Origin of the sequence: Streptomyces sp. NPDC008137, assembly GCF_042957035.1 — a bacterium.
Classification (GTDB): Bacteria; Actinomycetota; Actinomycetes; order Streptomycetales; family Streptomycetaceae; genus Streptomyces.
In genome coordinates, this window is the sequence record NZ_JBIBHN010000001.1 from 630,902 (window position 1) to 744,001 (window position 113,100).

Genomic DNA, 113,100 nt, shown 5'->3' on the forward strand with positions numbered 1-113,100 from the left:
GACCACCGCCGTAGCCGCCCCGTTCCGTTTCTTTTCCCTCCAGGTCGTGCGGACGAGGCGGCTCGGTCCGTCTCTGGTCCGGGTCACCTTCGGCGGGCCCGATCTGCACGCCTTCCACTCCGACGGGCGTGACCAGTCGCTGTCGCTGTTCCTGCCCCACCCCGGGCAGCCCGAGCCGGTCGTCCCGCTGGAGCTGGGCGACGGCTGGTGGCAGGGATGGCGCGAACTCCCGGACGACGTGCGGGCCGTGATGCGCTCGTACACCCTGCGCGCACTGCGCCGCGACCCGGACGAGATCGACATCGACTTCGCCCTGCACGGCATCGAGCCGGGCGCCACCGTCCAGGCCGGTCCGGCCTCCCGCTGGGCCGACCGGGCCGCCGCCGGGGACCGGGTCCTGCTGCTCGGCCCGGCCGTCGCCGACAACCGGGCGATCCGCTTCCGGCCCCCCGAGGACACCGACCTCGTGGTCGTCTGGGGCGACGAGACCGCCGTACCGGCCGCCTCGGCCATCGTCGAGGCGCTGCCGGCCGGCACCCGCGCCCGGGTCTGGCTGGAGGTCCCGCACGCCGGCGACATCCAGGACCTGGTGACCGAGGCCGACGTCGAGATCACCTGGCTGGTCCGGGAGGAGAAGCGGAGCGCCGAGGGCTCCCCCATGGCCCTCGACGCCATCCACGAGGCCCAACTCCCGCCAGCCGAGCGGCCGTACGTCTGGATCGCCGGCGAGTCCGGCTGTGTGAAGCGGCTGCGCCGGCACTTCGTGCGGGAGCGCGGGGTCGACCGCCGCCGGGTGACGTTCGTCGGCTACTGGCGTCGCGGCGTGAGTGAGGAGCAACTCCGCGCGGAAAGCTGACCGACCGCCGCCCATGACCCACGCGTGACCACAGTCACGGCAGAGCCAGCCCGCCCCCCATGTAACTTAGGTTAGGCTTACCTAAGTTCAATCCGCGGCTCAGCCCACCTGTCCCGACCGGACTGTCCCCACCGGAGGACCCCCACATGCGCTCGCACCTGCTCAACGACACCACCGCGGAGCAGTACCGCCGCTCCGTGACCGACGGAGTCGAGCGGGTGGCCGCCAAACTCGCCGCCACCGACCGGCCCTTCACCGGCGTCAGCGTCGACGCCCTCTCCCCCCGCATCGACGAGATCGACCTCGACCAGCCGCTGCACGACACGACCGCGGTGCTCGACGAACTGGAGGACGTCTACCTCCGGGACGCGATCTACTTCCACCACCCCCGCTACCTCGCCCACCTCAACTGCCCGGTCGTCATCCCGGCCGTGCTCGGCGAGGCGGTCCTCTCCGCCGTCAACTCCTCCCTCGACACCTGGGACCAGTCGGCCGGCGGCACGCTCATCGAGCGGAAACTGATCGACTGGACGAACGAGCGCATCGGCCTCGGCCCCGCCGCCGACGGCGTGTTCACCTCCGGCGGCTCCCAGTCCAACCTCCAGGCGCTGCTGCTCGCCCGCGAGGAGTCCAAGACCGACTCCCTCGCCAAACTGCGCGTCTTCGCCTCCGAGGTCAGCCACTTCAGCGTGAAGAAGTCCGCGAAGCTGCTCGGCCTCGGCCAGGACGCCGTGGTCTCCATACCCGTCGACCACGACAAGCGCATGCAGACCGTCGCCCTCGCCCGCGAGCTGGAGCGCTGCAAGGAGGCCGGCCTCGTCCCCATGGCCGTCGTCGCCACCGCCGGCACCACCGACTTCGGCTCCATCGACCCGCTGCCCGAGATCGCCGAACTGTGCGAGCAGTTCGGCACCTGGATGCACGTCGACGCCGCCTACGGCTGCGGTCTGCTCGCCTCGGTGAAGCACCGGGACCGCATCGACGGCATCGAGCGCGCCGACTCGGTCACCGTCGACTACCACAAGTCCTTCTTCCAGCCGGTGAGTTCCTCCGCCGTGCTCGTCCGGGACGCGGCCACCCTCCGGCACGCCACCTACCACGCGGAGTACCTCAACCCGCGCCGCATGGTGCAGGAACGTATCCCCAACCAGGTGGACAAGTCCCTGCAGACCACCCGCCGCTTCGACGCCCTCAAGCTGTGGATGACCCTGCGGACCATGGGCGCCGACGGCATCGGGCAGCTCTTCGACGAGGTGTGCGAGCTGGCCCGGGAGGGCTGGCAGCTGCTCGCCGCCGACCCGCGCTTCGACGTGGTCGTGGAGCCGAGCCTGTCCACCCTGGTCTTCCGCTACATCCCGGCGGCCGTGACCGACCCCGCCGAGATCGACCGCGCCAACCTCTACGCCCGCAAGGCCCTGTTCGCCTCCGGTGACGCCATCGTCGCGGGCACCAAGGTCGGCGGCCGCCACTACCTGAAGTTCACCCTGCTCAACCCCGAGACGCAGGCGTCCGACATCGCCGCCGTCCTCGACCTGATCGCCGGCCATGCCGAGCAGTACCTGGGAGAGTCCCTTGACCGCGCGTCCTGAAAACCCGACCAGAACCCATGACTTCGTGGGCATCGGGCTCGGCCCGTTCAACCTCGGCCTGGCCTGCCTGACCGAACCCATCGACGCACTCGACGGCGTCTTCCTGGAATCGAAGCCCGACTTCGAGTGGCACGCGGGGATGTTCCTCGACGGCGCCCACCTCCAGACCCCGTTCATGTCGGACCTGGTCACCCTCGCCGACCCGACGTCCCCGTACTCCTTCCTGAACTACCTGAAGGAGAAGGGCCGGCTGTACTCGTTCTACATCCGGGAGAACTTCTACCCGCTGCGCGTCGAGTACGACGACTACTGCCGCTGGGCCGCGAACAAGCTGAGCAGCATCCGCTTCGGCACGACGGTGACGGAGGTCCGCTACGAGGACGACCTCTACGTCGTGCACACCGAGGCCGGAGACGTCTACCGCGCCCGCCGGCTCGTCCTCGGCACGGGCACCCCGCCCTACATCCCCGAGGCCTGCCGGGACCTGGGCGGCGACTTCCTGCACAACTCCCGCTACCTGAGCCACAAGGCGGAGCTGCAGCAGAAGGACTCGATCACGCTGGTCGGCTCGGGCCAGTCGGCCGCCGAGATCTACTACGACCTGCTCAGCGAGATCGACGTCCACGGCTACCGCCTGAACTGGGTCACCCGCTCCCCGCGCTTCTTCCCGCTGGAGTACACCAAGCTCACGCTGGAGATGACGTCCCCGGAGTACGTCGACTACTTCCGCGAGCTGCCCGAGGCCACCCGCTACCGCCTCACGGCCGAGCAGAAGGGCCTGTTCAAGGGCATCGACGGCGACCTGATCAACGAGATCTTCGACCTGCTCTACCAGAAGAACCTCGGCGGTCCGGTGCCCACCCGGCTGATCACCAACGCCTCGCTGAACAGCGCGACGTACGAGAACGGCACATACACCCTCGGCTTCCGCCAGGAGGAGCAGGGCAAGGACTTCGAGCTGGACTCGCAGGGCCTGGTCCTGGCGACCGGTTACAAGTACGCCGAGCCGGAGTTCCTGGCCCCTGTCAAGGACCGCCTGGTCTACGACTCCCAGGGCAACTTCGACGTCGCCCGCAACTACGCGATCGACGTCACAGGCCGGGGCGTCTTCCTGCAGAACGCCGGCGTCCACACCCACAGCATCACCAGCCCCGACCTGGGCATGGGCCCGTACCGGAACGCGTACATCATCCGGGAGCTGCTGGGCAGCGAGTACTACCCGGTCGAGAAGACCATCGCCTTCCAGGAGTTCGCCGTATGAGCGCCACCACCGGCATCGGCACTCTGACCATCCGCCCGCTCGACCCCCTGAAGGACGCCGAGCTGCTGCACTCCTGGGTCACGCACCCCAAGGCGTCCTACTGGATGATGCAGGACGCGAGACTGCAGGACGTCGAGCGCGAGTACATGCGCATCGCGGCGCACGAGTACCACCACGCGTACCTCGGCCTGCACGAGGGCCGCCCGGCGTTCCTGATGGAGTCGTACGACCCCCGGTACGTGGAGCTGGAAGGCCTCTACGACCCCGAGCCCGGCGACGTCGGCATGCACTTCCTGGTCGCGCCGACCGACCGGCCGATCCACGGCTTCACCAAGGCCGTCATCACCGCCGTGATGGACGAGCTGTTCGCCGACCCGCGCACCCGCCGGGTCGTGGTGGAGCCCGACGTCAGCAACAAGGCAGTACACACGCTCAACGAGGCCGTCGGCTTCGTGCCCGAGCGCGAGATCGACAAGCCGGAGAAGCGCGCGCTGCTGAGCTTCTGCACGCGTGAGCAGTACCTGGCGGCCCGAGGAGTAGCGATATGACCCTGTCCGACGCCGTGGCGCACCTGTCCCCCGAGCGCTGGGACCAGGCAGGCCGCCTGCTGATCCGCAAGGCCCTCGCCGAGTTCGCGCACGAGCGGCTGATCACCCCCGAGGAGGACGGGGAGGAGTACGTCGTCCGCAGCGACGACGGCCTGACCAGCTACCGCTTCTCGGCCGCCCGCCGGGCCCTGGACCACTGGCAGGTCGACGCCGACTCGATCACCCGTCACCGGGACGGCGCGGAACTCCCGCTCGCCCCCCTGGACTTCTTCATCGAGCTGCAGAAGTCCCTGGGCCTGAGCGACGACATCCTGCCGGTCTACCTGGAGGAGATCTCCTCCACCCTCTCCGGCACCTGCTACAAGCTCACCAAGCCGAAAATCACGGCGGCCGAGCTGGCGCGCGGCGACTTCCAGGCCATCGAGACCGGCATGACCGAGGGCCACCCCTGCTTCGTCGCCAACAACGGGCGGCTCGGCTTCGGCATCCACGAGTACCTCTCGTACGCCCCGGAGACGGCGAGCCCGGTCCGGCTCGTCTGGCTCGCGGCCCACCGCTCACGGGCGGCGTTCACGGCCGGCGTCGGCATCGAGTACGAGTCGTTCCTGCGCGAGGAACTGGGCGCCGAGACCGTCGAGCGCTTCCAGACCACCCTGCACGACCAGGGCAAGGACCCCGAGGACTACCTGTTCATCCCGGTCCACCCCTGGCAGTGGTGGAACAAGCTGGCCATCACCTTCGCCGCCGAGGTCGCCCGCGGGCACCTGGTGTGCCTGGGCGAGGGCGGCGACGAGTACCTGGCCCAGCAGTCCATCCGGACCTTCTTCAACAAGACCAGCCCCGAGAAGCACTACGTCAAAACCGCCCTCTCGGTCATCAACATGGGCTTCATGCGCGGACTGTCGGCCGCCTACATGGAGGCCACGCCCGCGATCAACGACTGGCTGGCCCAGCTCATCGAGGGCGACCCGGTGCTGAGGTCCACGGGCCTGTCGATCATCAAGGAGCGCGCGGCGGTCGGCTACCGGCACCTGGAGTACGAGCAGGCGACCGACCGCTACTCGCCGTACCGCAAGATGCTCGCCGCGCTGTGGCGGGAGAGCCCGGTGCCGTCCCTCCAGGAGGGCGAGTCCCTGGCCACGATGGCGTCCCTGGTGCACGTCGACCACGAGGGGGCCTCGATCGCGGGCGCCCTGATCGAACAGTCGGGCCTCGCCCCCACGGAGTGGCTGCGCCACTACCTCAAGGCTTACTTCACGCCGCTCCTCCACAGCTTCTACGCCTACGACCTGGTCTTCATGCCGCACGGCGAGAACGTCATCCTGGTGCTGGAGGACGGGGTCGTGCAGCGCGCGATCTACAAGGACATCGCCGAGGAGATCGCCGTCATGGACCCGGACGCGGTCCTGCCGCCGACGGTGGAGCGACTGCGCGTCGAGGTCCCCGAGGACAAGAAGCTCCTCTCCATCTTCACGGACGTCTTCGACTGCTTCTTCCGCTTCCTCGCGGCGAACCTCGCCACCGAGGGAATCCTGGCGGAGGACGACTTCTGGCGCACGGTCGCCGAGGTCACCCGCGCCTACCAGGAGTCGATGCCCGAACTCGCCGACAAGTTCAAGCAGTACGACATGTTCGCCCCCGAGTTCTCCCTCTCCTGCCTCAACCGCCTCCAACTCCGCAACAACGAACAGATGGTGGACCTCTCGGACCCGTCCGGCGCCCTCCAGCTGATCGGCACCCTGAAGAACCCGATCACCGAGTTCTGACCCCAAGCAGACGGGCACCCCGGAGTACGGTCCTCCGGGGTGCCCGTCATGCCCTTCTTTCGTCTTTAGGGGCGCGGGGAACTGCGCGACCAGCCCCCACGCACCCGCAGACGAATCACCTCCTCCTGCGGCTTCACCTGCAACGCGGACACCAACGCCCAGCATCAACGTCGCGGCAGGACAGGGCGGGATCCCCCGCCCCCGGCGCTCAGCCGGTGCCGGAGGGGTGACAACAGCTACCAGCCGTTCGAGCGCCCGTGAACCTCAACCAATAGGTTGGAATCTCGCTCTTTCAGAGGGGGAGGATGTCAACTCATGGCGGAAATCATCCAGAAGGACGGCACATGGGCTTTCGACGGCGACGCCCTGCGACTGACCCCCGGGCGGGACAAGAACGTCAGCCTGCTGCGCAGGGAGCTGGGTGAACTATCCGTCCCGCTGGGGGCGTTGGCGGGGATCTCGTTCGAGCAGGGAAAGAAGGTCGGGCGGCTGCGGCTGCGCCTGCGCGACGGCGCCGATCCCCTGCTGCACGCGACCGGCGGGCGGCTCACCGAGCCCCATGACCCGTACCAGCTGCTCGTCGAGTCCGACCGCTACGGGGTCGCCGAGTACTTCACGGACGAGGTGCGGAACGCACTGCTCCTGGACCAGGTACCGGCCGACCCGGTGACCGCGTACCTGCTGCCCGGGCCCGCCGTACCGCTCTCGGTCTCCGCCGGGGACGGCACCGCGAGTTTCGACGGCGAGCGCATACGCCTGGAATGGAACTGGAAGACGGAGGACGCGAAGGCCGCCGCCGGCGCCCGCACCCTCGCGCTCGGTGACATCACGGGCGTGGAGTGGCAGCCGGCGGCCGGCCTGGAGAACGGCTACGTCCGCTTCACCGTGCGCAACGCGCCCACGAAGGCCCCGCCCAAGTACGACCCCAACTCCGTGGAGCTGTGGGGCTTCAAGAAGGACCCGCTGATGGCACTGGTCGCGGCGGCGGTCCAGGCCAGGCTTCCGCACCCGGCCGGAGCCACCGCCGACGTACCGGCCGCGCGACCGGAAACGCCTTCCCTCCCGGTCGCGCCCGCGGAGGACGACCACGACGCCCTCCTGCGCCGCCTGCGCGAACTCGGCGAACTGCACCGCACGGGCGTCCTGACGGACGACGAGTTCGCGCTCGCCAAGCAGGCGGTCCTCAAGCGGATGTAACACCCCGGAACACACCGGTACACACCGGCGCGCTACTTCGCCCGGCGGGCCACCGTGAAGTGGTCCACCTGCTCACCGCTCTCGGCGATCCCGCGCACCTTCAGCGTGGCCGTCCGCCCCTTCGGCGCGGGGGCGACGTCCACGCGCAGGAAGGAGTAGTCGAGGTAGCGCACCCGGGACCAGGCGACGGTCTCGTTCTGCTTGCCGCCCTTGACGTTGACGAACGAGGCCACGGAGTCCACGTCCCGCTCATTGCCCTCGTAGGACAGGGGGGCGCTGAAGGCGTAGAGGCTGCGGCCCGCCGCACCGGCCGTGACATACACGACGCCGTCGGTCTCGGGGTAGGCCGTGCCGCCGATCGGCAGCTTCTTGGCGACCTTGTTCCCCTTGATGACGTCCGTGCGCTCGTACTGGTGGTTGTGGCCGTTGATCACCAGGTCCACCGTGTACTTCTCGAACAGCGGCACCCACTCCTGGCGCACGCCCCCCTCCGAGGCGTGCGAGGTGGAGGTGCAGTAGGCGCAGTGGTGGAAGAAGACCACGATGAAGTCGACGTCCTTCGACGCCCGGTACTTCTTCAGCTGGGCTTCCAGCCACTTGGTCTGGGTGCCGCCGGAGATGCCGAGGTTGGCCGGGATCTCGAAGGAGATGTCGTTGGCGTCGAGCGAGATCACCGCCGTGTTGCCGTAGACGAAGGAGTACACGCCCGGCAGGTTCTTCTTGTCGGGGCCGTTGCCCGGGAGGTTCCAGCGGGCCTCCTCGCCGCCGTAGCCGCCCGGCGAGTACCAGGCCTCCATGTCGTGGTTGCCGTAGGCGGGCATCCACGGGACGGACTTGGCGACGGACTCGGTCTGCGCGAGGAACTGGTCCCACACGCGCGAGTCGAAGCCGGTGTCGTCGGTCCTGCCCTGGCCGGCCGGGTCGCCGTACGCGATGTCGCCCGCGTGCAGGTGGAACGCCGGGTTCTGGCCGAGCAGCAGGCTGTTGTTGGCGAGCGCGTGATAGCTGACACCCTCGTCGCCGAAGGCCGTGAAGGTGAACGGCGTCTTGTGCGCGGGGGCGGTGGTGAAGGTGCCGAGGGTGCCCAGCAGGTGCGGTGCGGCGGGGTCGAAGCCCTGGTGGCCGACGCCGTAGTAGTAGGTGCGCCCCGGGCGCAGGTGCGTCAGCTCGGCGTGCACGTAGTACTGGGTGTGGTTGCCGCTGGCGCCGACCCCGGCGGGCGTGAAGAGGGTGCGGACCTCGGCGTCGATCTTCCGGGAGAGGTCCGTGGGGTGGGCGCCGATCCGGATGAACGGCTTCTTGACGGCGACCGGGACCTGCCAGGAGACGGTCATCTCCGTGCGCGGGTCGGCGCCGTAGGCGAGGTGGCGGCCGAAGGGGGCGACGAAGGCGCCGTCGACGGTCTCGGTCGCGGGAGCGGTGCGGGCGGTCGGTACGGCCGCCTGGGCGGTGGCACCGGGAACGAAGGTGCCACCCGCGACGGCGCCGAGTGTGACTGCGCCGCCTCTGATCATCGTGCGCCGGGAGAATCTGGCGCGCAGGTACTCGTGCTGCTCGGCCATGCTCATGCGCTCGGCGAGCCGCTCGGGTACGCCCATACGAGGAATGTCCATGGCGCCACAAATTGCTCCCCTGACACATCCGTCCGGGGAACAATCACCCATCAGACTCCCATGGGCGTCCCATAAGTGTTCCAACACTCATCTGCCCGAAACCGGGCAGATTTCTTGCGAAAGCATCGCCGGTGCCTCAGGATCTAGCGAGTGCACGACGAACTCGTTGATCATCTGACGCGGTCCAGCCCCCTCAGCCGGGGCGAGGCGCTGCGCGTGATCCAGGACGTGCTCGCGTACTTCGACGAGACGACCGAGGAGTACGTCCGTCGCCGCCACCGTGAGCTCCAGGCCCAGGGCCTGGTGAACACGGCGATCTTCGAACGGATCGAGGCGGACCTGAAATATCGCGCGGTGGCACCGCCGGAACTCTCGCTCCGGCAGCTTCGGCGCATCGTCTACGGCTAGGAATACGTATACATGTGCGGAATCGTCGGTTACATCGGAAAGCGTGACGTCGCTCCCCTCCTCCTGGAGGGTCTGCAGCGCCTGGAGTACCGCGGCTACGACTCCGCGGGCATCGTCGTCACGTCCCCGAAGACCTCCGGCCTGAAGATGGTCAAGGCCAAGGGCCGCGTGCGCGACCTGGAGGCCAAGGTCCCGGCCCGCTTCAAGGGCACGACCGGCATCGCCCACACCCGCTGGGCCACTCACGGCGCCCCCTCGGACGTCAACGCCCACCCGCACATGTCGGCCGACAACAAGGTCGCCGTCGTGCACAACGGCATCATCGACAACGCCTCCGACCTGCGCCGCAAGCTGGAGGCGGACGGCGTCGAGTTCCTCTCCGAGACCGACACCGAGGTCCTCACCCACCTCATCGCCCGCGCGCAGGCCCCCAAGCTGGAGGACAAGGTCCGCGAGACCCTCCGGGTCATCGAGGGCACGTACGGCATCGCCGTCATGCACGCCGACTTCCCCGACCGGATCGTCGTCGCCCGCAACGGCTCCCCGGTCGTCCTCGGCATCGGCGAGAAGGAGATGTTCGTCGCCTCGGACATCGCCGCGCTGGTCGCCCACACCCGCCAGATCGTCACCCTGGACGACGGCGAGATGGCCACCCTCAAGGCCGACGACTTCCGCACCTACACCACGGAGGGCACCCGCACCACGGCCGAGCCCACCACCGTCGAGTGGGAGGCCGCCTCCTACGACATGGGCGGCCACGACACCTACATGCACAAGGAGATCCACGAGCAGGCGGACGCCGTGGACCGCGTGCTGCGCGGCCGCATCGACGACCGCTTCTCCACCGTGCACCTGGGCGGCCTCAACCTGGACGCCCGCGAGGCCCGCCGGATCCGCCGCGTGAAGATCCTCGGCTGCGGCACCTCGTACCACGCGGGCCAGATCGGCGCCCAGATGATCGAGGAACTGGCCCGCATCCCCGCCGACGCCGAGCCCGCCTCCGAATTCCGCTACCGCAACGCGGTCGTCGACCCCGACACCCTCTACGTCGCGGTCTCCCAGTCCGGCGAGACCTACGACGTCCTCGCCGCCGTGCAGGAGCTCAAGCGCAAGGGCGCCCGCGTCCTGGGCGTGGTGAACGTGGTCGGCTCGGCGATCGCCCGCGAGGCCGACGGCGGCATCTACGTGCACGCCGGGCCGGAGGTCTGCGTGGTCTCCACCAAGTGCTTCACCAACACCACGGTCGCCTTCGCCCTGCTCGCCCTCCACCTGGGCCGCACCCGCGACCTCTCGGTCCGCGACGGCAAGCGGATCATCGCGGGCCTGCGCAAGCTCCCGGCCCAGATCGCCGAGATCATGGAGCACGAGGAGGACGTCAGGAAGCTGGCCCTGCAGTTCGCCGAGGCCCGCTCGATGCTCTTCATCGGCCGCGTCCGGGGCTACCCCGTGGCCCGCGAGGCCTCCCTGAAGCTCAAGGAGGTCTCCTACATCCACGCCGAGGCCTACCCCGCCTCCGAGCTCAAGCACGGCCCGCTCGCCCTCATCGAGCCCGCCCTCCCCACGGTCGCGATCGTCCCCGACGACGACCTCCTGGAGAAGAACCGCGCGGCCCTGGAGGAGATCAAGGCCCGCAGCGGCAGGATCCTCGCGGTCGCCCACCAGCACCAGGAGAAGGCCGACGAGACGATCGTCGTCCCGAAGAACGAGGACGAACTCGACCCGATCCTGATGGGCATCCCCCTCCAACTCCTCGCCTACCACACGGCCTTGGCCCTCGGCCGGGACATCGACAAGCCCCGCAACCTGGCCAAGTCGGTGACGGTTGAGTAGTCGCCCTTAGGGGCGCGGGGAACTGCGCGATCAACCCCCACGCACCCGCACAGGCCAAACAAGAGGACGGACCCCCACGTGCTGCCACCAGCGCACAGGGGGTCCGTTTTCACACGCCGGGGCCGCCCAATACCCCGGCGTCGGCTGCCGAATTCAGCCGGTGGCCGTCACGCCCCGACCGGCAGCACGCCGCGGAAGTACCGTCGGCCAGTGCGCGAGCACCGCCGTCGCCGCGTACCAGGCCACCGCGCCCGAGGCCACGGCGAACCACCCACCCACCTTGGCGAGCCCCTCGTTACCGGCGAACTCGGCGATCGCCATGAGCAACAGGGCGACGAAGAACAGCCCGTACACCCCCTGCCCCAGCTGATCCCCACCCGCGAGCGTCAGAGACAGCGCCACGAGCGCGAACAACAGCAGGAACAGCCCTGCCTCGTTGCCGGCGGCGCCGTCCGCCACGGCCCATGTGAACCACAGCGCCCCGAGCACCGAGAAGGCCGTACCACCGCCGGAGTCCCCCTCCCGCAGGGCCACCAGCCCGGCGACGAAGAGGGCGACACCGCCCACGTACTGGGCGATTGACGCGGCGTCAGCGGCTGACACGCCGTCGATCACGGCGGTATGCCCCAGCCCGAAGGCCAACAGGGTGATTCCGAGGGCGAGTCGACCGGCCACGGTCGTGATTCCGCTTCCCGCGGAGACGTCTTTGTCCACGGCGGGCTCCCTTCGTGCATGTGCAGTTGTGCGGTGCACCGTATATGCCCTTCACAAAGGCACAAACACCTCTACGCGCAAGTAGTTTTACGCGCCGCACAGGGGAAGCCCGCACTTGGGGAACACTCAGGGAGCTGAAGATCAGGGAATGACGACGACCGGCCGCTGCGCCCGCTTGGCGAGCCGCCCCGCGACCGAGCCGAAGATGCGCCCCACGATGCCGTGACTCGACCCGACGACGATCGCGTCGGCCTCGTACTCCCGGCCGACCTCTTCGAGTTCGTGGCAGATGTCCCCGCCCCGCTCGACGAGGATCCAGGGCACCTCGGAGAGATACTCCGCGCACGCCAGCTCCAGCCCGAGCACCTCGGTCCGGTGGTCCGGCACGTCCACGAAGACGGGCGGCTCGCAGCCGGCCCACACCGTGGTCGGCAGCCGGTTGGCGACGTGGACGATGATCAGGCCCGACCCGGAGCGATGGGCCATCCCGATCGCGTAGGCCAGGGCGCGCTCACTGGACATGGAGCCGTCGAATCCGACGACGACGCCGTGCTTGAAGGCGGGATCGCAGGAATGGCGTGGCTCTTCCGCCGCCAGGGGCTCGGCCGCCGTGTGATCGGCGACGGGCCGCTTGCGGTCCGCTGGTTCGAAGAATTCGTGACCGGCCATGGCTGTCTCGGCGTTGTGATCCTTATATGGGGGACGACAGTGTGCGGCGGAGCTGTGTCCGGGAATGGTCTTCCCAACCCCATACCCCCAAGGGTACGGCGGCACGCCTCCTTCGCCCAGATCCCGCACACGGTGCGTGCGGGTTCCAGGGAGCATGCACGAGGCGACGCCCGTAACGCAATGGTTGCTGCGCTGTACAGGCGGTTTGCACAGGATTCACTTACCCGTGGGGCGATCGGCCCACGCAGTGACCGACGCCCCGGCCGCGCGTTGAACCCCGTGAGTCACGCCACAGGGAGCATCCATGTCCGGACCCAGCATCGCCGCCGAGGCGGACCGCGCGGCCCCGCCGTCGCGGGACAGCGCGACGGATGTGATTCGCTGGGCGGCCTTCAGCTGCCTGCTCGTCCCGGTCGTGCTCCTGGGCTACGGCAGCTCCCTGGCCGGTGCCGCCGGCACGGCCCTCGGGCTCGCCGCCGTCACGGGCGCCTGCCGGGTGCTGCTGCGCCAGTCGGAGCGCGGCGCGGCCCGGCTGGCGGCCGAGGACCGGGCACCCCACCGGGGCCGCCACCACCGGACCGGAACGGGGTCGCACCGGGGCGGACGGCACACTGGAGGGGATACACCGGTCGGCTGACCGGTTTCAGTGCACGTGCACGGTGGTTTTCAGCCAACTTCCCGCACCTGTGCATCACCCTGCCGAGGCACCCCCCAACCCCCGTTCGACCTGCACGGAAAGGGTCTCGGGGGACCTTCGCACCCTACGCGGATTGGCCACTGCGACAAGGCGCACTTCCCTGCACGCCCCACGAGTGCAACGCTTCGTGATCGAATGCTTCACGCCAAGTTGCCAAGTCGACAATGCGCCGAGTGCCGAACCGGCCACCTCGGCGCGACGGCACACAGTAGATTCGATCTTGACTGTCTACGGCGGGGGACTCGTGCAGGACCGAGGGGAAACGTGCAGGAGCGACACAACCGAGGAGCCGCGACCACCGAGGGGGGCTTAGCAGTATGAGCCACGACTCCACTGCCGCGCCGGAAGCCGGCGTCCGGAAGCTTTCCGGGCGACGCCGCAAGGAGATCGTCGCGGTGCTGCTGTTCAGCGGCGGCCCCATCTTCGAGAGTTCCATACCACTGTCGGTGTTCGGGATCGACCGCCAGGACGCCGGCGTGCCGCGCTACCGACTGCTGGTGTGCGGGGGTGAGGACGGCCCGCTGCGGACCACAGGGGGCCTCGAACTCAGCGCACCGCATGGCCTGGAAGCGATCTCACGGGCGGGCACGGTCGTCGTACCGGCCTGGCGTTCGATCACTTCTCCGCCACCGGACGAGGCGCTCGACGCGCTGCGCCGCGCCCACGAGGAGGGCGCCCGCATCGTCGGACTGTGCACCGGCGCCTTCGTCCTCGCGGCGGCGGGCCTGCTGGACGGCCGGCCCGCGACGACACACTGGATGTACGCGCCGACGCTGGCGAAGCGCTATCCGTCGGTGCACGTCGATCCACGCGAGCTGTTCGTGGACGACGGGGACGTGCTGACGTCGGCGGGCACCGCGGCCGGAATCGATCTCTGTCTCCACATCGTGCGGACGGACCACGGCAACGAGGCGGCCGGCGCGCTGGCCCGCCGCCTGGTGGTCCCGCCGCGCCGGTCGGGCGGCCAGGAGCGCTACCTCGACAGGTCTTTACCAGAGGAGATCGGCGCCGACCCGCTCGCGGAGGTCGTCGCCTGGGCGCTGGAGCACCTCCACGAACAGTTCGACGTGGAGACGCTGGCGGCACGCGCGTACATGAGCCGGCGCACGTTCGACCGCCGCTTCCGCTCGCTGACCGGGAGTGCCCCGCTGCAGTGGCTGATCACGCAGCGGGTGCTCCAGGCGCAGCGTCTGCTGGAGACGTCGGACTACTCGGTGGACGAGGTGGCGGGACGCTGCGGCTTCCGGTCGCCGGTCGCCCTGCGCGGGCACTTCCGCCGCCAGCTGGGCTCGTCCCCGGCCGCGTACCGGGCGGCGTACCGCGCCCGCCGTCCGCAGGCCGAACGGCCCCAGCAGGACATCGACGGCGGACCGGGCGGCCCCGGGAGCGGCATGCCGGGCCACCCAGGGCATCCCGGCCAGGCGCCAGCCCCGCTCCACCCGGAGCATCCGGTCCCGCTGCAGTCCCGCCGTACGGCGGCGGCGAGCGCGGTCGGGTCGTCCCCGGCCCTGTCGGCGTCGGCCGCGTCCGACAACGGCCGGGAGGCCTACATATCGGCCCGGGCGAGTCTGCCGGGGCAGCGCAGCGCGACGTGAGCCGGTGACCGGGCCCGCGGGGAGGAAGCCCTCCCCGCGGGCCCGGCGCCGTTTCCGGAGCCGTTCTCAGAGCGGGCGGACCTTCGACGACAAGGTCACTGCACGGCCGGGCCGAGCCCGGGGCAGTGGGCCGTAAGGTTAGACACATGAACGATCGCATGGTGTGGATCGACTGCGAGATGACCGGCCTCTCGCTGTCGGACGACGCGCTCATCGAGGTGGCCGCCCTCGTGACCGACTCCGAGCTGAACGTGCTCGGCGAAGGCGTGGACATCGTCATCCGGCCGCCGGACCGGGCGCTGGAGACGATGCCGGATGTGGTGCGCCAGATGCACACCGCGTCCGGGCTGCTCGCCGAGCTGGCGGACGGCACGACGCTGAAGGACGCCGAGGAGCAGGTCCTGGCGTATGTGAGGGAGTTCGTCAAGGAGCCGGGCAAGGCCCCGCTGTGCGGCAACTCCGTGGGCACGGACCGCGGCTTCCTGCTGCGCGACATGCCGACACTGGAGGACTACCTCCACTACCGGATCGTCGATGTCTCGTCGGTCAAGGAGCTGGCCCGCCGCTGGTACCCGCGGGCGTACTTCAACAGCCCGCAGAAGAACGGCAACCACCGCGCCCTCGCCGACATCCGCGAGTCCATCGCGGAGCTGCGCTACTACCGCGAGGCCGTCTTCGTCCCGCAGCCCGGGCCCGACTCGGACACCGCGAAGACGATCGCCGCGAAGCACGTCCTGCCTGCTCAGTAGTCGTGCCAGGGGCCCGTCGGGGAGCGCCGGGAAAGGTGGGCGCGAGCACCCCTTCGGACCCTGTACACTTTTTCTCGGCCGGTCAGGAAGTCACAGACCTCCAAGCCGGTCATGGTGGGTGTAGCTCAGCTGGTAGAGCACCTGGTTGTGGTCCAGGAAGTCGCGGGTTCAAGTCCCGTCACTCACCCTGAGTATTCAGCCGGTGGCTTCGTAGAAGAAGCCACCGGCTGAAGCTTTTTGCGCGTCTGCCGCGCCTCTCCGGGGCGACGCGGCAGGCTGGCTACCGTCGGCGCATGGACGGTGGACACCGAGGGTGGCGCGCGTGTGTGCTCAGCGGGGCGGTGTTCGCCGTGTGCATGGCCGGCACCACGCTGCCGACTCCCCTCTATCCCCTTTACCAGGACAAGTTCGGGTTCTCCGAGCTGACCGTGACCGTGGTGTACGCCCTGTACGCCTTCGCGGTCATCGCTGTGCTGCTGCTGGTCGGCAATGCCTCGGACGCCGTGGGCAGACGCCCGGTGCTGCTGTGCGGACTGGGCCTCGCCGCGGCGAGCGCCGTGTGTTTCCTGTGCGCCACCGGGCTCGGCTGGCTGTACGCGGGACGGCTGCTGTCGGGACTGTCCGCCGGGCTGTTCACCGGCGCGGCCACCGCGTACGTGATGGAGCTGGCGCCCGAGGGCGGTGCCGCCCGGGCCACGTTCGTGGCGACCGCCGCCAACATGGGCGGACTGGGCTGCGGTCCGCTGCTGTCCGGGGTGCTCGCACAGTACGCCCCCTGGCCGCTGTATCTGCCGTTCGTGACGCACCTCGCCCTGGTGGCCGCCTGTGCCGCCGTGCTGCCGCGACTCACGGAGACCGTGCGGGAGCGGCGGCCGCTGCGCACCGTACGGCCGCGGCGGCCCGCTCTGCCGCCGCGGGTGCGGGCGGTGTTCGGACCGGCGGCGACCGCCTCGTTCGTGGGGTTCGCGCTGTTCGGGGTGTTCACGTCGGTCAGCCCGGAGTTCCTCGCCGAGTCCCTGGGGGTGACCGACCACGCCGTGAGCGGGCTGATCGTCGCGCTGGCCTTCTTCGCCTCGACCGCCGGCCAACTCGCGGTCGGCCGGGTCGGGGTACGGCGTTCCCTGCCCCTGGGCTGCGCCGGGCTCCTCGTCGGCCTCGCCCTGCTCGCGGGCGCGCTGCGGTGGGACCTGTTGGCGCTGGTGGTGCTGAGCGCGCTCATCGGCGGGACCGGGCAGGGGCTGGCGTTCCGCGGGGCGCTGTCCGAGGTGGCCGCGGCCTCGCCCGAGCACCAGCGCGCCGCGGTGATCTCGGCCCTGTTCGTGGTGGCCTACGCGGGCATCTCGGTCCCGGTGATCGGCGTCGGCCTGCTGACGGGCCCCATCGGCCTGGAGGGCGCGGGCCTGGTGTTCATCGTGTGCATGGCGGTCCTGGTCTCGACGGCGGCCGCCTATCTGCTGCTGCGGCCGGCACCGGCCAGGACGTGACTCGCACGGCTGTCACGACGACGACCGGGACACCAGCTCCGTGGCCAGGACCATCTGGCGCCGTTCCAGGCCCCGGGAGGCCGAGGGGCGGCGGTCGGCGATCTCCGTGAGGAGGAGGTCGATCATGCGGTGGCCCATCTCCTCGATGGGCTGGCGGACGCTGGTGAGGGGCGGGTCCATGTGGCGGGCGATGGCGGAGTCGTCGTAGCCGACGAGCGCCACGTCGTCGGGGATGCGGCGGCCCGCCTCGCGCAGGGCCTGGCGGGCACCGGCCGCGGTGACGTCGGAGGCGGCGAAGACCGCGTCCAGGGTGGGGCGGCGCTCCAGCAGGGCCGCCATGGCGCGGTGGCCGCCCTCCTCCGTGAAGTCGCCCGCCTCGATCAGGCCCTCGTCCGCCTCGTGGCCGGCGTCGCTCAGGGCGTCGCGGTAGCCGTCGATACGGCGCTGGGCACCGTAGACGTCGAGCCGGCCGGTGATGTGGGCTATCCGGCGGCGGCCGCCCGACAGCAGGTGCTCGACGGCCTGGCGGCCGCCGCCGTAGTTGTCGGAGTCGACCGAGGGGAGGCTCTCCGCAGATGAGCGGGGGCCGCTGATCACGGCCGGTATCTCCAGCTGGGACAGCAGGTCGGGCAGCGGGTCGTCGGCGTGCACGGAGACCAGCAGGACGCCGTCCACCCGGTGGGCCGCCAAGTACTGTGCGAGGCGGGCGCGTTCGCGGTCGCTGCCCGCGAAGATCAGCAGCAGTTGCATCTCCGTGTCGGAGAGCGCCGCCCCGACGCCCTTCAGCATGTCCGAGAAGTACGGTTCCGCGAAGAACCGGGTCTCCGGCTCGGGGACGACCAGCGCGATCGCGTCGGTGCGGTTCGCCGCCAGGGCGCGCGCGGCGGTGTTCGGGACGTATCCGAGCTCCGCGACCGCCGCCTCGACGGCCGCGCGGGTCGCGTCGCTGACCCGGGGCGAGCCGTTGATCACCCGGGAGACGGTGCCGCGGCCGACACCGGCGCGCGCCGCCACCTCTTCGAGGGTGGGCCGGCCACCGCTTCGGCCCCGCGCTCCGTGGCTTGCCATGGGCTCCGCCTTCCCGTCCACACCCGCACTCTGCGGCTGGCCTGGAATTTAACAGGCTCGTCGGCTGTAGTGACCGCCGCCGAGGGCCTCCCGCCCCCGGCCTCCGCTTGAGCCGGACGAGCCGCCCGGACCGGCTCGACACCGCCGGCCCGGGCCGCAACCGGCCCCTGCCCGGGTCCAGTTAACGGCCCGATAACTGAACGCATCTCTCCCTGTCCGGTCCCTTGACACCCCCGCCCCGACCCGCGAACCTTCAACACATCACTGGTGGGAGCGCTCCCACACTACCTGACACATACACAACCCGCACGTTCCCCGCCCGAGCCGAAGCGAGCAAGAACGGGTCCAACACTGCAGTTGGCCGGGGGGTCGGCACGTCAGGGCAACAGGAGGACGCAATGCGAGCACGTACCCGATCCGCCCGCAACCGGGCGGTTGTCCTCGCGGCAGTGGCGTCGCTGGGCGCCGGGCTGCTGGCCGGCTGTGCCGACGACGGCGGCGGCGACGACACGTCCGGCTCCTCGTCCGGCGACAGCAACGGCAAGACCACGATCTCGGTGGGGCTCTTCGGCACCATGGGCTTCAAGGAGGCCGGTCTCTACGACGAGTACGAGAAGCTCAACCCGAAGATCAAGATCGAGCAGAACGTCGTCGAGCGCAACGAGAACTACTACCCGGCGCTGCTGAACCACCTCACCACCAACAGTGGTCTGCTGGACGTCCAGGCCGTCGAAGTCGCCAACATCGCCGAGGTCACGGCCACCCAGGCCGACAAGCTCGAGGACATGTCCAAGGTCTCGGGCGTGAGCGAGAGCAACTGGCTGGACTGGAAGTGGCAGCAGGCCACTACCAAGGACGGCAAGACGATCGGCCTCGGCACCGACGTCGGCCCGATGGCGATCTGCTACCGCACGGACCTCTTCAAGCAGGCCGGTCTGCCCACCGACCCGGCCGAGGTCGGCAAGCTGTGGGCCGGTGACTGGGCCAAGCTCGTCGACGTCGGCGAGCGCTACAAGTCGAAGGCGCCCAAGGGCACCTTCTTCATGGACTCCCCCGGCGGTCTGATCAACGCGATCCTGGGCAGCGAGAAGGAGAAGTTCTACGACTCCTCCGGCGAGGTCATCTACAAGACCAACCCCGCCGTGAAGGCCGCCTTCGACCTGACCTCCGAGGCCGCCGAGAAGGGCCTGGTGCAGTCGCAGACGCAGTTCCAGCCGTCCTGGAACTCCACGATCGCCAACAACAAGTTCGCCGCGATCGCCTGCCCGCCGTGGATGCTGGGCACGATCAAGGGCAACGCGAAGCCGGACGCGGCCGGCAAGTGGGCCGTGGCCGAGGCGCCCAAGGGCGGCAACTGGGGCGGCACCTTCCTCACGGTGCCGAAGAGCGGCAAGAACGTGAAGGAGGCCCAGAAGTTCGTGGCCTGGCTGACCGCGCCGGAGCAGCAGGCGAAGCTGTTCAAGGTGCAGGCCAGCTTCCCGAGCGCCCCGTCCAGCTACACGATGCCCGAAGTGACGGGCGCCACGAACGAGATGACGGGTAAGCAGGAGATCGGCCCGATCTTCGCCGAGGCCGCGAAGGCCGCTCCGGTCCAGGTGATCGGCCCGAAGGACCAGATCATCATGCAGGGCCTGTCGGACAACGGCGTGATCCTGGTGACGAAGGGCAAGTCGGCCAAGGAAGCCTGGGAGTCCGCGGTCAAGACCATCGACAACAAGCTGGACCAGTGACCCGGATGACCACCCGTCACGACACCGCCGCGCCCCCTGTCAAGGGGGGCGCGGCCCCGGGCCGCCCGCCCGGGGACGCAGCGGGGGCGGAGAAGGAGCGGCGGCGCCGGGACCGGCTGTCCCGTCGCTGGCAGCGGGACATCCGCTGGAGCCCGTACGCCTTCGTGTCCCCGTTCTTCCTGCTGTTCATCGCGTTCGGTCTGTTCCCGCTGATCTACACCGGCTGGGCCTCGCTGCACCAGGTGGAGCTGACCGCGCCGACCGACATGAACTGGGTCGGGCTGCGCAACTACACCAGGATCTTCGACGACGACTTCTTCTGGAACGCGGCGAAGAACACCCTGACCATCGGCATCATCTCCACCGTTCCGCAGCTGCTGATGGCGATGGGCATCGCCCACATCCTCAACTACAAGCTGCGGGCCTCGACCTTCTTCCGGGTCGCGATGCTCGCGCCGTACGCGACGTCGATCGCCGCCGCCTCGCTGGTGTTCGTGCTGCTCTTCGGCCGTGACTACGGCATGATCAACTGGGCGCTGGACTTCGCCGGCATCGACCCGCTCGACTGGCAGAACGACAAGTGGCCCTCGCAGATCGCCGTCTCGACGATCATCATCTGGCGCTGGACCGGCTACAACGCGCTGATCTACCTGGCCGCGATGCAGGCGATCCCGCACGACTTGTACGAGTCGGCGGCGCTGGACGGGGCCAACCGCTGGCAGCAGTTCATCCATGTGACGCTGCCGGCGCTGCGCCCGACGATCCTGTTCACCTGTGTCGTGTCGACGATCGGGGCGAGCCAGGTGTTCGGCGAGCCGCTGCTGTTCGACGCCAACAAGGGCACGTCCGGCGGTGCGGAGCACCAGTTCCAGACGCTCGGCCTGTATCTGTACGAGCAGGGCTGGGTCGCCCAGCACCTGGGCCGTGCCTCGGCGATCGCCTGGACGATGTTCCTGATCCTGATCGTCATCGGCATCGTCAACTACGTCATCTCGCGCCGGCTGCGCGCCAGTAGTTAAGGAGTGGTGGCCGTGACGACTACTGTGACGCCCCCGGACACCGAATCCGTCGAGACGTCCAAGCGCCCGCGCCTGCCGAAGTCGGCACGGGCCGGCGGGCAGCTGCACGGCGGTCCGATCGCCTACGCGATCCTCATCGTGTTCACGATCGTCTCGCTGTTCCCGCTGGTGTGGACGGCGATCGCCGCCTCGCGTGACAACCAGCGGCTGGCCGAGACGCCGCCGCCGTTCTGGTTCGGCTCGGGTCTGTTCGACAAGCTGGAGATCGCCTGGAAGGACGCCAACCTCGGCGAGGCGTTCCTCAACACCACGATCGTGGCGGGGGTTTCGGCGGCCACCATCGTCTTCCTGTCGACGATCGCCGGTTTCGCCTTCGCCAAGCTGCGGTTCCGGGGCCGTGGCGCGCTGATGCTGATCGTGATCGGCACGATGATGGTGCCGCCGCAGCTGAGCGTGATCCCGCTGTACATGATGGTCGCCAAGCTCGACTGGACGGACCAGTTGCAGGCGGTGATCTTCCCGTCGCTGGTGAGCGCGTTCGGTGTGTTCTTCATGCGGCAGTACCTGATCCAGGCGCTGCCGGACGAGATCATAGAGGCCGCCCGGGTCGACGGGGCGAGCAGCTGGCGCGTGGTGTGGCACGTGGTGTTTCCGGCGGCGCGGCCGGCGATGGCCGTGCTCGGCATGCTGACGTTCGTGCAGACCTGGAACGACTTCATGTGGCCGTTCCTGGTGCTGACCCAGATGGGCAATCCGACCGTGCAGGTCGCGGTCGCGGGACTGGGCCGCGGGTACACCCCCGACCAGTCCCTGATCATGGCGGGCGCGCTGCTGGGCACGCTGCCGCTGCTGCTGGTCTTCGCGATCTTCGGCAAGCAGATCGTGGGCGGCATCATGCAGGGCGCCGTGAAGGGCTGACGCCCGCCCGTTCTCCAGGGGCCGGGTCATCGCCGCCTCGGCCCCTCGCTTCTCTTCCCTCCACCGTCGCCTCTCCACGACCCCCAATGGGAGCGCTTCCATGCCTGACTCCGAGAACCCGGCCACCGCGGTGACCTTCCCTCCCGCCTTCGTCTGGGGCGCGGCGACGTCCGCGTACCAGATCGAGGGTGCGGTGCGGGAGGACGGCCGTACGCCGTCGATCTGGGACACCTTCAGCCATACGCCGGGCAAGACCGCCGGCGGCGACCACGGTGACATCGCTGTCGACCACTACCACCGCTACCGCGAGGACGTGGCGATGATGGCGGACCTGGGCCTGGGCGCCTACCGCTTCTCCGTCTCGTGGTCGCGGGTGCAGCCGACCGGCCGGGGCCCGGCCGTCCAGAAGGGCCTGGACTTCTACCGCCGGCTGGTCGACGAGCTGCTGTCCAAGGGCATCAAGCCGGCCGTCACGCTCTACCACTGGGATCTGCCGCAGGAGCTGGAGGACGCGGGCGGCTGGCCGGAGCGGGACACGGCGTACCGCTTCGCGGAGTACGCGCAGATCGTCGGTGAGGCGCTGGGCGACCGCGTCGAGCAGTGGATGACGCTCAACGAGCCGTGGTGCAGCGCGTTCCTGGGCTACGCGTCCGGGGTGCACGCGCCGGGCCGTACGGATCCGGCCGCGTCGCTGCGGGCGGCGCACCATCTGAACCTGGCGCACGGTCTTGGCGCGTCGGCGCTGCGGTCGGTGATGCCGGCCCGCAACCAGGTCGCGATCGCGCTCAACTCCGCGACCGTGCGGCCGCTTTCGCAGCGCGCGGAGGACCTGGCGGCGGCCAAGAAGATCGACGACCTGGCCAACGGGGTCTTCCACGGCCCGATCCTGCACGGCGCCTACCCCGAGTCGCTGTACGCGGCGACGGCGGAACTCACCGACTGGGACTATGTCCTGGACGGCGATCTGACGCTGATCAACCAGCCGCTGGACGCGCTGGGCCTCAACTACTACACGCCCGCGCTGGTCTCGGCGGCGGACGCGGCGGCGCGGACGCCGCGTGCCGACGGCCACGGGGCGAGCGACCACTCGCCCTGGCCGGCCGCGGGCGACGTCGCCTTCCACCAGACGCCCGGTGACCGCACGGAGATGGGCTGGACGATCGACCCGACCGGCCTGCACGAGCTGATCATGCGCTACTCCCGGGAGGCGCCGGGCCTGCCGCTGTACATCACCGAGAACGGCGCGGCCTACGACGACAAGATCGACTCGGACGGCCGGGTGCACGACCCGGAGCGGGTCTCCTACCTCCACGGTCATCTGTCCGCGGTCCGCCGCGCGATCACCGACGGCGCCGACGTCCGCGGCTACTTCCTGTGGTCCCTGCTGGACAACTTCGAGTGGGCATACGGCTACGGCAAGCGTTTCGGCGCGGTGTACGTGGACTACGCCACGCTCCAGCGGACGCCGAAGTCCAGCGCCCTGTGGTACGGGAAGGCGGCGCGCACCGGGGCGCTGCCGCCACTGGAGCCGGCCGCGTAGGCCACCCCTGGGGGAGCGGGGAAAGGGGCGCGGCACCCGACGGGGGGTGCCGCGCCCCGCTGTCCGGTCAGCCCTTGTTGGCCCCCAGGGTCAGGCCGCTGACGAACTGGCGCTGGAGCACGAAGTACACGATCAGGGTCGGGATCGCGGTGAGCAGGGCGCCGGCGGCGACCAGGTTGGGGTCGGTGAAGTACTGGCCGGAGAGGTTGTTCAGCGCCGAGGTGATCGGCATGTTCTCGCCGGTGGAGATGAGCACGATGGCCCAGAAGAAGTCGTTGTAGATCCAGATGGAGAGCAGGGTCGCGAGGGCGGCCATCGCGGGCTTGCACAGGGGCAGCACGATCTGCCAGTACAGCCGCCAGACGGAGGCGCCGTCCACCAGGGCGGCCTCGGTCAGCTCGTGCGGCAGCGAGCGCATGTAGTTGCTGAGCACGAACGCGCAGAAGCCGGACTGGAACGCCACGTGGATGAGGACCAGGCCGAGCGCGGAGTCGTAGAGCTTGCCGCTCATCGTGATGCCGGGCAGGTCGATCAGCAGGTACAGGCGGTACAGCGGGGTGATGATGACCTGCTGGGGCAGCAGATTGCCCGCCGTGAAGAGCAGCAGCAGCGACAGATTGACCCGGAAGTCGAAGCGGCTGACGTAGAAGGCGACCATCGACGACAGCAGCAGCGTCAGCAGCACCGCCGGGACGGCGATGATCAGGGTGTTCACGAGGTAGTGCGTCATGTCGGACTGCGTGAACGCGTTCGTGAAGTTGTCGAAGGTCAGCTTGTCTGGCCAGGAGACATAGCCCTTCTCGCTGGTCTCCGCGTACGGGCGCAGGGCCGCGAGGACCGCCCACAGCAGCGGTGCGAGCCAGGCGAGCGCCGTGACGACGAGGAAGGTGTGCAGCAGCATCCGGGCAGGGCGGATCGGGGTGCGCTGCTTCGGAGCGCCTGCGACGGTGCTCATGCGCGCCGCTCCTTCCGGAAGGTGGCGATCAGATACGGGATGATCACCGCGAGCGAGATCACCAGCAGGACGACGGCGATGGCGGAGCCGTATCCGACGCGGCTGGACTCGCCGATGATGTTGTTGGTGACCAGGATCGACAGCAGTTCGGTGCCCTGGGCGCCCTTGTTGAAGACGAAGACCAGGTCGAAGGCGCGCAGCGCCTCGATGATGGTGACGACCAGGACCACGGTGTTGGTGGGCCGGAGGGTGGGGAAGACGACGTTCTTGAACGTCTGCCACTCGTTGGCGCCGTCCAGGGCGGAGGCCTCGCGCAGGGCGGGGTCGACGCCCTTCAGGCCGGCCAGGTACAGGATCATCATGTAGCCGGCGTGCCGCCAGGACGCGGCGATCAGTACGGCCCACAGGTTGAGGTCGGGGTCGCCGATCCAGTCGATGTAGTGGCCGGGCTTGTTGGCGCCGATGACGCTGTTGATCAGGCCGGTGTCGGGGTTGTAGACCAGCTGCCAGACGAACCCGATGACCGCCAGCGACATCACGACCGGCAGGAAGAACGCGGTCTGGTACACGCGGCTGAAGCGGATCCTCTTGTCCAGCTGCACGGCGAGGAACAGCCCGAAGGGCGTGGGCAGCAGGATGAGCACCACGAACCAGACGACGTTGTGCTCCACGGCGGGCCAGAACTGCGGGTTGTTGGTGAACAGTTCCCTGAAGTTCTGCAGGCCGACCCACTGGATGGAGTCGAAGCCGATGCCGTTCCAGCTGGTGAAGGCCAGCGCGATGGAGGCGAGGGCGGTGAGCCACACGAGGAGGACGTGCAGGATCGTGGGGAGGCCCGCCATCAGACCGAGCGTGATCCGGTCGCGGCGGGTGAGGAGGCGACGGTGGCCCGTCGGACTCGTGCGGAGAGCGGCCCCCGGAGACGGCTCTGCGGCCGCCTCCGGGTTCTCGGTGGTGGTGTCGGTGCTCATGCGGAGGCGAAGATCGTCTTCTTCTGACGCTCGATCGACGAGAGGATGCTGTCGACGTTCTTGGGGTTGCGGACGAAGTTCTGCAGCGCCGGCTGCATCACCGTGGAGGTGAAGTCCGGGCGGGAGTCGCGGTCCATGAACTGCGTCAGACTCTTCGCGCCGGAGATCATCTCGAAGGACTTCTTCTGCAGCGCGGTGTAGGAGGAGGTGTCGGCCTTCGTCGAGGCGGCCACCACGCTGGAGTCGGCCTTGAGGTAGATCTGCTCGGCCTCGGGGGTGCCGAGGTACTCCAGCAGCTTGACCGCGCCCGCCCTGTTCTTCGGCGCCTTGGAGAGCATGAAGCCGTCGGTGGGCGCCTCGACCGTGTCCTGCCCGAAGGCCGGGTCGATCTCCGGGAAGGCGAAGAAGTCCAGGTCGTCCAGGTCGGCCTTGTTCGTGAACTGCTGGCCCACGAAGGTGCCCAGCAGATACATGCCCGCCTTCTTCGCCACCAGCGTCTGCGCCGCGTCCTGCCAGGTGCGGCCGACCGCGCCCTCCTGGTGGAAGGGCAGGATCTCCGTCCAGTGGTCGAAGACCTTGCGCACCTTGGCGTCGGTCCAGGAGGCCTTGCCCGCCATCAGTTCGACATGGAAGTCGTAGCCGTTGGTGCGGAAGTTGATCTGGTCGAAGGTGCCCATCGCGGGCCAGGCGTCCTTGTCGCCGAAGGCGATCGGGACCAGCCCGTCCTTCTTCATCCGCTTGCACAGGGCGACGAAGTCGTCCCAGGTGGTGGGGACCTCGTAGCCGTGCTGGGCGAAGACGCTCTTGCGGTAGAAGACCGCCCAGGGGTAGGTGTACAGCGGCACGAAGTAGTACTTGCCGTCCTCACCCTTGCTGAGCTTCTTCATCGCCTCGGGAAAGTCCCCGCCGATCTTCTGCCACACGTCGTCGATCGGGCTGGCGAGCTTCTTCGACGCGAAGAACTGCATCCGGTAGCCCGCGAACCAGGTGAACACGTCGTCCGGCGCGCCCTGCAGATAGGAGTTGATCTGCTCCTGGAACGTGTTGTGGTCCTTGGTGTTCACGTCGACCTTGATGCCGGACTTCTTCGTGAAGGCGGCGTAGATCTCCGCGAACGCCTTCTTCGGCACCGCGTCCGAGGAGTTCGACCCGAGACTGACCGTCTTCGGATCGGCGGCCGTGCCGCTGCCGCCGCAGGCGCTCAGCAGGGGTATTCCGGCGCCGAGCAGGGCGGCGCCGCCTATGCCGCGCAGCAGGGTCCGGCGGCCGGGAGCGGGAAGAGCGAGTCCGGAGGGAGAGAGGTCGTGCATGAACGGCTCCTGAGTGCAGGGTTCGGCCACGAGGGTGTGGCGTGAAACCCGGTCGTAATCGACCAGAAATCAACTTGACCGAACACGGTGGCGCAATAACAGCCGTATGTCCGGTCATGCGTCAAGAGCCGTTGACGTCGTTTGTCGAAACGTGACCGACCCGTGAGAGCCGCTCGGTCAGGCGGAGCGGGAGCGGTGGTACGCGGCGGCCAGCCTGCCGGGCCGCCGGCGTCGCACCACCCCGCGCGGTCCCCTGCCCACCGGTGCCCTCCCGGCCGGCTGGATCCAGATCCGCACCTCGGTCCCGCCGAGCACGGAGGAGCCGATCCGTACGTCCCCGCCGGTCGACTCGGCGAGCCGGCGCACGATGTCCAGGCCGAGCCCGGTCGAGCCGTCGCTCCCGGAGCCGCGACCCCGCGCCATGGCGGCGTCCGGATCGGGTATGCCGGGGCCGGCGTCGGACACGAGGACGATCACCGCGTCCTCGCCGTTGTGCAGGTCGACCGCGAAGGCGGTGCCCTCCGGCGTGTGCCGGAAGACGTTGCCGAGCAGCGCGTCGAGCGCGGCGGCCAGGTCGGCGCGGGCCACGGGTATGCGCACCGGCCGCTCGGCCCCGGCCACCCGCCACTTGCGGCCCTCGTCCTCGGCCAGCGCCGACCAGAACGCCATCCGCTCCCGGACCACCTCGGCCGCGTCGCACCCGGCGCCCGGGCCGGCCGCCGCCGTCTGCGGCTTGGCCTCCCGGGCCGTGCGGATGATGGTGTCGACCTCACGCTCCAGCTGCTCGACCGCGGTCCGGGTCTGGTCGGCGGCCGGTCCCTCACCGAGCGAGGCGGTGTTCAGCCGCAGCACGGTCAGGGGCGTACGCAGCCGGTGGGACAGGTCGGCCGCCAGCTCCCGCTCGTTCGCCAGCAGTTGGACGACCTGGTCGGCCATGGAGTTGAACGCGACCGCCGCGAGCCGCAGTTCGGTCGGGCCCTCCTCGGGCACCCGGGCGCCCAGCTTGCCCTCCCCCAGTTCATGCGCCCCCGCGACCAGGCGCTTCGCGGGCCGGACCATCCGCACGCCCAGCCGGTCGGCGACCGCGACCGAGCCGAGGATCAGCGCGACACCGACCCCGGCCAGCACCGCCCAGGCCGTGCCCAGGCCGTTGGTGACCTCGGACTCCGGCACGAACACCTCGACCACCGCGATCTCGCCGGTACTCAGCGCGACCGGCTGGAGCAGCGTCGAGCCGCCGGTGACACCGGTGGTGGAGGCGCGGCCCAGCTTCCGCACGGCCGCGATGTCCTGCCCGGCGGCGCGCTGCCGGCCGAGCTCGATGGCGTCCTGCCCGTCGCCCGCCGGTATGTGCACGGCCATCCCGGCATCCGAGCCGGCGGAGGCGACGACCCGTTCGAGCTGGTCCCGGTCGGTGGTGATGGACAGGGCGGGGGCGATCGCCGCGGCCTCCCGCTCGGCGTTGGAGAAGGCGCGGTCCCGGGCCATCTCGCGGATGACGAGTCCGAGCGGCACGGCGAAGGCGAGCACCACCATGGTGGTCACCGCCAGCGACACCTTGACCAGGGCCCACCTCATCGCGGCACCTCCGCACCCGGTGGTTCGAGCTTCACGCCGACGCCCCTCAGGGTGTGCAGATAGCGCGGGTTCGCGGCCGTCTCGCCCAGCTTCCTGCGCAGCCAGGACAGATGGACGTCGATGGTCTGGTCGTCGCCGTACGACTGCTGCCACACCTCGGCGAGCAGCTCTTTGCGGGCGACGACGACACCGGGCCTGCGGGCCAGGAAGGCGAGCAGGTCGAACTCGCGGCGGGTGAGGTCGAGCCGCACGCCGTCCAGCTCGGCCTGGCGCCGCAGCGGGTCGACGGTCAGGCCGCCGACCCGGATCACCGGGGACGGCTCTTCCTCGCCCGCTCCGGAGCGTGTCCGGCGCAGCACGGCCGCCATCCGGGCCGACAGGTGCTCGACCGAGAAGGGCTTGGTCAGGTAGTCGTCCGCTCCCGCGTTCAGCAGCCGGACGACCTCCGTCTCGTCGTCCCGGGCCGTGGCGACGATCACCGGCACGTCCGTGATGCCGCGCAGCATCTTCAGGGCCTCGGACCCGTCGAGGTCGGGCAGCCCGAGGTCCAGGATCACCACGTCGAAGCGGACATGGGCGACCTCGCGCAGCGCTTCCAGGGCCGTCCCCACGCTGCGCACGGTGTGCGAGGCGTCGGTCAGGTGCCGGATGAGCGCCGAGCGTACGAACTGGTCGTCCTCGACCACGAGTACACGTGCCATGCGCCGCACCGTACGCCATCTCGAACAGCCGGGTGCGGGCCTGTGGACAACTCTCGGTTGTGGACAACTCATGGGACGGGTGGGGCAGTATGGCCCGCGATGCGCAGAGGACTCATACACGTACTGGCCTGGCTGCTCGCCACGGGCGCGGCGGTCACGCTGTCGTGGTGGGGTGTCCACACGGTGATGACGGGCACGGCCTACGACCCGCCGCGCGCCCTGCCCATCAAGGCCGCCGACGCGACCAGGCAGAGGCCGGAGCCGTCGGCGAAGCCGACGGGGCGGCCGAGTCCGCCGCGGCGCACCCCGAGCGCACCACCCGCCTCCAGGAAGCCGAGCCCGACCCCCGCCAAGCCGACCAGCCCCTCCCCCACGGCCCCCGCCTCCGCCTCTGTTCCCGGAGAGGTCAAGAGCTACGACACCGATGGCGGGCGGGTCGTCTTCGACCTCGGGCGGACCTCCGCCTCGCTGGTCTCGGCGACCCCCGGGGCGGGCTGGTCGATGCAGGTGTGGAAGACGGAGTCGTGGATCCGCGTGGAGTTCGCCTCGGGCGCGGACCGGGTGTCGGTGTTCTGCACCTGGCACGACGGACCGCCGCGCGTGGAGATCGGGAACTACTGAGAGAAGACCTGACAGAAGAACGGAGCGCCGTGCGGGGTCATCTGAACACCGACGCGGGCGGCGCCGGGGACGCCACCGCCGCGCGGTCCGTCACGGGCACGGCGCCACCGGTGAAGTCGGTGAGCGTCCTGCCGTGCTCGACCCGGCCCGGATGCGGGTCGGAGGCGGCCCGGCGGGTCAGTTCGGCGACGGGCAGCGGATGGCCGGAGGCGACCAGGACGGCGTTCCCGAAGCGCTTGCCGCGCAGCACCGCGGGGTCGGCGACCAGCGCCAGTTCCTCGAAACGGGCGGCGGCGGTGGCGATCTGGCCGCGCAGGTGGGCCAGCGGCGGCCCGTCGGCGAGGTTGGCGGCGTAGACACCGCCGGGCCTGAGGGCCCTGCGGACATCGTCGAGGAACTCGGTCGAGGTCAGATGAGCCGGTGTCCGGGCCCCGCTGAACACATCGGTGACGACGAGATCGGCCCAGCCGTCCGGCACCTTGGCGAGGCCCTCGCGGGCATCGACGGACCGCACCCGGATCCGCGCGTTCGGATCCAACGGCAGCTCTCGGCGGACCAGTCGCACGAGGGCGGCGTCCCGTTCGACGACCTGCTGGGTGGAGCGCGGCCGGGTGGCGGCCACGTAGCGGGCGAGGGTGAAGGCTCCGCCGCCGAGGTGCACGGCGTGCACGGGCCGGCCCGGCGGGGCGGCGAGGTCGACGACGTGCCCGAGCCGGCGCTGGTACTCGAAGGACAGGTACGCGGGATCGTCCAGGTCGACGTGCGACTGCGGGGCTCCGTCGATCATCAGGGTCCAGGCACGGGCCCGGTCGCGGTCGGGGATCAGTTCGGCGCGCCCGCCGTCGACGCTCTCGACGACGGCGTCCGCGTCGGCCTGTCTGCGCCGGCCGCTCCTCGACTTGCCCATGGGGTCATTATCGGGGTCGGGCCGGCAGGCAAGGGCACCCGCCCGGGGCGGCCGCCCCGGCGCCTCAGCGGCAGCTGTCCGCCGCCTTGATCATCCGGGCGGCCTCCCCCAGGGCCTCGCGCAGTACCGCGGGGTCCGTCGCGAGCTCCGCCTCGCCGGGCGGCAGCAGCCAGTCCGAGCCCTCCACCGGCGGCTCGGGGGCCAGGGTCGTGCCGCGCCCGTCGGTCCCGGTGCAGGTACTCCCCGGCACGTCCCACGCCGCGGCCGTCCCCGGCGGCACCAGGAAGCCCAGCGTGCCGCCCCCGTCGTCGTGCAGGACGGGTCCGACCGCTTCCGCGGTGCCGCGCCGGAGGATGTCGACCGCCTCCAGCCCCTGCCGGGCCGGCACCGTCACGACGTCGCAGCTGTTCTCCATCCCGGCCTCCACCACGAAAACCCCTGCTTGGACGAGCGGTCGGAAGTCGGGGGCCTCCCGGTCCGTGGGGTTCAACGCGGTCGCCCGTCAACGGCTACGGCGGAAGTCAGCCGCAAAGGATGGCAGTTCATGGCAGATCACGTATGAGATATCCGGTTTGTAGCCAAACCCAGCGTGACGACTCCGGCACAGCAGGTACGTTCTTGCTCGCCGGACACAGGGCACGACCGTACGGACAACACGTACAAGTCTCCCCATTTCCGGCATGGTTCGACGGTTCGTACGAGAGGACCCGGCCATGGCGTCGTCAACAGTGACCTCATCCCGACCCGATCGGCCGCCACGGCCGAACCTCGCCTTCCGGCAGCTGCGCGGACAGCGCTCGCCGGCCGAGTTCGCCGCGGTGATCCGCCGGGCCGCCCTCGAGATCGGCGAGCAGGTCAGCTGTGACGCGCGGTACATCGGCCGCGTCGAGGCGGGCGAGATCCGCTGCCCCAACTACGCGTACGAACGGGTGTTCCTGCATATGTTCCCAGGCCGCACACTCACCGACCTGGGGTTCGCGCCCCGCTCGTCGGTACGCGGACGCCGGGCGCGCGACACCGAGGACGCGCCCCTGACGTGCACCACGAACCCGGCGAACGCCCCGAGTGAGACCAGCCGGGCGTGCGAGCCGTATGAAACGCGGAACCCGTACGACCCGTACCACCCGCACGACACCTACGAGGAGAGCGACGTGCTACGTCGCGCATTCATGACCAGCGGGGGCGCCACCGTGGCCGCCGCCTCGCTGGGACCCGTCGGCCTCTCCCTCGACGCCGCGGCGGCACAGCGCCCCGTCCGCCGCGCCGGGGGGAGTGACGCGGGTGCCCTGGAAGAAGCGGTCCGCCGCATCCGGCTGCTCGACGACCGGCACGGAGCCGACGGCCTCTACCGCCGCGCGGCCGCCCCGCTGCGGGCCGCCTACGCCCTGCTGGACGCCGGCGCGACCCGGCAGACCACAGCGGACCGGCTCTACTCCGGCGCCGGCGAACTGGCCATCTCCGTGGGCTGGCTGGCCCACGACTCGGGACGCTTCGACGACGCCCGCTCCCACTACGCGGAGGCGCTGGCGACCGCCCGGATGACCGGCGATCCGGGCCTGGAGGCGCACGCCTTCTGCAATACGGCGTTCCTCGCGCGCGACGCGGGCCGGCCGCGCGAGGCGGTCCGGGCGGCCCAGGCCGCGCAGCGCGTCGCCCGGCCCGTGGCCTCGGCCCGGCTGATGTCGCTGCTCGCGCTGCGCGAGGCGGGCGGCTGGGCGGGACTCGCCGACCGCGTCGGCTGCGAGCAGGCACTGGCCCGGGCGCAGGCCCTCTTCGACCGCGGCACCTCGGAGGCGGACCCCGAGTGGATGAGCTTCTACGGAGAGGCCGAACTGGAGGGCCTGGAGGCGCAGTGCTGGTCCGCGCTCGGCGACTGGCGCCGGGCGGCACGGCACGCACGGCGGGCGGCGGACCTCCAGGATCCGCACTTCACCCGGAACATCGCGCTGTACACGGCGGAACTGACGGACGACCTCGCGCGCGGCGGACGCCCCGACGAGGCGGCGGTGGCGGGGATGAAGGTGCTGGATCTGCTGGAGGAGGTCCAGTCGTCCCGCATCCAGACGATGCTGGCGGCCACGGCACGGGTGCTGCTCCCGCACCGCCGGGCCTCCGGGGTGTCGGCGTTCCTGGAGCGGCACGCGTCGGCCCCGAGGGTCACCTAGCTACCCGAGAGTGCCCGATGGCCGCCCGAGGTGCCCGATGGCTACCCGAGGTGCCCGATGTCGTTCCAGCTCTCGAGCGCCGGGTCGCCGTATGCCCAGCCCAGCACCGACAGGGACGTCGGGTTCAGCCGTATTCGGGCCGCGAAGTCGATCGGCAGGCCCAGCCACCGGGCCCCGAGGGTGCGCAGGATGTGCCCGTGGGCGAAGACCAGGACGTCGCGGTCCTCGGAGCGTGCCCAGGAGACCACCTCGTCCGCCCGGGCCGTCACCTCGGCGAGGGTCTCGCCCTCGGGGACGCCGTCACGCCAGATCAGCCAGCCCGGCCGGACGGCGTGGATGTCGGCCGGGGTCATGCCCTCGTAGGCCCCGTAGTCGACCTCCAGCAACGCGTCCCAGGCATGCGCGCGGTCGCCGAAACCGGCCAGTTCACATGTCTCACGCGCGCGTGACAGCGGGCTGGTGCGCACCTCGACGCCGGGCAGTCCGTCGTACGGCGCCCGGTGCAGGCGCTCGCCGAGCAGCTTGGCACCGCGCCTGCCCTCCTCCAGGAGGGGTACATCGGTCCTGCCGGTGTGCTTGCCGGACAGGGACCACTCGGTCTGTCCGTGCCGGGCCAGCAGGATGCGCGGAGCCATGAGGGACCTTTCCGGGAGGAAAACGCGAGCGGAACTCCTCCATCATCGCGCACCCTGGTCGCGGGCAACCCGGGGGGCGATCTCTGCGTCTTTGAGGTCCGGAGAGCGCCCCCAGGGCGCGCACACGCACCGTAAGGTGGCACGACCGACCGGCGGGGAGCCGTGACGACGAAGGGGGAGGGCGATCGGATGCCGCACACCGAGACACCGGACACCGAGGCGGCCCCTGCGCCCCGGCTGCGCTGGTGGACGGAGCTGCCGCTCATCCTGCTGGTGTACGCGTGCTACTCGGCGGGCCGGCTCCTCGTGCGGGGCGACGTCTCCGGGGCGGTCGACAACGGTCTGGCGATCCTGCGCATCGAGAAGGCGCTGTATCTCAACGCCGAGCACCCGCTCAACCGCCTCTTCACGCACGAGGCGTGGATAGGCATACCGGCGGACTTCTGGTACGCGTCGCTGCACTACCTGGTCACGCCGGCGATCCTCATATGGCTCTTCCGCTCCCGGACCGTGCGCTACCGCGCCGCGCGCACCTGGCTGTGGACGTCGACGTTCGTCGGCCTCATCGGCTTCACCCTGATGCCCACCTGCCCGCCCCGGCTCCTCGACGCGAGCCACGGCTTCGTGGACACGATGGCCCAGTACAGCTCCTACGGCTGGTGGGGCGCCGAGGCCAGCGCACCGCGCGGCATGGGCGGTATGACCAACCAGTACGCGGCCATGCCGAGTCTGCACGTCGGCTGGGCCCTGTGGTGCGGAGTGATGCTGTGGCGCTACGGCGGCACGCGCCTGGCGAAGACGGCCGCCGTCGCCTACCCGCTGATCACCACGATCGTGGTCATGGGCACCGCCAACCACTACTTCCTCGACGCGCTCGCGGGCGCGGCCGTCATGGGCGTCGGACTGCTGCTGGCGCCGCTGGTGACGCGCACGGCGGACCGGGTCCGGGCTCGGTTCCTGCCGCGGTTCGCGCCGGTCGCGGCGGGCGCGGCGGACTCCGCTTCCGCAACCACTTCCGCATCCGTTTCCGCGGCCACCTCCGCATCCGCCTCCGCCGCCACTTCCGCCGCGGGTTCCTCGGATGTCAGTGCCGGATGCCAGACTTCCGCGGGTGAGCGAATTCCACGGCAGCGCGATGCGCGGTTCGGAGCGGGAGCCGAGCCGAGTGCCTCCCCCAAGGACGCGGGGGACGGCGCTCCGGCAGCGGCTCGCTGAGCTGCGCGGGCCCGACGTACCCGCGAAGGCACTGGACGCGCGCGCTCTGGCGGCGCTGGCCGCCAACCCCGGATGTGCGCGGCGCGCGATCCTCGACGGTGCCGGGGTGAACAAGGCGGCACTGGCGAGCGCGCTGGGTGCGCCGTCGGCCTTCGGGCAGTCCCAGTTCGCGCTCACGCGGGGCAACGCGTTCGAGGCGCGGGTCAAGGCCGACGGCGGCGCGGAGCTGCTCCGGCTGGTGCACGAGAAGCTGGACCGGGCCGCCGAGCCGCCCGCCGAAGCGCGGGTGCCGGACCTGACCGCGACCGGCCCCCAGGGTCGTACGGCCCGTACGGCGCTGGAGCTGCGCGAGGCCACCGAGCATCCCGGCGCGTGGACACTGCTCGACCACCCGATGCTCGCGCTGGACGTCGCGGGCTCCCCGGCGTTCCTGGAGCCGGACGCGGTCGTGGTGCACCCGGACGGCAGCTGGACGGTCGTCGAGATCAAGTCCTTCCCGCTGCTGGACGGTTCGGCGGACCCGGCGAAGGTCGGGGCGGCGGCCCGGCAGGCTGCGGTGTACGTGCTGGCGCTGGAGGAGGTCGCGAAGCAGCTGGATCCGGCTCCGCGCGTGCGGCACCGGATTCTGCTCGTCTGCCCCCGGGACTTCTCCAATCTGCCGGCCGCGTCCGCCGTCGACGTCCGCAAGCAGCGCGCGGTGACGGCCCGCCAGCTGGCCCGGCTGACCCGGATCGAGGACATCGCCGACGAGCTCCCCGAGGGCACGTGCTTCTCCCCCGAGCTGCCCGCCGACGAGCTGACGTCCGCCGTGGAGTCGGTCCCGGCGACCTACGCGCCCGAGTGCCTGTCCGCGTGCGAGCTGGCCTTCCACTGCCGGGGCCGGTCCCGGGAGGCGGGCGCGGTGACGACGCTCGGCCGCCCGGCGCGGGCTGAACTGGGCGGCCTCGAGACGGTGGAGGACGTCCTCGCGGCGGCCCGCGGGGAGGCCGGGGACCCGAGCGACCCGGCGGTGGCGGCGCTGCGGCGGGCGGCGGCCCTGCGCGCGGAGGCCCTGGAGGCGGCGTGTCGTTGATCTCCACCCTGGCCCGGCTGGAGGCCGTCAGCACCGGTCGCGCCCAGCCCGCCGCCACCGTCCGGCACCGGCATCTCGGCGACCGGCCGCTGGTGTTCGTGCCGCTGATCACCGCCGGTGAGGCCGGTGCCCCGCTCGGCGCCCTGGTCGGCACCGACCGGGACGCACCGCGCCTCCTGGTCGTCCCGCAGCCCCGCGACCGCGACCTCAGGTTCGCGTTCCTGGCCGAACTGGCCGACGTGGTGCTGCCGTACGTCGACGCCTACGGCGAGGTCGTGGAGGCCGCCGAGCGCGCCGAGACCGACCCGGAGACCGGCAAGCGCGTCAAGGTCGAGGTCGAGCTGTGCGCGGACGCCCCGCAGCTGATCGTGCCGAGCCGCGCGGGCATCGACCTGGTGCGGCTGCTCGGACGCTCCACGCGTTTCCGGCGTACGGCGGAGCAGGACCCGGAAGCGCCCTATCCGGCGCCGCCCCGGGTGCCGTTGCTCGGGAGGTGGCTGACGCACTTCGGGGAGCGGGCCCGGGTGCCCGGCTCCGCGCTGCTGCTGGCGATGACCGACGTCCTGGGCCGGCACTGGGCGACCGGGCAGTCCACCCTGGAGGACCAGCACCTGGGGGCGCTGCTCGCCTGGATCGACCCGCCGGAGGGCCTGTCCGGCGCCGAGGCCGCGCTGCGGGCCGAGCTGGAGCGGGACGACCGGGGCCAGCTGACCTGCCCCCCGGCCGGCCCGGCCACCGACCCGGCGTTCGACAACAAGCTGCTCGCCCCGGCCATCGAGCGCTACGACCGGGCCCGCACCGCTCACGCCGTCGCCGAGGACGGCCTGGAGGCCGAGGACCGGCTCAGCTCGCTGACCGTGGCCGAGCGGGAGATCCGCGACCTGGTGCTCAGCCGCACCCGTCCCACCTGGGACGCGGTCTGGCGCGGCCTGGACCTGCTGCGGGAGCTGCCCGCGGGGGCGTATGCCGAGGAGCGGTGGACGCGCGACCGCTGGTCCTTCACCGGCCACCGCGACCGGGTCCTGGCGGGCGAACCTCCGCAGCCGCGCCGCGACGACGCGGTCACCGCGGCGAACAAGCTGGCCACGCGCGAGCGCGAACAGGCCCGGCTGGAGGCCCAGGAGGCTCTGGACGATCCGCTGGTGATGGCCGGGCGGCGGCTGTCCGGCGAGGCGTTCGCGGGCGAGGTCACCGACGTCGTGATGGCGTACAGCGAGAGCAAACGGCCGAGCCCCCGCCCCCTGGTCACGGTCCGCACGGACGACCGGCCGCATCTCGGCGAGCGGACGAAGGTGTACCGGTCGCTGGGCGGGAAGCCGCAGTCGGCGGAGTGCGTGGCGGCCGAAGCCGGGGACGAGGAGGACGGGGCGGCGTACGTCGTGCTGCGGGTCCTCGACAAGATGGGCCGCGGCAAGGAGCCCGAGCCGGGGTCGGTGCCCGAGAAGGGCGACCGGGTCTGCTTCACGCTCTTCGAGCACGAGCAGCGGGGCGGCGCGAAGCTGCCCGACCCGGAGGAGACGCCGTGGACGCACGGCGGGCCGCCGGGCGAGCCGACGCTGGAGACGGCCGACCCGGTGACCGAGGAGGATGTCCTGTGACGACGGTCTTCGACCCCGCCACCGCCGCGACACAGGCCACCGACGCGATCCTCCACGACACGCTGCACGGCACCGCGCGCGGTGTCGTCGTCGACTCCCCGCCCGGTGCCGGCAAGTCCACGCTGGTCGTCCGAGCGGCCCTGGAGCTCGCCGAGGCCGGTCACTCGTTGATGGTCGTCGCGCAGACCAACGCCCAGGTCGACGACCTCGTGCTGAGGCTCGCCGAGAAGAACCCCGAGCTGCCGGTGGGCCGGCTGCACAGCAGCGACGCCGACCCGTACGACAAGGCGCTCGACGATCTGCCGAACGTCCGCAAGTCGGCGAAGGCGGGTGACCTCGCGGGACTGGCCGTGGTGCTCTCGACGGCGGCGAAGTGGGCGCATGTGAAGGTCGACGAGCCGTGGCGGCACGCGATCGTCGACGAGGCGTACCAGATGCGCTCGGACGCGCTGCTCGCGGTGGCCGGGCTGTTCGAGCGGGCGCTGTTCGTGGGCGACCCGGGGCAGCTGGACCCGTTCGCCATCGTGGGCAGCGAGCAGTGGGCGGGCCTCGCCTACGACCCGTCGGCCTCGGCGGTGACGACCCTGCTCGCCCACAACCCGGAGCTGCCCCAGCACCGGCTGCCGGTCTCCTGGCGGCTCCCGGCCTCCGCCGCCCCCCTCGTCTCGGACGCGTTCTACCCGTTCACACCGTTCCGCAGCGGTACCGGCCCGGGCGACCGCGCCCTGTCCTTCGCCGTCCCCTCCGACGGCTCGGGCCCGGACCGGGTGATCGACGAGGCGGCCGTATCGGGCTGGGGCCTGCTGGAACTGCCCGCACGGCACACCCCGCGCACGGACCCGGAGGCGGTACGGGCGGTGGCGACGGTCGTACGGCGCCTGCTGGACCGGGGCGGAGCGGCGACGTCGGAGCGCTCGCCCGACCCGACGCCCCTCACCGCCGACCGCGTCGCCGTCGGCACGGCGCACCGGGACCAGGCGGCGGCGGTGCGTGCGGCCCTGGCCGACCTCGGCGTCACCGACGTCGTCGTGGACACGGCGAACCGGCTGCAGGGCCGCGAGTACGACGTCACGGTGGTCCTCCACCCCCTCTCCGGCCGCCCCGACGCCACGGCCTTCCACCTGGAAACGGGCCGCCTCTGCGTCCTGGCCTCCCGCCACCGGCACGCGTGCGTCGTGGTGTGCCGGGCGGGGGTGAGCGACCTGCTGGACGACTATCCGTCGACGGAGCCGGTGCAGCTGGGGACGGTGGTGAAGTTTCCTGACGGGTGGGAGGCGAATCACGCCGTGCTGGCGCACCTGGCGGAGCACCGGGTCGCGTACCGGCCGTGATCCACACACCCGCCTCCACCCACCGTTCCTGAAGGCTGAGCGGGAGCGAGCCTGATCAGCCGCACGCCCCGAACGGTCTTGGGCGCACTGGTCCCCGGCGTACTCAACCCCGAGGCGGCGACACGCATCCAGTGCGTGGTCCGATCCCGGGAGGCCAGTTCCCTGCGCGACCTGGCCAAGTGGGTACGGCCAGAGGCGACGGGGAGGCCCCGGACCATCTCTCCGGTGGAGCGGGGGCCCCGCACGCTGGCACCGTACCCGGCGTCCCAGATCGCGCGATCACGTTAAACCGCTCGGCCCAGCGCATCACAAGCCCACAAGCGGACCATCACACGATCGAGCTAACTCGACCTCCTGCACACTCCCCCGCGCGCAACTACCCACCCCGCCGCCGGCCGGAGGCGGCCGATGAATACAGCCCTGACGGGTGGGAGGCCAATCACGCGGTGCTCGCGCACCTGGCGGAACACCGGGTGGAGTGGCGCCCCTGACTCCGAGGTGTGGCGTTCGTGACGTGGCCGAACATCGCGGGTTCCGGCGGCCCCGGCGAACGCCGGGTGGTGTGCCGGCCGTACCCACTCCCGCGATGCCCACTTGCGCGCCCGCGAGACAATGGACGGTGGCCCGCTCCACCGGGAGGGCCGTGCGCGATGTACGAGGAGGAGAAGACATGGCGGAGCCCACGCCGCGTCGGAACGAACCGCGGCTACGCCCCGCGCCCCTGCTCTTCGAGCCCGCGGAGGCGGCCTCCGACCCTGAGCACTTCTTCGACCTCGAGTCGATCGACGATCCACGGGCCCTGCTGGCCCGGTCGACGGAGCTGACGCTGGCGTTCCGCGCCGCGGCGGACCGGGCCCTGGAGTTCCAGGCGATCGCGGCGGCGCAGCTGGCCGATCCCCGGCGGTTCGACCGGCTGACGACCGCGGACATCGCCGAGCGGGCCGAGTGGACCGAGGACTACGCCAAGAAGATGGTCGAGTTCGGCCGGGACCTGCTGCGGGGCGGCGTCGAGGGCCGGGGGCCCGTCGACCCGGTGTGACAGCGGAGGGCGGAGATCCGCCCCTTTCCGATCTACGTGGCATATGCCAGGCGGGCAAGATACTCCCTCCCACCCCCTCCTGTCCCGGTTTCCCGCAACCCTCGGGAACCACCTGCTCACGGCCGGTAGATGTAGATGTCATGAGCAGCGGATGGAACGCCTCCCATGTCACCCCGGACGGAGCCGCCTGGCTCGCTTCGGCAGGAACGTATCCGCGAAGCACGCTCGCCCTCTGGGCGGAGCGGCCGGACGCGCCGATCGTGCTGCCCTGCGGGGCGGTCTTCGACGTGGTCAGCGCGCCCTCGGTGTTCGGGCGGCGGATGCTCGACCGGCTGTGGGACGACGGCCCCGGCTCGGGCCCGGTCGCGGAGTTCCGCGGCCGCATGCTGCTGTTCGCCGCGCCGGGGACGGCACAGCGCCTGCCGGCGCTGCTGGGGTGGGAGGAGTGGGGCACGCTCGGCCGCGACAGCGGGGAGACCGGCCGTACGGACGCCGTACCGCCCCTGCTGTGCCACGGCACGGGCGACGCCGTGACCATCCCCGCACCGGCGGAGCCCACCACCCTCGCACCCACCGCCGCCTCGACGGAGTCCGCCTCCCCCGCCCGTCCCGTCTCCCGCTGGCTCGTCGCCCCCGACACCCGGCAGCCCTGGCTCCCGGGCCCCGAAGTCCTGCTGTGGGCGGCCGTGCGGGCGGCCCGTTCGGCGGTGCGGATTTCGATTTTTCCTCCCGCCGACCAGGGTGCTAAGGTCTACGACGTCAGCAGGCGCCGCTAGCTCAGTTGGTTAGAGCAGCTGACTCTTAATCAGCGGGTCCGGGGTTCGAGTCCCTGGCGGCGCACAGACGGTGAAAGACCCCCTCGCGAGAGCGAGGGGGTCTTTCGCGTGTCCGCGACGCCCTCAGCGGCCCACCATGATCTTCACCGTCCACGCCCCCGAAGCCGTACGCCCCTCCACCTCCACCCGCACCCCCTCCCCGGGCACCGTGAAGCTCTCGCCCAGGGCGATCGGCGCGTCCGCGAGGGGCGGGTACACCGAGTTCTCCCAGCACGCCTCGGTCCGCGGATGAGCGTCGATCACCTCGATGGGACCGCCCCCGGACTGCGCCTCGCCCCGCACCCGGTACACCAGCACCCCCTGCCGGCACGCGGCCGCGTCGTTGCCCACCGGCCCCCGCGCCTCGAAGGCGAGCACACTGTCGGGGCCCGTCCGCACCACCGCGAGCTTGGTGCCCCGCCCGAGTCCGAAGCCCGGCGCCCCGGCGGCACCCGAGACCGGCACCCCGGGCGCCGCGGCCAGCGGCTCCAGGGTCAGCCGGGCGGGCCCGGCGTCCTGCACACACCGCACCTGCCGCGGATTCAGCCAGCCCAGCTTCCACTTGTGCCAGCCGAACAGATCGGGGGCGAGTCCGAACTGGCTGCCCATCAGGTCCCAGTCGCCGACATGTGTGTCCCAGTCGCCCTTGCCGTCGGCGGGCCGGTGGTAGAGGTCGGGCAGATCGAAGACATGCCCGGTCTCGTGGGCCAGGACGAGCCGGTCCGGCGGATGCTGCTCGAACACCGTGACGACGCGGTGCAGGTCGTTGCCGTCGGCCCGCAGCGGGCTGGTGAGGTTGACGACCTTGGTCGCGTCGGAGTCCACGCCCGGCGCGTCCGGGTCGGCGACGAAGTACACGACGTCGTAGCGCGAGAAGTCGACCTCCGGGTCGGCCGCGGAGAGCGCGTCCCGCAGGTACGCGGCCCGGTGCTCGGCGCTCCAGTCGCGCTGTATGGCGTACGCCGTGGAGGGGCGCGGCATCTGGATCCAGTGGCCGAGCGGGTGCGGGCGCAGGGTGAAACGGCCGTAGGAAGCCCGTTCGAAGAATCGGGTGGTGTCCGGGAAGTGGTCGGCGGTCAGTTCCCGCGGTGTGGTCAGCGGGCGGGCGTCCGGGAAGGACAGGAAGACCATGACCGCGTCCAGGGACCGGGCCGGGCGCGGATAGGCGGCGTTCCAGGTGTCCAGGCCCTCCGAGTGGTGGGCGTCGGTGCGGGTCAGTGCGCAGGGCGCGGCCGAGTCGGGCCCTGCGGCCGAGTGGCCGGTGCCGAGGGAGGTGGCGGCGAGGGCCGACATGGTGGTGAACACGGCCGCGGTACTGCGCAGTCGGGCGCGCGAGAACTGACGCGGCACGGATACCTCCGGGTACGGTTCGCGGGACACCGCACCCAGCCTGTGATGATTTGTAGTACTGCGTCCTGTTTGCCTGCACCAGTCGGGTGAAGGAGCCGAAAGAACGCGGAAGCCGACACCCCAGAAGCACTCACGGAACGTCACAACTGGTCGGGGGCCTGAAGAAGCCGTCCAGGTGCGAGCAGAAACGATCTGGCAGAAGGGCCCGTTGGCCGGGAACACTGGACACCGGCTGGAAGGCCCTGGGGCCAGCCTCTATGATCGGCACACTTTCCTGACCTTTCCTGCACGGACAGAGATCGAATACATGCGGGAGCGAGCGGTGAGCGGAACCTCCGAAGGGCCCATGCCCGCGGCAGACCTCGACCGACCGGTCGTCACAGAGAGTGAGATCGACACGCCCCCTCGTACCGAGAAGCCCCCTGCCGAGCACCCCCGTACCGAGCACCTGTCGCAGTCGCCCTATCGCTCGGTCTTCACGGCCGCCCCGCTCCCCATGGCCGTCGTGGACCGCGAGGGCATGGTCGTCAGCGCCAACGAGTCACTCGCCGCGCTGCTCGGCACCGCCCCGGACGGACTCGCCGGGGCGGTCGCCGCCGATCTGGTCGACCTCACCTCCGACGCCCGCACCTGGCACGCCTACCGCGAGGTGCTGCGCGGCCGGCAGTCCCGGCTGCGCTGCACCCGCCGCCTCAAGCACCCCGACGGGCACTCGCTGTGGGTGCAGGTGACGGTCGCCCCGCTGCCCGCCGAGGACCGGGGCGTGCTGATGTCCGTCGCCGACATCAGCTCCCGCCGGGAACTCCAGGCCCGGCTGCGGCACTTGCAGATGCACGACGCGGTGACCCGGCTGCCCAACCGCACCCTGTTCTTCGAACGCCTGTCGGCCGCACTGGAGGCCGAGTCGTACGAGCAGAGCGGCACGGGCCGGATCGGGCTGTGCTATCTGGACCTGGACGGTTTCAAGGCCATCAACGACACCCTCGGCCACCGCGTCGGCGACCGGCTGCTGGCCGCCGTCGCCGAGCGCCTGATGCGCTGCGCGGACGAGACCGGTTTCGCCCGCGCCAGCACCCCGCTGGTGGCCCGGCTCGGCGGCGACGAGTTCGCGCTGCTCGTCGAGGACTCCACGGGCACCGAACAACTGGCCGAGCTGGCCGAAGCCGTACTGCGGGCGATCCAGGACCCCTTCGACATCTCCGGCCAGCGGCTGTCGGTGTCGGCGTCGATCGGGGTGGTGGAGCGGCACGCGGCCGGCACCACTCCCACCGCCCTGGTGCAGGCGGCGGACACGACGCTGTACTGGGCGAAGGCCGACGGCAAGGCCCGCTGGACGCTGTTCGACCCGGAGCGCAACGCCCACCGCATGACCCGCCAGGCCCTCGCCTCCACGCTCCGGCCCGCCATCGACCGGGGCGAGTTCCGGCTGGAGTACCAGCCACTGGTCGGCATGGACGACGACCGGCTGCACGGGGTCGAGGCGCTCATCCGCTGGAATCATCCTCAGTTCGGCGTACTGACGCCGAATCGGTTCATCGGACTTGCGGAGGAGGACGGTTCGATCGTCCCGCTGGGGCGCTGGGTACTGCGTACGGCCTGCCGGCAGGCCCGCCGCTGGCAGCGGGAGCACCCCGACGAGCCGCCGATCTTCGTCAGCGTCAATGTGGCGGTCCGCCAGGTCTGGGACTCGGACCTGGTGGCGGACGTGGCCGAGACCCTGGCCGAGACGGGCCTCGCGCCGCACCTGCTCCAGCTGGAGCTGACCGAGTCGGCGGTGATGGGCTCGGGCGGGCGGCCGTTGCAGGCGCTGAAGGCGCTCAGCGACATGGGCGTGCGCATCGCCATCGACGACTTCGGCACGGGTTACTCGAACCTCGCCTACCTGAGCCGGCTGCCGGTCTCGGTGCTGAAGCTTGACGGTTCCTTCGTACGGGGCTTCCAGTACGACGACCGGGACGCGGCCGCCCGTCCGAACCCCGCCGACGAGGTCGTGGTCGAGGCGATGATCCAGCTCGCGCACCGGCTCGGGCTGACCGTGACGGCCGAGTGCGTGGAAACCTCGGCCCAGGCGGTCCGGCTGCGGCGCATCGGCTGCGACACCGGACAGGGCTGGCTGTACTCCCGCCCGGTGTCGCCGGACCGTATCTCCGAGCTGCTGGGCACGCCGGACGTTCAGGCGGGAGTCGGCAACCCGTAGGCGTCGGCGATGAGTTCGTAGGAGCGGACGCGGACGTCACCGCCGTGCGCGTTGGCCGTGATCATCAGCTCGTCGGCGCCGGTGCGCTTGGCGAGGTCGTCGAGGCCGGAGCGGACCTCGTCCGGGGTGCCGTGGATGACGTTGGCGTTCCAGGAGTCGACGAAGTCGCGCTCCATGGGGCTGAACTCGTAGGCCGCCGCCTCCTCGGGGCTGGGCACGAGGCCGGGGCGGCCGGTGCGCAGCCGGACCATGCTGAGGGCCGCGGCCAGCACCTGCCGGCGGGCCTCCTGCTCCTCGTCGGCGGCGAGCGCGGAGACGCCGATGAGGGCGTACGGCCGGTCCAGCACGGCGGACGGCTGGAAGGACTCCCGGTACAGGTCCAGGGCCGGGACGGTGTTCTGCGCCGAGAAGTGGTGCGCGAAGGCGAAGGGCAGCCCGAGGACGCCGGCGAGGCGGGCGCTGAAGCCGGAGGAGCCGAGCAGCCAGACCGGCGGCCGGTGCGGGGACTGGACGCCGCCGGGGCTGGTCGCCTGGACCGGGCCCGGTACGGCGTGGATACGGCGGTAGCGGTGCCCGTCGGGGAAGTCGTCGTCGAGGAAGCGGGTCAGCTCGGCGAGTTGCTCGGGGAAGTCGTCGGCTCCCTCGTTCAGCCGGTCCGTGCGGCGCAGGGCGGCGGCCGTGGCGCCGTCCGTGCCGGGGGCGCGGCCGAGGCCGAGGTCGATCCGGCCCGGGGCCATCGCCTCCAGCGTGCCGAACTGCTCCGCGATCACCAGCGGGGCGTGGTTGGGCAGCATCACGCCGCCCGAGCCGAGCCGGACGCGGTCGGTGTGGGCGGCGAGGTGGGCCAGGATCACGGCGGGGGACGACGAGGCGACGCCCGGCATGGAGTGGTGCTCGGCGACCCAGTAGCGGTGGAACCCGCGGGCCTCCGCGAGACGGGCCAGCTCGACGCTGGTGCGCAGCGCGTCGGAGGCGGTACGGCCGGCCCCCACGGTGACCAGGTCCAGTACGGAGAGGGGGACGGGGGAGCTGCCCTGTGCGGCGCCGCGTATCCCGTCACCGGGTGCCTTCTCGCCGGGCGTCTCGCCGCCGGGTGTCACGTCTGCCGCCACGGTGGGGTGCCTCCTGCTGTGGGCCGTGTGCTGTCGTTCCGGCCCTAACAGGGGACTGTCTCCGGTTATTCCCCCGCGACGTCAGGCGGCCTGCGCCCAGTCGCTCCGCGCTCCGTCGCGCGGAGGTCGCCGCCTGGCCTTCTCGCGAGCCCGCAGGGCGATCCACGCGAGGGCGGCTCCAGCGGCCAGCCACCACGGCAGGGGCCACGCGGCGCCCCACCAGCCGGAGTGCGGGTGCAGGACGGCGTCCAGCGCGGCGGCGACCATGGCCAGGGCCAGACTCCAGCACAGCAGGCGGCCGGCGAGCTGGACAGCGCTTACAGGAGATCTGAGTGGGCCCGTTTCGGCCATCGGGGACCGTCCTTCACGGCACGACCGGCTGCGGATGTGGCCAGTGTGCACGGGAGGGGCAGCAGAAGGGGAACGCGCTTTCGGTCAACTCAAGTGGCGTACAACACACCGGAGGTGAACGTTCCTCACTTTCTGACGACCCACTTACTCCGTTACATCCCGATATGCCCCAATAAAGCGGTGGGACCGATTCCGGCCCCCTGCCCGGCGACCGCGCCGGGCAGGGGGCCGCCTCTCACGCCTGGACGATCGGCTCCCTCGTGAACAGCGCCCCCAGCTCCGGCGCGTTCACCCTGCGGTCGGCCAGGCGCAGGCACTCCCAGACCGTGACCTGGTTGGCGGTGAGGATCGGCTTGCCGAGTTCCTTCTCCAGGGCCGGGATGTGCGCGGCCGTGTGCAGGGCCGTGTCGGGGAGGAGGAGGGCCTCGGCGTCGGGATGGTCGGAGTTCCGGGCCAGGGCGAGGAGTTCGGCCTCGCCCCAGGTGCCGACCTCGGCGGCCGTGATGATGCCGGAGCTGTTGACCGACACGACCTCCACGCCGTCCGAGCGGAGGAACCGGGCGAAGAGCTGGGCCACGTCGTCCGGGTACGTCGCGCCGATCGCGACCCGTCGCGCACCCAGCTCCTTCACGGCGTGGGCGAAGGCGAAGGACGTCGAGGAGGCGGGCATGCCGGCCGTCTGCGCCAGGGAGCGGACCTGCTCCTGGGCGCCGTCCCAGCCGTAGACGAAGCTGCCGCTGGTGCAGGCCCAGACGACCGCTTCCGCGCCGGCGTGGCGGAGTTCCTGGACGCCCGCCGCGAGCCGCCCGGCGGAGCCCATCTCCAGCAGCGCGTCCACCCGGTGCGCGTCCTCACCGATATCGGTGTGCACCAGGTCCACCCGGATGTCGCTGCCCAGCAACTGCTCGATGCGCGGATAGTCGTCCTCGGCCGAGTGGCCCGGGTAGAGAAATCCCAGTGCTGTCATGTCCAGCCTTCCTGCTGCTGCTCTTCTTCCGGCACTACTGGGCCGGGGTCCACCCCCGGCGATCCGAGACCGGCACGCGCCTCCGGATTGATCAGCGCTTGATACGGTCCCACCGCACGGGTACCCAGCCGGCGCAGCGCAGCCCACATCGTCACTTGGTTGGCCGAGATCACCGGGATCCGCAGCTCGGCCTCCAGCTGCGGGATGACGTCGTAGGTGGGCAGGTTGGTACAGCTGATGAACAGGGCGTCGGCGTCGCCCCGTACGGCCTCCCGCGCCATGTCCACCACCTCCCGGTAGGGGACCTTCCAGATGTGCCGGGTCAGGCCCATGAAGGCACACCCGGAGATCGAGACGCCCGCCTGGGCGACGTACGCCTCCAGCGACTGGGTCACCGACACCGTGTACGGCGTCACCAGCGCCACCCGCCGCACGTCCAGCTCCACCAGGGCCTCCAGCAGCCCGCCCGACGTGGTGATCGCCGGTACGGCACCGGCCCGGCTCATCGCCTCGCACATCGCGCGCTCGCCCATGACGCCGCCGACGAAGCTGCCCGACGTACAGGCGTAGGCGATGACCTCGGGGGCGACCGCGTTGATGGTGCGGACCGCCTCGCTCAGCGTCTCGTGCTCGCTGACCAGGCGGGCGAGATCGAGGCTCACCTCGACCGGCACGAACGGTGTTCGTGTCATATGGAGGGAGACCTCGTCCGGCACCCAGCGCCACAGCTCGCGGTCGAGTGCGAAGTCGAAGGGGGCGACGACGCCGACCCCGCGCTGCGGGCTGGGCCCGCCGAGAAATGAGACGTCCATGCCAGGCACCGGCCTCACGCTGGGCAACTAGTGTGCAACGGATCGTGGGAACGCCCGTGTTGACGACGGTAGGTTCGGGTGCGAGCGTGGTCAATCCGTCCGGATCACTCCTTGGTCAACACCCGGTTAACTCGTTGTCACCGGTCGGGCCCCCTGGGGCCGGCCCGCCCCACCGCACGGCTGGAGAAACGGCTGCTCATGCCCACTCCCACCCTCCTCGTCCTGGACGCCGAACCCCTCCCCCGCCTCGGCCGCCTCACGGGCCGCGCCCGTATCGAACACACCGACGCGGCGGGTCTCGCCGAGCACCTGCCGCGCGCGGACGCGTTGCTGGTGTGGGACTTCACCTCGCGCGCCGTACGGGACGCCTGGCCGGGCGAGGGTCCGCGGCCACGCTGGGTGCATACGGCCAGCGCCGGGGTGGACCATCTGATGTGTCCGGAACTCGCCGCCTCCGACACCGTGGTGACGAACGCGCGCGGCATCTTCGACCAGCCGATCGCCGAGTACGTCGCCGCGCTCGTGCTGGCGATGGCCAAGGATCTGCCGCGGACGCTGGAGTTGCAGCGGGAACGCACCTGGCGGCACCGCGAGTCGCACAAGGTCGCCGGGGGCAAGGCCGTCGTGGTCGGCTCCGGACCGATCGGCCGGGCGATCGCCCGCACGCTGAAGGCGCTGGACATCACGACCGCACTGGTCGGCCGCGCCCCGCGCTCCGGCGTGCACGGCCCGGAGGACCTGGACCGGCTGCTGGCGCGCGCCGACTGGGTGATCGCGGCGGCACCGCTCACCGAGCAGACGCACGGCATGTTCGACGCCCGCCGCTTCGGCGTGATGCAGCCGTCCGCCCGGTTCATCAACATCGGCCGGGGCCAGCTGGTCGTCGAGGACGCGCTCGCCGACGCCCTCGCCAAGCACTGGATCGCGGGCGCCGCACTGGATGTCTTCGAGGCCGAACCCCTGACCCCCGACAGCCCGTTGTGGCAGCTCCCGGGCCTGATCGTGTCCCCGCACATGAGCGGCGACATCGTCGGCTGGCGGGACGAGCTCGGCGCCCAGTTCGTGGACCTGTACGAACTCTGGGCGAGCGGGGAGCCACTGAAGAACGTGGTCGACAAGCAGCGTGGGTACGTACCTGGTCACTGACGTTACTGGGAGGGTGAATGACCGAGCTCACCGACCTGACCGCCGTAAGGCTCCTCGACGGGTACCGCAAGGGCGAGTGGAGTCCCGTGGAGGCGACCCGGGCGGCGCTGGAGCGGGCCGAGGCGATCCAGCCGGAGGTGAACGCCTTCGTCCGGCTGACCGCCGAGGACGCGCTGGAGCGGGCCCGGGAGTCGGAGGAGCGATGGCGGCGCGGTGAGCCGCAGGGGCTGCTGGACGGGGTGCCCGTCACGGTGAAGGACATCCTGCTGCAGCGCGGCGCGCCGACCCTGCGCGGGTCGAAGGCCGTGGATCCGGCGGGGCGCTGGGACGAGGACGCCCCCTCCGTGGCGCGGCTGCGGGAGCACGGGGCGGTCTTCATCGGCAAGACGACGACACCCGAGTACGGCTGGAAGGGCGTGACGGACTCGCCGCTGAGTGGCGTGACGCGCAATCCGTACGACCCCTCGCGTACCGCCGGCGGGTCGAGCGGCGGCAGCGCGGCGGCCGTGGCGCTCGGCGCGGGGCCGCTGTCGCTGGGCACGGACGGCGGCGGCAGTGTCCGTATCCCCGCGTCGTTCTGCGGGATCTTCGCGCTGAAGCCGACGTACGGGCGGGTGCCGCTCTACCCGGCGAGCGCGTTCGGCACGCTGGCGCACGTCGGGCCGATGACCCGGGACGCGGCGGACTCGGCGCTGCTGATGGACGTGATCGGCCACCCGGACTCGCGCGACTGGTCGGCGCTCACGGCGCCGCCCGGTCCGTACACGGACGGTCTGGCGGGCGGGGTGCGCGGGCTGCGCGTGGCGTACTCGCCGTCGCTGGGCGGGCAGGTGGCGGTGCGTCCGGAGGTCGCCACGGCGGTGCGGCGGGCGGTGGAGCGGCTGGCGGAGCTCGGCGCGTACGTCACGGAGGCCGACCCGGATCTCACCGACCCGGTGGAGGCCTTCCACACCCTGTGGTTCAGCGGGGCGGCCCGGGTGACCCAGCATCTGGGGCCGCAGCAGCGGCAGTCGCTGGACCCGGGCCTCAGGGAGATCTGCGACCAGGGCGCCCGCTACTCGGCGCTGGACTATCTGGCCGCGGTGGACGTGCGGATGGACCACGGCCGCCGGATGGGCCGCTTCCACGACACCTACGACCTGCTCGTCACCCCGACCCTGCCGATCACGGCGTTCGAGGCGGGCGCCGAGGTGCCGAAGGGATCAGGCCACCGGCGCTGGACGGGCTGGACCCCGTTCACCTACCCGTTCAACATGACGCAGCAGCCCGCGGCGAGCGTGCCGGTCGGCGCCGACGGGGACGGTCTGCCGATCGGTCTGCAGCTCGTGGCCGCCCGGCACCGGGACGATCTGGTGCTGCGGGCGGCCCACGCGCTGTACGAGGCCGGCGTGGCGTCCGCCGGCCGGGTCAGGCCCTCCGGAAGCTGAGCGTCTCCCCCGCCGCTCCCGACCTCCACAGGTCGTTGCACGCCTCGGCCATGTTCTCCAGGCCGTCGACGACCTGGCCCCAGACGATGCCGGGGACCCAGCCGACATCGCCGTTCAGCAGCAGGTTGTTGCGCTCGTAGAACAGGGCCAGGTCGACGAGCGTGGTCCCGGCGCGGACCTCGCGGTCGTAGCCGTAGGACTTGGTCCCCAGCTCCGCCCCGGCGAAGGTGAAATAGCACAGATCGCCGGGGATTGGGGTGATTGTCGGGTTTTCCAGGGGTGGCTCGTTTTCCGCGAAGGGCGGGAAAAGAGCGTAGATCTCATTGCGTGCGTACTTCGCGTGGTAGACGTCCCCGGCCAGCGGAAGCGAATCCCAGACAGCCGCGCAGGTGATCGGCGCGCGGTCGTCCAGCAGCTTGGCCGTGCAGGTCACGTCACGCTTGACCAGCGAGAGTTCGATGAAGCGATCAGCCATGCCCTCCATGGGAGTGCCCCTGGGCTCCGGGGTCAAGAGCGCATCGGCAGTATGGGGGGCTTGAAAAGACCGGCATAACTCCGGTGCGGTCGGGTAGCCGCGCGCCCATGGCTCCACCACAGAGAAGCCCCCTCAGAATCCCGGAACCCACATCCCGGACGATGTCCGGGGCCGTGTCCGGTCCCACACGCCGATCGCTGCTCGCGGGGGTGGCGGCGCTCGGCGCGCTGGGCGCCTCCGGATGCAGCCGGGTCGCCACCGCCTCGGACGTCGAGGGCGGTGATCTCCTCGAACGGCTCCGGGCCGCGGGCGTCGTCCGTCTCGGCATCGCCGGCGAGATCCCGTTCGGATTCATCGACACGAACGGCAAGCTGACCGGTGAGGCGCCGGAGCTGGCCAAGGTGATCTTCAAGCGCCTCGGCGTGGACCGGGTGCAGCCCGTGCCGACTGAGTTCGGCTCGCTCATCCCGGGCCTGAACTCCCAGCAGTTCGACGTCGTCGCGGCCGGGATGTACGTCAACCCGGAGCGCTGCGAGCAGGTCATCTTCTCCGATCCCGACTACCAGATGCTCGACTCCTTCATCGTCCGCAAGGGCAACCCGATGGGGCTGCACAGCTACAAGGACGTCGTGGAGAAGAAGGCGAAGTTCGCCACCGGGACCGGCTACGCCGAGATCCAGTACGCCGTCGAGGCGGGGTACAAGGAGAGTGACATCCTCATCGTCCCGGACCAGGTCGCGGGCCTGAACGCGGTCGAGGCGGGGCGTGTGGACGTGTTCGCCGGTACGGCGCTCACCACCCGTGAGGTGGTGAAGAAGTCGTCCAAGGCGGAGGCGACCAAGCCCTTCACGCCGATCGTGGGCGGTAAGCCGCACGTCGACGGCGGCGCCTTCGCGTTCCGGCCGACCGAGACGAACCTGCGGGACGCCTTCAACGTCGAGCTGCGCAAGCTCAAGAAGAGCGGCGAACTGTTCCGCATCCTCAAGCCCTTCGGTTTCACCAAGGCCGAGATGACGGATCTGACCGCGAAGGAGCTGTGCGGCGGATGACCTCGGGACTCTGGGAACTCGTACTCAAGGGCGTGTGGACCACGGTCCAGCTGCTCGTCTGCAGCGCCCTGCTGGGCGCGGCCGTCTCCTTCGTGGTCGGCATCGCGCGCAGCCACCGGCTGAAGTTCGTCCGCTTCCTCGCGGGCTTCTACACCGAGGTCTTCCGCGGCACCTCCGCCCTGGTCATGATCTTCTGGGTGTTCTTCGTGCTGCCGGTCGCCTTCGGCTGGCAGCTCGTCCCGCTGTGGGCGGGCACGCTGGCGCTCGGGCTGACCTACGGCGCGTACGGCGCGGAGATCGTGCGCGGCGCGCTGACCGCGGTCGACCCCGCGCAGCAGGAAGGCGGGATCGCCCTCAGCTTCACGCCCTGGCAGCGGCTGCGGCTGATCCTGCTGCCGCAGGCCGTGCCGGAGATGATCCCGCCGTTCTCGAACCTGCTGATCGAGCTGCTCAAGGGCACCGCGCTGGTGTCGATCACCGGCATGGGCGACCTGACGTTCAGCGCGAACCTGGTGCGCCTCGCGCTACAGGAGAGCGCGGAGATCTACACGTACATCCTGCTCATCTACTTCGTGATCGCCTTCCTGCTCACCCGGGTCATGCGCGGTCTTGAGAAGAAGCTCAAGGCCGGGGTCGGGAAGAAGCCCGACGGCAAGACCCGGGCGCCTGAGCCGGTCGTGGTGGAGGGGGTCCGATGAACTGGGACTGGAGCGCGGTCTCCGACTTCATGCCGGACTTCTGGGAGGGCCTGCTGGTCACCCTCCAGATCCTGCTGTTCGGCTCGCTGATCTCGTTCGCGCTGGGCCTGGTGTGGGCGCTGCTGATGCGGGTGCCCTCGCGCTGGGTGACCTGGCCGGTCGGGGCGGTGACGGAGTTCGTCCGCAACACCCCGCTGCTGGTGCAGCTGTTCTTCCTGTTCTACGTGCTGCCCGAGTGGGGCCTGACCTTCTCGGCGCTGACCACCGGAATCTTCGCGATCGGGCTGCACTACTCGACGTACACGATGCAGGTCTACCGGGCCGGCATCGAGGCCGTGCCGGTCGGCCAGTGGGAGGCGGCGACGGCGCTGAACCTGCCGCTGCGGCGGACGTGGACCGCGGTGATCCTGCCGCAGGCGGTGCGCCGGGTGGTCCCCGCGCTCGGCAACTACGTCATCGCGATGCTCAAGGACACGCCGATGCTGATGGCGATCACCGTCCTGGAGATGCTCGGCCACGCGCGCCTGTTCTCGCAGGAGCACTTCCAGTTCACCGAGCCCCTCACGGTGATCGGCGTGGCCTTCATCGTCATTTCCTACCTGGCCTCCCTTGCCCTGCGAGCCCTGGAGCGACGCCTTGCCCACTGACACTCTCCCCAACCCCGGGGCCAACCCCGAGAAGAACCCCGCCGCCAAGAGCACCGGCGAGCTGATCCGGCTGGAACAGGTCACCAAGCGGTTCGGCCAGAACACCGTTCTGGACCACCTGGACTTCTCGGTCGACGCCGGCAAGCACGTCACCCTGATCGGGCCGTCCGGCTCCGGCAAGACCACGATCCTGCGGCTGCTGATGACCCTGCTCAAGCCCGACGAGGGCACGATCACGGTCGACGGGCAGAAGCTGTTCCCCGCCTCCGACAAGGAGGTGCGCGAGGTCCGCAAGAAGATCGGGATGGTGTTCCAGCAGTTCAACCTCTTCCCGAACATGACCGTGCTGCGCAACCTCACCGAGGCGCCGGTCACCGTCCTCGGCATGTCGAAGGACGAGGCGGTGGAGCGGGCCAAGGGCCTGCTGGACATGGTGGGCCTGTCCGACAAGTGCGACGCCCACCCCGCCCAGCTCTCCGGCGGGCAGCAGCAGCGTGTGGCGATCGCCCGGGCGCTGGCGATGCAGCCCCAGGTGCTGCTGCTGGACGAGGTGACCTCCGCGCTCGACCCGGAGCTGGTCGCGGGCGTGCTGGACCTGCTCCGTGACATCGCCCGCAGCACGGACATCACCATGCTCTGTGTGACCCACGAGATGAATTTCGCCCGGGACATCTCCGACCAGGTACTGATGTTCGACTCGGGCCGGGTCATCGAGTCGGGCCCGCCGGAGAAGATCTTCAGCGACCCGGAGCTGGACCGCACGAGGGAGTTCCTCAGCGCGGTTCTCTGACTACGGCCCGTGAACAGGGCCGACGCGGGACCGAGGCACGGCCGACGCCGGGCCCTCGGACCGGGGCATGCTCCTGGCATATGCCAGTGGGTCGATGCCCCGGCCCGGGGGCCCGGAATCTTGTCAACCCCCGCTCTCCACAACCCCTTTGCCGGTTATCGTGGAGGTGATTCGCTGTCCGGATTACGGCCAACAGCAAGCGCAGGGGGAGACCACCGTGGCGCTGAGGAACGAGCCGACCACCCCGTACCACTCGGCCCAGGAAGCCCTGCGCGTCCTGGAGACGGTGGCGCGAAACAGTTCGGGCGTCACCGACACCGAGCTCGCCCGGCGTACCGGCATCGGACCGGAGCGGCTCACCGCGCTGCTGCGCATGCTGCGCCGCGAGGGCTATGTCGAGCAGATCACCGACGGCGCGTACGTCACCGGCGAGACACTGACCCGCCTCGGCTCCGCCCGCCATCGCGAGCAGACCCTGTGTGACAAGCTCCAGCACACCCTCGACCGGCTGCGCGACTCGGTCGGCGCCGCCGTCTACATGAGCCGCTACGTCGACGGCGAGATCAGCGTCACCCAGTACGCCGACAGCCCGGCCACGCCCAAGGTCAACGAGTGGGTCGACTTCCGCTCCTCGGCCCACGCCACCGCGATAGGCAAGAGCCTGCTGACCCAGCTCGACCACGCCGGGCGCCGCGACCACCTCGCCCGGCACAAGATGGCCCGCCTCACCTCGCGCACCATCACCAGCGACCGGCTGCTGCTCTCCCGCCTCGAGGCCCAGCCGGCGACCGTGCCCGTCCTGGACCTCCAGGAGTACGCGGTCGGCACGGTCTGCGCGGCCGTCCCCATCACGGCCGGCTCCTCCGTCGGCTGCCTGGCCCTGTCCCTCCCGGTCGAGCACGCCCACCGCCTCCGCCAGGCCGCGGACGCCCTCAACCGCAACGCGGCCCCGGTCCTGCTGTCCATGGCGATCTAGCCACCGCCAGGTGGTCAGAAGCACCCCTGGAGACCGGGTAGTATTTTCCCGTCGCCCACCGCGGAACACGTTCCGCCGGCAGGCGCGAGTCATGCGCCGCTAGCTCAGTTGGTTAGAGCAGCTGACTCTTAATCAGCGGGTCCGGGGTTCGAGTCCCTGGCGGCGCACCGGTGAAGGGCCTCTCGTGGGAGCGAGAGGCCCTTCGGCGTGTTCGAGGTCCTCCCCGGTCAGCAGGCGGTAGGTGGCCTTCCCCGGCGGTCGCCACCACACCGGATCGGCGCACCGGAAGCCCTCCCGCCGTAGAGCCGCCCGGTGGATCTTGTTCGTGGCGGTGACCGGCATGCGGTCGGTCACCCGGACGAACCGGGGGGCCATCTTCGTCCCCAGGTCGGGCTGGGCGAGCAGGAACTCCGCGAAGGACAGCGGGTCGAAGCCGCCCGCGACCGTCGCCATCACCTGGTCGCCGGTCACCGGGTCCGGCACCGCGTACACACAGACCGCCGCCGCCCCCTCGTAGCGGGCGAGGATGTTCTCGATCATCGCGGCCGCCAGGTTCTCGCCGTCGACGCGAAGGCGGTCGTCGGTGCGCCCGGCGAAGTGGAGGTAGCCCTCGGCGTCCCGGCAGAAGAGGTCGCCCGTCCAGTACCAGCCGTCCCTGCGGCGCTCCGCCTCGGCGGCCGGATTGCGCCAGTAGCCCTCGAAGGGGCTGGGGCCCTGGTTGACCAGTTCGCCGATCGCCTCGTCCCCGTTGAGCAGCCGGCCCGCCGCGTCGAAGCGGGCGGGCGGGCACTCCCGGCCCGTCTCCGGGTCCAGGACCACCAGCCCGGGCGTCGCCCGCCCGACCGCTCCCGCCGGAGTGCCCGGCGACCACTGCACGGCTGCCCCGCCCTCCGACGAGCCGTACCCCTCGACCAGCCGCACCCCGAACCGCCGCTCGAACGCCGCCGCGTCCACCGCTCCCGCCTCCGTGCCGAAGCCCAGACGGAGCGGGTTGTCGCAGTCCTCGGGGTGCGGTTCGGTGGCCAGGACGTACTGGATCGCCCGGCCGACGTAAGTGAAGTACGTCGCCCCGTAGCGGCGTACGTCCGGCAGGAAGCGGGACGCCGAGAAGCGGCGGCGCAGTGCCACGGCCGCCCCGGTGACCAGGGCCGGGGCCCAGTCGGCGATCACCGCGTTGCCGTGGAACAGCGGCATGCAGACGTAGTGCACGTCGTCCGGGCCCAGGGAGAACTGGCCGGCCAGGGAGCGTCCGGCGGCGGCGAGGCGGCCCTGGGAGCAGAGGGCGGCCTTGGGCGCGCCCGTCGAGCCGGAGGTGAAGTAGAGCAGGAGCCGGTCGTGCGGGGCGGCGCGGGAGGTGTCGGGCCGGGCGCCGGCGTAGGGCGCCAGGAGGTCGGCGTAGTCCGCCGTGTCCGTCACCAGCAGGCGCACCCCGGGCAGGTCCACGCCCCGGAGCAACGGCAGGTGGGCCCGCTCGGTGACCAGGACGCGGCACTCGGTGTGCAGGATGTCCCGGGCCAGTTCGGGCCCCCGGCGGGTGGGGTTGATCCCGGCGACGGCGGCTCCCGCCAGAGCGGCCGCGCTCAGCCACATCGGGTACTCGGGGGTGTTGTCGAGCAGCACCCCGATGTGCGGCTCGGCGCCGGCCGGCAGCAGGTCGGCGAGGAGCGCCGCCCGGACGGCGGCCCCGGCCGCGACCTCGTGCCGTGTGAGCACCCCGCCCTCGAACCACAGCCCCGGCCGGTGGTCACCCCACCGCGCCGCCACGAGCTCCGCGACCGTGCGCCCCGTAGTGGCTCCCATGAGGGCGCACCGTAGCTGACGTATCGTCAGATGTGGAGCGCTACGGCAGCGGCGACTCGCCCACGGCGGAGAACATCGCGTATGTCACGGCCATGAAGCCGAGGAGGAAGAGGATGAACGTGCCGAGGAAGGCGAGCAGACATCCGGTGCCCAACGCCAGCTTCCCCCGTGCCGGGGGCCTGGCCGTGGCGCGCTCCGGGCGGTCGGCCGGGTAGTGCACGGTGACGATGTCGCCCTCCAGGGTCGTCCCCGGCCCGCCCTGCTCCTCGAACCGGACGCCGCGACCCTCGCGCGTGGTGAACTCGTAGACGTGGTGCAGGGTCGTGCGCACCGAGCTGTCGCCGCCGCCACTCGTCGTGGTGTACGTCCGCAGACAGCGCGCCTCGGCGGTCAGGCCGCTGTTCCAGGCGCGGCTGACCCGCACGGAGCGGCGGATCACCGCGACCACGGCGCAGGAAGCCACCGCGATCATGAGCGTGGGCACGATGTAGAACAAGACTTCCATGAGCTCCCCCGAAGGCCCCGCGCGGCCTTCGATCGGCCGGCGTGGGAGGAAGTTACCCACACCGGCCGCACCGGTGACTCAAGGGAAGCTCAGAACGTCACGTCCGAGCACGCGTAGAACGCGTTGGCCGTGTCGGCGATCGTCCATACGGCGACGATGACATGACGGCCGCTCAGCCCGGACGGCAGCCTGCCGCTGTGGGAGAGCGTCTGCGGTGGCCGCTGGCCGTTGTACGGGACCGTGAAGAACGGTGTGAGGTTGAGGTCGGACCGGGCCAGGTTGTGGTTCTGGTTCCAGCCCGGCTTGGTGACGTAGTACCGGAAGTCGGTCGTGGCGTGCATGGCCGTGAACTGCCAGCGGAACGTGTAGTTCTGGCCGCCCGTCACCTTCGTGGCCGGCCAGGCGCCGCCGGACGGGGTGCGCGGTGCGCTGAGCTGGCCGAAGTGGCCGAGGCCGGCGTTGCAGATCTGCCCGTCGGCCGGGCCGGACGCCGGGAAGCCCTTCGGGCCCTCGACGCTCTGCGGCTCCCACTGGATGGATCCGCAGTTGGTCACGGTGCCGTTCTGGCAGAGCTTCTGCCTGCTGATGGGGAGGTCGGTGTAGCCGTGGCCGCTGGCGCCGCCGGAGGAGAGTACGAGGGCTCCGGTCGTGGCCAGTCCCACCGCGGCTGCGGACAACTTGGTCCTTGTGCGCATGCTGCCGCTCCTGGAGAACGTGGGGGATGTTCAGTGAGCCGTGCAGGTAGGTCTAGACCAAGTCTGAATGTAGGGACGTTAGTTGAACATGTCCATACCAATCACGGAGACGTTTCCCCGCGCCCCGCGCAGAACGCCACCGTCAGGTCCTTCACCAGCGCCTTCCGCTCGTGGTCGTCGAGTTCGACCAGACCCCGCATGGTCAGCCGGGTCACCGTGTCCTCCACCGAGTCCACGACCGAGGTGAGCACGCTCGCCCGGTGCTGGGCGTCCAGCGCGGAGATCCGGCGGCGGTGCAGCGCGGCGGCGACCTCGGGGTCGTACTCCGCCCGGAGCGGCTGCACCGAGAACACCTCCAGGCCGACCGGGGCCGCCTCCCCCGACACCAGCCGGGTCAGCACCTCGGCCGCCGCCTCCCCGGCTCCCTTCGAGCCGCCCGGCATCGCCACCGGCACCCGGGCCAGCGCCGCCTCGACGCACTCGCGCAGGTACGCCTCGTGGTCCTCGACGCCCAGCGCGGCCCGCGCCGTGTCCCGCACCCGCCACACCACCAGGACGACCACCCGCAGCGCGACCCCGTGCGCGTCGGTCGCGGGCACCGGCTCGCTGCGCCAGTGCCGCAGCCGTACGTCCACCCGGCGGCGCAGCAGCAGCGGGTTGACCCAGAGCAGGCCCGAGCGCCGGACGGTCCCCCGGTAGCGGCCGAACAGATCCAGCACCCAGGCCCGCCCGGTCCTCCCCCGGGCCAGCCCGCCGAACCCGAACAGCGCGAGCGCCCCGGTTCCCGCGTACGCCGCCCACTGAGCGGGACCGAGCCCGGCCCCGGCGTGGGCGCGCAGCCGCAGCGCCTCCACCGCGAGCGGCGGCAGCACCCCGGCCCACCAGGAGGTGGCCACGCACCCGGCCGCCCCGCACACTCCGGCCAGCACGCCCGCCGCACCGGGCAGGACCCGCGCGGTCCGCTCCACCAGGTCGGGGTCGGCCTCCGGCACCGGACGCGGCGTCAGTGCGGCCGGGCGGCTGAGCCGCGGCTGTTCCCCCGTGCCCTGCCGGCGGCCGACGACCGCCGGCTTCAGCGCCACCGGCGCCGGGCCGGGGTCGTCGCGGAACAGCAGATGGACGGGGATCTCGGTGGTCGACTCGTTTTGGATGAGCCGGACGGCCCTGGCCGGCCCCTCGGCCGGTCCGTCGGGCTCGGACGTGTGGGAAGTGGTCGTGGTCATGCGTGCCTCCAGCCTCCGCGCCAGATGCGTCACAACGGGTGGGCCCCCCGTGCCGAGAGTGCCAGGAGTGCTACGAGAACAGCCGCCGCCAGGTCTCCGGCCCCGGGAAGCCGTCCGCCGCCCCGCCGCGCCAGCCCTGGGAACGCTGGAAGGCCTGGACGGCTCGCCGGTCCGACTCGCCCCAGCGCGGCCCCGGCCGCTCCGGGTAGAACCTGCCGAACCCCTTCCGCACCAGTTGCCTGCCCAGCCGGGTGACATACGGGTTGCTCGCACCGGGCCGGAACATCGCCCGCCCCGGGTAGCCGGGGACACCGTGGGAGGAGGGCGGCGGCCCGGCCTGCGCAGCGGTGACGTCCTTGCCCCTGCCCGAGACCAGCAGCTCCCAGGTGCGCGGGCCGGGCAGCCCGTCGGCGTCCGCGCCCTTCCAGCCCTGGGCCCGCTGGAAGGCCCGGGTCGCCCGCCGGTGGTCGTCCGACCAGCGCGGCCCCGGCTCCGAGGAGTAGGAGGCGCCCGCGCCGCGCGCGACGAGCATGCGGCCGAGCTGCGTGACGTACTTGTTGTCCGCGCCGGGGCCGAAATACGTCGCTCCCGGGTACGGCGTGGCCGCCGGCGCGCCCGGCAGCCCCCTGTCCTTCGCCGGGGCCGGCTGCTCCTCCTGCGCGGTGACGCCCTTGTAGCGGTAGGGGACGTACCGGTCGGAGTCGCTCGTGTAGGCGTACGGGGTGGTCTGCCGGCGGGCGTGCGGGCGGGCCTGCTCGTACGCCGTGTAGGACGTGTGCTTCGTGTTCGTCCAGCCGCCGAAAATGACGACGTGCGAGCCGCTCTCCGGGTTGGCCGGATTATGGAACAGCAGAATGTCGCCCGGCTGGAGTTCCTCCTTGGAAATCCGTTCACCGAATTGGGCGAGGCTGCCGGTCCATTCGTTTCCGGGCAGCTTCCAGGCCATGGATACATAGCCCGAGCAGTCCTGCCGGTAACCGTCGGACCAGTACGCGTTCATGTTGTACGGCACTTTGGCGGCGACCCAGGTCTTGGCCCGGTCGATGATCTCCGTACGGGTGATGGCGGCGAGCTCGACGGAGTCGGAGGGCTTGCCCTGACGGCCGTCCGAACCGTGCAGCGGGGCCGTGTCACCCTGCGGGGTCTCGGGATCTTCATCTGCGAAAACACCCGATCGGTGGGGTGCCTGCGGGGCGGCGGCGGCCGGTACGGCATGACCCGCCCCGAGTGCGGCGGCGGCCACGGCGGCCAGGGCGAGAGCCCGGTGCGCAGCCGGATGGGTGGTGGTGCGACCGGCCGGGGAACGCGGCAGGACACGGCGCCAGTGGACGCAGCCGGGGCAGTCGCAGTCGCCCCCGGGGTCGAATTCCTCGAATACCGGCGACTTCATGCGATTCCCCTCACAGTTCCGGCGGAAAATGGCGGCGCGCGGTGCAGCCCCGGGCGCGCGCCGTCAGTTTCTCAACTGTCTTCCGCACTCGCATGCTGACGGTCCGAATGATGTAACCGGCCCCCTTGCCGGGACGGCCCCCGGTCGCGGGCCGGTGGTCCGGAGCACCTCCTGACGTCCGGTAGAGTTACGACGTCAGCGCGCGCCGCTAGCTCAGTTGGTTAGAGCAGCTGACTCTTAATCAGCGGGTCCGGGGTTCGAGTCCCTGGCGGCGCACGATGCCGGTGGCGGCTTGTGTTCGCGGAAAGCGCGAACACAAGCCGCCACCGTCTTTTCTGCGCGGCTTCGCCGCGCGCCGTGGGGGCTCCGCCACCCACACCCCCTTTCCCCCGGCATCGCGGCGAGCCGACGAAGAGAAGCCCGGCGCGGCGCAGTCACACCGACCGGAAGAGGCCCCTCACGGAGCGGGGGCCTTCTTGTATCTCCCCGGGCCCTCATGGCCTGCCTGGCCGGAACCCGGTGCACCGCGCGATTGGCCGGATACCCTCTCGCCATGGCAGCGCGTGACCTACAGGAGCGGATCAAGAAGCTCATCCTCGACCGCCGGCTGGCCTCCGGGGCCCCGCTGCCGACCGAGCCGGAGCTGATGGAGTACCTCGGCGCGAGCCGGAACTCGGTGCGGGAGGCGCTGAAGGCCCTCCAGGCGATGGGCATCGTGGAGATCCGGCACGGGTTCGGGACGTACGTCGGCCCGATGTCTCTCGCGCCGATGATCGAGGGCCTCGCCTTCCGCACGGTCGCGGGGCACTACCGGGGCGAGGACTCCCTGCTCCAGCTGCTCGAACTGCGCGAGGCGGTGGAGACAGGGCTCGTCTCGCGGCTCGCGGGGCGGATACCGGATGCGGACCTCGTTGAACTGGACGCGCTCGCCGACCGTATGGAAGAGGAGGCCGCGCGCGGAGCCGGCCTCGCCGAGACCGACCGGGCCTTCCACGCCACCCTCTACCGAGGGCTGGACAACGCGCTGCTGTGCGAGGTCCTGGAGGCGTTCTGGGACGCCTTCCACCGCGTCCGTACGGACCTGGGGGGCGAGCCGCAGGACCCGAAGGTCACCTGCCGGCAGCACCGGGAGATCCTCGACGCGGTCCGGTCCGGCGACTCGATGCGGGCGGAGGAGGCCATAAGGGAGCACTTCGGCAATATTCGCGCCCGTCTGTCCACAACGGCTCCACAGAGTCCCCACACGCGTCACAATGAACGCGTATGACCGGTAAACACCGTGTTTCGCATCTTGCGATCATGATGAACGCCATAGAACCCTGGTTATCTGGTTTTTCAAGGTGCCGCGGATTCGCGGCAGTTGGGGGGCAGGAGAACCGGTTGCCGGCCGGGCGGGCGTAGGGACCCCGTTCATGGAGCGATGCCGAGGGGGGCATCATGCAACCGGAAGGTCGCGTTGCCGTGTCTATAGGGTGTGGATGACGTGGTGACAGCGATCCACCACTGGTACGTCTGTGAAGGTCGAGGGGGACCTTCATTGACGGAAGGAAAGCGACGAAACACGCGGCTGTCCGCGTGTGGGGGGATGACTCATGACGTCGAGGCCCACGGGTGCCCGGCAGGACCACGACCCGTCCCAGACCACTCAGCTCAGGGTGCCGGGGCACCGGATGAGCACGACGGGGACATTCCGGCGGATCAAGAAGAATCTGCCGAGATACGACTACGAGCACTACAGCCGGCTCGCGGGTCCCCTCACCCAGCCTGATCCGAACAAGCCGTACAAGGTGCAGTACCGCTCGCTCATCTCGCAGGAGCCGCACCGCATCAGAGTCGCCCTGATGCTGGCCGCGGCCCCGGTGCTGTCCCTGGTCCTGCTGTTCTGGCTGCTCCAGCCCGAGCACTGGACCGAACGCGACTACCCGGCCTTCGACTGGCTGCCCGCGCTCGACATGGTCATGCTCGTCTCGATCGGCCTGATCGAGTTCTTCCGCTGCATGAACGTGCTGTCGAACGCGCACGCCACGCTGGTCGCCCGCGACCCGATCCCGGTGGTGCCGGAGACCGGCACCCGCGTGGCCTTCCTCACCTCCTTCGTGCCCGGCAAGGAGCCGCTGGAGATGGTGACGAAGACCCTGGAGGCGGCCGTGAAGATCCGCCACCGGGGCCTGATGCACGTCTGGCTGCTCGACGAGGGTGACGACCCCGATGTGAAGGCGGTCTGCGAGCGCCTCGGTGTGCACCACTTCTCCCGCAAGGGCGTCGCGAAGTGGAACCAGGCCAAGGGCCCGCACCGCGCCAAGACCAAGCACGGCAACTACAACGCCTGGCTCGAGGCGCACGGCGACGACTACGACTTCTTCGCCTCGGTCGACACCGACCACGTGCCGCTGCCCAACTACCTGGAGCGGATGCTCGGCTTCTTCCGCGACCCGGACGTCGGCTTCGTCATCGGCCCGCAGGTCTACGGCAACTACGACAACCCCATCACCAAGGCCGCCGAGTCGCAGCAGTTCCTCTTCCACGCGCTGATCCAGCGCGCGGGCAACCGCTACGGCTCCCCCATGTTCGTCGGCACGTCCAACGCCGTGCGCATCAAGGCGCTCAAGCAGATCGGCGGTCTGTACGACTCGATCACCGAGGACATGGCGACCGGCTTCGAGATGCACCGCCACAAGAACCCGGCCACGGGCCGCAAGTGGCGCTCGGTCTACACGCCGGACGTGCTCGCGGTCGGTGAGGGCCCGAGCGCCTGGACGGACTTCTTCACCCAGCAGATGCGCTGGTCGCGAGGGACGTACGAGACGATCATCGGGCAGTACTGGAAGGGCTGGTACTCGCTGCCGCCGAGCAAGCTCTTCAACTACACGATGATGATCATCTTCTACCCGATGTCGGCCATGAACTGGATCCTGGCGGCGCTGAGCTGCTGCCTGTTCCTCGGCCTGGGCGCCTCGGGTGTGAACATCGACCCGGCGGTCTGGCTGATGCTCTACGGCAACGCCTCCGCCCTGCAGATCGGCCTGTACGTCTGGAACCGCCGGCACAACGTCTCGCCGCACGAGCCCGAGGGCTCCGGCGGTGTGGCCGGCATGGTGATGTCCGCGCTGTCGGCGCCGCTGTACGCGAAGGCGCTGGTCGACTCCGTGCTGCGGCGCAAGAGCAAGTTCGTGGTCACGCCCAAGGGCGACTCCGCGAGCCCCGACCGCTGGTTCGGGACGTTCCGCTACCACTGGTACTTCGTCGCGATCTTCGGCGGGTCGATCGCCGCCGGCTTCGTCTTCGGCCACGCCCACCCCGCGATGATCATCTGGGCGACGTTCGCGCTGCTGATCACCGCCTCGCCGGTCTTCGCCTGGCGCTGGCAGCTGAAGCAGGACGCGAAGAAGCCCGCCGGACCCGCCGCGGAGCAGCCGCAGGACTCCGCGGGGCCGCACCGGACGCAGCCGCTGCCGATCCCGCAGCAGCCGACGTCGACGTCGCACGCCCCGCAGCACAAGCCCAGTTGGGCCGCCGGTCCCGGCGGTCACGGGGAGGTCGGGGGATCCGACCAGACCATGCAGATCGCCCTTGGTGGACTTGGGGGACGTAAGGAATGAACGACCGTGCAGGCCGCCGCCGGGCCCGTCGACTCGCGATCGGCACGGCGGTGGTACTCGCGCTGGCCGGGATGAACGGGCCGTGGCTCTACCGCTTCGGCAGCGAGAAATACCACCAGTACACAATCAACAAGCCGGAGTACAAGGCCGCGAACGGCAAGTGGGAGATCGTCGATTTCCCCGAGGAATACCGGCAGAACACCATCCACGCGGCGCTGCTGCGCACCGGCAAGGTGCTGCTCGTCGCGGGGTCGGGAAACAACCAGGACAACTTCGACGCGAAGAAGTTCGACACCCGGATCTGGGACCCCGTCAAGGGCACCGTCAAGAAGGTCCCGACGCCCGCCGACCTGTTCTGCACCGGCCACACCCAGCTCGCCAACGGCAATCTGCTGATCGCGGGCGGCACCAAGCGGTACGAGAAGCTCAAAGGTGACGTCACCAAGGCCGGCGGCCTGATGATCGTCCACAACGAGAACCCGGACGAGCCGATCACCCTGCCCGCGGGCACCAGATTCACGGGCAAGGAGAACGGCAAGACCTTCGTCTCGAAGGACCCGGTGCTGGTACCGCGCGCGAAGAAGGTCTTCGACAAGGCGACCGGAAAGTTCCTGCGCAACGACCCGGGTCTCGGCCGTATCTACGTCGAGGCCCAGAAGCGCGGGCAGAAGTACGAGACGGGCACGCAGGACAACTACAAGGTGCACGGCCTGAAGGGCGCCGACGCCAAGAACACCTACGGCATCGCGCAGAAGCTCGCCCTCGACAAGAAGGACTTCCAGGGCATCCGGGACGCCTTCGAGTTCGACCCGGTCGCCGAGAAGTACATCAAGGTCGACCCGATGAAGGAGGCCCGCTGGTACCCGACGCTCACCACCCTGAGCGACGGGAAGATCCTCAGCGTCTCCGGCCTCGACGACATCGGGCAGCTCGTCCCGGGCAAGAACGAGGTCTTCGACCCGAAGACCAAGAAGTGGACCTACACGGACAAGGTCCGCCAGTTCCCGACCTACCCGGCGCTGTTCCTCATGCAGAACGGCAAGATCTTCTACTCGGGCTCCAACGCGGGCTACGGGCCGGACGACGTGGGCCGTGAGCCGGGCGTCTGGGACGTGGAGACCAACCGGTTCAAGAAGATCCCGGGGCTGAGCGATCCCACGCTCATGGAGACGTCCGGCACGGTGCTGCTGCCGCCCGCGCAGGACGAGAGGTACATGGTGGTCGGCGGCGGTGGCGTCGGCGAGTCCGAGGAGTCCAGCGAGAAGACCCGGATCGTCGACCTGAAGGAAGCGGACCCGGGCTTCGAGGACGGCCCGTCCCTGGAGAAGGGCACCCGCTACCCGAACGCCTCGATCCTGCCCGACGACAACGTGCTGATCTCCGGCGGCTCGGAGGACTACCGGGGTCGCGGCGACTCCAACATCTTCCAGGCGCACCTCTACGAGACGGAGAAGAACGAGCTCAAGCGGGTCGCCGACCCGCTGGTGGGCCGCAACTACCACTCCGGGTCGATCCTGCTGCCCGACGGCCGTCTGATGTTCTTCGGCTCGGACTCGCTGTACGGCGACGCGGCCAACACCAAGCCGGGCGAGTTCGAGCAGCGCATCGAGATCTACACGCCGCCGTACCTCTACGGCGACGGGGAGCGGCCCTCGCTGTCCGGCGGGCCGCAGACCATCGAGCGCGGCGGGACGGGGACGTTCACCTCGTCGAGCGCGTCCAAGGTCAAGAAGGTCCGGCTGATCCGGCCGAGTGCCGCCACCCATGTCACGGACGTCGACCAGCGGTCGATCGCCCTGGACTTCAAGGCGTCCGGCGACAAGCTGACCGTGACCGTCCCGAAGAACCGGAACCTGGTCCAGGCGGGCTGGTACATGCTGTTCGTGACGGACGACAAGGGAACGCCGAGCAAGGCCCAGTGGGTCAAGGTGCCGTAGCTCTTCATGGCATGCAGGAAGGGGCGCTCTCCCGTGTGGAGAGCGCCCCTTCCGTCTGCCCGGGCCGGCCTAGGAGCTGGCCTTGGTCAGCTTCAGCGCGTAGTCCGACCACCACTGGCCCGCCTTGGGGCCGCCCTTGCACTCGCCGTCCGACTCGCCGGGGCGCTTGACCCACAGATAGGCGTCGACCAGCGGGTCGGCCGTCTTCGTCGTGGGCGTCTCGCCCAGCGCGCGGCCCGGCGGGTTGCACCAGCGCTCGTCCGGGTTGCCCTGGGTGTAGGGGCCCTTGCCGTTGCGGCTGGTGTCGATGACGAAGTGCTTGCCCCCGACCTTGGCGGAGAGCTGCTTGCCGTAGGCGATGGACTTGTCGGTGGCGTAGAAGTTGGAGACGTTGACGGAGAAACCGTCGGCCTGTTCGATGCCGGCCCGGTTCAGGGGCTCGAAGATCTGGTCGGGGTGCCCCCAGCCGGCGTTGCCCGCGTCCAGGTACACCTTCGTGTTCTTCAGCGACTTCAGCTTGGCGACGGCACCCTTGAGGAGGTCGTAGCGCTCCTCGTGGAACTGCTCCGGGGTGCAGCCGTCGACGAGGTGCAGCAGGGCGTCCGGTTCCAGGATGACGGTGGACGACCGGTCGCCGATGCCCGCCGCCACGCCGTCGAGCCACTCCCGGTAGGCATTGCCGTCGGCGGCGCCGCCCTGGGAGTACTGGCCGCAGTCGCGGTGCGGGATGTTGTAGAGCACGAGCAGAGCCGTACGGCCGGCCTTGTCGGCGGCCTCGGTGAAGCCCCGGGTCTGTTCCTCGGGGTTGTCCGGGCCGACCCACTCGGCGACGGGCTGCTCGGCGATCTTGCGGATCTGCTCGGCCTCCCGGTCCTTGCCGGACTTCGCCAGCGCGGCGACCTGCTGGGCCGCGGTGCCGTCCGGGTTGACCCAGAAGGGGACTCTGTCCTTGGGCTGTTGGGTGATCCCGGCGCCCGCGTCCGCGCCGCCGTCCGGTTCGTCTCCTCCGTCGGAGGAGGAACACCCCGTGATCAGCAGTGCCGCCCCCAGCACCACTGCGGACATCCGCCTCCAGGCGGCCGTCCCGGCCCCCCTGCTGCCGTACATCCAACTCCCCCTTGGGTGCACCGTTCCAAGTCTCAATCCTGACATACGTCCCGCGACACCCACGAGCCGGAACCCACCTGGGCGGATGACGCAGAGCCACCGTATCGGGACGTGACGTCATTCAACCTCTAGGCCCGGGCGGCCCTTTGGTTCTACAGTCTTCCCAGCACGACCCGGCCTCCGGCCAGAGTTTCACCCACCGTGGCTCCCGTGGCCTCCCGCGCGGTTCGCCGGGCTATTCCCGCAGCCCGTGCGCGCGTGGTCGAGGACCGGCCCGGTCGTCGACTTCAGGGGGAGCGGGTCGCCGGCCGGGTCAGGTGGACCATCTCCATTACAGACCCGTACCGGTGAGGTACGCCGAGACCACCACGTTCGCCGTATAGCCGCCGGTCGTGCGGTCGAAGCTGCCGCCGCAGGTGACCAGCCGCAGTTCGGCCCGGCCCGAGCGGCGGGGGCCGTAGGCCTGGTGGGCGTCGAAGCGGTCGCGGGTGAGGACCTGGACGGACTCGACGGTGAACTCGGCGACCTTGGTGTCGGCCCGGATCACCCGGATCGTCTGGCCCGGCCGCAGAGCACTGACCTTGTAGAAGACGGCGGGCCGGGTCTCGCTGTCGACGTGACCGACCAGCAGCGCGGTCCCCGGCGCCCCGGGTGCCACCCCGCCCGCGTACCAGCCGACCACGCCCGGCTGGTCGTACGGCGGCGGATCGAGCGCCCCGCGCCGGTCCAGGCCGCGCGCCACCACCGGTGCCTGGACGCCGATGCCGGGGATGTCGACGCGTTGCGGCAGGGCGTCGCCCAGCGGGCGGTGCGCCGGGGGCAGCTTCACGTCCGGGGGGCGTCCGGCCGCTGCCATGTCGCCCGTGGTGGGCGCGGAGATGCCGTGCCGTACGTCGGTCACCTCACGGCCCCAGAGCCACAGCCCGAGCAGCAGCACCACCCAGGCGACACCGGCCAGCAGGCGGCCGGTGCCCGAGGGGCGGGTGCGCGCCCGGTCCGGGTCGAGGTCGGACATGGCCGGTCAGTCCGTTCCGCGCTTCCGGCGGACACTGCCGAGCGCGACGGCCACCGCGGCCACGCCCGCGAGGACCAGGCCGGTCACGGTCTGCGCGGTGCCGGGCCCGGTGCGGCGGTCCTCGGCGGCGACGAGGTGGGCGGCGCCGCCCCCGCCCGCTTCGACGGGGGCGATGGGGGACGCGTGTGCGCTGGGCCGCTCGGAGGGGGACCACTGGCCATCGTCTACGAGTTCGGGCTTGGGCGAGGGCCCGCCGCCCTCGGGCAGGGGCTGCCGGCCGCCCGTCCCGGGCGCGGGTGGCTGCCCGGCGGCTCCGGCCGCGGCCCTGGGGGCGGGCGAGCCCTCACTCTCCTGGCTCTCGCGGCTCTCGCGGACGGTGAACGTGCCGGTCCGTTCGGCGCCCCCGCAGGTGATCCTCACGGGGTAGGTCCCCGCCTTGAGCGTGGAGGGGACGCGGCTCTCGCCGATGAGTTCGCCGCCGGTGACGGTGAGCGGGACGTCCGCGACGAACGCCGCCGAGGCGGCGACGGCCGTCCGCGCCGCGCAGCCGGTCACGCGCAGCACGACGTCACTGCCGGGTGCGGGGGTCGCCGGGGTCACCGAGACGCCCCCGGCGTCCGCCGCGAACGCCGTCGGGGCGAGGGCGGCCTGGGTGAAGGCGGCGGCGACCAGGACACTCGTGCGGAGAGTGACTCTCAGGGAACCCATCGTGAACCTCCAGATGCCTGGAGCCTCCCCCGCACGACGGGTCACCGCATCCTCAGGGACGCGGCGACTGCTCCGAACGGGTGGCGACGGGTTTGGGCGCCGGTACGCCGCCTCCTCAGACCCGGTCGACGAGGTCCGCGATCGAGTCCAGGACCTGCGAGGGCCGGTACGGGAAGTCCTCCACCTGGTCGGGCCGGGTCAGGCCGGTGAGCACGAGGAACGTCTGCATCCCGGCCTCCATGCCGGCCAGCACGTCGGTGTCCATCCGGTCACCGATCATCGCGCTCGACTCGGAGTGCGCCCCGATGGCGTTCAGCCCGGTCCGCATCATCAGGGGGTTCGGCTTGCCCGCGAAGTACGGCTTCTTGCCGGTCGCCTGGGTGATCAGGGCCGCCACCGCGCCGGTCGCGGGCAGCGGGCCCTCGGTGGAGGGGCCGGTCTCGTCGGGGTTGGTGCAGATGAAGCGGGCGCCGCCGAGGATGAGCCGCACCGCCTTCGTCATGGCCTCGAAGGAGTACGTGCGGGTCTCACCGAGGACGACGTAGTCCGGCTCGTGGTCGGTCAGGATGTAGCCGATGTCGTGCAGCGCGGTGGTCAGCCCAGCCTCGCCGATGACGTACGCCGATCCGCCCGGCCGCTGGTCGTCCAGGAACTGGGCGGTGGCCAGGGCCGAGGTCCAGATGCTCTCGATCGGCACGTCCAGGCCCATCCGGCGCAGCCGGGCGTGCAGGTCGCGCGGGGTGTACATCGAGTTGTTGGTGAGGACCAGGAAGGGCTTCCCGGACTCACGCAGCTTCTTCAGGAAGGCGTCGGCGCCGGGGATCGGTACGCCCTCGTGGATGAGCACACCGTCCATGTCGGTGAGCCACGACTCGATGGGCTTGCGGTCTGCCATGTGCGGGATCTCCTGCCGTACGCGTCCGGTCCAGCGTGCGACCCAGCCTAAACAGTGGCCGGATCATGTGGAATGGGCCGGTCACGCCGTCCCGAAGGGCGGGACGGAGGCTCAGCGGCGCCGGCGCGCGAGGAGCAGTACCCCGCCCCCCGTGAGCATCAGCGCCGCCGCGGCCGCGGCGACCCGGACGCCGATGCCGGTGCGGGCGAGTTCCTCGGCGAACGGGAAGCGGTCCTCGCGGGGCGGGACGGAGGCCTCGGGCCGCGGCTCGGTCTCCGGCTGGGAGTCGGTGCCGCCGTCGGTCTCCTCGTCACCACCGTCGACCGGCGCGTCGCTGTCGATGCCGAACCGGTAGTCGTTGGACTGCCCGACCCAGTCGCCGTCGTCGTCGTGCCGCTGTACGACGGCGGCGTTGGCGGTGACGTCGTTGGGCACGGCGTCCGAGGTGACCGCGAGCCGCACCTTCACGGTGACGGTCTTCCCCGGCCCGACGGTGAACCCGGCGAACCGGCCCTCGTCGTCGGCCAGCGCCCCGACGAGCTCGTCCTCACCGGTCTTCTCGAACCGCACGGTGTGGGGCCGCGCCCCCTCGAAGAACTCCAGCCGGGGCTGGGACGCGTCCAGGGCCCGCTTGTCGTCCACGAGCACGACGACGGGATGGATCCCGGTGCAGGTCCGGTCGGTCGTGTTGGTCAGGTCGAGGTACCAGGTCCCGTACCCGCCCCCGGCCGCGTAGGAGTCCGGCCCGCCGTGGATGCGGGTGGTGAGCGGGAAGGTGTGGTCGTCGGGCGCGGCGCAGGCGGGCGCCGGATCGTCCGCGTACGCCGGGTGAGCACCGGGGAGCAGGACGGCGGCTGCCGCCGCCAGGCAGAGGTGAGCGGGCGTGCAGAGTCGCATGGAGATGTGACATTGCCGGATGTGGGCGTTCGCGAGCGACGCGGCCCGGAATGGCCCCCGGACGGCGGTGCGAATCCGCCCGGTCGGCGGACAGCCGGCCCCCGGGAGCGGGTCTCAGGCCGTGCCGCTCCTCCCTCCGGCACGGAGCATGCGGACGACGGCCGCGTTGCCGGCGCACCGCTGGGCGTGCCGGAGATGCTCGACGACCTTGGGGTCGGGTGGTTTCCGCGCCGGCGGCATCCGCGTTCCCGTTCAGCGGCGCAGGGTCAGCGTGAGCGTGGCGCCCAGGAACCCGTTGTCGGCGGAGCCGGTCCAGCCCTCGTGCCAGGTCCGGCCGGCCTCCTTGCCGTACATCCGGAAGTACCAGAGCGGATCGTTGCGGTCGAGGGTCGGCATGCTGTCGTCGTGCTGTTCGCGCGCGTAGTTCTCCATGGTGATGTAGTCGCTGCCGCTCGCGGCGACCACACCGCCGTAGTGGTAGTCCATGTGGTTGTCGGAGCCTTCGCGCCGGGCCTCCTTGCGCGTCTCGTGCTGCTCGGCGTCCGGCCGTGCCATGGTCACCATGCCGTCGCCGACCCTGGGAATGGCGGCGTGCTGGTTGGCCTCCAGGTCCTGCAGCACCCGTTCGGCGTTCTCGGGGGACTCCCGGACCAGCTGCTGGAAGCGGCCGCTCATGCCGAAGGTGATCTGGTCGTATCCGGCCGGGTCGCCGCCGTCGATGGCCTCCTGGAACTTCCCCTGCCAGCCGCCGCCGGGCTCCATGCGCACGAGGAACTTCTCGATCGTCTCCCAGTAGCGGTTGTCGGCCTCGCGGTACATGGCCGGCTTCCCGGTCACGAAGCCGAGCATTTCGTTGCAGCGCTGCGGGGTGAGCACGTCGAGGCCCTTGGTCTTCTCGCCGCCCTTCTCCTTGCGGTACTTGGGCTCCACCTCGTAGAGGACGACCTTGCGGCCCGATCCCTCGATGGTCAGGGTCCTGCCGGTCTTCGACAGCGAGAGCCCGCGTTTCTGGCCCGCGCCGGGAAGGTTCTTGATGGACGCGCTGAGCTGCTTGTCGGTGGCGAAGAAGTTCTTCGGTTCCTTGCCGTCGCCGGCGTGTTCCACGGCCAGGTCGAAATTGTCGGACACGGCGAGGTCCACCTCGCCCGCGTAGACGAGGTGGGGCTTGGGCGGCGCGTAACGGGAACGCTCGTCGTACCAGCTGCCCTGCTCGTTGGTGTCCTGGCCCACGAAGAAGTCGTCGGAGTCGGGCTGCTTCTTGGGGTAATCAGTGGAGCCGGCCTTGATGACGTGCAGGCGCTGGACCGCCGTGGCCCCGTCGCCGCAGCCGTCCCCGCCCGCGCAGCCGGCGGCCGCGGCCTTCGGGGCGGTGGCGGTGCGCTGCACGGGCGCAGGCCCGCTCATCACCCGGTCCGCCTTCGTCTCCGCGTGGCGTTCGCCCGCGTCGCCCGGGGCGGACATGCTGACGCCCGCCCCGTTGTCCGTGCCCGGTACGGGCCCCGTCTGCTGGTCCTCGAAGTGGGCCAGTTCGTGCGCCCAGTCCTTCTTGGTCATCCCGCCGCCGTCGACGACATGACGGCCGCTGGTGAACGCCTTGGCCTCCAGGACCGCCGCCGACTCGCGTGCCGCGGGCCCGTCGTGCACGAGGACGCCGCTGAAGTCCGTACCGCCGAAGCGCTGCTCCATCTCGGAGCGCAGGCCCGGCTCCATGGGCCTGGCCGGGGAACCGAGGGCCCGGTCGAGGGCGGCCCGCTGCACCTGGGCGTGCTCGGCCCCGGGTGCCGCCTCATGGGTGTCGTGGCCCGCCGCGGCCACGCGCTGCACATGCCGGATCCAGGCCGCGCTCAGCGGTGACGCCGGTGGCCTGACGGAGGATCCGCCCGCTGACCGGCCGACCGCACCGGCATGCCCTTGGTGGACAGCCCGCATGTCTTCTCCTTCTCCCCGGAACCGGACAGCCGATCGACCGTTCGACCGATCTGCCGCTCCACGTCTACCGAAACCACCGCAGGATGAACATGCCCGTACGCGCACACCTGGGGGCAAGCCCCGGGGCCCGGAAGGACCTCCGCCCCGCTCCCCTCACCCACCCCCACGCCCGAACACCGGCCCCAGCACCAGCTGAGCCGCCCCCGCCGCCACGACTCGCCCGCCCCCGGGGGCGACCCGCACCGGCACGGCCCCCTGGCCCGTCCGCCGGGCCCAGGCCTCCAGCACCGTCCCGACCCCCCGCACGAACGCCTCCGGAGCCGCGGCCACCGTGCGGCCGCCCAGCAGGACGACGTCGATGTCGAGCAGGCCCACCAGGTTCGCCGCCCCGGCGCCCAGGACCCGGGCCGCCTCCCCTGTGTCGCCGCGCGCCACCGCACCGAGGCACAGCGCCTCGACGCAGCCGCGGTCGCCGCAGGTGCAGGGCGGGCCGTCGAGCTGGATCACCTGGTGGCCGAACTCCCCGGCCCCGGTCCTGGCCCCTCGGTGCACGGTCCCGCCGATCACCAGACCGGCGCCCAGGCCCGTACCGAGGTGCAGATACGCGAAGGAGCCGCCCTCGCCCCCGGCGGCAAGGCCCAGCGCCGCCGCGTTGGTGTCCTTGTCGACCACCACCGGCACCCCGAGCCGCTCCGCCAGCGCCTCACGCAGCGGAAAGCCGTCCCACTCCGGAAATCCGGTCACCCGGTGCAGCACCCCCCGGCCATGGTCCAGCGGCCCGGGCAGCGCGACGCCGGCCCCCAGCAGCGCCTCGTCGAGGCCGGTCGGCAGCACCCCGGCCACCGTCTCCCGCACCGCTTCCGTCACCGCCGTCAGCACGGCCGGTGCCCCGGCCCCGAGGTCCAGCGGCGCCCGCCGCTCCCCCACCACGGTTCCCCGCAGATCCACCAGCACGGCCCGGACCTCGTCCCGGTCCAGATGGACCCCGACCGCGTGCCCCGCCTCGGGCACCAGCCGCAGCACGGTCCGCGGCTTGCCCCCCGTGGAGGCCCGTCGTCCGGCCTCCGCCGCGAGGCCGTCCTCCCGCAGCCGGGCCGTGATCTTGCTGACCGCCTGCGGGGTGAGCCCGGTCCGCTCGGCGAGTTCGAGCCTGCTGATGCCCTCGGCTCCGGCCCTCCGCAGCAGGTCGAGCACGAGCGCGGCGTTGTGACTGCGCAGAGCGGGCAGATTCACCCCACCTCCGGTGCCACGCATGCCGCCCATCCCGCCCGTACGGTCGTCCGCCCTGTTCACGCCCCCCATTGTCCCCGGCGCTTGCACTTTGGCAACAGCGTTGCGAAAGTGGGTGCCATGACTGGCACTCCCCTCGGCACGGGCCCCGGCACAGCGCCCGGCTCGCCCCTCCGCGTCGGCCTCGTCGGCTACGGCCTCGCCGGCTCCGTCTTCCACGCCCCGCTGATCGCCGCCACCGAGGGCCTCACCCTCGACACGGTCGTCACCTCGAACCCGGAACGGCAGCAGCAGGCCCGTGCCGAGTTCCCGGACGTGCGCTTCGCCGCCACCCCGGACGAGCTGTTCGACCGGGCCGCCGAGCTGGACCTGATCGTCATCGCGTCCCCGAACAAGACGCATGTGCCGCTCGCCACCGCCGCTCTCAAGGCCGGTCTGCCGGTCGTGGTCGACAAGCCCGTCGCGGGCACGGCCGCCGAGGCCCGCGAGCTGGCCGCCCTCGCCGAGGAACGCGGCCTGCTCCTCTCCGTCTTCCAGAACCGCCGCTGGGACAACGACTTCCTCACCCTGCGCAAGCTGCTGAGCGAGGGCGCGCTGGGCGACGTCTGGCGCTTTGAATCCCGCTTCGAGCGGTGGCGCCCGCAACTGAAGGGCGGCTGGCGTGAGTCCGGCGACCCCGCAGAGATCGGAGGTCTGCTCTACGACCTCGGCAGCCACGTCGTCGACCAGGCCCTGGCCCTCTTCGGCCCGGCGGCCTCCGTCTACGCGGAGTCGGACATCCGCAGGGCGGGCGCCGAGACGGACGACGACACGTTCATCGCGCTCACGCACACCAACGGCGTCCGCTCCCACCTCTACGTCTCCGCGACGACCGCCCAGCTCGGCCCCCGCTTCCGCGTCCTCGGCTCCACCGCCGGCTACGTCAAGTACGGCCTGGATCCCCAGGAGGCGGCACTCCGCGACGGCCTGCGCCCCGGGCCCGGCTGGGGCGCCGAGCCCGAGTCGGAGTGGGGCCGCGTCGGCGCCGGCGAGTCCCCCGCAACGGGCGGCGGCCGCCCCGAACCCACCCTCCCCGGCGACTACCCCGCTTACTATGCGGCCGTGGCGAAGGCCCTGCTGGAGGGCGGTCCCAACCCGGTGACCGCCCTGGAGGCGGCCGCCGCCCTGGACGTACTGGAGGCCGCCCGCCGTTCGGCCCGCGAGAAGGTGACGGTGACCCTGTGACACACAAGAGCAACCCCTCACACCACCAGGAACTCGGCCCCAAGTTCCAGCCGGAACTCACCCCGAGCCTGGAGGAACTGGAGACACAGGAACGCCGCCTGGTCTTCCGCCAGTTCAGTCACGACGACGCCTGGGCACTCGGCTCGCTCCTCGTCGAACTGGCCCGGGAGCGGCAGGCCCCGCTCGCCATCGACATCCACCGCGCCGGCCAGCAGCTCTTCCACGCGGCGCTGCCCGGCTCCACCCCGGACAACGACGCCTGGATCGCCCGCAAGCGCCGGGTCGTGGAGCGCTACGGCTCCGCCTCCTACCTGGTGGGCGCCCGTTTCCGCGCCAAGGGCACGACGTTCGAGGAGTCCTCGCGCCTCGACCCCGACACCTACGCGGCACACGGCGGCTCCTTCCCGATCACCGTCGAGGGCGTGGGCGTGATCGGCGCGGTGACGGTGTCCGGGCTGCCGCAGCTCCAGGACCACCGTTTCGTGGTGGAGGCGCTGGAGGAGTTCCTGAGCAAGGACCGCTGACGGGCCGGAATGAGCGGGAGGTCCCTCTGGTTGGCACCGCCGTACGCGTGATCAGACACGGCGCCCACCCGGAGGGATCGCAACCGATGACCACTGCCCTGAAGGAGACCGTCGGCCGGTACGGCATCTGGAGCGTAGGCCTGCGCTCGGAGGACCCGGACCGGCGCGGCGAACTCGCCGAGGCCGCCGCCGAGCTGGAGGAACTGGGCTACGGCGCCGTCTGGCTGGGCGGCAACTCCTCCGCCGCCAACGCCGCCCCGCTGATCGAGGCGACCTCGACGCTCACCGTCGGCACCAGCATCCAGAGCATCTGGCAGCACGAGCCGGACGCCGCGGGCGCCGCCTTCGCGGACCTGGAGTCGGCCCACCCCGGGCGTTTCCTCCTCGGCCTCGGCGTCAGCCACGCCAAGCGGGTGGAGCAGTACGCCCGCCCCTACTCGGCCCTGGTGGCCCACCTCGACGGCCTGGACACCTCCGGAGTGCCCGCGGACCGCCGCCTCCTGGCCGCCCTGGGCCCGAAGTCGCTGCGGCTGGCCCGCGACCGCGCGGCGGGCTCGATCCCGTACCTGGTCACACCCGAACACACCGCGCACGCCCGCGAGATCCTGGGCGAAGCCCCGCTGCTGGCCCCTGAGCTCGGCGTCGTCCCGGAAACGGACCCGACCCGCGCCCGCGCCCTGGCCCGCGAGTTCCTCGGCATCTACCTCCCGCTGGCGAACTACACCAACAACTTCCTCCGGCACGGCTTCACCGAGGACGACCTGAAGGACGGCGGCAGCGACCGCCTGGTCGACGCGCTGTTCGCCTGGGGCGACGACGCGGCGATCCGCGCCAGGATCGACACGTTCTTCGACGCGGGCGCGGACCACGTCGCCCTCCAGGTAGTGGACGACTCCCCGAGGGACGCCCTGCCGAGGAAGGCGTGGCGCGACCTGGCCGGCCTGCTGGCATAAGACGACCGCGGGCCTCGCGTGGAGGGCTGGGACGAGTTCACCGAAGGAACCGGCCAACCGTCATGACTTGGTGGGGCCTTGACCCGCAATTGGGTCGCTGCCGACCAACCACACCGAGAACGTGCCGGTTACATGGACACGTGATGAACTTCGTTGACTCTCATGCCGAACCAAAGACAGCGTTGCTCCTGACCCTTCTGCGTCACCTGACCTTGACGACAGAGCCAATAAGCATTCAGGGGGAGCATTGCGTTCACTCATTCGCCGTCGTGCATCAGCCGCGGTCTCGGTCATCGCGCTGTGTGTGTTCGGAGCCGCAGCCTCACCCGCACAGGCGGCGTCCAATCCCAACCCCATCGACTGGCAGATCTACTCCACTCACATCGGCCCTGACGGGGAGGACGTGCCCCTCCGGGTCGGGCAAAAGGACGCGGCCAGCATCGATGGGTTCGGGAAGCGACACATCGAGTCGGGTCACAGCGGGCAGATCTCGAGCTGGTCGAATATGAAGCAGGACATCGACAAGACGTTGGACCGTGGGAAGTGCAAGACTTCCGGAAGTAAGATTGCTTGCAACCTCCACAGCCACACATTCCGCAATACCAACGCCAGCGCGATGAAGGTCGTGTTCACCGAACGGGTCGACTCACGATCGAAGGACCACCGGCCCGTCGGCATCATCACCGCGTACTGCTACAACTGCGGGTGCTAGAGGACGTATGGCAAAGATCGAAGAGCATGAGGCGTACCTCGAAGAATTTCGTGCGGAAGTCGTCGAGGGCCTGAGGGCCACCCTTTCCGAGCACTCCGCGGCTCTGAGCGGCCTGTCGTTCGCGGAGGACGCGGAAGGCGTCTGGGCGGAGGCAGCCGTGGAGCTTCCCGGCCGGCCGGAGTTGTGGGTGCGCCGGCGCCTGATCATTCCAGCGCAGGGGCCCGACAAGGATGCCTGGCTGGCGGGCACGATCTTTACCTCGGCGCTGGTCGAGGAGTTGGACCGGCGACGTTCCTGAGCGGTCCGCCCTCGGACGTCACCGCCAGAGACGAGGGCCTTCACCTCACTTGAGGTGAAGGCCCTCGTGCACCCTCCGACCCTCAGGCGTCCTTGAATTCCTGCCGCTGCCGCCCGAGCCCCTCGATCTCCAGCTCCACGACATCCCCGGCCCTGAGGAACGGCTTCGGCTCCGGCTCTCCCATCGCGACCCCCGCCGGCGTCCCCGTATTGATCACGTCGCCCGGGTACAGCGTCATGACCTGACTGAGATACCGCACGACCTCCCCCACCGAGAAGATCTGCTCGGCCGTCGTCCCGTCCTGCTTCAACTCCCCGTTGACCCACAGCTTGAGGGACAGATTCTGCGGATCCGGCACCTCGTCCGACGTCACCAGCCACGGCCCGAGCGGATTGAACGTCTCGCAGTTCTTCCCCTTGTCCCAGGTCCCGCCCCGCTCGATCTGGAACTCCCGCTCGGACACGTCATGCGCCACCGCGTACCCGGCGACATGCGCGAGCCCCTCCTCCGCGGACCCCAGATACCTGGCCGTACGCCCGATGACGACGGCCAGCTCGACCTCCCAGTCGGTCTTCACGGACCCGCGCGGCACGAGCACCGTGTCGTGCGGCCCGACGACCGTGTCCGGCGCCTTCATGAAGACGACCGGCTCGGCGGGCGGCTCGGCACCCGTCTCGCGCGCGTGGTCGTGGTAGTTCAGCCCGATGCAGACGATCTTGCCGATCCGGCCCAGCGGGGGCCCGATCCGCAGCCCGGTGGCGTCCAGCGCGGGCAGCTCACCGGCGTCCGCGGCGGCCCGCACCCGGCCGAGCGCGGCCTCGTCGGCGAGCAGCGCGCCGTCGACGTCCGCGACGACACCCGACAGATCCCGCAGGGTCCCCTCGGCGTCGAGCAGCGCGGGCCGCTCCGCCCCCGCCGTACCGACTCGCAGCAGCTTCATGATCACGTCTCCCTAGATCGCGGGCGCCCGCCGATGCGCGCGACCCGGATGCGGCGGGAACAGCCATCGGAGGACTGGTCGATCCTCCAAGCTGGGAGTCCACTCCGCAATACCCGGTTCACGTACTGGACCCCGGCCGCCCGGTCACCGGTACAGCACGGCCCGCTCGACGACACTCCACGTCGTACTGGTCACCACGTACAGCGCGGCGGCCAGCGGCACGACCGCCACGGTGACGAGCGTGAAGAAGGACATGAACGGCATCACCTTGGTCACGGCTCCCACGCCCGGCACCTGCTCCCCACCACCGACCCGCGCGGCCGGTGCGGCGGCCATCATGCGCTTGCTGAGCCGGTAGCTGAACACGGCGACGCACCCGACGACCACGAACAGCCCGGCGTAGACGAGCCCCGCGCCGCTCAGCAGCCCGCCCCCGCCAAGCGCGTCCGTCCACCGCTCTCCCAGCGGCGCGGCGAACAGCTCATGGCCGAGCAGTTCATTGGCCCGCCCGCCGATCGTTTCGCTGGAGAACAGGTGGTAGAGCAGGAAGAACGCCGGCACCTGGAGCAGCCCGGGCAGGCAGCCGGCCAGCGGCGACACCTTCTCCTCGGCGTGCAGCTCCAGCACGGCCTTCTGGAGCTTCTCGGGGTTCTTCCCGTGCTTCTTCCGCAGCTCGGCGATCTTCGGCTGGAGCGCGGTCCGGGCCTTCTGGCCGCGCGCGGCGGCCCGGGACAGGGGGTGGACGAGGAGTCGTACGAGCGCGGTGAACAGGACGATCGCGGCGGCGGCCGCGGAGGCGCCGAACAACGGCTGAAGCAGGTCGGCGAGGTGCTCGACCAGGTTGGCGAAGACGGACATGCGTGAGCCCTCCGGGGGTCTCGTCGTGCCGGAAGCTGCCGGAAGCAGCCGGAAGCTGGACATGGCGGCATGACGACCCACGCGGGGTCAACGAGGTGATGTGCCCCTACGCGAAGGTCGCCCGGAGGGCGTGTCCGGGTGCCCGGGGCCGGGGGCGTCCCTTGGCGTCCGGGTCGCGTTGCGGCAGGAAGGCCGTACGGAGGTCCCGGTCGCGGATGGCCGTACGCACACGGGTGCGTGGCACGGCGGGCGCGCAGCGCGAGGCGACGAGGGCGCAGACAGCGAGTGCGGCCGACGCCGCGGCGGTCGCGGCGAGCGCGACGGTGGCGGTGAGGCTGCCGGTGTCGAGCAGCGCCACTTCCAGGATCAGGCAGAGAAGCACGAGAGCGGGACGCGGATTCACCCAACTGCGGATCATCGACGGCCCCTCCTCTCGTACATGTGTATGTCCTGCTCTTCGTTATACAGGATCACTCCTTCGCCTGCGTCCGAGACTTCGTACACGGGTTTGAGAAAGGTTCGCCGTAACTCTCGACAACCCACCCGCCACACCCGATGCTTCTCGATGCCATCGACGGGGCAATCCGCGACGCCGGGCCGGGGGGTGACCGGCGTCTGCCCCGAATCCCCCTGGATTCCGCTGAATTCCCCTACGGAGGAGCCGTGATACGACGCAGAACCCTGCTGTCCGCAGCAGGCGGTACGTTCCTCGGCAGCGCCCTGGCGACCGGCACCGCACACGCGGACGCCACCATCGCCGTCACCCCCTCGACCACGTACGGCACCTGGGAAGGCTGGGGCACCTCCCTAGCCTGGTGGGCCAACGTCTTCGGCGCCCGGGACGACTTCGCGGACCTTTTCTTCACCACCAAGTCGGTGACGTACAACGGCCGTTCCCTCCCCGGCCTGGGCCTCAACATCGCCCGCTACAACCTCGGCGCGTGCAGCTGGAACAGCGTCGGCGGCGAGACGATGGTGAAGTCGCCGAACATCCCGGGCTTCAAGCAGATCGAGGGCTTCTGGCAGGACTGGAACAACGAGGACCCCACTTCCTCGGCCTGGAAGTGGTCGGCGGACGCCAACCAGCGCGCGATGCTGGTGAAGGCGACGCAACGGGGCGCGATCACCGAGCTGTTCGCCAACTCCCCGATGTGGTGGATGTGCTCCAACCACAATCCCTCGGGCGCGGCGGGCGGCGGCAACAACCTCCAGACCTGGAACTACCGCCAGCACGCGAGCCACTTGGCGGCGACAGCCTTGTACGCCCGGAACAACTGGGGCGTGAACTTCGCGACGGTCGACCCCTTCAACGAGCCGGCCTCCACCTGGTGGACCGCGACCGGCACCCAGGAGGGCTGCCACATGGACCCGGCCGTCCAGGCGGCCGTACTCCCGTACATGCGCAGCGAGCTGGACAAGCGAGGACTCGGCGGCATCCGCATAGCGGCCTCGGACGAAACGAACATCGACACGGCCCGCTCGACGTGGTCGTCCTTCAACTCCGCCACCAGGGCCCTGGTCTCCCAGGTCAACGTGCACGGCTACCAGGGCTCGGGCGGCCGCCGCGACCTCCTCTACACGGACGTGGTGACGACGTCCCGCAAGAAGCTGTGGAACTCCGAGACGGGCGACAGCGACGGCACGGGCCTGACCCTCGCCTCGAACCTCTGCTACGACTTCCGCTGGCTGCACCCCACGGCCTGGTGCTACTGGCAGGTCATGGACCCGTCAACGGGCTGGGCGATGATCGCCTACGACGCGAACACCCTCCAGCCGACCACCGTCCAGACCAAGCACTACGTACTGGCCCAGTTCAGCCGCCACATCCGCCCCGGCATGACGATCCTGGACACGGGCGTCAGCTACGCGGTAGCGGCGTACGACGCGACATCCCGCCGCCTGGTGATCGTCGCGGTGAACACGGCCGCCTCAGCCCAGACCCTCACCTTCGACCTCTCCCGCTTCACGACGGTGACGGGCGGCTCAGGCGGCCTGGTCCCCCGCTGGAACACGGTGACGACGGGCGGCGGCGACCTCTACACCCCCCGCTCGGACATCCGCTTGACCGGAAAATCCGTAAGCGTCCCCTTCGCAGCGAAATCAGTCCAAACGCTCCAAGTGGACGGCGTCACGCTGTAGGTCGGCTGCGTACGGTACGGCGGCGGTTCGGGGCGATCCGTAAAGCCCGGGTGGCGAACACGGGGAATCCGCGGGTACAGGTGTCTGGCCTGCACATCTCTCACGCTCGTCACCTCCCGGCAGTACGGTGTCCCCCATGCGCCCCGACACGCCTGCCGAAAACGTCGACCACACCGCCGAAGCGGCACGCCTGGAGCGGACCGCCGGCCTGTATCCCGAGGACGCCGAGGCCCTGCTGCTACGGGCCGCGGCCCACCTGGAACTCTCCGGCGACCGCCCCACCGCGTCCACCCTCTACGACCGCCTGCTGTCCTCCGCGGCCGACCTGGACAACCCCCACCTGGTCCGGGCGCTCAAGGCCTCCAACCTCTGGGAGTACGGCCACGAGGCCGAGGCCAGGGCGATCATCGAGGGCGTCCGGGCAGCCTCCCCCCGGGACCCGGCCCCCTGGGTCATCGTGGCCGAATCCCTCGAGTCCCACGACGAACTGGAAGCGGCCCACGACACGTTCACGGAGGCCGTGCACCACCTCCTGACGGACGTGGCGGAGCCCCCGCAGCCGACCCACCCCCTCCTCTTCGGCCGCCACCGGGTCCGCCGCATGCTGGGCAAGCCCCACGACGAGTGGGACGCCCTGGCGGACACGGTCCACTCCCTCCCGATCACCCTGGACGAACTCCACGACCCCAAGCGCGTCTGGTCCCTGGGCTCGGAGAACCCAGCGGAACTGGAGGCCGAGATCCTCCGCCTCCGAGCAGAACTCGGCGCGTACCGCGAGGCCCTCTCCCGCCCGTTCCCGGTGGCGATCCTCCACTGGCCGGCGACGGAACTCACGGAACTCCTGGAGGCGTACCCGTCGCTCACGGCGGAGTACCCGACCCACGAGGCCCACCTCGCGACCATAGAGTCCGCCCTCCGAGAACTCGCCTCCTCCGGCACCCCGAACCTCGGCATCGTCACGGGCACGGTCCCCTCCTACGAGGCCTTCGCGGCCTCGGAACTGTCGTCCCCGGACGACGCGACGCTGCTCCCCCAGTACGCGACGACGCTGGCGGCGCGAGGGCGGGCGGTGGCTTGGCCGCCGCAGCAGGGGGCGGCTTGCTGGTGCGGGTCGGGGCAGACGTACGGCGAGTGTCACGGCAGGGCTGCCTGAGTCCCGACCGACGACGGACACCAAGACCACCGGCAGGTCGCCGCTGAGCCAGCCCGGCGTGCGCGGAAGCGCTGACGCGCCCGTCACACCGGACGCCTGCGCAGCGCCCTGCGGCGCTCCCCACCCTGGCCCCCGCCTCCCCGGGCCGCCCGCTCGCTTCTCTCCCGTGCTGGAGCGGCCCGGGTCAAGGGTGGCCCGCAGGGCCATCGGCGCAGCCGACGCGGAACGCAGCGCAGCGGAGTGGAGCGCCCTTGAGGCGGGGCGCGGAGGCACGACACTGACAAGAAGCGGGCGGCCCAGAAACAACCGGACCTCACCATTCGGCACGCCAGGTGTCAGTAGTTGCTGTTAGAACTGATCCCTACCGTCACGAGTGATCGTGCGCGTAAGGAACGAGGGATCAAGGGGGAGCAGTCGTGGCAGAAGCGGGGGGCCAGGCGAAGCCGATCGCGGGTGTCTACGAGAAGCTGATCACTGACGATGTCCAAGACGAACTGGAGCAGTTCAAGGCCGCCGGTTGGAAGGCCATCGACGCAGAGGTCACTCCGGAGTCCACCCCCCATGTACTGGCTCGCCACATCGGTGCAGCCGTCAGCCAAAGGCTGAGCCAGCTTCGCCCCGAAGACCGAGTCTCGGTCGCGAACCGCATCCTCGAGTCGCTGGCTTCCACCGCCCCCGATCCGAGCGAAACCGCAAGCGCCATCCTCGAAGGTCCTCGACAACTGCTCGCCCTCGCGCAGCAGGAGGCCCCAGGGGTCTACGCACTTCGCCCCCTCACGCCACTGTCCGAGACTTCACTGATCACGAACTCCCCCGAAGACCTCAGTCTCGGCGCCGAACTGCGGGCGGAACTGGCCACCGCAGACCGCATCGACCTGCTCTGCGCGTTCGTCAAGTGGTACGGCATCCGTGTCCTCGAAGATTCACTGCGCGCCGCAAGAGAGCGAGGCGTGCCGATCCGGGTCATCACGACCACGTACATCGGAGCGACCGACCGCCACGCGCTCGACCGCCTTGTCCGCGACTTCGGTGCGACCGTCAAGGTCAACTACGAGATCCGGTCCACTCGGCTGCACGCCAAGGCCTGGCTGTTCCGACGGCACACGGGCTTCGACACGGCGTACGTCGGCAGCTCCAACCTCTCGAAGGCCGCACTCCTCGACGGCTTGGAGTGGAACGTCCGCCTGTCTTCCGTCGCCACACCGGCCGTGCTGAACAAGTTCGAGGCAACCTTCGACGCCTACTGGAATGACTCCGCGTTCGAGACCTACGACCCCGATCAGCACACCGAGCGCCTCGACCAAGCACTGGCCCAGGCAAGCGGCACTGCCTCCACCGCCGACCTGAAGATCAACCTCTCTGGGCTAGAGGTACGCCCCTTCCCTTACCAGCAGGACATGCTGGAGCGCCTCCGGGTCGAACGCGAGCTACGAGGGCGCAACCGCAACCTGCTGGTCGCAGCCACCGGCACTGGCAAGACCGTCATGGCAGCCCTGGACTACCGAAGTCTGGCCCAGAGCTTCAGTGACCGCCGACCCAAGCTGCTGTTCGTGGCACACCGCAAGGAAATCCTCAAGCAGTCCTTGCGCACCTACCAGGAGGTGCTGGACGACGCCTCATTCGGCGAGCTGTTGTACGGGGGTGAGGACCCACAGACGTGGGACCACGTCTTTGCCAGCGTCCAGTCACTCAACGTCCAGCGGCTCGAAGAGCTGACTCCCGACCACTTCGACATCATCGTCATCGACGAGTTCCATCACGCCACAGCCACTACATATCGCCGAGTCATCGACCACTTCAGGCCCAAGGAACTGCTAGGCCTGACCGCTACCCCCGAGCGGATGGACGGGATCAATGTGCAGGACGAGTTCTTCGAGGGCCGTATCGCAGCCGAGATGCGCCTCTGGGAAGCTCTCGAGAACGACCTGCTGTCCCCCTTCCACTACTTCGGTATCCCCGATGGCACAGACCTGACGAACCTCAATTGGCAGCGTGGCGCGTACGCGGACCAGGACCTTGGCAACCTCTACACGGGCAATGAGGCCCGGGCCCGCATCGTCGTCAAGCAGATCCGAGACAAGATCTCCCAACCTGGGGCCATGCGTGCGCTGGGCTTCTGCGTGGACAAGAAGCACGCCCGCTTCATGGCGGAGTTCTTCCAGAAGGCCGGATTCCAAGCCACGGCACTCACCAGCGACTCACCGGCCCCGGTACGAGCTCAGGCACTCGCTGATCTGCGGGAGGGGAGGCTGCAGGTTATCTTCTCCGTTGACCTCTTTAACGAAGGTCTAGACATCCCCGATGTCGACACGCTTCTCCTCCTGCGCCCCACCAACAGCGCCACAGTCTTTCTCCAGCAGCTAGGCCGCGGACTCCGACGCACTGAGATGAAGCCTGTGCTCACTGTCCTCGACTTCATTGGACAGCATCGGGCAGAGTTCCGGTTCGAAGAGCAGTTCCGAGCCTTGACAAACCTCTCGCGGAACCGGCTTGTTGATCACATCGAGCACGACTTTCCGCTCCTTCCCTCCGGATGCCAGATCATCCTGGAAGGCAAGGCGAAGAAGCTGGTGCTAGACAACATCCGCACGCAACTGGCTGCTACGGTCAAGACCTTGGTGAGCGAGGTCAAGGCTTACGACACCCCGCTGATGGCCGACTACCTGCGCGAGAGTCGTCGAGAGATCAAGGAGCTCTACAAGAACGACAACTCCTGGACCTCTGTTCTCCGCAGGGCAGGGCTGATCAAAACAGCGGCACCTGCTGCCGAATCAGCTCTCCTCAAGCGGGTCCATGCGTTCCTACACGTCGACGACCCCGACCGCGCCAACGCGTATCTCCGCCTCCTCGCAGACGACGCACTTCCCTACGGCGAACTGAACTCCGCTGACCAGGCGTACGCCCGGATGCTCTTCTTCAATCTGTGGGACAACGCCGGCGGTTTCACCAGCTTCCAGCAAGGCTTCGACGCACTACGCGACCAACCCGTCCTTCGCGACGAACTCAGCCAGGTCCTGTCCTACGTCATCGAGCAAGCGGACCACTTCCCGATCCCCTTGTCAGGGAGCCACAGCCAGCTCCCACTTAAGGTTCACTCCTCCTACAACCGCTCTGAGATTCTGGCCGCCCTCGGCGTAGCACGCTTCGGCGGCCAGATGCCCAGGTCCTTCGCACAGGGCGTCCAGTGGGTCGAGGAGCTCCAGACGGACGCCCTTCTGATCACCCTGGAGAAGAACGAGAAGGACTTCTCCCCCACTGTCCGGTACAGGGACTACGCGCTGAGCCCGACGCTCTTCCACTGGGAATCACAGAACTCCACAGCCGAGAGCTCCCCAACAGGACAGCGCTACCAGCATCACGCCGCGCGGGGCAGCCATGTCCTGCTCTTCATGCGTCGCTACAAGAACACCGACATCGGTAAGTCTCAGCCCTGGATGCTTCTCGGGCCAGCCACATACGAAGACCACGCTGGCAGCAAGCCGATGGCGATCACGTGGCGCTTGGAGCATGAGCTGCCAGCCGACGTCTGGTCATACGCAGCCATCAACGCAAGCTAGTTGGCCACGTTCGATGTCAGAGCGATCAGCTAACGTCAGAGCATGGACTTAGCTTCGATCAAGCCCGGGCTGATGACCACACGCGCAGCGATGAAGAAGCTGTTCGGCGGAGGGACGCAGGGAGGGATCATCCCCTCCGACACCACCCCCAACATCCTGATCTACGTAGATCATGACAGTGGCAAGAAGTACGGCTACGAGGACGGCTGGCTAGAGGAAGAGGACGAACGAGGGCCGGTGTTCGAGTACACCGGCCAGGGCACCCGCGGAGAGCAAACGTTTCTGGGGCTGAACGGCTCCCGCAACGCAGCTGTCTTGTGTCACGCAGACAGCGGAAAGTCGCTGCGCGTCTTCATGGCAGCAGGGAAAGTCCCCGATCCAGCATCTTCGGCAAAGCAACAACGGTACATAGGCGAATTTGAGCTGGATACAGAGCTGCCATACACCGTGCGTGAGGCACATGACGAGGACGGCGAGCGCCGTCGCATCATCGTCTTCCGCCTACGCCCTAAGGGAGACTCTGAGCGCCTTAATCAGGATGTCATCAGTCGCGCGAAGGAAACCGACGCCCACAGGGTTTCCGCCACTGTAGTCGCCTACCGAATGGCGGAGCCGAAGAAGAAGCGCGCGTCGGAGAGTAGACGGGCTGCTCAACCGAGCCTCATCGCTGATCTACGCCAATCAGTCCTGCGAGAGCAGTATCTCGAAGAACTGACAAAGCGTGAGCATGAAATCTTCGCGTACCAAATAAAGATCTCAGGTACGACCAAGACCCTCAAGACTGACCTTTACGACGCCACCATGCATGAACTGTATGCGATCAGAGGCGCGAGCAGTCGGGACGAAGTGCGCATGGCCGTAGGCCAACTCAAGGACTTCGTAAGGCACATCAAGCCGCGCGACCCAAAATTGACCGCGCTACTTCCTGAGAAGCCGCAGGACGACTTGCTGAATCTACTTCACGCAGAGGGAATCGATCTCGTCTACGCAGATGCAGATGGCTACACGAGATGCGCGGCCAAGTAGCAGCACCCCTGCAAACCTCTTTGGAGTAATCATGGCAGAGTCACCAGAACACTCATTTCTATCAGACACAGCCCTCCAGATCATGGACAGCGCATCGAACTCAACACTGTTTGGCTATACAGAAGGCCAGCGCAAGCGCTTTGACTTCTCCTGCGACTTAAAGAAGGACTGGTCAAAGGTAGTTGCAGGGCAAACTCTCTGGAAGCACGACGGGGACGGAATCGACAAGGACCTCAGAACGCTTCTCCACGAGCAGGACATCGCCGCGGCGGTGTACATCGCTCGACACCAGAGCCGTAGCCGTGCACGCCTCGCCGAGGTAACACAGGACTACCTCCACACCATGCCCGAGAGCCTGTCCCGCCTGCGCGTCTTCTGGGTGCCGGCCGACTTCGACGCGGACGACGAAGAGTCCCGCACTACCGTCCACAGCCTCTTGAAGGAGGAGATCACCAAGGACCTCCTCCTTCAAGTAGCCCTAGGAGGCATTACCCCCGCGGATGTGACCCGCTTCGCATCCTCAAGGCGTCCCGGCCTCCCGCTCAGGATACTGTCGCACATCAAGAAGCATGGCTATCGCAATCATCGGCACATAGCGAAGGCTCTAGACCTCAACCTGAGCGCTCTCCAGTTCGAAACGGAACGGCTCTTTATCATAGGATTCCTGTCCAGCGACAGTCCGCAAGGGGGCCTCTACAGAGTGACGGACAGCGGAAATGCGATGCTCGATATCTGCTCGCGCCTCCGCGACTACCTCCACGGAAACCTCGGCGATGGAAACAAGAACGAAGATTTCGAGCACATATGCAAGATGCTAAGTATCGACTACCCCTCGATATCCAACACGGCGCCCCTACTCGTCGGCGACGATGACCGTGATATACGGAACCCCACAGCACTGCTCCTGCAGCACGTGGCCCAAGCCGACGCAGATGGTTCCATCGAGTGGCCTGAACCTTACTTCGCTATACCTTCGACCTCTGAGATATCCGCTTCCCAGTGAGCCCGACCCGTTCGGCTAGGGCAGTCCTTGGATAGTCTTTCCACATGATTCGCGCAGTGGTCTTCGACGTAGGTGAGTGCCTCGTGGACGAGACCCGGGAGTACGGCACTTGGGCCGACTGGCTGGGCGTACCGCGGCACACGTTCCATGCGATGTTCGGGGGCGTGATCGCCCAGGGCCGGGACTACCGGGAGACGTTCCAGGCGTTCCGGCCCGGCTTCGACCTCTACGAAGAGCGGGAGAAGCGAGCCGCTGCCGGGCAGCCGGAGAGCTTCGGGGAAGACGATCTGTATGAGGACGTCCGGCCAGCTCTGGGGCAGCTCCGGGCCGACGGACTCTGGCTCGGTATCGCTGGGAATCAGACCGTACGGGCCGGGGGAATCCTACGGGAGCTGTTCTCCGACGACGTCGACCTGATCGGTACGTCTGACGACTGGGGCGCCAGCAAGCCCGACCCCGAGTTCTTCAAGCGGGTCGCCGAGGCGGTGCCCTTTGAGCTCGGCGAGATTCTGTATGTCGGTGATAGGTGCGACAACGACATCAGGCCTGCCATGCAGGCGGGCATGCACACAGCGCTTGTGCATCGCGGGCCGTGGGCGACGATTCAGTGGGACAGCATCGAGGCCAGGGAGCTGCCGACCTTCCGCGTCGAAGGGCTGCTGGAACTGAGTGAGCGGGTGCGCGCATTCAACGCCTCAGTTGAGAGTCGTAGACCAGTCGTAGAGGCGGTCGTCGAGGTCGCGGACACAGCTCTGGTGTTGGTGAGGAGTCAGCACACGGCGGACTTCGCGCACGCGGTCCATGCCGGTGGCGTACCAGGTGAGTGCCAACTGATCGAGCGCCTTGCCCGCGTACTCGCAGGCTGCGTCGGGGTTGCCGGATGCGGCCTCGACGGCTGCCAAGTCGCCGTAGACGACCGTGCGTTGCTTCTCTTCTCCTGGGGTCATGGCTTCCAGCGCCCGGAGCAGTGCCGCTCGGGCTTGCGGGAGGTGGCCGGCGAGCAGTTGGGTATTGCCCTTGAAGGCCGCGAGCCGCGCTGGGGAGAACCAGTCCATCCATTGCGGTGAGGGGTGTTCGTTGCCGTCCTCGAGGATGTCCTCGGCGTGGCCGATCAGGTGCAGGGCTGTGCGGGTGTTGCCGCACCTGGTCTCGCATTCGGCCTCGACGGCGTCCAGCCACGCGAGGAATTCCGCGGAGGCAGGAGCGCGGCGCGCATAGGTGCGTGCCGCGATCATGCGTTCCTGGGCTCCCTCTCGATCTCCCGCCCAACCCGGGATAAAGGCCATGTGCGCGATGATCGCCGCACCGAGCAATGGATCGTCGGCCTCGCCTGCGGCTTGCAGGGCGAAGAGGAGCGTCTCATGTGCGGTGGTCGGCTCTGAGAGGTCGAAGAACTCGATCCGGCCCGCGAGGAGGTAGGTCTCCGCCAGCGCGGCTGCGACCGTGCGCCGGGTGGAGTCCGACGTCTCCGGAAGGAGGGCGCAGCCGAGCGTCGCGTGTGCCAGGACAGCCGGGTGCAGCTTGGTCGGCGCGACCGACCAGTAGAGCCGACGGTGAGAACGGGTGGCTGCCTCGAAGTCCGCTCCGGCCGTGGCGGGTTGCGATACGGCTGTGGCCCTGCTTGTCCCTATCGTCAGGCCCCACGCGGCCGCCCCACCGGCGACCAGTGTGCGTCGGACGGGGTCGGGTGTTGAACCCTGCGAACCCCACGGGGGCGTGAACCCGAGGGACTCCATGCTCTGGCCAAGCAGATGTACGAGTACACGCTGGCAGTCCGGTTGCGGCCATGGTGGATTGTCCGACTCCCAGCGGCGGACCTGGCGGACTCCGACGGACAAGCCACGGATGCCCATGCCCTTCGCGTGCTCGGTGAGGGCATCGGCCAGGTCCTGCTGTGAGTTGAAGCCGGCGGCCACCCGAGCCGCCTTGAGTCGAACGTTGCCTGTGGGCCTTGGCACGGGGCCACCTCCTCCTGCTGACAACCTGGCCCCACCTTCCCACGAAGGTCCGCTACAGGACACTCTCTCCCCCTCAGGAAGTCATGCAGGCCCTTCTCAAGTCCCTTCAGCGGCCTCTTGAAGTCCTCGAATAGTCGATGCCGGTCGTGGACTCTGTGTGCCGTACCGACCGACGGACAGCAAGGAGAGCACGCTGTGTACACACACGAGGGCTTGGACAGAAAGATCTCGGAGTGGCTCGCTCGGACCCACCCGGTGCCCGAGCGCGTACGGACGGAGTGGGCCTCACAGGGCGTCGCACTTCTGCCTCTCGGCGAGCAACTCGCGGCAGTGCGTATCGCGTCCGAGGTCGTACATGCTGCCGTTCAGTCCGATGATCAGGACCGAGTGGCTACGGCTCTGGGCGAGTTACTGGGAGGCGCGATCATCTACGACCGCCGAGTGGCGGGTGGCACGTATTACGCACTGGTCGACGGGCATGCCGGTGACGTGTGGGCCCAGGGCAGCACCGCGACGTGCCTTGGTCACGGCACCTACTTGGGAGTGCCGCGCATTGACCGACAGCGACCACCGGGTACGTACTGGGTGGTTCCACCGCAGTACGCGGGTGACCTTTGTCCAGCGCGCTCACTGGTCAGCCTGGTCGACGCAGGCCGCTCGGCTGGCCGTGGAGACTGAGGTCTGTTCGCCCGACGTGGGTGAACTCAAGACGACTGTGGCAGCTCAGCGCCCGTGGGCCATGCGACTGGTGACCGACCGGCTGCCCCTACACCCGCCGTCATACACGGCCGTCGTGCTGGACGGACCTTCCCAGACGGCTCGGTATACGGATGCCGTCGGCCAGGTGGTCGAGATGGGCAAGCACGGCACATCGAGGACGACCGGTACCGCGTCTGTCTCCGGAGGTGGCGACGGGCAGAATCCCCAGCCGCAGACGCAGGACGACAACACGACCGACTACGAGTCGGACTGATCGATGGCCTCCACTGTCCTGGTCGTCACCGCGTTGGAAGACTTCACAGCGGACCGCGTCATCGGGGCTCTGAATAGGCGTGAGTTGTCCGTCGTACGGGTCGATCCCGCCGACATCGGGCCCGACCTGACCTTCGGATTCCGCCTCGGACCGGACACCCATGTGTGGGGTGGGAGATTGCGCACGCCGAGTCGAGACCTGGAGTTGGGGGAGGTAGCGGCGGTCTACTACCGGCGCCCCACCCCCTACACCACCCGTTTCGAGCTTCTGCCACAGCAGCCAAGGGAATTCGCGATCGCCGAGGCCAGACACGGACTCGGCGGTGTTCTGAACGGCCTCCGGGAGGTGCTGTACGTCAATCACCCGCACGCGGTGGCGCGTGCGGACTTCAAGCCGGCTCAGTTGCAGAAGTTCGCCGAGCTTGGGTTACGTGTTCCGCCGACCCTCGTCACCAATGAGTGGGAAGCGGCGCAGGAGTTCGCTGCCGACCACCGGCATGTCGTTTACAAGACATTCCGCGGGCTCCCCCGCAGTGAGGACGGGCACACCGGCGCGATCTGGACCCAGCGCGTGGAGCCTGGCACGTTCGACGACACGCTGGCAGTGACCGCGCACATGTTCCAGGCCGAGATTCCCAAGAGCGGGGACGTACGGATCACCATCGTCGGCCATCAGATCTTCGCCCAGCGAATCACTCCGCCCGACGGTGCCCTCGACTGGCGTCGGGGTGACTGGGACGAGCTGGTGCATGCCCCCATCGCCGTTCCCGCCGTGATCGAGATTGCCCTGCATGCGTACCTGGATTCCTTCGGCCTGGTCTTCGGCTGCTTCGACTTCGCACTCACCGGGAATGGGCGCGATCCCGAGGACTGGTGGGCCATCGAGTGCAACCCGAACGGGCAGTGGGGCTGGCTCCCGGACGCCGCGGACATCGCCGAGGCGTTCGCCGACATCCTGAGCACGGAAGTACGGAAGGAGACGCCAGAACATGATGATGCCCGCCGACCCTGAGACCGACGCGGTCCGCCTGCGCGAAGCCATGGCGGACGCCGTCGCCCAAGACGGTGTCCTTGTGGACCCGGCCTGGCGGGCGGCGGTCGAGGCGGTGCCACGGCACCGGTTCGTGCCCGGCTTCTACCTGCCCGCCGACAAGCGCGACGAGCAAGGACTGACGGTGTGGGAGCCGGTCACCGCCGAGCTCGACTACGGGCGGTGGCTGGCAGCCGCGTACTCCGACACCACGCTGATCACCCAGTTCGACGGGGAAGAGCCCGATTGGAAGGCTCCGGTCGTCCGCTCTGGTGGTGCGCCTACCTCCTCGTCAACGCTGCCGTCCCTGGTGGTGCGTATGTGGGCCGACGCCGAAGTGGCGGAGGGTCACACGGTGCTGGAGATCGGGACGGGGACCGGCTACTCGACCGCTCTGGCCTGTGAGCGCCTCGACTCCGGGGATATCACCAGCATCGAGGTCGACCCGCGGCGATTGGAATCGGCGGCGGGTGCGCTGTACAGCTGTGGCTACACCCCGACCCTGGCCGTAGCGGACGGACTGTACGGGTACTGGCCCGAGGCCCGCTTCGACCGGATCGTGGCTGCCTGCTCCTTCCGTGCCGTCCCACCCGCGCTGCTCGCCCAGGCCCGGCCGGGTGGAAAGGTCCTGCTCAGCCTGTCGGGATGGCTCTACGGATACGCCCGTGTCCTGCTCACCGTGGCCGAGGACGGCACGGCAGAGGGGGCGCTGCTGCCTGGCGCGGTCTCCTTCATGGCCGTCCGGACTCATGCCGCACCGGTGTTCGGCAACCCGGCCCACTGGGCCGCCGGCCTGTCGGACAAGCCCCGCCCTGCCCAGCACGGTCCGGAGCGCCTCATGGCCGCGACAGACGAGGCACACCACCTGCGGTTCCTGGTCCAATGCGCCGTGCCGAACGCCCAGTTGACCACCATCTGCGAGGTCGTGCACCTCATCGACGTCGTGAGTGGCTCCGCAGCCACTCTCACGTCTAGCGATGGTGGTTGGGATGTGCGTGAGGGCGGCCCGGTGAAGTTGTGGGAACGCATCGAGGAAGTTCTGAACGCCTTCGACGCGGCAGGCCGCCCCGGGCCCGAGACATTCGTGCTGCGCGTGTGCAGCGGCAGGCAGCTCTTGCAGCACCCGAACGTTCCTGGTGTGTCGCTGCCCAAGAGCACTCAATAGCTCCATGACCGGACGCCACACCGGTCGCAAACGCTCCAAGATGGACAGCATGACGACGATCCACGGTGAGTTCACCACCGGCTTCGAACCGGTGCGTGAAGCGTTCGCGGAGAACTTCGCCCGGCACGGGGACATCGGAGCAGCAGTGTGCGTGTATCGGGATGGTCGGCCGGTGGTGGACCTGTGGGGTGGGGTGGCCGACGTCGACTCTGGGCGTCCGTGGGAGCGCGACACCCTCCAGCTCGTCTACTCGGCGACCAAGGGAGCGACCGCGACCGCGGCCCACCTGTTGGTGCAGCGCGGTGAACTGGACCTGGACGCTCCCGTGGCCAAGTACTGGCCGGAGTTCGCTGCGAGCGGCAAGGCGGGCATCCCGGTGCGTTGGCTGCTGTCTCACCAGGCCGGTCTGGTCGCTCTGGACCAAGCGGTCCCGCTGTCTGATGCATTGGCCTGGGAACCGATGGTGGACGCGCTGGCCGCTCAGCGTCCGCTGTGGCCTCCGGGCGCCGCGCACGGATATCACGGCAGAACTTGGGGCTGGCTGGTCGGTGAGCTGATTCGCCGGGTATCCGGTCGCACGCCAGGGCGCTACTTCGCGGACGAGATCGCGGCCCCACTGGCGCTGGACCTCTTCATCGGGTTGCCCGAGAGTGAACGCGACCGGGTCAGCCGGATGGTGTACCAGCGCCCGGCGGTCGACCTCACCACTGCGTCCCCGGAGTCGATCCCTGAGGAACAGCGCGAGCTCGTTGCCGCGTGGCGGGATCCGAACTCGTTCAGCAACAGAGCCTTCTCTGTCACCGACCCGGCCGAGATCGACTTCAACTCGCCTGAGGTTCAGGCTGCGGAACTCCCGGCCTCCAACGGGATCGGTACCGCGCACGGACTGGCTCGTATGTACGCCGGGCTGATCGATGAGGTGGACGGAGTGCGCCTGTTCACCCCGGAGACCCTTGCGTTGGCTACCGAAGAGCAGGTCAGCGGAGCTGATCAAGTGATGGTGGTGCCGAGCCGGTTCAGCTCGGGGTTCATGCTGCCCACCGAGGCCAACGCCATGACCGGTCCGCATTCGTTCGGTCATACCGGTCGAGGTGGCTCGCTCGGCTTCGCGGACCCGGAGCACGGCATTTCCTTCGGTTACGTGATGAACCACATCATCGGAGGTCCAGGCGATGTCCGGGCTAGGTCGCTGATTGAGGCGGTCCACAAGTCGCTGTCATAGCAGGGCAGGGCCTGTGATCCTCACGTTGGCTGCAACGTACTCACGGCCGCCCGGTTCTCCCGAGGTTGGCGTCTCCGGGGCGAGCGTCAAGAGCGCCCTTCGGGCGTCGGCTGTCGCCGATTGCGCTTCGCTTCACTCTTGACTCTCGCCCCTCCACCGCGGGGATTTCCCGGCCGGGCGGCCCAGGGGTGGGGGCGGCAGGGATGGTGGGGAGGGGTTCAGGGCCGTGGCCGAGTTGCTGGCTCGTGGTGGTGGAGGGAGGCCGTCGTTCGTCGTGGTCAGCGGCCGCTGTGGCCGGTCCGGAGTGGGCCGCTTGCCCGGGCCAGGACCTCTTCGACCGCAGCCGTGAAGGGGGCCGGTTCGGTCGTCGGGGTGGAGAGCGCGGCCGATGCGGCCTCCGTCAGACGGGTATGGAGGTCGGGGTCTGCTGCTGCCAGTCGGTGGGAGACTCCCCAACCCGAGGATGCGGGAAGCGGCTCGGGAGACGGGTTCCACGGGCCGTTAAGCACTGGGGCGGTCAGATGAAGATCCGTATCTTGGCCACATGGTGGATGAGGGAGAGCCGAGACTCTTTGTGAACCGGTGGGGCGACACATCGGACCCGGCATCTCCAGGAGAGGCTTCGTACCGGGATGAATGCGTGTGCTTCGACCAGGCCAAACCGCATCCGCGAGCCCGTGTCGGTTTCCACGCCGAACGCCAGGACACCTCGACCGCTGGGTGGCGGCGTCTGCTGGAGTTGATCGACGAGGCCGCGGAAGACGGGCGGGAGGAATTCCGGCCTCTGGCCGGACTCAGCGCCGAGGAGCGCCGACAGGTCATCACCCTGCCGACGAGCATCGCCAGACTGACGGCGGTGAAGCATCTCGTGCTGTACGGCAGCAATCTGGTCCGGATACCGCCCGAGATCGGTGCAATGACGAGCCTGGAGGAGCTCACCACCTATACCTCGTACCGGCTGCACTGGTTCCCCTACGAAATCACCAGATGCTCGAAGCTGGTCCGGAGCACGGTGAGCACCCGCGCGCTGTTCGGGAACTACAAGCTCCGTCCTCCTTTCCCTCGGCTCCAGCCGCTTCGAGTCTCAGGCGCTGATCCCGACCTGGCAGCGCTCGATGCCCGGCGCTGGGGTGCTACGGCCATCCGTGGATGCAGTGTCTGCGATCGGCCGATCAAGCAGGGCGGGCTCCACCAAGCGTGGATCTCCCTGCGCGTGGCAACCGATGTCCTGCCTCTCTTGGTCAACGCCTGCTCAACGGCTTGCGTTTCCGCCCTTCCCTCCGGCGCCGAGGACTACGTGCGACTGCCGCACACAGGCGGCAGGGTCAAGCAACCGCCGTCCGACTGGGACTGACCAGAGGGTCAGCGGGGCTGTCCGTCCCCCACTTTGTCCAGCTCGCCCCGCTCGATACAGAACTCATTCCCCTCCGGGTCCGCCATCACGACCCACCCTCTGCCGTTCGGCAGGGTGCGGTCCGTGAGGATGCGGGCGCCGAGGGATACGGCGCGTTCGACCTCCTCGGAGCGGGTGCGGCCCGTGGGGCCCAGGTCGAAGTGGATGCGGTTCTTGGTCGTCTTGCCTTCCGGGACTCTTACGAAGAGCAGGCCGGGGGTGTCGTTCGGCAGCTCGACCAGGATCTCGTCGTCGCCGGGCTTGTCGATGTCGGAGATGGGGTGGCCGAGGAGCTCACTCCAGAAGCGAGCCAGGTCGTAGGGCTCGCCCGTGCAGTCGAAGGTGATGTGGCGGATGGTGGGGTTCGACGGGGGCAACAGCCTTCTCCCTCAGGTGTGTTGAGTGTGGCGCAGAGCGCTGCGTCGCAGGATGGAGGGGAGACCGCGTCGTGTCGAACTATTTTCCGTCGTCGGGCAGGTTCCCGTTGCCGCCCAGGTTGGCGACCATGCGGCGCAGGACGTTGATCGTGGTGATGAAGTCGGCCTGAGAGATGCCCTCGTGGGTGCGGTGGTGGACTTGGAGGTTGCGTTCGCGGGCGCGGAGGCGGGCCGCCTCGCCGGCCTCCGTGAGGGTCATGGCACCTGTCGCGTCCTCCGTGAGCCAGCCTCGGGTGGTCAGGTCGTCGTAGACCTGGTCGAAGTCGGTGGCCTGGTCGTCGTAGGGGGTGAGGCGGGCGGTCAGGGTGGGGCGGGTCCATCTGCCGGGGGCGCCTGACGCGTGGTTGAGGGTCCACCAGTGGGGCTGGGTGAGGTTCTCGACCGCGAGTTGGGCTCGTATGGCCCCTACGACCCTGCGGCAGGCCTCGCCGGTCCAGGCGCCGATCGGCTGGGCGGCCAGGTCTTCATGGGAGTACTCGCGGAGGTTCCCCGTCTGTGTGTTCATGAGGTCAACGTAGGACCTCAATCAAACTTGAGGTCAAGGAGGCCGCCGGCCTGCCCCTTCAGTCGGAAGACTCCAGCCGCAGCACACGAAGCTCCGGAACCTCGGGTCCGGCGGCGCCGCGCACCAGCAGGGTCAGCCCGGACCAGCCCGGCGGGATCCAGAGGACGTTCGCGTCCCCGCCGGAGAAGTCCGGCCGGTCGCCGACCCAGACCCGGCCCAAGCACTCCCCACCGGCCCATCCGGTCACCCGGATCTGTGTGCCGTCCGGGCGCAGGAGGAGGCCGTCGTGGGATGGCGGCAGGTCGACGTCGAGCCATGCTTCCTCCCCCGGTGCGAGGGCCAGCGGCAGCAGGACCTCCTGCCCGGGCGCGGCTTCGGTGGCGAAGCCGGTCAGCAGGTCGTCGTCCTGTGCGGAGCAGGTCCAGTCCGTCACCGGGTCCAGGCCCAGCAGTTCGGCACGGAGGCCGCTGCCGCTGGGGTGGTGCGGCAGCGTGACCGAGATGCGGTGGGTGCCCGCGGGCAGCGGGATCCACGGATCCTCGGCGTGGACGGTGAGCACTGTGGCGGTGTGCGGCTCGTGTGCGGTGTCTGCTGCGTGCGGCTCGTGTGCGGTGTCTGCTGCGTGCGGCTCGCCGTCGGTCACGGCGACCCGCACCGGCTCGACCACCCCCTTGAGATGCAGAGCCGCCGCGGTGTCCGACCGGATCTCGCGGTGGTAGGTGACGGGGAGTCCGACGCGGGTGCTGCTCCAGCCACCGAGCTCGCGCAGGGGTGCCGGCCGGCCCGACCAGTGGCCGTGCACCGACCAGAGCGCCGACACGTCCGTCGTCTCCCGGACCGTCCACACCGTGCCGAGCCCGCGCAGCGCGCCGAGGCGGAGGGCCGGCAGGCGCGCGTCGTCGAAGTTCGCGTGCCCCCAGATCTCCACTACGGCCTCGACGTCGACGGAACCGGTCGCTTCCCGGACGTCGATCCGACAGGTGGCGCCGAATCCGGCGATCGTCGGCCGCACCCGGCCGGCCACCGACAGGTCGACGATGTCCGCCGCGCCGACGAGCAGCAGCTCGTCGACGCCCGTGAGATTCGTCGTGGTCCGGTAGGTCCCGCGCCCCCGGTACACGCCGAGCGACTCCAGCGTCGGCGGCAACTCGTGCCGGTCCGCCGCCCGCTCGGGAGCGGGGGTGTGCACTCGTCGGCGCGCGCCCGGCACCGCGACGGGCGCCGGTGCGGGCCGTGCGTGCGCCGGTGCCTCGAGATGTACGGTGCCGTCGCGATCCGTGGCGCGCAGGCGTACGGCGTCCGCCGGGGCCAGCGCTACGAGGGTCAGCCCCTCGGCCGTCGCCCGCCCCGGCGCTCCGGCCGCCGGTGCCGGTATCTCGACCCGGGTGTCCCCGACCACGACGGTGACCGGCACCTCGGAGGAGAACACCAGCTCGCCCTCCCCCGCCGCCACCAGGTCCGCGGACGCCAGAGTGAGTGTCCCTTCGTTGCCCCACGGCCTCAGGGGCACGTCCACCAGCATCAACGGGCACGAGTCCGCGGCCACGGCGACCGGCACCCCGTTCACGACCGCCGTTCCCGTCCCGGCCCCCGTCCCAGTTCCCGTCCCCGTCCGATTCCCGAGATGCGGTACGGCGAGGAGCAGGCCGCCTCCGTCGAGTCGCAGGGCCGACGGTGACGAGCTGGTCGGGAAGTCGGTGGTGACCGGCGTGGGCGGGATGGCCGGGGTGGCGAGCGCCAGGCGTGGTCCCAGGGTGTCGATGACGCGGGCGAGGATCTGGGCCTCGGCGTACTCGGGGCGTTCGGTGCCGGTGGAGGAGACGTAGCCGCCGAAGTCGTAGCCGTGGCTCATGAGGTTGCCTGGTCTGCCCCAGTTCCCCGCGGACGGGGTGTAGCCGAAGTTCCAGCCGGAGGACTGGAGGTAGGGGGCGATGAGCGAGGCGCCGCTGGCCAGGAGCCGGCGCAGGGTGCGGTGGCGGCGGTTGGTCTCGGTGATGAGCAGGGGCAGGTCGCGCTCCGCCAGCAGCTCGGCGTAGCGCCGTACCTCGGGTTCGATGTGGGGGGAGTCGTCGTCCGGGTAGAAGTTGCACGCCGGTACGACACCGGGGACGTCGCCGGTGGCGCCTTCGAGGTCGCCCTGTCCGGAGCAGGCGATCAGCGGCACGGTGATGCCGTGACGGACGGCCTGGTCGCGCAGGGCGGTGAGGTAGCCGGTCCGGTCCTCGCAGTCGAAGAAGTCCAGCTCGTTCTCCAACTGCACCATGATCACGGGGCCGTTCGCCGGGTACTGGCGCTCGGCGAGGAGAGGCAGCGCCTGGTCGAACCAGGCGGTGACCCGGTCGAGGAAGCGCGGCTCGTGCTGGCGGACCTTCAGCTGCGGGTCCAGGCCCAGCCAGGCCGGCAGCGCGCCGCCGTCCCACTCGGAGCAGATGTAGGGGCCGGGCCGCGCGATGACGTACAGCCCCTCCTCCTGCGCGAGGTCGAGGAAGGCGGCGACGTCGCGCCGGCCCTCGAAGGACCAGCGGCCGGGGGCGGTCTCGTGGAAGTTCCACGGCAGGTAGACATCCACGCAGGTGTAGCCGGAGGCCCGGACCTGGGCGAGCCGGGCGCGCCACTGTTCCCGGGGCAGGCGGAAGTAGAACAGGGAGGCGCACAGCACGAGCTGCGGAGAGCCCTCGAAGCGGATGCCGCGGGCGTCGAGCGCGATGCCCTGCTCGGGTGTGGTGGTTCGGTCGGGTGTGGTGTCCTGGCCGAGTGTGGTGCTGGGGTGGCTCACTTGACTCCCGCGCTTCCGCCGCTGATGTCCATTTCGTACAGGTACTTCTGGCCGAGGTAGTAGACGAGGACCATCGGCAGGGCTAGCAGGATCGAGCCGACCATCACCAGGTTCCAGGGCGGCGCCTGGCCCGCCTGCGAGGTGGCGGTGATGTACTGCACGCCCAGGGCGAGCGGCATCTTCGACTCGTCGTTGAGGTAGATCAGGGGGCCCATGAAGTCGCCCCAGGTGTGGGTGAGGGTGAAGATGCCGATGGCGATCAGGACGGGCCTGAGCATCGGGAACATGATCCGCCGGTAGACGCCGAAGAAGCCCAGGCCGTCCATCATGGCCGCCTCGTCGAGCTCGCTGGGCAGCCGGGAGACGAACTGCCGTACCAGGAAGACGTTGAAGGCGTTGGAGAAGAAGTTCGGCACGATCAGCGGCAGGAAGGTGTTCACCCAGCCCAGGTCCCGGAACAGGATGAACTGGGGGATCATCGTGATCTGCGTCGGGATCATCATGGTGGCGATGACGATCAGGAACATCGTGTTCTTGCCGGGCGCCCGCAGCCGGGCGAAGGCGTAGCCGACCAGGCCGCTGGAGAGGACCTGTCCCGCCACGGAGAACAGCGAGATGAGCACCGAGTTGAGCAGGAAGGTGCCCACCGGCAGCTCGGTGCCGAACACCCGGGCGAAGTTGTCCCAGTGGAACTCGCGCGGGATGATCGTGAAGGCGCCGTTGTTCACGGTGGCGTCGCTGGACAGGGCGATCGAACCGACGAAGACCAGCGGGGTGGTCAGGATCGCCGCGACGATCAGCAGGGTGCCGTAGGTGAACGGCGTCGCGCGGAACGCCCGTACGGCGGAGGCCTGTTCCTTCGCGGACCTGTCCTCGTGCCCGCGCTTGCGGACCGGGGTCGCCAGGGTCGCCATCACTTCACCTCGGTCTCGTAGAACACCCAGCGCCGGGTGGTGCGGAAGGCGATCACCGTGAACACCAGGATCACCAGGAACAGCAGCCAGGAGATCGCCGAGGCGTAGCCCATGCGGTAGTAGCTGAACGCCTGGTCGAACAGGAGCGGCACCATGGTCTGGGCCGCGTCGTAGCCCGCCGGGTTCTTGCCCTTGGGGATGAGGATGTAGACCTGCGAGAAGATCTGGAACGCGTTGATCAGGCCCATGATCAGGTTGAAGAAGATGATGGGCGTCAGGTGCGGCAGCGTGATGCTCCAGAACTGCCGCGTCGCGCTCGCGCCGTCGACCTCGGCCGCCTCGTACAGCTCACGCGGGATGCCCTTCATCGCGGCGAGCAGCAGCACGGTCGCGGCGCCCGCGCCCCACGCCGACATCAGGATCAGGGCGGGCTTGACCCAGGGGCCGTCGAACAGCCAGTTGGGGCCCGAGAGTCCGAACAGGCCGAGGAAGTCGTTGATCGGGCCGTTCGGCGCGAGCACCATCCGGAAGATCATGGCGGTGGCGACCAGGGGGATCAGCGTCGGCAGATAGATCAGGGTGCGGAACAGCTTGCGGGCCCTGACCTGCTTGTTGAGCAGGTTCGCCAGCCACAGCCCGAGCACCAGGCCCAGCGGGACCGAGATCGCAGCGTAGTAGAAGGTGTTCCACAGGGCCTTCCAGAACACGGGGTCGTCCGTGAGGAGCTGGACGTAGTTCTGGAAGCCGACCCACTTCGGCGAGTTGAAGGAATCCCAGTCGGTCAGGGAGTAGTAGATCGACGCGATCATCGGCCCGAGCAGGAAGACGAGGAAGCCGATCACCCACGGGGAGATGAACAGGTAGAAGGAGAGCGCCTCACGGCGCCGGCGCTTGGAGAGCCTCGGCTTCCTGAGTGAGGGGGGCTTCTCCGCGGCCGCGGGGGCAGCCTCCGGGGCGGCCTTCGAGGCGGTCGAGGTTGCCACAGCCGGTCATGCCCCGGACTTGATGAGGGACTCGAGGTCCTTCTGCACGGCGGTCAGCGCCTTCTTGGCGCTGCGCTCCTTGCCGAGCCAGAAGTCGGCGAGGCCGTTGGAGATCGTGTCGATCATCTCGTTCCACTCGGGGATGAACGGCGCCCGGAAGACGAACGCGCTGGACTCGGCGAACACGCCCATGTCGACGTCCGTCTTCATCCACGACGGCTTGAGGAAGGCCTGGCTCTTCTGCACCTCCAGGTCGGCCGGCACGTCCTGGCCGGAGGAGATGATCACCTTCTGCGCCTCGGCGGAGGTGAGGAAGTCGATCGCCTTGAAGGCGTTGTCGCGCTGCTTGGAGGTGCGGGAGATCGCGAGTCCGCTGCCGAAGGCCGACACGGCCTGCTTCTTGCCGCGCCACATGGGCGCGATGTCCCAGCCGAACTTCGCCTTCGTCAGGCCCGACATGACCCAGAAGCCGTTGGCGTGGGTGGCGACCTTCTGGTTGGGGAACGCCTGGTCGCCGCCGATGTCGGGGCCCATGTCGGCGTAGTCCGCCTTGCTCGGCACCACCTTGTGCTTGAAGACCAGGTCGCCCGCCCACTGGAGCGCCTCGACGACCTCGTCACTGTCGACCGCGGGCCGGCCCTGGGCGTCGATGATGGTGCCGCCGTTCTGGTAGGCGAGGCTCCACCACTGCGGGAACCACTCGGCCCCGCTGTATCCCCACACCTTGCCGGGGACCGTCAGCTCCTTGAACGCGTCGAGGGCGTCGTCCCAGGTCCAGTCCGCGGTGGGGGCCTTGATGCCCTTCTTGTCGAACATGTCCTTGTTGTAGAACACGGTGACGGCACCGGAGCGGTCCGGGATCGCATACAGCTTGTCCTGGTAGGTGTAGAGCGAGCCGACCGGGCCGAACCGCTGCTCGGGGTCGAGCTTCGCCTTCTTGGCGAGGTCGTCGAGGGGCAGCAACTGGTTCTTGCTGGAGTACGTGTTGACGCTCTCGGCGACCTGCATGATGTCCGGCCCGGTGCCGCCGGCGATCATCGTCTGCACCTTCTGCGGGTAGGAGTCGCCCGGGATCAGCTGCAGCTTGACCTTCAGGTCCGGGTGCTTCTTGACCAGCAGGTCGATGCGGGCCTGGTACGTCTTGCGGTCGGGGTCGCCGCCCCACACCGTCATCACCAGCGGAGCGTCGGCCGCACCGGCGCCGGAGCCGCACGCCGTCAGCGTGACGACCCCCGCCGCGACCCCCAGCCCCAGAAATCCCCGACGAGAAAACCGCGCACTGTCAAGCGTCATGGCACTGCCCTTCCTTGAGACATGCGCACACTTGAGGTCGCCCGGATGATCAGGCCGGACTTCGAATGGCGGTTAAAATAACCATCGTTTTAAGCCAGCGACAAGACCTTGTTTCGTGTGGGTTCAGTTGTTACCCGGGGCTCATGGCAGCACAAAAGCGGGCATCGACGGGGTTGTCGCAGGTGGACCGGGCTTGGTGCGGGCGCCCCGGCCGGTGGCCCTGTCTCGCCGCTCTCCTGCCGCCGGACTCCTGGAGGTTGCCGAGGCCGGCACGGTGGGCGTCTTCAGCCGGGCAGGAAGGTGGCGATCTCCTCGCAGAGGCGGGCCGGCTGGTTTAGGTGGCCGTCGTGCGAGAGCTGCCGCGTTACGGCCGTAGCCGGACTACCGGGTTACGGCCGTACGCGGCACACCGAGTTACGGCCGTACGCGGCCCACCGGGCTACGGCCGTACGCGACCCACCCGGCTACGGCATCGGGCCCAGGTCCGCTCGGCCGAACAGCAGGGCATAGCCCGGCGGCAGCTGGGCCAGGATGCGGGTCACCAGGTCGTCTCCGATCAGGGGCGGCAGCGCGCCGAGGACCGAGCTGACGTCCCAGCGGGCCGTGGCGGGGGTGGCGCCCTCGGTACGTGCGGCGATCGAGTCGACGAACTCCGCGGCCGTCAGCCGCTGGGTGGCCGGGAGCTGGGAGGCGATGAGCCTGGCGGCCTCTTCGGGCAGGGCGCGGGCGAGGTCGACCCGTTCGTCGCCGATGACGTGGGTTCCGAGCGCGGACAGGACGACACGGGTGACGCGCTCGGCCTCGGCCCTGGTGGGGTACTGGCCCGACTCCTGCACCGCGTCGAGCAGTCGGGTCGTGGTGAGCGTCTCCGTGGGCACCGTCGTCACGGTCATGTGCGGGATTTCCTCTTGGGTGTTCATGGGTGACCGTCCCGCGGGTGGGACGCCCGCGGGACGCTGCCTCGGTTGCGTGGGTGCTCGGGTGGGGTCAGCCGCTGAGCTGCTTGCGGCTGTCGCCGCCCGTGATCTGGATACGGCGTGGCTTGGCCTGCTCGGCCACCGGGATGCGCAGGGTGAGGACGCCGGCCTCGTACGACGCGTCGATGCGCTCCGTGTCCAGCGTGTCGCCGAGGAAGAGGCGGCGGGTGAAGACGCCGGTGGGACGCTCGGCGACCAGCAGCTCCGCACCCTCGGGAGCGGGGGACCTGCGTTCGGCTCGCACGCTCAGGACGTTGCGTTCGACGTCCAGCTCGATCGTCTCGGGGTCGATGCCGGGGAGGTCGAAGTGGACGAGGAAGTCGTCCCCGGAGCGGTAGGCGTCGATCGCCATCGCCGAAGGGCGGGCGGCGGAGCCGAGGACCTGCTGCGTGAGTCGGTCGAGGTCACGGAAGGGGTCCGTGCGCATGAGCATCACTGTCTCTCCTCTCATCAGGCACTGTGTCGCGATGCCGCATGTGTTGCTTCTTCTTATATAGCTCGGACGAGAAAAGTTGACAAGCCTGGACTCAGGTTCGGGTGGGTGCCGTTCTCGCGCCCCGGCGTGTGCACCGCCCGCACCGGGAGTTAGCCTCGGTCTCTCGTGAGGTCAGGAGGCAGGAACATGGTGAAGGTTCCCAGCGCGGTGGTCGCCGCGAGCGGGCTGGTCGGCGGGTACGGCGTGGCCCGCTGGACCAGGCAGCGGCCGCTCGGCGGGGCCGTGCTCGCGGTCGCCGGGGTGACGGCGGCGCGGCAGTGGCGGGAGCAGGCCGGCGGGGTCGCCGCTGGGGCGTTGTCGGCCGCGTATGTCGCCGCCTTCGCCGGGTCGCATCCCCTGGCCAAGAAGGTGGGCGCCTGGCCTGCCGTGTTCGGGGTCGCAGGCGCTGTGGCCGTGGCGTCGTGGGTGGTGGCCGACCGGCGGGGCCGGCCCGGACAGTAGTGGCCGACCGCCGCGCCGGTCCGGAGGGTGACCGCGACCGGTCCGGGCAGAACCGCGATCGGTCCGGACGGTGACGGGACAGCGAAGAACCCGGCCCTGAATCCCAGGGCCGGGTTCTTGTGTGTGGAGCGCCGGGCAGGCCTCGCGGGGTGCGGGCCTGCTCCGGGTCGTGCGGTGTGCCGCGGTGTGTCAGTCCGGGTCGGGAACGGACTGCAGCGTTCCGTCGTCCACGACGAGCTCGTGGTAGCCAAGACGCTCGCCGAGTGCGTGGTACCGGTCGTACTGGGACTCCGTGACGGGAACCAAGTGGGCCTTGAGGACCCGCAGGAGGAACCGGAACCCCAGGTCGGGGTCGACCTCGACGACCAGTTCCTCGAGCGCGGCCGTCACCTCCGCCCCGCCGGCCCCCACCGCGCCCTCCACACCCTCAGTGACCTCACGGATCGCCTCCAGGATCTCCTGCCTCAGTGGCCCGTCCGCGGAAGGCGGCGGCGGAACAGGCGAGAAGGACGGCTCGTCGCGGTGGATCCGGTCGACGGAGATCCGGACGATGTCGCGCAGCCATGCGCGCCCGTCGAGCCACATGCCATCCGGGTCGTACGAAAGTCCGATCGCCGACCGCCACAGGAGTTCGATCGTCCGGGTGGGCAGCGGTGACTCCAGCAGCCGGAGAGCATCCTCCACGAGAGTGGCGGCGTAGACCCCGTCCCCCCAGTCCGCGGCACCGGCGACGATCTCCTCCGGCGTCGCCTCGCTGACCCAGGGGCCGGCGAACCACTTGGTGAGCCCGCTGAGCCCGAAGTCGACCCAGATGTCCTGCCGTTGTGCCGTCACGAGGTGGGCTTCTTTCCCTTCGGGTACGAGGTGTACACCATGTAGCCGGGTTTGTGCGCGGACCTCTTGAGGGTGATGGACACGATGTTCTGGGCCGCCCAGCTGTCACCGGTGTGGTGGTAGATCTTCCCCAGAGACGCCGTGTCGTCGAGCGTCACGTCGAACGAGAAGAGGTGAGCGGCGCTCTCGGAATCCTTCGGGGTCGACTGGACCCAGTTGTCGAGCTTCTTCCGGTTCGCCTTGTTCTGCTTCGGGGACATGCCCGTCAGCCACTTCTTCATCCCCTCGTCGACAGCGGCCTGGGCCGTGTCGAGATCCTTCCAGACACCGGTCACACCAGGGGCGTTGGGGTTCTTGGCAAGGTCGTCCTTGGCCTTGTTGATCGCCTTCTGCGGAGTGGTGTCGACGTGGACCCCGATGGTGTGGGCACCGCGGTCGTTCTCGTGCAGGCGCAGGTTCAGGCAGTTGTGGACCAGGATGTCCGTGGTCCGGGCGCCCGCCGTCCCCTCCGTACCCACGTAGAAGGTGTGCAGCTTGTCGACCGTCAGGTCGTAGACCGAGCGGGGTGCCAGACCTGACCGGTCGTGCAACGCGCTGACGACACCGGAGGTGCCGTCCGGCCGGCGCAGCCGGTCGCCGGTCCGCAGGTCGGCGACGAGCGTCCACCCTCGCCCGTCCACGTAGATCCGGTGTCCGGCGGTGCTGGTCAGGCTGGTGCCGTCGACGAGGGAGACGTCGACGAGGCGCCGAGTGCCGTGCCGGAACGTGTTCGTCACCTGCTGCGGCGCGTGGACACCGGTCTCGGGATCCGTCGCCAGGACCAGGTCACCCTCCCGGACCGAGCTGATCGGCCGACGGGTTCCGTCCGCCATCAGCACAGGCGTGTCCGCCGGGAAGCTGTTGACGCGGCAGCTCGTCAACGCGTCTTCGACGATGTTGGCCTGCCGCTCCAGGGCCGCCAGCGAACTGGGGTCGATGTCCAGGCCCTTCAGGGCCTTGAAGGCATCGGCGACGTTCACGCCGGTCCGCAGCGCGACGTCCAGGGCGATGAGCGCGTCGGCGATCTTGGTGAACGCCCTGCCCGGGATGAAGTTGCTCGCCGCCCACGCGCAACCGCTGACGCTGCCGTGCCAGCAGTCGACGAAGTCCTGGATCAGAACCGCTTTCAGGATCTGGTAGACGACGGTCTGCTTGATCAGGTCGAGCTTGCTGAAGTACTGGGTGACATCCTTCTCCAGCCCGGTGAAGCGCTCGCTCTTGACCAGGACCGTGTCCGCCGCCGCGCAGCCGGTTGCCGTGGCCGGCACGTCGGAGTCGGTGCAGAGGAAGAAGTCGACCGTCGCGTCGAACGTGACCTTGAAGGTGACGGTGCAGCCCTCGAAGCCGATCTCGATGACGCAGTCGTTCTGCTGCTTGGCGTCGGTGATGGAGATGGTGTCGTCGTCGACGACGTACCAGGTGCCGCCGAGGCCGGTGCCCGCGCCCGACGCGACCTGCTGGTTGGCCTGCTTGCGTGCCGCGGACTCCGCGGCTTCCTGTGCCTCCTTGGCGTACTTCAGTGCGTCCTTGGCCGCTTCTTCGGCTTCGGTCGCGGCGGTGTCGGCGCGGTCCGCGGCGGCGCGGGCGTCCTTCGCGGCCTGTTCGGCCTCGGAGGCGGCCGTGCGGGCGGCTTCGGCGTCGAGCGCCGCCTGGTCGGCCGAATCCCGGGCGTTCTTGGCGTGGGATTCGGCGCGGCCGGCTGCCTTGTCGGCGGCTTCGGCGTCCTCGGTGGCCTGGCGGTTGTACTCGACGGTGCGGGCCAGGGACGCTGTCGCCTTGGACGCGGCCTTGGCGGCGTCGGCGGCGTAGCCGAGTGCTTCCTTGGAGTAGGTGCGAGCGGTGGCCGCGTGTCCGGCGGCGTTGGCGGCGTGCTGGTAGGCGGCCTTGGCGTCGCCGGTCGCCTGCTCGGCGAGGTTCTTGGCCGCGGCGGCCTCCGCCTGCGCGTTCTCGGCGTGGGCGTCGGCGACGGCCTGCTGCTGCTCGGCGAGCGACTTCGACGCCTGCCCGGTCAGCACGACCAGGCCGGCGGCCGAGTCCGTGGTGACGTAGGGGGAGCCGAGTTCGATCGCGTCGTTGGCGGGCTTGGCGACCTGGACGGCGGCGTTGCCCGCGTCGACGGCGGCCTGCGCGGTGATGTGGGCGAAGCCCGCGGCCTTCGCCGAGGCGACCAGCGCCTTGGCGGCCTCCTTGTTCGCCTCGTCCGCCTGGGACTTGGCGGTCTTGGCCAGCTTCTCCGCCTCGTCCGCCAGCTCGACGGCCGTCTTGGCCTCGGAGGAGGCGTGCTCGGACGCCTTGATGGCGTCAGCCGCCGCGCTCGTCGCGGTCTTCAGCGCGGCGTCGGACTTCAGTTTCGCGGCCTGGGCGCCGTCCGCGTGTGCGCGGGAGCGCTTGGCGGCGGCTTCGGCGCGGGTGGCCGCGGCGTCCGCCTCGGCTGCCGCCTCGGTGGCCGCGTTCGCGGAGGCCCGGGCCCGGCCGGCTGCCGCCTCGGCGTCATCCGCGTGCCCAGCGGCGGCGTTCGCCGCGGCCCTGGACTCCTGGGCGTTGCTGTCGGACTCGTGGGCCTGGGCGTAAGCCTCCTTGGCGTCCGCCTTGGCGCGGGCGGCGTCCGCCTTCTGCTCGGCGTCCCAGGCGTCGTCACGCAGATCGCGGGCCTTGTCGCGGGCCTTGACCGCGTCGTTCTTGCGCGCGACCGCGGTCGCCTCGGCGGCTTCGGCCTTGTCCTTGGCGTCCTTGGCGTTCGCCGCCTCGGCCTGGGCGTCCTGCTTGTGCCGGGCCGCCTCGGCCTGCTTGGCCTCGGCGGTCTCCTTCTCCGCCTTGGCCGTCTTCTCCTCGGCCTCGGCGGCCAGACGCTCGGCGTGGGCCTTGGCGGCGGCCGACTTGGCGTCGCCCTCGGCCTTCAGCGCCTCGGCGAGCTTGGCCTCCGCGGTCTCCTTGTCTTTCTTGGCGTTGTCGCGGTGCACCTTCGCCGCGTCGGCCGCGGCCTTCGCCTGGGACTCGGCCATCGCCGCGGCGGCCCTGCGGAACTCCGCCGCCGACTGCGCGGCCTGCGCGAGAGCGCGCTGCGCGATGGTCTGGCTGTCACCCGCGGACGCCCTGGTCGCCGCCTCGGCGGTCTCAGCGGCCTTCACCATCGCCGTCAGCGCCGCCACCGAACCCTTGGTGACCTGCGCCTTTTGCTGACCGACCAGCAGGCCCCGGCCCCGCGGCGCACCGGCGGCATCCGCGATGCCGTAGGCGGCCTGCTCGGCCGTATCGGAGGTGGTGGCCGCCTTCTTGGCGTTCTCCAGCTGGGTCTTGATCGTGGCCAGGTGCTTCTTCGCCGCCGCCTGGGTGTCGGTGACGACCTTCTTCGCCTTGTCGAACTCGGCCTTCTCCGGGTACAGGGGACTGTCCGCGCCCTGGTGACCGGACGGCTTGATCAGGAACTTCTGCGAGGCGGCGTTCTTGCAGTCCAGCAGCCGCGCGTCCGTGCTCTTGGTGAACGCGCTCAGGTCCAGGCACTTGCCCGTGCTCACGCTCTTCAGAGGCGCGGTGGCACGGACGTCGCCCTTCCACGACTGCCCCTTGGACTTGTAGCAGTCATAGACCTGGATCTTCGTGCCGTTCGCCGAGGCGTTCCCGGCCACGTCCAGGCATCGCTGGGAGGCGACATTGCGGAGGTAGAGCTTGTCCTCACTGCCCTCCAGCGTCCACTGCTGGGCCGCGCCGCCGTTGCAGGTGTAGATCTGCACGGGCGTGCCGTTGGCTTCCTTGCCGCCCGCGACGTCCAGGCAGTTGCCCGCCGCGCCAGGCACCTGGATCACCACGGTACTGTCACCGATCCAGCCCAGCCCGCCGGCCGACCAGTAGTCCTGCCAGCGGGCGGAATAGTCCGCCATCCACGACTGGCCGAGGACCTGCCCCAGGGCGAACGTGCCGTCCCGCAACGCCTTGGTGGCGGTGACGTTGGCACCGAGGATCTGCTGGCGCTGCGTGGCCTGCGAGGCGATCTCCTGCTGCCACTCGGCGGACGCCTGCGCCACCTCCTTGCCCAGGACCCGGTTCGGGTCGATCGGGGCGTGCCAGGCACACGACGCGAAGCGGGCCTTCAGGTCCTCGACCGCGACGCGGTATTCCGGGGTGTCCGCGGCCGGGGCCGTGCGAGGGAAGCCCCCGGAGCTCAGGAAGATACGCGCGTCATCGGCGAACACCCGGGGAACGAACAACTCGTTGGGTTCGATCTTCCCCGAGTTCTTCTTCCACAGCTTCCACGCCTGCTGCTCCTGCGCCGTCCCCCCGGAGGTGTACTGCGGGTCACCGACCGCGAGGGCGGCCGCCTTCGTCTTGTCGTCAGCGGTGGGAGAGGGATCGTAGAACGGCGAGAACAGGTCGACCGACTTGAAGTACGACTGGTACAGCCACGGAACCAGGCCCGTCCGGTCGTAGATCTTGTCCTCTCCTTGCGGTTCGTCAGGGTAGGAGCTCAGGCCCATGACGGCGCTGGACCATGCCCGCTCCTGGTCATTGGCCTTCTTGAGCCACTGGTCGCTGTCGGCGCTGTCCGCATAGGAGGCCTGGTGCAGGGGAGAGTTGTTGTCTGCGAGGTCCCGCTTGAGCTTCTGGTGGAGCTGATCGGGCGGCAGCCCGATGGAGTTCTGCGCGAGGGCGAACAGGTTGGGACCGCCCTTGCGCAGGGCGTCGACGGCCACACACTGGTCCTCGCGCAGCTGCTCGGCCGCCTTGGTGTCGAAGCCGTCGTACGAGTCACCCGCCGCGGCGACAGGCGCGGTGCGCGGTTGGGCGTCCCGGCCGGGCTGGACGGGCTGGACGGCCAGACCGCCGAGGACGGCCAGGGCGGTGACGGACGTGACGGCTGACGTCAACGCGGCTGAGGTTCGTGAGCTGGGGTTGGACAACCCCGGTCTGAATCGCAAAGGAGCATCCTTCACAGAAAAGCGGGATGGCGGCGGACGGGGCCACAGGAGGAGACGGGATGTAGCGGGACAACCCGGACGGCAGCGGTCAGGTGTTCCCGCGAGCCGGCATCACGGCATGACGAACCATCTCTCCCCCGTGACGGCGCCCCGCGGGGCCCGCCGAATGATGCGCGCGCGAACGACGAGGGTGGTCGAATCCCTGCCCGGTCCGGTACACGCGGCGGTCAACTTAGCCACAGGCCAGCCGATCGCGGCAAGCGTCGCCCCTGACGCCCGGACGCCTGACCGGAAATCGTTTGCGCTGCGCGGCAGCTGCAAACGCCGAGCTCACGGCAGGAGTCGCATGTGAGAGATACGTAAAGAAACTGCGCAGATGTCGAAGCGTCCCGGCCAAAACTTGACTGAAATCCACCTACTCGCCAGTAGGGCGTTGAGGACACCCGGTGTCAGCCGTGGGCCATGCGAAGCGAGGGTGGCGAGGGACGGCGGGGACAGCCAGGGAGAGGCAGCGGGGGACAACAAAGAACCCGGCCCTGAATCCCAGGGCCGGGTTCTTGTGTGTGGAGCGCCGGGCAGGCCTTGCACCTGCATTTCCCCGCAGGAAGCGGGGCGTCTTTCCTTGGACCACCAACGCACGATCCTTCAGCCGGGAGTTCCGGCGACCGGATGCAGATCAACTGTACCGCAGTTTTTGTTATCGCCTCACCGCCCACCCGTCTCCTCACCGTCCCCCACAGGCACGCGACTTGACGACGCTGAGGTACGACGACGTGACACGACAGATCAGCCGCCGGAGCATGCTGAGAGCAGCGGGTGCGGCGGGTGCCGGTATCGGTATCGGTACGGCCGCCCCCGCGACCCCGGCCTCCGCCGCCGACGCCTCCTTCGCCCACCCGGGGCTGCTGCACACCCGTGACGACCTGGACCGTATGGCGGCCAAGGTGAAGGCGGGCGCCAGGCCCTACGCGGCCGGGTTCGCCAAGCTCACCGCCAATCGGCATGCCCAGAGCGGCTGGCGGGCCAATCCGCAGGCGACGGTGTACCGGGGGTCGGGGTCGCCCCAGAACTACGCGGCGCTCTACAACGACATCCACGCCGCCTACCAGAACGGCCTGCGGTACCACGTCGGCGGAGAGGACGCGCATGCCGACACCGCCGTGGCGATCCTGAACGCCTGGTCGGGGAAGCTGACGTCGATCCAGGGCTCGGCCGACCGGTTTCTGGCGGCGGGGTTGTACGGGTATCAGTTCGCCAACGCGGCGGAACTCGTGCGTGATCGTGACGACTTCGACCTCGGGCGGGCTCAGGAGCTGCTGTCGGATGTCTTCCTGCCGCTCAGTGACGGCTTCCTGAGCCATCACAACAACGCCGTCGTCACCAACTACTGGCCCAACTGGGATCTGACGGCCCTCGCCTGTGTGCTCGCGACCGGGATCTTCTGCGATGACCGGGCTGTCGTGGAGCGGGCCGTCGAGTACTTCAAGCACGGCGACGGGATGGGGTCGGTCCGGCATGCCATTCCCGTGGTGCACGACGACGGGCTCGCGGAGTGGGTCGAGGCCGGGCGCGACCAGGGGCATGCGCTGCTCGGGGTCGGGCTGATGGGCACGGTGTGCGAGATGGCGTGGAGCCAGGGCATCGATCTGTACGGGTACGACGACAGCCGGTTCCTCAAGGGCGCGGAGTACGTGGCCAAGTGGAGCCTGGGGGGTGATGTGCCGTATACGGCCAACACGCGGAGGAAGGGGGCGATCGGGGGGTGGTCGGGGAGCGAGACGGCTACGGAGGCGGCCGGTGTGGATCCGGGTATGACCCGGCCCATCTGGGCGATGATCGCCAACCACTACACCAGGCGGCGGGGGCTGTCGGCGTCTTATGTGACGCGGGCCGCGATGAGGGCTGCGCCTGAGGGTGGGGGCGGGGATTACGGGCCCAACAGTGGGGGGTTCGACCAGCTGGGGTTCGGGACTCTGGCGTTCACCCGGGAGCGGGCAGCCGAGGTGTCCTCCGCGCCGAGTCCGGGTCCTGCCGCGTCCGACGGGACGGCCGGGGGTGTTCGGCCGCAGGCTTCGGCGTCGCCGGTCGCGGGTGGCGACCTGGCTGCCACGGGGTCGGCGGACACCGTCGGCGGGGCCGCGGCGGCGGGGATCACGGCCGTGGCGGGGGGACTGCTGTTGCTGCGGCGGCGGGGCCGGGCCGGGTAGCCGTGGCGGGCGGCCGGGGGCCGGTGGCACCTGTCGGGCCGGGTGGCGCCTGTGGCCGTCATGTCCCTTGTGTGACGCGGTAGTTGGGGTGAGGGTGTGATCCAACTGTGAACTCCTGATCCCTGGAGGAACATCCGTGCCGTCCAACACCCCACGTGTCCCTCACGCGAGAAGAATCGGGAGACTGGCTGTCGGAGCCCTGGTCACCGCGCTCTTCGGCCAGTTGATGACCGGGACCGCGGTCGCCGCTCCCCCGGCCGAGGACAGAGCAGAGGCCCTCTTACCCGGGCGAATAGCCTGGGCACCCTGTGAGTCGCCCTCCGGCGAGGGCACCTTCGACTGCGCCACGGTCAAGGTGCCCGTGGACTGGAAGCGGCCCAAGGGCGCCACCCTCGAGCTGGCCCTCGCCCGGCACCGGGCCACCGACCCCGCCCGCAGGATCGGTTCGCTGCTGGTCAACCCCGGTGGGCCGGGAGGCTCCGGGGTTGACTTCGCGTTCCGTGCCCCGGACAGCTTCTCCCCCGAGCTGCTGGAGCGGTTCGACATCGTGGGCTTCGACCCGCGTGGTGTCGCCCGCAGCAACCCGGTGGTGTGCGACCGGGACCGGGTGAACGCCCAGAACGCGTTGCTCTACCCGGACGGCGCCGCCTCCTTCGCCGCCCTCCGCGCGGCCAACCGCGCTCTCGGTGAGAGCTGCCGCGACCTCACCGGCCCGCTCGCCGACCACATGGACACCGGAAGCGTCGTCCGCGACATGGAGGCGATCCGCGCCGGCCTCGGCGAGAAACGGATCAGCTACTACGGCGTCTCCTACGGCACCGCGGTCGGCCAGCAGTACGCCGAGCGTTACCCGCACCGCGTCCGCGCGATGACCCTCGACTCGAACATGGACCACAGCCTGGGCGCGTGGGGCTTCCAGAAGACCGAGGCCGTCGGGGTGGAGGAGTCGTACGGCCAGTTCGCCGACTGGTGCGCCCGTACTCCCTCGTGCGCGCTCCACGGCCGGGACGCCCGAGCCCTGTTCGACTCGCTCTACAAGCGCGCGGAGGCCGGTGAGCTGGTCGTGC

Annotated in this window: 97 protein-coding genes, 4 tRNA genes and 1 pseudogene (2 of these 102 only partly in view); 58 read left to right on the forward strand and 44 right to left on the reverse strand. The window is 69.9% G+C overall.

Annotated features, from left to right (window positions below; translation table 11 throughout):
- The 6 genes from ACFZBT_RS02655 to ACFZBT_RS02680 form a co-directional block, all read left to right on the forward strand.
- On the forward strand, positions 1-856 hold the 3' portion of the coding sequence (locus tag ACFZBT_RS02655; RefSeq protein ID WP_391097746.1) for a siderophore-interacting protein. The gene continues 2 nt to the left of window position 1, outside the view; only the last 856 of its 858 coding nucleotides appear in the window; only part of the start codon is in view: it crosses the left edge, with 1 base visible at position 1; it ends in the stop codon at positions 854-856.
- A gap of 146 nt (positions 857-1,002) precedes the next feature.
- Positions 1,003-2,445: a lysine decarboxylase DesA gene (desA, locus tag ACFZBT_RS02660; RefSeq protein ID WP_391097747.1), complete on the forward strand. Its 1,443-nt coding sequence runs from the start codon at positions 1,003-1,005 to the stop codon at positions 2,443-2,445.
- Positions 2,429-3,706 (forward strand): SidA/IucD/PvdA family monooxygenase, encoded by a 1,278-nt coding sequence (locus ACFZBT_RS02665; protein ID WP_391097748.1) that lies wholly within the window; start codon positions 2,429-2,431, stop codon positions 3,704-3,706. Before desA ends, ACFZBT_RS02665 begins: the two co-directional genes overlap by 17 nt.
- The gene (locus ACFZBT_RS02670) at positions 3,703-4,254 is read left to right on the forward strand and encodes a GNAT family N-acetyltransferase (RefSeq protein ID WP_391097749.1); all 552 of its coding nucleotides are present in this window, start codon (positions 3,703-3,705) and stop codon (positions 4,252-4,254) included. Before ACFZBT_RS02665 ends, ACFZBT_RS02670 begins: the two co-directional genes overlap by 4 nt.
- The gene (locus tag ACFZBT_RS02675; RefSeq protein ID WP_391097750.1) at positions 4,251-6,020 is read left to right on the forward strand and encodes an IucA/IucC family protein; all 1,770 of its coding nucleotides are present in this window, start codon (positions 4,251-4,253) and stop codon (positions 6,018-6,020) included. The genes ACFZBT_RS02670 and ACFZBT_RS02675 overlap by 4 nt, the downstream gene beginning before the upstream one ends.
- Positions 6,021-6,335: 315 nt before the next feature.
- Positions 6,336-7,217 (forward strand): DUF4429 domain-containing protein, encoded by an 882-nt coding sequence (locus ACFZBT_RS02680; RefSeq protein WP_391097751.1) that lies wholly within the window; start codon positions 6,336-6,338, stop codon positions 7,215-7,217.
- Between the two features lie 32 nt (positions 7,218-7,249).
- On the opposite strand, the gene ACFZBT_RS02685 is transcribed toward ACFZBT_RS02680, so the two are convergent.
- Positions 7,250-8,815, reverse strand: coding sequence for a fibronectin type III domain-containing protein (locus ACFZBT_RS02685; RefSeq protein ID WP_391097752.1), 1,566 nt, complete (start codon positions 8,813-8,815; stop codon positions 7,250-7,252).
- Between the two features lie 165 nt (positions 8,816-8,980).
- On the opposite strand from ACFZBT_RS02685, the gene ACFZBT_RS02690 reads away from it, so the two are divergent.
- Both ACFZBT_RS02690 and glmS read left to right on the forward strand, forming a co-directional pair.
- Positions 8,981-9,238 (forward strand): hypothetical protein, encoded by a 258-nt coding sequence (locus ACFZBT_RS02690; RefSeq protein WP_184592987.1) that lies wholly within the window; start codon positions 8,981-8,983, stop codon positions 9,236-9,238.
- Between the two features lie 12 nt (positions 9,239-9,250).
- Positions 9,251-11,068, forward strand: coding sequence for a glutamine--fructose-6-phosphate transaminase (isomerizing) (gene glmS / locus ACFZBT_RS02695; protein WP_391097753.1), 1,818 nt, complete (start codon positions 9,251-9,253; stop codon positions 11,066-11,068).
- Positions 11,069-11,221: 153 nt separating this feature from the next.
- Here the strand turns inward: glmS and ACFZBT_RS02700 are convergent, their stop codons facing one another.
- Both ACFZBT_RS02700 and ACFZBT_RS02705 read right to left on the reverse strand, forming a co-directional pair.
- On the reverse strand, positions 11,222-11,782 hold the full coding sequence (locus tag ACFZBT_RS02700; protein ID WP_391097754.1) for a GPR1/FUN34/YaaH family transporter: 561 nt from the start codon (positions 11,780-11,782) through the stop codon (positions 11,222-11,224).
- Between the two features lie 141 nt (positions 11,783-11,923).
- On the reverse strand, positions 11,924-12,451 hold the full coding sequence (locus ACFZBT_RS02705; protein WP_391097755.1) for a universal stress protein: 528 nt from the start codon (positions 12,449-12,451) through the stop codon (positions 11,924-11,926).
- Between the two features lie 304 nt (positions 12,452-12,755).
- On the opposite strand from ACFZBT_RS02705, the gene ACFZBT_RS02710 reads away from it, so the two are divergent.
- The 5 genes from ACFZBT_RS02710 to ACFZBT_RS02730 all read left to right on the forward strand — a co-directional run bounded on the left by ACFZBT_RS02710 (position 12,756) and on the right by ACFZBT_RS02730 (position 16,976).
- Positions 12,756-13,088 (forward strand): hypothetical protein, encoded by a 333-nt coding sequence (locus ACFZBT_RS02710; RefSeq protein WP_391097756.1) that lies wholly within the window; start codon positions 12,756-12,758, stop codon positions 13,086-13,088.
- A gap of 377 nt (positions 13,089-13,465) precedes the next feature.
- Positions 13,466-14,743 (forward strand): helix-turn-helix domain-containing protein, encoded by a 1,278-nt coding sequence (locus tag ACFZBT_RS02715; protein ID WP_391097757.1) that lies wholly within the window; start codon positions 13,466-13,468, stop codon positions 14,741-14,743.
- Between the two features lie 146 nt (positions 14,744-14,889).
- The gene (gene orn, locus ACFZBT_RS02720) at positions 14,890-15,492 is read left to right on the forward strand and encodes an oligoribonuclease (protein ID WP_391097758.1); all 603 of its coding nucleotides are present in this window, start codon (positions 14,890-14,892) and stop codon (positions 15,490-15,492) included.
- Between the two features lie 114 nt (positions 15,493-15,606).
- Positions 15,607-15,679: transfer RNA gene (locus ACFZBT_RS02725), tRNA-His, on the forward strand.
- A gap of 106 nt (positions 15,680-15,785) precedes the next feature.
- The gene (locus ACFZBT_RS02730; protein WP_391097759.1) at positions 15,786-16,976 is read left to right on the forward strand and encodes an MFS transporter; all 1,191 of its coding nucleotides are present in this window, start codon (positions 15,786-15,788) and stop codon (positions 16,974-16,976) included.
- 12 nt (positions 16,977-16,988) lie between these two features.
- Here ACFZBT_RS02730 and ACFZBT_RS02735 read toward each other — a convergent pair whose 3' ends face one another.
- Positions 16,989-18,044 (reverse strand): substrate-binding domain-containing protein, encoded by a 1,056-nt coding sequence (locus ACFZBT_RS02735; RefSeq protein WP_391097760.1) that lies wholly within the window; start codon positions 18,042-18,044, stop codon positions 16,989-16,991.
- A 398-nt stretch (positions 18,045-18,442) separates the two neighbouring features.
- On the opposite strand from ACFZBT_RS02735, the gene ACFZBT_RS02740 reads away from it, so the two are divergent.
- From ACFZBT_RS02740 to ACFZBT_RS02755, 4 genes are all read left to right on the forward strand, one after another.
- Positions 18,443-19,774 (forward strand): extracellular solute-binding protein, encoded by a 1,332-nt coding sequence (locus ACFZBT_RS02740; protein ID WP_391097761.1) that lies wholly within the window; start codon positions 18,443-18,445, stop codon positions 19,772-19,774.
- A 5-nt stretch (positions 19,775-19,779) separates the two neighbouring features.
- A complete protein-coding gene (locus tag ACFZBT_RS02745) occupies positions 19,780-20,793 on the forward strand; it encodes an ABC transporter permease subunit (protein WP_391097762.1) in 1,014 nt (337 codons plus the stop codon).
- A gap of 12 nt (positions 20,794-20,805) precedes the next feature.
- Positions 20,806-21,711: an ABC transporter permease subunit gene (locus tag ACFZBT_RS02750; protein WP_391097763.1), complete on the forward strand. Its 906-nt coding sequence runs from the start codon at positions 20,806-20,808 to the stop codon at positions 21,709-21,711.
- 100 nt (positions 21,712-21,811) lie between these two features.
- Positions 21,812-23,251: a GH1 family beta-glucosidase gene (locus ACFZBT_RS02755; protein WP_391097764.1), complete on the forward strand. Its 1,440-nt coding sequence runs from the start codon at positions 21,812-21,814 to the stop codon at positions 23,249-23,251.
- A 67-nt stretch (positions 23,252-23,318) separates the two neighbouring features.
- On the opposite strand, the gene ACFZBT_RS02760 is transcribed toward ACFZBT_RS02755, so the two are convergent.
- From ACFZBT_RS02760 to ACFZBT_RS02780, 5 genes are all read right to left on the reverse strand, one after another.
- Positions 23,319-24,206: an ABC transporter permease subunit gene (locus ACFZBT_RS02760; protein WP_391097765.1), complete on the reverse strand. Its 888-nt coding sequence runs from the start codon at positions 24,204-24,206 to the stop codon at positions 23,319-23,321.
- The gene (locus tag ACFZBT_RS02765; protein WP_391097766.1) at positions 24,203-25,177 is read right to left on the reverse strand and encodes an ABC transporter permease subunit; all 975 of its coding nucleotides are present in this window, start codon (positions 25,175-25,177) and stop codon (positions 24,203-24,205) included. Before ACFZBT_RS02765 ends, ACFZBT_RS02760 begins: the two co-directional genes overlap by 4 nt.
- Complete coding sequence (locus tag ACFZBT_RS02770) at positions 25,174-26,487, reverse strand: extracellular solute-binding protein (protein ID WP_391097767.1); 1,314 nt, start codon at positions 26,485-26,487, stop codon at positions 25,174-25,176. The genes ACFZBT_RS02765 and ACFZBT_RS02770 overlap by 4 nt, the downstream gene beginning before the upstream one ends.
- Positions 26,488-26,664: 177 nt before the next feature.
- Positions 26,665-28,065 (reverse strand): ATP-binding protein, encoded by a 1,401-nt coding sequence (locus ACFZBT_RS02775; RefSeq protein WP_391097768.1) that lies wholly within the window; start codon positions 28,063-28,065, stop codon positions 26,665-26,667.
- The gene (locus ACFZBT_RS02780; RefSeq protein WP_391097769.1) at positions 28,062-28,766 is read right to left on the reverse strand and encodes a response regulator; all 705 of its coding nucleotides are present in this window, start codon (positions 28,764-28,766) and stop codon (positions 28,062-28,064) included. The genes ACFZBT_RS02775 and ACFZBT_RS02780 overlap by 4 nt, the downstream gene beginning before the upstream one ends.
- A gap of 99 nt (positions 28,767-28,865) precedes the next feature.
- Here ACFZBT_RS02780 and ACFZBT_RS02785 point away from each other — a divergent pair, with 99 nt between their 5' ends.
- A complete protein-coding gene (locus tag ACFZBT_RS02785) occupies positions 28,866-29,387 on the forward strand; it encodes a hypothetical protein (RefSeq protein WP_391097770.1) in 522 nt (173 codons plus the stop codon).
- A gap of 37 nt (positions 29,388-29,424) precedes the next feature.
- Here the strand turns inward: ACFZBT_RS02785 and ACFZBT_RS02790 are convergent, their stop codons facing one another.
- Both ACFZBT_RS02790 and ACFZBT_RS02795 read right to left on the reverse strand, forming a co-directional pair.
- The gene (locus ACFZBT_RS02790; RefSeq protein ID WP_391097771.1) at positions 29,425-30,294 is read right to left on the reverse strand and encodes a fused MFS/spermidine synthase; all 870 of its coding nucleotides are present in this window, start codon (positions 30,292-30,294) and stop codon (positions 29,425-29,427) included.
- Positions 30,295-30,358: 64 nt separating this feature from the next.
- On the reverse strand, positions 30,359-30,709 hold the full coding sequence (locus ACFZBT_RS02795; RefSeq protein WP_391097772.1) for a hypothetical protein: 351 nt from the start codon (positions 30,707-30,709) through the stop codon (positions 30,359-30,361).
- A gap of 298 nt (positions 30,710-31,007) precedes the next feature.
- Here ACFZBT_RS02795 and ACFZBT_RS02800 point away from each other — a divergent pair, with 298 nt between their 5' ends.
- A complete protein-coding gene (locus ACFZBT_RS02800) occupies positions 31,008-32,459 on the forward strand; it encodes a hypothetical protein (RefSeq protein WP_391097773.1) in 1,452 nt (483 codons plus the stop codon).
- 41 nt (positions 32,460-32,500) lie between these two features.
- On the opposite strand, the gene ACFZBT_RS02805 is transcribed toward ACFZBT_RS02800, so the two are convergent.
- Positions 32,501-33,094 (reverse strand): histidine phosphatase family protein, encoded by a 594-nt coding sequence (locus ACFZBT_RS02805; protein WP_391097774.1) that lies wholly within the window; start codon positions 33,092-33,094, stop codon positions 32,501-32,503.
- Positions 33,095-33,283: 189 nt separating this feature from the next.
- Between ACFZBT_RS02805 and ACFZBT_RS02810 the strand changes: the two genes are divergently transcribed.
- The 7 genes from ACFZBT_RS02810 (at position 33,284) to ACFZBT_RS02840 (ending at position 40,189) form a co-directional block, all read left to right on the forward strand.
- Positions 33,284-34,309 carry a phosphatase PAP2 family protein gene (locus tag ACFZBT_RS02810; RefSeq protein WP_391097874.1) on the forward strand — a complete coding sequence of 342 codons (1,026 nt, stop codon included), beginning with the start codon at positions 33,284-33,286 and terminating at the stop codon, positions 34,307-34,309.
- Positions 34,260-35,381, forward strand: a complete 1,122-nt coding sequence (locus tag ACFZBT_RS02815) for a hypothetical protein (RefSeq protein ID WP_391097875.1) — start codon at positions 34,260-34,262, stop codon at positions 35,379-35,381. The genes ACFZBT_RS02810 and ACFZBT_RS02815 overlap by 50 nt, the downstream gene beginning before the upstream one ends.
- Positions 35,372-36,979: a hypothetical protein gene (locus ACFZBT_RS02820; RefSeq protein WP_391097775.1), complete on the forward strand. Its 1,608-nt coding sequence runs from the start codon at positions 35,372-35,374 to the stop codon at positions 36,977-36,979. The genes ACFZBT_RS02815 and ACFZBT_RS02820 overlap by 10 nt, the downstream gene beginning before the upstream one ends.
- On the forward strand, positions 36,976-38,310 hold the full coding sequence (locus ACFZBT_RS02825; RefSeq protein ID WP_391097776.1) for an AAA family ATPase: 1,335 nt from the start codon (positions 36,976-36,978) through the stop codon (positions 38,308-38,310). Before ACFZBT_RS02820 ends, ACFZBT_RS02825 begins: the two co-directional genes overlap by 4 nt.
- A 670-nt stretch (positions 38,311-38,980) precedes the next feature.
- A complete protein-coding gene (locus ACFZBT_RS02830; protein WP_031107874.1) occupies positions 38,981-39,349 on the forward strand; it encodes a hypothetical protein in 369 nt (122 codons plus the stop codon).
- 140 nt (positions 39,350-39,489) lie between these two features.
- Complete coding sequence (locus tag ACFZBT_RS02835) at positions 39,490-40,125, forward strand: bifunctional DNA primase/polymerase (protein WP_391097777.1); 636 nt, start codon at positions 39,490-39,492, stop codon at positions 40,123-40,125.
- Positions 40,116-40,189: transfer RNA gene (locus ACFZBT_RS02840), tRNA-Lys, on the forward strand. The genes ACFZBT_RS02835 and ACFZBT_RS02840 overlap by 10 nt, the downstream gene beginning before the upstream one ends.
- Before the next feature lie 59 nt (positions 40,190-40,248).
- On the opposite strand, the gene ACFZBT_RS02845 is transcribed toward ACFZBT_RS02840, so the two are convergent.
- Positions 40,249-41,544: a M6 family metalloprotease domain-containing protein gene (locus ACFZBT_RS02845; protein WP_391097778.1), complete on the reverse strand. Its 1,296-nt coding sequence runs from the start codon at positions 41,542-41,544 to the stop codon at positions 40,249-40,251.
- A 277-nt stretch (positions 41,545-41,821) separates the two neighbouring features.
- On the opposite strand from ACFZBT_RS02845, the gene ACFZBT_RS02850 reads away from it, so the two are divergent.
- Entirely contained in the window at positions 41,822-43,711 is a 1,890-nt protein-coding gene (locus ACFZBT_RS02850; RefSeq protein WP_391097779.1) for an EAL domain-containing protein, read from the forward strand.
- Here the strand turns inward: ACFZBT_RS02850 and ACFZBT_RS02855 are convergent.
- From ACFZBT_RS02855 to ACFZBT_RS02870, 4 genes are all read right to left on the reverse strand, one after another.
- Positions 43,687-44,823 carry an MsnO8 family LLM class oxidoreductase gene (locus ACFZBT_RS02855; RefSeq protein ID WP_391097780.1) on the reverse strand — a complete coding sequence of 379 codons (1,137 nt, stop codon included), beginning with the start codon at positions 44,821-44,823 and terminating at the stop codon, positions 43,687-43,689. The two genes, ACFZBT_RS02850 and ACFZBT_RS02855, sit on opposite strands and share 25 nt — an antisense overlap.
- An 81-nt stretch (positions 44,824-44,904) precedes the next feature.
- Positions 44,905-45,174, reverse strand: a complete 270-nt coding sequence (locus tag ACFZBT_RS02860) for a hypothetical protein (RefSeq protein WP_391097781.1) — start codon at positions 45,172-45,174, stop codon at positions 44,905-44,907.
- A 235-nt stretch (positions 45,175-45,409) separates the two neighbouring features.
- A complete protein-coding gene (locus ACFZBT_RS02865) occupies positions 45,410-46,141 on the reverse strand; it encodes an aspartate/glutamate racemase family protein (RefSeq protein ID WP_391097782.1) in 732 nt (243 codons plus the stop codon).
- Positions 46,138-46,953: a decarboxylase gene (locus ACFZBT_RS02870; RefSeq protein WP_391097783.1), complete on the reverse strand. Its 816-nt coding sequence runs from the start codon at positions 46,951-46,953 to the stop codon at positions 46,138-46,140. Before ACFZBT_RS02870 ends, ACFZBT_RS02865 begins: the two co-directional genes overlap by 4 nt.
- Before the next feature lie 198 nt (positions 46,954-47,151).
- On the opposite strand from ACFZBT_RS02870, the gene ACFZBT_RS02875 reads away from it, so the two are divergent.
- Both ACFZBT_RS02875 and ACFZBT_RS02880 read left to right on the forward strand, forming a co-directional pair.
- Positions 47,152-48,099, forward strand: coding sequence for an NAD(P)-dependent oxidoreductase (locus ACFZBT_RS02875; RefSeq protein ID WP_391097784.1), 948 nt, complete (start codon positions 47,152-47,154; stop codon positions 48,097-48,099).
- A 17-nt stretch (positions 48,100-48,116) separates the two neighbouring features.
- Positions 48,117-49,526, forward strand: coding sequence for an amidase (locus ACFZBT_RS02880; RefSeq protein WP_391097785.1), 1,410 nt, complete (start codon positions 48,117-48,119; stop codon positions 49,524-49,526).
- Here the strand turns inward: ACFZBT_RS02880 and ACFZBT_RS02885 are convergent.
- Complete coding sequence (locus tag ACFZBT_RS02885; protein ID WP_391097786.1) at positions 49,507-50,001, reverse strand: DUF3830 family protein; 495 nt, start codon at positions 49,999-50,001, stop codon at positions 49,507-49,509. The genes ACFZBT_RS02880 and ACFZBT_RS02885 overlap by 20 nt on opposite strands.
- A 107-nt stretch (positions 50,002-50,108) precedes the next feature.
- On the opposite strand from ACFZBT_RS02885, the gene ehuB reads away from it, so the two are divergent.
- The 6 genes from ehuB (at position 50,109) to ACFZBT_RS02915 (ending at position 54,328) form a co-directional block, all read left to right on the forward strand.
- Positions 50,109-51,050 (forward strand): ectoine/hydroxyectoine ABC transporter substrate-binding protein EhuB, encoded by a 942-nt coding sequence (gene ehuB, locus ACFZBT_RS02890; RefSeq protein WP_391097787.1) that lies wholly within the window; start codon positions 50,109-50,111, stop codon positions 51,048-51,050.
- A complete protein-coding gene (gene ehuC / locus ACFZBT_RS02895) occupies positions 51,047-51,748 on the forward strand; it encodes an ectoine/hydroxyectoine ABC transporter permease subunit EhuC (RefSeq protein ID WP_391097788.1) in 702 nt (233 codons plus the stop codon). Before ehuB ends, ehuC begins: the two co-directional genes overlap by 4 nt.
- Positions 51,745-52,395 carry an ectoine/hydroxyectoine ABC transporter permease subunit EhuD gene (ehuD, locus tag ACFZBT_RS02900; RefSeq protein WP_391097789.1) on the forward strand — a complete coding sequence of 217 codons (651 nt, stop codon included), beginning with the start codon at positions 51,745-51,747 and terminating at the stop codon, positions 52,393-52,395. The genes ehuC and ehuD overlap by 4 nt, the downstream gene beginning before the upstream one ends.
- On the forward strand, positions 52,385-53,185 hold the full coding sequence (ehuA, locus tag ACFZBT_RS02905) for an ectoine/hydroxyectoine ABC transporter ATP-binding protein EhuA (protein ID WP_391097790.1): 801 nt from the start codon (positions 52,385-52,387) through the stop codon (positions 53,183-53,185). Before ehuD ends, ehuA begins: the two co-directional genes overlap by 11 nt.
- 217 nt (positions 53,186-53,402) lie before the next feature.
- On the forward strand, positions 53,403-54,161 hold the full coding sequence (locus ACFZBT_RS02910; protein ID WP_391097791.1) for an IclR family transcriptional regulator C-terminal domain-containing protein: 759 nt from the start codon (positions 53,403-53,405) through the stop codon (positions 54,159-54,161).
- A gap of 93 nt (positions 54,162-54,254) precedes the next feature.
- Positions 54,255-54,328: transfer RNA gene (locus ACFZBT_RS02915), tRNA-Lys, on the forward strand.
- On the opposite strand, the gene ACFZBT_RS02920 is transcribed toward ACFZBT_RS02915, so the two are convergent.
- From ACFZBT_RS02920 to ACFZBT_RS02940, 5 genes are all read right to left on the reverse strand, one after another.
- Positions 54,294-55,961 (reverse strand): AMP-binding protein, encoded by a 1,668-nt coding sequence (locus ACFZBT_RS02920; protein ID WP_391097792.1) that lies wholly within the window; start codon positions 55,959-55,961, stop codon positions 54,294-54,296. The genes ACFZBT_RS02915 and ACFZBT_RS02920 overlap by 35 nt on opposite strands.
- Before the next feature lie 40 nt (positions 55,962-56,001).
- Positions 56,002-56,466: a DUF3592 domain-containing protein gene (locus tag ACFZBT_RS02925; protein WP_391097793.1), complete on the reverse strand. Its 465-nt coding sequence runs from the start codon at positions 56,464-56,466 to the stop codon at positions 56,002-56,004.
- Between the two features lie 89 nt (positions 56,467-56,555).
- Positions 56,556-57,161: a lytic polysaccharide monooxygenase gene (locus tag ACFZBT_RS02930; RefSeq protein ID WP_391097794.1), complete on the reverse strand. Its 606-nt coding sequence runs from the start codon at positions 57,159-57,161 to the stop codon at positions 56,556-56,558.
- A 101-nt stretch (positions 57,162-57,262) separates the two neighbouring features.
- Positions 57,263-58,384: an SPFH domain-containing protein gene (locus tag ACFZBT_RS02935; RefSeq protein WP_391097795.1), complete on the reverse strand. Its 1,122-nt coding sequence runs from the start codon at positions 58,382-58,384 to the stop codon at positions 57,263-57,265.
- Between the two features lie 70 nt (positions 58,385-58,454).
- Entirely contained in the window at positions 58,455-59,774 is a 1,320-nt protein-coding gene (locus ACFZBT_RS02940; protein WP_391097796.1) for a peptidoglycan-binding protein, read from the reverse strand.
- Positions 59,775-59,976: 202 nt separating this feature from the next.
- Between ACFZBT_RS02940 and ACFZBT_RS02945 the strand changes: the two genes are divergently transcribed.
- The 4 genes from ACFZBT_RS02945 to ACFZBT_RS02960 all read left to right on the forward strand — a co-directional run bounded on the left by ACFZBT_RS02945 (position 59,977) and on the right by ACFZBT_RS02960 (position 65,310).
- Positions 59,977-60,050 (forward strand) — tRNA-Lys (locus ACFZBT_RS02945).
- Between the two features lie 277 nt (positions 60,051-60,327).
- Positions 60,328-61,041 carry an FCD domain-containing protein gene (locus ACFZBT_RS02950; protein ID WP_391097797.1) on the forward strand — a complete coding sequence of 238 codons (714 nt, stop codon included), beginning with the start codon at positions 60,328-60,330 and terminating at the stop codon, positions 61,039-61,041.
- Between the two features lie 325 nt (positions 61,042-61,366).
- Positions 61,367-63,373, forward strand: a complete 2,007-nt coding sequence (locus ACFZBT_RS02955; protein ID WP_391097798.1) for a glycosyltransferase family 2 protein — start codon at positions 61,367-61,369, stop codon at positions 63,371-63,373.
- Entirely contained in the window at positions 63,370-65,310 is a 1,941-nt protein-coding gene (locus ACFZBT_RS02960; RefSeq protein ID WP_391097799.1) for a galactose oxidase-like domain-containing protein, read from the forward strand. The genes ACFZBT_RS02955 and ACFZBT_RS02960 overlap by 4 nt, the downstream gene beginning before the upstream one ends.
- Positions 65,311-65,379: 69 nt before the next feature.
- On the opposite strand, the gene ACFZBT_RS02965 is transcribed toward ACFZBT_RS02960, so the two are convergent.
- The 7 genes from ACFZBT_RS02965 to ACFZBT_RS02995 form a co-directional block, all read right to left on the reverse strand.
- Positions 65,380-66,417: a glycoside hydrolase family 6 protein gene (locus tag ACFZBT_RS02965; RefSeq protein ID WP_391097800.1), complete on the reverse strand. Its 1,038-nt coding sequence runs from the start codon at positions 66,415-66,417 to the stop codon at positions 65,380-65,382.
- Positions 66,418-66,748: 331 nt separating this feature from the next.
- Positions 66,749-67,432 (reverse strand): class F sortase, encoded by a 684-nt coding sequence (locus ACFZBT_RS02970; RefSeq protein ID WP_391097801.1) that lies wholly within the window; start codon positions 67,430-67,432, stop codon positions 66,749-66,751.
- A gap of 6 nt (positions 67,433-67,438) precedes the next feature.
- Positions 67,439-68,140: a hypothetical protein gene (locus ACFZBT_RS02975; protein ID WP_391097802.1), complete on the reverse strand. Its 702-nt coding sequence runs from the start codon at positions 68,138-68,140 to the stop codon at positions 67,439-67,441.
- A gap of 115 nt (positions 68,141-68,255) precedes the next feature.
- Positions 68,256-69,035: an HAD-IIA family hydrolase gene (locus tag ACFZBT_RS02980; RefSeq protein ID WP_193478283.1), complete on the reverse strand. Its 780-nt coding sequence runs from the start codon at positions 69,033-69,035 to the stop codon at positions 68,256-68,258.
- Between the two features lie 111 nt (positions 69,036-69,146).
- Complete coding sequence (locus tag ACFZBT_RS02985) at positions 69,147-69,932, reverse strand: hypothetical protein (RefSeq protein ID WP_391097803.1); 786 nt, start codon at positions 69,930-69,932, stop codon at positions 69,147-69,149.
- A 252-nt stretch (positions 69,933-70,184) separates the two neighbouring features.
- A complete protein-coding gene (locus tag ACFZBT_RS02990; protein ID WP_391097804.1) occupies positions 70,185-71,861 on the reverse strand; it encodes a DUF4157 domain-containing protein in 1,677 nt (558 codons plus the stop codon).
- Positions 71,862-72,014: 153 nt separating this feature from the next.
- Positions 72,015-73,115 carry an ROK family protein gene (locus ACFZBT_RS02995; protein ID WP_391097876.1) on the reverse strand — a complete coding sequence of 367 codons (1,101 nt, stop codon included), beginning with the start codon at positions 73,113-73,115 and terminating at the stop codon, positions 72,015-72,017.
- A gap of 96 nt (positions 73,116-73,211) precedes the next feature.
- Between ACFZBT_RS02995 and ACFZBT_RS03000 the strand changes: the two genes are divergently transcribed.
- The 5 genes from ACFZBT_RS03000 (at position 73,212) to ACFZBT_RS03020 (ending at position 76,802) form a co-directional block, all read left to right on the forward strand.
- Complete coding sequence (locus ACFZBT_RS03000; protein ID WP_391097805.1) at positions 73,212-74,315, forward strand: Gfo/Idh/MocA family oxidoreductase; 1,104 nt, start codon at positions 73,212-73,214, stop codon at positions 74,313-74,315.
- Positions 74,312-74,839: a heme-degrading domain-containing protein gene (locus tag ACFZBT_RS03005; RefSeq protein WP_391097806.1), complete on the forward strand. Its 528-nt coding sequence runs from the start codon at positions 74,312-74,314 to the stop codon at positions 74,837-74,839. The genes ACFZBT_RS03000 and ACFZBT_RS03005 overlap by 4 nt, the downstream gene beginning before the upstream one ends.
- An 86-nt stretch (positions 74,840-74,925) precedes the next feature.
- A complete protein-coding gene (locus tag ACFZBT_RS03010; protein ID WP_391097807.1) occupies positions 74,926-75,792 on the forward strand; it encodes a TIGR03620 family F420-dependent LLM class oxidoreductase in 867 nt (288 codons plus the stop codon).
- 247 nt (positions 75,793-76,039) lie between these two features.
- Positions 76,040-76,504, forward strand: a complete 465-nt coding sequence (locus ACFZBT_RS03015; protein WP_391097808.1) for a hypothetical protein — start codon at positions 76,040-76,042, stop codon at positions 76,502-76,504.
- A gap of 7 nt (positions 76,505-76,511) precedes the next feature.
- On the forward strand, positions 76,512-76,802 hold the full coding sequence (locus tag ACFZBT_RS03020) for a hypothetical protein (protein WP_391097809.1): 291 nt from the start codon (positions 76,512-76,514) through the stop codon (positions 76,800-76,802).
- Positions 76,803-76,884: 82 nt separating this feature from the next.
- On the opposite strand, the gene ACFZBT_RS03025 is transcribed toward ACFZBT_RS03020, so the two are convergent.
- The 3 genes from ACFZBT_RS03025 to ACFZBT_RS03035 form a co-directional block, all read right to left on the reverse strand.
- Positions 76,885-77,742 carry a fumarylacetoacetate hydrolase family protein gene (locus ACFZBT_RS03025; protein WP_391097810.1) on the reverse strand — a complete coding sequence of 286 codons (858 nt, stop codon included), beginning with the start codon at positions 77,740-77,742 and terminating at the stop codon, positions 76,885-76,887.
- Between the two features lie 144 nt (positions 77,743-77,886).
- Positions 77,887-78,600, reverse strand: a complete 714-nt coding sequence (locus ACFZBT_RS03030; RefSeq protein WP_391097811.1) for a membrane protein insertase YidC — start codon at positions 78,598-78,600, stop codon at positions 77,887-77,889.
- 106 nt (positions 78,601-78,706) lie between these two features.
- Entirely contained in the window at positions 78,707-79,018 is a 312-nt protein-coding gene (locus ACFZBT_RS03035) for a DUF6412 domain-containing protein (protein ID WP_391097812.1), read from the reverse strand.
- A gap of 245 nt (positions 79,019-79,263) precedes the next feature.
- Between ACFZBT_RS03035 and ACFZBT_RS03040 the strand changes: the two genes are divergently transcribed.
- The 6 genes and pseudogenes from ACFZBT_RS03040 to ACFZBT_RS03065 all read left to right on the forward strand — a co-directional run.
- Complete coding sequence (locus ACFZBT_RS03040) at positions 79,264-80,739, forward strand: beta-1,6-galactanase (RefSeq protein ID WP_391097813.1); 1,476 nt, start codon at positions 79,264-79,266, stop codon at positions 80,737-80,739.
- Between the two features lie 136 nt (positions 80,740-80,875).
- The gene (locus ACFZBT_RS03045) at positions 80,876-81,892 is read left to right on the forward strand and encodes an SEC-C metal-binding domain-containing protein (RefSeq protein ID WP_391097814.1); all 1,017 of its coding nucleotides are present in this window, start codon (positions 80,876-80,878) and stop codon (positions 81,890-81,892) included.
- Positions 81,893-82,308: 416 nt separating this feature from the next.
- Positions 82,309-85,449, forward strand: coding sequence for a DUF3427 domain-containing protein (locus ACFZBT_RS03050; RefSeq protein WP_391097815.1), 3,141 nt, complete (start codon positions 82,309-82,311; stop codon positions 85,447-85,449).
- A gap of 42 nt (positions 85,450-85,491) precedes the next feature.
- On the forward strand, positions 85,492-86,475 hold the full coding sequence (locus ACFZBT_RS03055) for a hypothetical protein (RefSeq protein ID WP_391097816.1): 984 nt from the start codon (positions 85,492-85,494) through the stop codon (positions 86,473-86,475).
- Between the two features lie 31 nt (positions 86,476-86,506).
- A complete protein-coding gene (locus tag ACFZBT_RS03060; RefSeq protein ID WP_391097817.1) occupies positions 86,507-87,478 on the forward strand; it encodes a hypothetical protein in 972 nt (323 codons plus the stop codon).
- Positions 87,479-87,522: 44 nt separating this feature from the next.
- Positions 87,523-88,170 (forward strand): annotated as a pseudogene (locus ACFZBT_RS03065) (HAD family hydrolase); the annotation flags it as partial.
- 3 nt (positions 88,171-88,173) lie between these two features.
- Here ACFZBT_RS03065 and ACFZBT_RS03070 read toward each other — a convergent pair.
- The gene (locus ACFZBT_RS03070; protein ID WP_391097818.1) at positions 88,174-89,436 is read right to left on the reverse strand and encodes a transcriptional regulator; all 1,263 of its coding nucleotides are present in this window, start codon (positions 89,434-89,436) and stop codon (positions 88,174-88,176) included.
- Positions 89,437-90,175: 739 nt separating this feature from the next.
- Here ACFZBT_RS03070 and ACFZBT_RS03075 point away from each other — a divergent pair.
- The 5 genes from ACFZBT_RS03075 to ACFZBT_RS03095 all read left to right on the forward strand — a co-directional run bounded on the left by ACFZBT_RS03075 (position 90,176) and on the right by ACFZBT_RS03095 (position 95,179).
- On the forward strand, positions 90,176-90,409 hold the full coding sequence (locus ACFZBT_RS03075) for a putative ATP-grasp-modified RiPP (RefSeq protein WP_391097877.1): 234 nt from the start codon (positions 90,176-90,178) through the stop codon (positions 90,407-90,409).
- Between the two features lie 3 nt (positions 90,410-90,412).
- Complete coding sequence (tgmB, locus tag ACFZBT_RS03080) at positions 90,413-91,420, forward strand: ATP-grasp ribosomal peptide maturase (protein WP_391097819.1); 1,008 nt, start codon at positions 90,413-90,415, stop codon at positions 91,418-91,420.
- On the forward strand, positions 91,398-92,603 hold the full coding sequence (tgmC, locus tag ACFZBT_RS03085; RefSeq protein ID WP_391097820.1) for an ATP-grasp peptide maturase system methyltransferase: 1,206 nt from the start codon (positions 91,398-91,400) through the stop codon (positions 92,601-92,603). Before tgmB ends, tgmC begins: the two co-directional genes overlap by 23 nt.
- A gap of 49 nt (positions 92,604-92,652) precedes the next feature.
- On the forward strand, positions 92,653-93,825 hold the full coding sequence (locus tag ACFZBT_RS03090) for a serine hydrolase (protein WP_391097878.1): 1,173 nt from the start codon (positions 92,653-92,655) through the stop codon (positions 93,823-93,825).
- Between the two features lie 640 nt (positions 93,826-94,465).
- A complete protein-coding gene (locus ACFZBT_RS03095; protein WP_391097821.1) occupies positions 94,466-95,179 on the forward strand; it encodes a leucine-rich repeat domain-containing protein in 714 nt (237 codons plus the stop codon).
- A gap of 8 nt (positions 95,180-95,187) precedes the next feature.
- Here ACFZBT_RS03095 and ACFZBT_RS03100 read toward each other — a convergent pair whose 3' ends face one another.
- From ACFZBT_RS03100 to ACFZBT_RS03135, 8 genes are all read right to left on the reverse strand, one after another.
- Positions 95,188-95,595 (reverse strand): VOC family protein, encoded by a 408-nt coding sequence (locus ACFZBT_RS03100; protein WP_391097822.1) that lies wholly within the window; start codon positions 95,593-95,595, stop codon positions 95,188-95,190.
- 79 nt (positions 95,596-95,674) lie between these two features.
- Complete coding sequence (locus ACFZBT_RS03105; RefSeq protein ID WP_391097823.1) at positions 95,675-96,160, reverse strand: MarR family transcriptional regulator; 486 nt, start codon at positions 96,158-96,160, stop codon at positions 95,675-95,677.
- A 58-nt stretch (positions 96,161-96,218) separates the two neighbouring features.
- Positions 96,219-98,936 carry a beta-galactosidase gene (locus ACFZBT_RS03110; protein ID WP_391097824.1) on the reverse strand — a complete coding sequence of 906 codons (2,718 nt, stop codon included), beginning with the start codon at positions 98,934-98,936 and terminating at the stop codon, positions 96,219-96,221.
- Positions 98,933-99,850 carry an ABC transporter permease subunit gene (locus ACFZBT_RS03115; protein WP_391097825.1) on the reverse strand — a complete coding sequence of 306 codons (918 nt, stop codon included), beginning with the start codon at positions 99,848-99,850 and terminating at the stop codon, positions 98,933-98,935. The genes ACFZBT_RS03110 and ACFZBT_RS03115 overlap by 4 nt, the downstream gene beginning before the upstream one ends.
- Entirely contained in the window at positions 99,850-100,833 is a 984-nt protein-coding gene (locus tag ACFZBT_RS03120) for an ABC transporter permease subunit (protein ID WP_391097826.1), read from the reverse strand. Before ACFZBT_RS03120 ends, ACFZBT_RS03115 begins: the two co-directional genes overlap by 1 nt.
- A gap of 6 nt (positions 100,834-100,839) precedes the next feature.
- On the reverse strand, positions 100,840-102,126 hold the full coding sequence (locus ACFZBT_RS03125) for an extracellular solute-binding protein (protein ID WP_391097827.1): 1,287 nt from the start codon (positions 102,124-102,126) through the stop codon (positions 100,840-100,842).
- Between the two features lie 464 nt (positions 102,127-102,590).
- Entirely contained in the window at positions 102,591-103,019 is a 429-nt protein-coding gene (locus ACFZBT_RS03130) for a DUF2267 domain-containing protein (protein WP_391097828.1), read from the reverse strand.
- A gap of 94 nt (positions 103,020-103,113) precedes the next feature.
- Entirely contained in the window at positions 103,114-103,536 is a 423-nt protein-coding gene (locus ACFZBT_RS03135; RefSeq protein ID WP_391097829.1) for an Hsp20 family protein, read from the reverse strand.
- Between the two features lie 189 nt (positions 103,537-103,725).
- Here ACFZBT_RS03135 and ACFZBT_RS03140 point away from each other — a divergent pair, with 189 nt between their 5' ends.
- Entirely contained in the window at positions 103,726-104,040 is a 315-nt protein-coding gene (locus ACFZBT_RS03140; protein WP_391097830.1) for a hypothetical protein, read from the forward strand.
- Between the two features lie 189 nt (positions 104,041-104,229).
- Here the strand turns inward: ACFZBT_RS03140 and ACFZBT_RS03145 are convergent, their stop codons facing one another.
- Together ACFZBT_RS03145 and ACFZBT_RS03150 are read right to left on the reverse strand one after the other, a co-directional pair.
- Positions 104,230-104,874, reverse strand: coding sequence for a hypothetical protein (locus tag ACFZBT_RS03145; protein ID WP_391097831.1), 645 nt, complete (start codon positions 104,872-104,874; stop codon positions 104,230-104,232).
- Positions 104,871-109,775, reverse strand: coding sequence for a ricin-type beta-trefoil lectin domain protein (locus ACFZBT_RS03150; protein WP_391097832.1), 4,905 nt, complete (start codon positions 109,773-109,775; stop codon positions 104,871-104,873). The genes ACFZBT_RS03145 and ACFZBT_RS03150 overlap by 4 nt, the downstream gene beginning before the upstream one ends.
- 851 nt (positions 109,776-110,626) lie before the next feature.
- On the opposite strand from ACFZBT_RS03150, the gene ACFZBT_RS03155 reads away from it, so the two are divergent.
- Together ACFZBT_RS03155 and ACFZBT_RS03160 are read left to right on the forward strand one after the other, a co-directional pair.
- Positions 110,627-112,033: an alginate lyase family protein gene (locus tag ACFZBT_RS03155; RefSeq protein ID WP_391097879.1), complete on the forward strand. Its 1,407-nt coding sequence runs from the start codon at positions 110,627-110,629 to the stop codon at positions 112,031-112,033.
- A 136-nt stretch (positions 112,034-112,169) separates the two neighbouring features.
- Positions 112,170-113,100, forward strand: partial view of an alpha/beta fold hydrolase gene (locus tag ACFZBT_RS03160; RefSeq protein WP_391097833.1) — the 5' portion only. It continues 692 nt past the right edge of the window; 931 of the gene's 1,623 nt are visible here — the first part of the coding sequence; it begins with the start codon at positions 112,170-112,172; its stop codon lies off the right edge, out of view.

What these genes read in the sequence shown, in the direction of transcription:
- ACFZBT_RS02985 (WP_391097803.1), bottom strand. Translation starts at nt 69,932, where the DNA reads ATGCGACTCTGCACGCCCGCTCACCTCTGCCTGGCGGCGGCAGCCGCC.
- ACFZBT_RS02850 (WP_391097779.1), top strand. Translation starts at nt 41,822, where the DNA reads ATGCGGGAGCGAGCGGTGAGCGGAACCTCCGAAGGGCCCATGCCCGCG.
- ACFZBT_RS02980 (WP_193478283.1), bottom strand. Translation starts at nt 69,035, where the DNA reads ATGGCAGACCGCAAGCCCATCGAGTCGTGGCTCACCGACATGGACGGT.
- ACFZBT_RS02950 (WP_391097797.1), top strand. Translation starts at nt 60,328, where the DNA reads ATGGCAGCGCGTGACCTACAGGAGCGGATCAAGAAGCTCATCCTCGAC.
- ACFZBT_RS02775 (WP_391097768.1), bottom strand. Translation starts at nt 28,065, where the DNA reads ATGAGGTGGGCCCTGGTCAAGGTGTCGCTGGCGGTGACCACCATGGTG.
- ACFZBT_RS03060 (WP_391097817.1), top strand. Translation starts at nt 86,507, where the DNA reads ATGGCAGAGTCACCAGAACACTCATTTCTATCAGACACAGCCCTCCAG.
- ACFZBT_RS03075 (WP_391097877.1), top strand. Translation starts at nt 90,176, where the DNA reads ATGCGACTGGTGACCGACCGGCTGCCCCTACACCCGCCGTCATACACG.
- ACFZBT_RS02885 (WP_391097786.1), bottom strand. Translation starts at nt 50,001, where the DNA reads ATGGCTGATCGCTTCATCGAACTCTCGCTGGTCAAGCGTGACGTGACC.
- ACFZBT_RS03115 (WP_391097825.1), bottom strand. Translation starts at nt 99,850, where the DNA reads ATGGCGACCCTGGCGACCCCGGTCCGCAAGCGCGGGCACGAGGACAGG.
- ACFZBT_RS02940 (WP_391097796.1), bottom strand. Translation starts at nt 59,774, where the DNA reads ATGAAGTCGCCGGTATTCGAGGAATTCGACCCCGGGGGCGACTGCGAC.
- ACFZBT_RS02990 (WP_391097804.1), bottom strand. Translation starts at nt 71,861, where the DNA reads ATGCGGGCTGTCCACCAAGGGCATGCCGGTGCGGTCGGCCGGTCAGCG.
- ACFZBT_RS02730 (WP_391097759.1), top strand. Translation starts at nt 15,786, where the DNA reads ATGGACGGTGGACACCGAGGGTGGCGCGCGTGTGTGCTCAGCGGGGCG.
- ACFZBT_RS02795 (WP_391097772.1), bottom strand. Translation starts at nt 30,709, where the DNA reads ATGGAGAACAGCTGCGACGTCGTGACGGTGCCGGCCCGGCAGGGGCTG.
- ACFZBT_RS03055 (WP_391097816.1), top strand. Translation starts at nt 85,492, where the DNA reads ATGGACTTAGCTTCGATCAAGCCCGGGCTGATGACCACACGCGCAGCG.
- ACFZBT_RS02860 (WP_391097781.1), bottom strand. Translation starts at nt 45,174, where the DNA reads ATGGCCGAAACGGGCCCACTCAGATCTCCTGTAAGCGCTGTCCAGCTC.
- ACFZBT_RS02745 (WP_391097762.1), top strand. Translation starts at nt 19,780, where the DNA reads ATGACCACCCGTCACGACACCGCCGCGCCCCCTGTCAAGGGGGGCGCG.
- ACFZBT_RS02870 (WP_391097783.1), bottom strand. Translation starts at nt 46,953, where the DNA reads ATGGACGTCTCATTTCTCGGCGGGCCCAGCCCGCAGCGCGGGGTCGGC.
- ACFZBT_RS03020 (WP_391097809.1), top strand. Translation starts at nt 76,512, where the DNA reads ATGGCAAAGATCGAAGAGCATGAGGCGTACCTCGAAGAATTTCGTGCG.
- ACFZBT_RS02800 (WP_391097773.1), top strand. Translation starts at nt 31,008, where the DNA reads ATGGCGTCGTCAACAGTGACCTCATCCCGACCCGATCGGCCGCCACGG.
- ACFZBT_RS03010 (WP_391097807.1), top strand. Translation starts at nt 74,926, where the DNA reads ATGACCACTGCCCTGAAGGAGACCGTCGGCCGGTACGGCATCTGGAGC.
- ACFZBT_RS02865 (WP_391097782.1), bottom strand. Translation starts at nt 46,141, where the DNA reads ATGACAGCACTGGGATTTCTCTACCCGGGCCACTCGGCCGAGGACGAC.
- ACFZBT_RS03090 (WP_391097878.1), top strand. Translation starts at nt 92,653, where the DNA reads ATGACGACGATCCACGGTGAGTTCACCACCGGCTTCGAACCGGTGCGT.
- orn (WP_391097758.1), top strand. Translation starts at nt 14,890, where the DNA reads ATGAACGATCGCATGGTGTGGATCGACTGCGAGATGACCGGCCTCTCG.
- ACFZBT_RS02970 (WP_391097801.1), bottom strand. Translation starts at nt 67,432, where the DNA reads ATGTCCGACCTCGACCCGGACCGGGCGCGCACCCGCCCCTCGGGCACC.
- ACFZBT_RS02810 (WP_391097874.1), top strand. Translation starts at nt 33,284, where the DNA reads ATGCCGCACACCGAGACACCGGACACCGAGGCGGCCCCTGCGCCCCGG.
- ACFZBT_RS02805 (WP_391097774.1), bottom strand. Translation starts at nt 33,094, where the DNA reads ATGGCTCCGCGCATCCTGCTGGCCCGGCACGGACAGACCGAGTGGTCC.
- ACFZBT_RS02670 (WP_391097749.1), top strand. Translation starts at nt 3,703, where the DNA reads ATGAGCGCCACCACCGGCATCGGCACTCTGACCATCCGCCCGCTCGAC.
- ACFZBT_RS02880 (WP_391097785.1), top strand. Translation starts at nt 48,117, where the DNA reads ATGACCGAGCTCACCGACCTGACCGCCGTAAGGCTCCTCGACGGGTAC.
- ACFZBT_RS03135 (WP_391097829.1), bottom strand. Translation starts at nt 103,536, where the DNA reads ATGCTCATGCGCACGGACCCCTTCCGTGACCTCGACCGACTCACGCAG.
- ehuB (WP_391097787.1), top strand. Translation starts at nt 50,109, where the DNA reads ATGGCTCCACCACAGAGAAGCCCCCTCAGAATCCCGGAACCCACATCC.
- glmS (WP_391097753.1), top strand. Translation starts at nt 9,251, where the DNA reads ATGTGCGGAATCGTCGGTTACATCGGAAAGCGTGACGTCGCTCCCCTC.
- tgmB (WP_391097819.1), top strand. Translation starts at nt 90,413, where the DNA reads ATGGCCTCCACTGTCCTGGTCGTCACCGCGTTGGAAGACTTCACAGCG.
- ACFZBT_RS03000 (WP_391097805.1), top strand. Translation starts at nt 73,212, where the DNA reads ATGACTGGCACTCCCCTCGGCACGGGCCCCGGCACAGCGCCCGGCTCG.
- ACFZBT_RS02675 (WP_391097750.1), top strand. Translation starts at nt 4,251, where the DNA reads ATGACCCTGTCCGACGCCGTGGCGCACCTGTCCCCCGAGCGCTGGGAC.
- tgmC (WP_391097820.1), top strand. Translation starts at nt 91,398, where the DNA reads ATGATGATGCCCGCCGACCCTGAGACCGACGCGGTCCGCCTGCGCGAA.
- ACFZBT_RS02760 (WP_391097765.1), bottom strand. Translation starts at nt 24,206, where the DNA reads ATGAGCACCGTCGCAGGCGCTCCGAAGCAGCGCACCCCGATCCGCCCT.
- ACFZBT_RS02960 (WP_391097799.1), top strand. Translation starts at nt 63,370, where the DNA reads ATGAACGACCGTGCAGGCCGCCGCCGGGCCCGTCGACTCGCGATCGGC.
- ACFZBT_RS02965 (WP_391097800.1), bottom strand. Translation starts at nt 66,417, where the DNA reads ATGTACGGCAGCAGGGGGGCCGGGACGGCCGCCTGGAGGCGGATGTCC.
- ACFZBT_RS03105 (WP_391097823.1), bottom strand. Translation starts at nt 96,160, where the DNA reads ATGAACACACAGACGGGGAACCTCCGCGAGTACTCCCATGAAGACCTG.
- ACFZBT_RS02780 (WP_391097769.1), bottom strand. Translation starts at nt 28,766, where the DNA reads ATGGCACGTGTACTCGTGGTCGAGGACGACCAGTTCGTACGCTCGGCG.
- desA (WP_391097747.1), top strand. Translation starts at nt 1,003, where the DNA reads ATGCGCTCGCACCTGCTCAACGACACCACCGCGGAGCAGTACCGCCGC.
- ACFZBT_RS02680 (WP_391097751.1), top strand. Translation starts at nt 6,336, where the DNA reads ATGGCGGAAATCATCCAGAAGGACGGCACATGGGCTTTCGACGGCGAC.
- ACFZBT_RS02715 (WP_391097757.1), top strand. Translation starts at nt 13,466, where the DNA reads ATGAGCCACGACTCCACTGCCGCGCCGGAAGCCGGCGTCCGGAAGCTT.
- ACFZBT_RS02975 (WP_391097802.1), bottom strand. Translation starts at nt 68,140, where the DNA reads ATGGGTTCCCTGAGAGTCACTCTCCGCACGAGTGTCCTGGTCGCCGCC.
- ACFZBT_RS02955 (WP_391097798.1), top strand. Translation starts at nt 61,367, where the DNA reads ATGACGTCGAGGCCCACGGGTGCCCGGCAGGACCACGACCCGTCCCAG.
- ACFZBT_RS02755 (WP_391097764.1), top strand. Translation starts at nt 21,812, where the DNA reads ATGCCTGACTCCGAGAACCCGGCCACCGCGGTGACCTTCCCTCCCGCC.
- ACFZBT_RS02770 (WP_391097767.1), bottom strand. Translation starts at nt 26,487, where the DNA reads ATGCACGACCTCTCTCCCTCCGGACTCGCTCTTCCCGCTCCCGGCCGC.
- ACFZBT_RS03025 (WP_391097810.1), bottom strand. Translation starts at nt 77,742, where the DNA reads ATGAAGCTGCTGCGAGTCGGTACGGCGGGGGCGGAGCGGCCCGCGCTG.
- ACFZBT_RS02930 (WP_391097794.1), bottom strand. Translation starts at nt 57,161, where the DNA reads ATGCGCACAAGGACCAAGTTGTCCGCAGCCGCGGTGGGACTGGCCACG.
- ACFZBT_RS02765 (WP_391097766.1), bottom strand. Translation starts at nt 25,177, where the DNA reads ATGAGCACCGACACCACCACCGAGAACCCGGAGGCGGCCGCAGAGCCG.
- ACFZBT_RS02785 (WP_391097770.1), top strand. Translation starts at nt 28,866, where the DNA reads ATGCGCAGAGGACTCATACACGTACTGGCCTGGCTGCTCGCCACGGGC.
- ACFZBT_RS02735 (WP_391097760.1), bottom strand. Translation starts at nt 18,044, where the DNA reads ATGGCAAGCCACGGAGCGCGGGGCCGAAGCGGTGGCCGGCCCACCCTC.
- ACFZBT_RS02920 (WP_391097792.1), bottom strand. Translation starts at nt 55,961, where the DNA reads ATGGGAGCCACTACGGGGCGCACGGTCGCGGAGCTCGTGGCGGCGCGG.
- ehuC (WP_391097788.1), top strand. Translation starts at nt 51,047, where the DNA reads ATGACCTCGGGACTCTGGGAACTCGTACTCAAGGGCGTGTGGACCACG.
- ACFZBT_RS02710 (WP_391097756.1), top strand. Translation starts at nt 12,756, where the DNA reads ATGTCCGGACCCAGCATCGCCGCCGAGGCGGACCGCGCGGCCCCGCCG.
- ACFZBT_RS02790 (WP_391097771.1), bottom strand. Translation starts at nt 30,294, where the DNA reads ATGGGCAAGTCGAGGAGCGGCCGGCGCAGACAGGCCGACGCGGACGCC.
- ACFZBT_RS02830 (WP_031107874.1), top strand. Translation starts at nt 38,981, where the DNA reads ATGGCGGAGCCCACGCCGCGTCGGAACGAACCGCGGCTACGCCCCGCG.
- ACFZBT_RS03030 (WP_391097811.1), bottom strand. Translation starts at nt 78,600, where the DNA reads ATGTCCGTCTTCGCCAACCTGGTCGAGCACCTCGCCGACCTGCTTCAG.
- ACFZBT_RS02935 (WP_391097795.1), bottom strand. Translation starts at nt 58,384, where the DNA reads ATGACCACGACCACTTCCCACACGTCCGAGCCCGACGGACCGGCCGAG.
- ACFZBT_RS03045 (WP_391097814.1), top strand. Translation starts at nt 80,876, where the DNA reads ATGCGCCCCGACACGCCTGCCGAAAACGTCGACCACACCGCCGAAGCG.
- ACFZBT_RS02875 (WP_391097784.1), top strand. Translation starts at nt 47,152, where the DNA reads ATGCCCACTCCCACCCTCCTCGTCCTGGACGCCGAACCCCTCCCCCGC.
- ACFZBT_RS03130 (WP_391097828.1), bottom strand. Translation starts at nt 103,019, where the DNA reads ATGACCGTGACGACGGTGCCCACGGAGACGCTCACCACGACCCGACTG.
- ACFZBT_RS02685 (WP_391097752.1), bottom strand. Translation starts at nt 8,815, where the DNA reads ATGGGCGTACCCGAGCGGCTCGCCGAGCGCATGAGCATGGCCGAGCAG.
- ACFZBT_RS03140 (WP_391097830.1), top strand. Translation starts at nt 103,726, where the DNA reads ATGGTGAAGGTTCCCAGCGCGGTGGTCGCCGCGAGCGGGCTGGTCGGC.
- ACFZBT_RS02925 (WP_391097793.1), bottom strand. Translation starts at nt 56,466, where the DNA reads ATGGAAGTCTTGTTCTACATCGTGCCCACGCTCATGATCGCGGTGGCT.
- ACFZBT_RS02835 (WP_391097777.1), top strand. Translation starts at nt 39,490, where the DNA reads ATGAGCAGCGGATGGAACGCCTCCCATGTCACCCCGGACGGAGCCGCC.
- ehuD (WP_391097789.1), top strand. Translation starts at nt 51,745, where the DNA reads ATGAACTGGGACTGGAGCGCGGTCTCCGACTTCATGCCGGACTTCTGG.
- ACFZBT_RS03125 (WP_391097827.1), bottom strand. Translation starts at nt 102,126, where the DNA reads ATGACGCTTGACAGTGCGCGGTTTTCTCGTCGGGGATTTCTGGGGCTG.
- ACFZBT_RS02705 (WP_391097755.1), bottom strand. Translation starts at nt 12,451, where the DNA reads ATGGCCGGTCACGAATTCTTCGAACCAGCGGACCGCAAGCGGCCCGTC.
- ACFZBT_RS03155 (WP_391097879.1), top strand. Translation starts at nt 110,627, where the DNA reads ATGCTGAGAGCAGCGGGTGCGGCGGGTGCCGGTATCGGTATCGGTACG.
- ACFZBT_RS02995 (WP_391097876.1), bottom strand. Translation starts at nt 73,115, where the DNA reads ATGCGTGGCACCGGAGGTGGGGTGAATCTGCCCGCTCTGCGCAGTCAC.
- ACFZBT_RS03035 (WP_391097812.1), bottom strand. Translation starts at nt 79,018, where the DNA reads ATGATCCGCAGTTGGGTGAATCCGCGTCCCGCTCTCGTGCTTCTCTGC.
- ACFZBT_RS02740 (WP_391097761.1), top strand. Translation starts at nt 18,443, where the DNA reads ATGCGAGCACGTACCCGATCCGCCCGCAACCGGGCGGTTGTCCTCGCG.